We start from the raw sequence: 112,824 nt of genomic DNA, 5'->3' as shown, positions 1-112,824 counted from the left end.
TGTTTTCAATTGCAAGTTGACGGATTTTGATCGCAGCAGAAAGACCCGCAGGGCCTGCGCCTACGATGACGACGTCAAACTCCATCGATTCACGTTCGATGTGTTCCATGTAGGACTCCTCATATTACTATTCGGTGGCAACCATAATCATATGATTGGGTGCTGCCATAAGTGTTCTTGGTTCCTAGACACAAAAATGCTGGTGTCTTTGATAATCTGGGCTAGTATAGTTTTAAAGCCGGTTTTAGCCAATTGGCTGAAACATATTATTTTTCCGTCATTAAGGTCTTCTTTTATGGATAAGCCAGTACCCAGCACAAATCCGACGAAAAAAGTAACTTATCCCGATGATAAAAATTTAATGGATATCGCACAATACTTAAAAGATGCACAGGGCAGTCACAAAAGGTCAATACCCCCTTTGGAGCAATGGCAGCCAAAGCATTGTGGCACAATGGATCTCAAGGTTTTAGCCAACGGCGAATGGTGGCACGAAGGTCAATTGATCAAGCGTCAGCCGATGATTGGCCTGTTTGCAACGGTGCTCTGGAAAGAAAACGATAAATTCTATCTAAAAACACCAGTAGAAATGATTGAAATCGAAGTTGAAGATGAACCTTTATTTGTCAATCAGGTCGATCAGGTTGAGATCAATGGAGTGACTTATCTGCAACTGGGCACAACCACGCAAGACCTGATTATTGTCGATGCTGAACATCCAATCTTTATGCGTGAATACAAAGGTGAGTTGAGGCCTTATGTGCATGTGCGTTTTGGGATTAATGCACTGATTCAGCGTGCGGCATTTTTACATCTGGTCGAGATGGGAGAGCTTGATGAAAATCCGGCAGGCGAAACCGTTTTAAGTTTGAAAAGTGGTGATTTAGACTTGCATTTGAGCACCTGAGGTTTAAGCTTGAACGCTAGAAATTTCAAACAAGCCACCTGCAACGTTATGAGCGCTATTCAACCAATTTCCCAGCTATTAGACTCGATGCCCAATGCCACGGCAGATGCGCCTATTGGCATTTTTGACTCAGGCGTAGGCGGCTTGTCAGTCGCCCTGGAAATTGCCCGTCATTTGCCTAATGAGCGCTTTGTCTATTATGCGGATACTGCGCATGTGCCTTATGGTCCGAGAGATGATCAGGAAATTCGTGCCTTGACGGCTCAGGCGATTGAATGGCTTTATCGTCAAGGTTGTAAAGTTGCGGTGGTGGCTTGTAATACCGCTTCCGCTTTTAGTCTGGATTATTTGCGTGACTATTATGGTGAAAACTTTCCGATTATCGGTTTAGTACCCGCGCTTAAACCGGCGGTCCTGAATACCCAGTCGAAAACGGTGGCGGTATTGGCCACGCCCGCGACCTTCCGCGGCCAACTGATTAAAGATGTCATTTCCCGTTTTGCCGAACCGGCTCAAGTCAAAGTCCTGCCTGTGACCAGTCTGGATCTGGTGCCTTTTGTTGAGGCTGGGGAGCAGATGAGTGCAGCCTGTTTGCAGACATTAAAAGAGATTTTACAACCAGTTGTAGATCAGGGCGCTGATTATTTAGTGTTAGGATGTACACATTACCCCTTCCTAAAATCGTCAATTCAGTATATTTTTGGTCAAAAGCTGACATTAATTGACTCAGGATTCGCGGTTGCAAGACAAACGGCCCGAATTTTAATTAAAAATGGGTTATTATTTGAGCATAAGTCTAAAGAAAGCGTGAAAATTGAATTGGTGGTGAGTGGGCAGAATGCTGAACAGCTCCGACCGATTTTGCAGCACCTGATTCCGGCCGATTTAAAATGGCAGGTCAGTAATATGAGTGCAGTTTAAAACTCATTTTTATAATTTAAGAAGAAAGATATTTTGATTTTGGGGTGGCCATATTGGGTAAAGAAGCATGTGATGATGCATTTTTTACCCAAATGTACAGGAGAAGAGGATAGCCCATGCTGGATAAACGGTACCAAGTGTTCATCTCAACCTCTGGGGCAGAAATGCAACCGGAGCGTATCATTCTGTCTCAAACACTGGTAGGAATGGGGTTTTTCTCGTGGGGACTGGAACAGCGTACACCGCTGAATACTGCATTTGCACGCCGCCAGATTGATGACTGTGATTATGTCGTGATTCTGCTGGGAAGCCAGTATGGAGAGCAGTCGGTATCGGGTGTTGGCTATATGCATCTCGAATATATTTATGCAGTGACCAAGCAAAAACCGATTATTGTGTTTATGCATGATGATCCGGCATCACGTGAAAGTGCATTGCATGATGCCAAACCGGAATTACAGGAAAAATTTAAGGAATTCCGTCAGTTATTACAGCAGGAAGTCGATCAGGTCTTTACTTACCGCAGCCTGCGAGATCTGGAAATGGCAGTGCGTTTTAACATGCCGCAAATGTTGGAGCGCTATCCGGTGACTGGCTGGGTGCGTCCGCAAAATACTCAGGCGCTACATGACGAGATTGATCAGCTGAAAGCCAAAGTGGCTCAACTGGAACGTGATGGTGGAACTGCAGAAGTTGATCCATTCCTAAGCTTGCCCAAAGTAGCGATGCATGAAATTTTTTCTTTTGAATACCGGATGCATGCTTATCAGGATGGTAACTTCAAGGAAATCAAAGTCCAGAAGAAACTGACTTGGGCGCAATTGTTGGCGTTGCTGGGCTCCACCTTTGTCAATCCGACCCCTGAGGAATTTTTCTCGAAGCGCATGAATGAATATCTGAATGAAACCGGTTTGCAGGATGCACGGGTACAGATGCCGCGTGCACATGCAGTGGCGCGTGCCCAGATGAATATCCGTGCCTTGCATAGTTTAAAAATTCAAATGCGCCAGAATGACTGGATTGTGCCATCCGGTCGTGATGACCGACAGCGCATGCTGTGGCAGATCACGCCAAAAGCGCAAAAATTGCTGGATAGCAGCTTGCTGGATTTAGATCGCACTTTTCAATATAAGTCAGCGTATTAATCCATAGAGAGAATAAATAAAAAGCTGTTAAAGTACAGGGGTTGATATCCTGACGGACGAACTGAATGTATTCTACTGCTAAAGCGAAAGTGACGATTATATTGGCAAACTTGGGCACACCAGATGAGCCTACGATTCCTGCGGTACGCCGTTTTCTCAAGCAGTTTTTATCCGACCAGCGTGTGATTGAGATTCCCAAACCGATTTGGCAAATCATTCTGCGCTTATTCATTTTACCCTTCCGTCCAAAGCGGGTATCACAGGCTTATGCACAAGTATGGGGACAGGATTCACCGATGCGTGAAATTCTGTTTGAGCAGGTCAGCGCAGTCAAGACACATCTCACCCAGCTGTATCCACAGTTTGAACTGAATGTGGTGCCCGCCATGACCTATGGCAATCCCAACATTCAGGATGTCTTGGCACAAGTCTCCGCGCAGCCACAGGAACACGTGATTCTATTTCCCCTGTTTCCCCAATATTCAGCCACGTCGACCGCACCTTTATACGATGCAGTGGCGAAATGGGTGGTTCAACAGCGCAATTTACCCGGTTTGACAGTGATCCGGGATTATTATCAACATCCTTTATTTATCCAGTCGCTGGCTCAAAGTGTACGTGACTATCAGGCAATTCATGGTAAGCCAGAAAAATTGTTAATGTCTTTCCACGGCATTCCACAGCCCTATGCCGATAAAGGCGATCCTTATGCCGACCGTTGCCGCATAACTGGTAAGCTGTTAGCTAAAGCCCTGGGTTTAAGCGAAGATCAATATGCGATCAGCTTCCAGTCACGGTTTGGCAAGCAGGAATGGATCAAGCCCTATACCGATGTTTTGCTTGAAGATTGGGCGAAACAGGGGGTGAAATCAATTCAGGTGATGAGTCCGGCATTTTCCGCGGACTGTCTGGAAACGCTTGAAGAGCTGGCAATTGAAAATGCCGAGGCTTTTAAAGCACTCGGCGGTGAAAGCTATAGTTATATTCCTGCTTTAAATAGCCGTGAAGATCATTTGCGATTGCTCAATAGTCTGCTACAGGCTAATCTGGATGCATTGACACAGACACTTGCTCATTAACTTGCCCGAGGTTTTTCACCCCATGTTACAAGTCAAAATTGTTCCGGTTACTGCATTTCAGCAAAACTGTTCCATCATTTGGGATACGGACACCAAAGAAGCCATTTTGATTGATGCAGGGGGCGAACCTGAGAAACTGAAGGCTGAAGTTGAAGTACTGGGTTTAACAGTTAAAGCCTTGTGGTTGACCCATGGTCATCTGGACCATGCGGGTGCTGTGGGCGCGTTAAAAAAGGCTTGGGATGTGCCGGTAATCGGACCGCATAAGGAAGATGCATTCTGGCTTGACATGATTCAGGAAGTTTCTGCACGTTATGGTTTTCCGATTCAGGAAAAAGTCGAAGTGACCCAGTGGCTGGAAGGTGGTGAAGTTCTCACACTCGGCAATGAAGAATTTGAAGTGCGTTTTGCCCCAGGACATACGCCGGGTCACGTGATGTTCTATAACAAAAATTATGACTTGTTATGGACAGGTGATGTCTTGTTCAAAGGCTCAATTGGCCGCACCGATTTCCCGCGTGGCAATCATCAGCAGCTCATAGATTCAATTCAGCGTGAATGTTTCAGCCTGCCAGATGAAACTCGATTTATTTCAGGACATGGTCCGATCAGCACCATTGGTTTTGAAAAGCAGCATAATCCTTTTGTTGCAGGTAAAGCGGGTTAAAAGCGTAAATAAAAGACCAATATAGTTTGGTCTTTTATTTTTATTCTGAAAAGGGATTATTGCGAAGTTGTCGCGTTTGCATGTGTATGAGCCAAGCGGCAAAAGCAAAAAGCACACCCAATACAATAAATAAACTATCTTGTTGGAAAATGCCGACTCCCAACGAAAGAAGTGCGAGTAGACCAACCCCAATTAATATGACTCTTAAATTAATATGACTCTTAAAATAATATAACCCATATTATTGCTCTAAAAATAATGTGAAAATTTAGAGTAGAACAATAATACTAAGGCTTTATGAAAGATGTTAATTCGTGTTGCTTTATCTAAGTAATTTTATAAAATTCATATGATTTATTTACTTAATTTCGACAAGATTCTGCTTTCAGACAGAATTTTCGACAGGGAAGACATTTTATTCTTCGCTGTTGTCGGCTTGTGGTGCATCCTGAGTAGGCAAACTATATTCCTCATTGGCCCAAGCGCCTAGATCAATCATCTTGCAACGTTCTGAGCAAAAAGGACGGAATTCATTATCTTCCCATGTGGTCAGCTTGCCACAGCGCGGACAGTTTAAAGTGGTAGGCATGGGACGACTCCAAAGAAAAATAAAGGTTCGATTAGGCAAATATAGCCGCACTTGTTAGACTTATGCGGTTTTTATTAGTTTGATCTGATTATGCCGATTCGTCAATTTCAAGCACAGCGTATGCATGCGCCCCGTGATTTTCAAAGCATCAGTCCTGAACCGGTCTGCGTCGAAGTGGGAGCGGGTAAAGGTAAACATGCCTTGTTATTCAGCAAGAACAATCCCGATACTCAACTGATTGCAATTGAACGTACCCGTGAAAAATTTCTGGCGATGCAAAAACAGCATGCTGTTGAGGGTCAAACTAATTTACAAACCGTTCATGCCGATGCTTTACCGTGGATCGTACATGCACTGTATCCGCAGCAGGTAGAACAATTCTTTATTTTATATCCAAATCCTGAACCGCATAATCCGGCACAGCGCTGGGTCAATATGCCATTTTTTGAGTTTCTACTTTCACGCCTGAAAACCGGGGGAACGATTACTTTGGCCAGTAATATTCCTGCCTATATCGAAGAAGCAGAAATACAGGTGCGAGAGCTCTGGAAGCTGCCTTTTGTCAAAGAAGTGATTGCTGCAGATTCGGCGCGCACCCATTTTGAAATTAAATATCTGGAACGCGGCGAATTATGCCAGCAACTAATCATCAGCAAGCCTGAAAGTTATGTGACACGTTTTGATGATTTCCAGCCTTTGCAAGGGCAGAATGCCACCGTCTCGGAATAAGCAGATGAGCAAACGCATTGCTATTGTGGGCGCAGGCCCCGCAGGCTTAATGGCAGCAGAAGTGCTCAGTCAGTTTGATTATGAGTTGCATATCTATGAGCAAAAACCGTCTGCCGCGCGTAAATTCCTGATGGCAGGTAAAACCGGCCTGAATATTTCTCATGCCGAGCCTGTGCTACAGTTTGTACAACGTTATGATCAGGGGGAGTGGTTGTCACCTTGGATCAAACAGTGGGATGCGCTCTGGATTCAAGACTGGATGAAACAGCTCGGTATAGAACCTTATATCGGTTCGTCTGGCCGGGTATTCCCGACTGAAATGAAAGCCGCGCCCTTGTTGCGTGCCTGGCTCAAGCGTTTGGCCAATGATGGCGTTCAGTTTCATTACCGGCATAAAGTCAGCCAGTTGCAGCAGCAACAGCTTGAGCTGCGTGATCTGAAAAATAATGAACATCGTACTGAATATTTTGATGCCATTATTCTGGCTTGTGGTGCAGTGTCTTGGTCAGCGTTGGGTAGTGATGGTGCATGGCAAGCCTGGTTAAAGCCGGATGAAATTGAGCCTTTCCAGGCCAGTAATGCCGGAGTGGAATATCCCTGGTCTCGATTTATGCAGCCAGTCTTTGGTCAGCCGCTGAAACGTGTTGCAGCATGGTTAGGGCAAGGTGAAAAGACCGTTGGCGATATCGTAATTAGCCATTACGGTCTGGAAAGTGGCCTGATCTATAAGCAGGGTCGGGGTTTACGCGAGCAACTAAAACAGGGGCAGCCGATGCAGCTGCATCTGGACCTCTTCCCAAATCAAAGCATGGAACAGCTTGCGCAAAAATTACAGCCAAGTAAGAAGCAGTCTTTAACTAATGTCTGGCGTAAAGCTGGATTGGACGGTGCCAAGGCGGCCTTAGTACGGGAATTGGTAGCCAAAGCGGTATGGCAAGATGCTGCTGAATTAGCCAAAAAAATTAAACATTTGACCCTTCCACTCACAGGTTTCCGCCCGATTGAAGAGGCGATTAGCTGTGCAGGTGGTGTCAAGCGTGAAGTGTTGTCAGAACAGCTACAATTGAAATCTAACCCACATGTATTTCTTTGCGGAGAAATGCTGGACTGGGATGCACCGACCGGCGGTTATCTACTGACAGCCTGTTTTGCCACAGGGCGTGCAGCGGGTGAAGGTGTGCATCAGTTTCTGACAGCAGATTAAGTCATTTTATAGCTAGGATGATCTAGTATTTATACTGAATGCAGACTCAACAGATCCGGCCTTGTTCATTCACGCTGTTTTAAAGCTGCCAGTTCAGCTTAGATTATTTTTGTATTTTATCTAAGCTGTGTGCCAATTTAGCATCCTAGACTATTCCTTCACTTGCCGGGAAGCGGGTTCTTTCTTGGCGAGATCCGGATATTGCGAACGCCAGCGTTCCAGTTGTTCTTGGGCGTGTAGATATTTCCCTAGACCTTTGACATTCTCACTGGCTTCATTCACGGGTGTAGCTTGAGTCTTGGGAGTATTGAGTAATTTGTCCTGATGTTCCCAGTATTGATACATTAAGCCCTGAATATAACGGCCCTGTTCGGTTTTCAGTTCTAAAGCCTTCAACATATTCAATGCTGACTGGACATGATCACGCTGACGTTGCTGGACAAATTCTTCTGTCATATTTTCATCATCGCGCATGCTGTTTAATTCTTTTTCCAAGTCGCTGCTCATTTCCTGAAAGCGCTGTTCATAATCCGTCAATGCAGCAATATCATGCGGATCATCAGCAGTTTTAGGGAAGTCTTTCAGTGGCTCGGTTTTCAGTTCCTGCATGACTTGATCTGAAGCCGTATTATCTGTTGTCGCTTCAGTCGGAGTTTCGGTCGTTTTCTGGTCACATGCCATCAGCAGCATGGCCGCAGCGAACAACAGCGTTCGTGTCATTCCTGGTATTTTATGCATGATCGCCTCCTGTTTTTAATTACTTTTCTTGAACACATAGATATGGGTGACATAAGGAAAATCGATCATTTCCTCTGCGCTTTTGGCTGTATATTGCTGGATGATCTGTTCAAATTGTTGTTTTAACTGTGCCTGCTGCTGTTCAGGCATGGCTGCAATAAAACTAGTCGAGAGCAGCCGCTTGGATACCACCTGCTCGACACTGCCATGCTGTTGCTGGGTCATTGTGGTTTCTGCATAGGGCTGAAATAGCGTTTGCTGTGCAAAGACCTCGCGCCAGATGCCGCTATGATAGCGCGGCGTATCGCCTTCCAATGGGACAATACAATCGGCCAAGGCTTGAACCCAGTCCACCCGCGTATCGCGCTGATTCCAGATTAATACCAGATAGCCAAGCGGTTTGAGTACCCGATCTAATTCTTGTAAGGTAGCAGAATCGGCAAACCAGTGAAATGACTGTGCACAAAATACCGCATTCAGGCTATGATCGGGCAAGGGAAGTTGATGGCTCATGCCTTCAAGAACATGAATGTCTGGATGCGCCTGTTTTAATTGAGCCAGCATTTCCGGGACAGGATCAATCGCGATAATGTGCTTACTGAGCGGGCGTAAATAGGGGATAAACTTGCCGGTGCCACTGCCCAAATCCAGAAGATGCGCACCTGCAGGCAAAGCCAGCGTTTCACTCAGCCATTGGCTGATTTCTGCCGGATAATCGGGACGCACTTGCTGATAGAGCTCAGCAGACGCACTAAAACCCCGTTTTGCTGCAGGATGTAATGATTGTGTCATATTTTGCGCTTTTTAATCTTTTTGATCGATATAAAATAGCATATTCACTTTTTTGACAGCGTTCATTGACTGAATTGTTGTGGAAGGGTTCGATTTACCAGCACGGGAAAGTTATGGACAAGCAGATTGTTTTTGAAGATGAACATATACGCGCGATTTTTATGCCGGGATCTTCTTCAGAACTGATTTTTTCATTTGGCGATTTGATTACCCGTGCCAAGGGCCTCAACATCAATGCAGAAAAGTCACTGGCGAAATTCGAGTTTAATGTACTTGGCATTATGCCCAAGCATAAATCATGGTTTCCGCAAGGTTCCATGTGGAACATGTTGCAAGCCATCGCAGATCTGATTGCGCCATTTCAGCAGCGTATTGCGTATGGTGGCTCGATGGGCGGCTATGCCGCGATTAAATATTCCCGTGCCTTGGGCGTACAACGGGTGGTGGCGATGGTGCCACAATACTCGATTGACCCGGAAGATGTGCAAGATGCGCGCTACAACATGTTCTATCAGCCAGAGCTGAATGCCGGGATGCGGGTTGAAGCTCAGGATATCGAGCCTGCATGTGAATATATTATTGTCTATGATCCTTACTGTGCCGAAGATCGTGCCCATTATCTGAAATTAGAGGCGCTGATTCCGCATCATCATGTGCTGCATTTGCCTTTTACCGGACATGATGCGATCGCAGTTTTGGCTAGTTCCGAATTGCTCTATGACTTTTTGGTGCATGAATATGAGCCAAGTTATTTCTACCAGAAAATGCGTCGGGTCAAGAAAAACAGCAAGTTCTACTACCGCAAGGTGATCGAAAATGTCTTGCCACGGCACCGCATGGCCTTGGGACACATTCTGAAAAATAATGATCTGCAACTGGATAACCAGTTTTTTGATGCCAGCCAGAAACAGGTTATTTTGCGGGAACTTTTGCGCAATAAACAGGTCGATCAGCATGACCTGCTCAAGCTCGGCATTCATGTGAATTTGCCGCAGGAAAATCGTCAGTTGCTGTTAGACCAGTATGGGCATGGTCTGGTATTTAATGTCATCAGCCATAAAATCGAAAGTTATGCAGAAGGTGCAATTGCCCTGAACCATAAATTCCTGATTCCAATTTATGCCAAAGGTAATGGTTTATTGAGTATTAACCTGAATGATGAACGTTATCTGGTGGTGATGAATGACCGGCATATCATGAAGCTGATCAAGGAACAGGATGAACTCAGTCTGGGCATGCACCCGATTTTAATGAAGCGTTATAGCGATTTTTATATGTTTAGCTATAAGCAGCTGAATCTGAGTACCAATGAGTATGGTGCTGCTGCTTTTATCGACGATAGTGACAAAAATACGCAGTTTGTGACGCACAGTGAGATAAGTTAACTAAAAATTTTTATAAAAAACAATTACTTGACTTGTGATGAGCTTGGCATAATATAGAGATAAGCGGTATAAATAATAAACCAATTATATCGTTCCCGATGGTTGAAACGAAGAAGGGGATCTCTATGATGCAAGCGACTCGGATGATGCAAGTATGTTTTATCTTCGGTTTGGTTCTACCTAATCTGGCGCATGCAGAAACTGTGCATTCTGCAGTGATCATGGTCAGTGCGTCCATCATCTTTATGATTATTCTGTCTGTGTATGTGGTGTATCGAATTCGCAAGTCACTACGTAATCATATGGATAAACCGCTGGATTAATTGCATCAGGCTGGAAACAGGTTGAAAAGCCTCAATGACTTGTTTTAAATGACAGACATAAATTGTCAAACAGGATTGAGGGAACAGCCATGAAAGCCGTTTATTTAGACTATGCTTCTTTAGACCAGCAGGATTTGGACTTTCAGGCACTGCATGCAGTATTTGATTCACTAGTTTTGTATCCGGCGACCTCGGCTGCCGAGATTGTATCCCGTGTAGCTGGTTTCGATGTCATCATTACGAATAAGGTGATGATCGATGCAGCTACGATTCAGCAATGCCCTCAACTCAAACTCATTTTAATCTCTGCAACCGGCACCAATAATGTCGACCTTGAGGCGGCCAAAGCGCAAGGGATCGTCGTGTGTAACTGTCAGGCTTATGGCACTTCGGCAGTCGCGCAGCATACCATCATGTTGATGCTCAATCTGGCGACTTCATTCCTGTCTTATCAACGTGCATTAGAACAAGGCGAATGGCAAAAAGCCAGTCAGTTCTGTTTGCTGGATGCGCCAATTGTCGAGCTGGCCGGAAAAACATTGGGCATTGTGGGTTATGGCGAACTGGGTCATGCGGTGGCGAAACTGGCCGAGGCCTTTGGCATGAAAGTGCTTATTGCCGCGCTGCCAAATCGTCCGGCGGATGCATCCCGTATCCCATTTACCGAGCTGCTTCCTCAAGTCGATTTTTTAACTTTGCATTGTCCACTCACTGAAGATACCCACCATTTAATCAGTCATGCTGAACTGGATGCAATGAAAAGCAGTGCATTTTTAATTAACTGTGCGCGTGGTGGAATTGTTGATGAAGCGGCATTGGTTGAGGCTCTGCGTGCAGGCAAGATTGCCGGTGCAGCGACGGATGTACTCACGGTAGAGCCACCGAAACAGGGCAATGTACTACTTGATTCAACGATTCCCAACCTGATTGTGACACCGCATAATGCGTGGGGCAGTGTTGATGCACGACAACGGATTGTGGATCAGATGGTGGAAAATGTAGCAGCATTTAAACAAGGTCAGCCGATCCGACAGGTCAATTGATAGATCGCGTCGATACAAGATAATAGTTTTATTTTCTAAAAATTAAAAAAGCCCATCACGGGCTTTTTTTATAAATCGGTTACCGCATAACTGGTAGCTGATCCTGACTGGGGTTGAGTCTGTGGTGTATTTGGGTTTTGCGTCGCACTCGACTGGCTTAAAGGCTGCTGCACGATAGGTGCCTGTTGTGAATTTCCACGCCAGACTTCTTTGGTCTGCTGGATTTTCTGACCGGTTTGCTGGGCTGCCTGAGTTGCACCCTGATCTACTTTTTGCAGTGTATCAGAGGTTGCAGATTTGGTATTGCTCCAGGCCCGGTCTACCCCCGGCTTGATTTTGGCAATGCCTTTTTCCGTTGCTTCACCGACTTTCTCAGCAGTATTAATCACGCCTTCCTGTGCTTTATAAGCAAAGACATGCAGCAGGTTCGGATTTTCACCATAAGGCTTAACCGGTTTAGCAGACTGAGTCGTGGTTTGTGCGAATGCTGGAACAGAAAGCATTAAAGCTGTCGTTAAAATAATTGGGGTTTTGATATTCATTATGGATCGACCTCGAATTCGTCTAAGTGCGGTCTGAGTTTGTTTTTCAGTGTAACGGATAATGGGTCAAAAACAATGAATATCCTGTGAAGAGTGCAGAGCTTTCAGGTTGATCTGTGCCGAAATATTGTAATTTTTAAAGAAAGGGCAGTAGAAATTAGCCCAAGTGTCGAATTGATTTTTAGCAAAATAAAAGCCCTGTTCTTATACTTAAACAGGGCGATTTTTTTAGTCACATTGTGTCAGGGCATCTTTGGCGAAATGTTCGCGTAAGCTGACAAAGTTCTTTTGTACGCCTGCATCGTGCAGGTCAAATTTTTGTGCAGTGCTAGTACCGTCGCGCTGGAAAGTCGCTGAGCCGGCATCGATTAGAGTCATACCTTTAAATGACCATTGTTCAATGACACGGTTATTGCCGATATCGCCGGTAAATTCAATCACGCATTTGTCGAGAAATTTGGTCAGTTTTGCCTTGTTGTTGGTGGTAGCTGGAACAACTTCGAGGTTTTGGACTTCCTGTAAGACGCCAACCTGAAGCTGTGGGATTTTTGGTGCAGATGTACAAGCTGTAACTGCGATACTCGCAAGACCAGTCAGAATGAGTGTTTTAAATTTCATATGATTCTTTCTTGTTGAGTGTTGTTAGGTTGAGTATATGAAATATATAGGGATATGCCTATAGTATTTGTCTGGCTTAGCTTAAAAGCGAGCTTTTGAAATTTTATTATTTTCATCTTTGGAATTTTTCTGAAATATGAAAATGAGGCACTTAAAGTATATTTTTTAATTATAGAAATTGGATAAAGAGCATAGCGAATGAATAATATCGATGAATTAAAATTTCATAAACAATTTAATACGTATGTAAAGTATACAAGTTTAGCAATCAAAATTTCAAAAAGTGTAGCTGGAAGATTAGTAGATTATAGAAAAGGATGGGCCTCTATCCTTTTTACAAAAATTTGTGTTACTTCGATCTCTTTAAAAAAATTAGCAGATTTGGATACTGGCAAGAAATATAATTCACATTGGGATTTTAATTCAGCATTTACTTTAGCTAGAAATTTAATGGAGTGCTATCAAACATTTTTTTATCTTTGTATTGATAAAATCTCAGAAGATGAAGCATTAGCTAGAAAAAAGCTTTTTAATTATCATGATTTTATAGCTAGAGAAAAATTATTTAAAGAAATTGGTAAAGAAGAACCGGATATAGACTTAAAAGACCAATTGATTAAAGAATTAACTAGTACTAAATATTTTCAAAACTTAGAAGAGAAACAACAACGGCATTTTTTTAAAGGGGGCTACTGCTTTTTTTCTCAGTCGAGAAGAAATTGAACACAAAATCGGAAATTCAAAATCAGCATTTAAAGTAAATTACCAACTATTATCTACTTATACCCATAGTTTTCCAATGGGGTTCTATAAAATGTTTGAACCAGACCGAGGAACTGGAGTAAAGACACCAATAGAGGAGATATATTCTGCATATGCTTTAGGTTTAGCTGAAGGATATTTGAAATTAGCTATTAATAATATGTTAGAAATTTTCCCTGATTTATATGACAAATTAAACAAGCAAGATAAAGATCTTCTCGAATTAAAAAACCCGCTCTAAAGCGGGTTTTTTAATAAATCAGAACTTAGTGTTGAAGCACTGAAATATCAGCAACCTTCGTAAACAAGTCACGAAGCTGAGCAAGCATACGTAAACGGTTTGCTTTCAAGTCAGCATCATCAGCCATCACCATTACACCGTCAAAGAACGCATCAACTGGGGCACGAAGTGCGGCAAGTGCAGACAATGCAGCAGTGTAGTCTTTGGCAGCAAATAACGGCTCAACCACAGGCGTGATTTTCGCAAGTTCAGCGAATAACGCTTTTTCAGCATCTTCAACCAGGTTTGCTTCAACCACAGCACCTTCAGGTGCAGCTTCTTTAGCCAAAATGTTCGCAACACGCTTATTGGCAGCCGCAAGAGCAGCAGCTTCAGGCAATGCACGGAAGTGATTTACCGCATTTACACGCTTGTCAAAATCAAGTGGAGATTTTGGCGACAACGCTTGAACTGCTTGAATCACGTCTACTGCAACGCCTTGGTCTTCGTATTTCGCACGGTAACGACCTTCAAGGAATGCAACAGCATCCGCCAAAGTCTTGTCGTGATCTTTCAATACATCGCCATAAGCAGCAAGTGCAAGTTTGATCAGGTCTTCAATCGACACATCAAGCTCGTTTTCAGTCACAAGACGTAAAATACCAATTGCAGAACGACGTAGTGCAAACGGGTCTTTAGAACCAGTAGGTGCTTGACCGATCCCGAAAATACCTGTGAGCGTGTCTAAACGATCCGCAAGGGCAATGGTCGTACCTGTTTTAGTCTTCGGTAAAACGTCACCCGCAAATTTAGGAAGATATTGCTCACCTAAAGACTCAGCCACTTCAGCATTTTCACCTTCAAGACGTGCGTAGTAAGTACCCGCGATCCCTTGAAGTTCTGGGAATTCACCCACAAGCTCAGAGGTTAAGTCACATTTTGCAAGAAGCGCCGCTTTTTCAGCATCTTCCGCTTTTGCACCAGTAATTGGAGCTAAAGCCACAGCCAATTTCGCAATACGTGTCGATTTGTCCCAAAGCGTACCCAATTCTGCTTGGAACACCATGTTTGCCAATTTTTCTTTACGAGACGCAAGCGGTTGCTTTTGATCTTGCAAGAAGAAGAATTCAGCATCAGACAAACGTGGACGAACCACTTTCTCGTTACCTTCAATAATTTGTGTCGGGTCTTTCGACTCAATGTTTGACACAGTAATGAAGTACGGTTGCAGTTTGTTGTCTGCATTTACCAAACAGAAGTACTTTTGGTTGTCCTGCATCGTGGTGATCAATGCTTCTTGAGGAACTGCAAGGAAGCGTTCTTCGAAGCTTGCACGAAGCGCAACAGGCCATTCAACCAATGCAGTCACTTCGTCACGAAGATCGCTTGGTACAATCGCAATTGCATTGACTTCATCAGCAAGTGTTTTAACTTGCTGGTCGATGATGGCTTGACGTTCTTCAAATGACGCCACAACGTGAGCTGCTTTTAACTTCGCTAAGTATTCGTCAGCGTGCGTTAAAGTAATTGCTTCTGGCGCGTGGAAACGATGACCGTAAGTGACGTTACCGGCTTTGTGATCTTGAATTGTTGCATCAACCACATCGTTGTCTTTTAACAACACAACCCATTTTACAGGACGCACGAATTCAGTACGGCTAGCAGCAGAACGCATACGTTTTGCGATTGGAAGATTGTCTAACGCATTTTGTAAAATTTGTGGCAGTAAAACGTCAAGGCTTTGACCTTTTACGTCTTTTAGGTAGCAGACTTTCTCAACTTTACCCGCTTGGAAAGTTGATACTTGATCAACCGTGATGCCTTGACCACGCATAAAGCCCTCAAGCGCTTTCGTCGGGTTGCCTTCATTATCAAATGCAGCTTGTTTCGCAGGGCCGTCAAAACGTTTTTGCGTGTCCGCTTGCGCAGCATCAACGTTGACGATTTTAAGTGCAAGACGACGTGGTGCTGCATAGGCTTCGATTGAATCAAAAGCAAGACCAGCATCTTTTAAGCCTTTTACGGTTTCTGCATGTAGAGCATCACGTAATTTTTTTAAGCTTTTAGGTGGAAGTTCTTCACAACCCAATTCGAACAAAACGGTATGTTTAGACATTATTTGCTCTCCTTGTTTGCTTCTTTCGCTTCTGCTTCAACTTGTGCTTTTAACTGTGCTAACACTTCATCACGTAATGCGGGTTCAGCCATTGGGAAACCAAGTTCCGCACGTGCTGCTACATAACTTGTCGCAATAGAACGTGCCAAAGTACGTACACGTAAAATGTAACGTTGACGTTCAGTCACAGAAATCGCGCCACGCGCATCCAATAAGTTGAAGCTATGCGATGCTTTCACGACTTGCTCATATGCAGGAAGTGGAAGTTTCGCTTCAATTAAACGTGTTGCTTCAGCTTCATAGAAATCGAACAATTCAAACATTTTTTCAACGTTGGCATATTCGAAGTTATAGGTCGATTGTTCCACTTCATTTTGATGGAACACATCGCCATAAGTTACCGTACCGAACTGGCCTTTGGTCCAAACCAGATCGTAAACTGAATCTACACCTTGCAAGTACATTGCAAGACGTTCAAGACCGTAAGTGATTTCACCAGTCACTGGGTAGCATTCAACACCGCCGACTTGTTGGAAGTAAGTGAACTGAGTCACTTCCATACCGTTGAGCCATACTTCCCAACCTAAGCCCCAAGCACCCAGTGTTGGAGATTCCCAGTTGTCTTCTACGAAACGAATGTCGTGAACTAAAGGATCAATACCGATCGCTTTTAATGAGTCTAGGTAAAGCTGCTGGATGTTGTCCGGGTTTGGCTTAAGCACAACCTGGAATTGGTAATAATGTTGCAAACGGTTCGGGTTTTCACCATAACGGCCATCTTTCGGACGACGTGATGGTTGGACATAAGCGGCATTCCAGGTTTCAGGACCCAGCGCACGAAGGAAAGTCGCAGTGTGGAATGTCCCCGCACCCATTTCCATATCATAAGGTTGCAAAATGACGCAGCCTTGCTCCGCCCAGTAAGTTTGTAAGGCAAGAATTAAGCCTTGGAAGGTATCAATATGCGATATGGCGCGACTCATGGTCATCCACTTAAAATTAGAGAAAAATTGTGCTCAATTATAAGGACTTTGCAGGGGAGTGGCAAAGGGTTAATGTAGGGATACTTTTCTGAAAAAAATAAAACAGGCTTAAAGGATACGCGGCATTTAGAAGCTTACTGCGATTTTAGCTGTACTGGCCGATACAGGCTGATCTGAAAATCAGGAATAAATCAGATGTATGGCATGCTGTTAAGCGGAGAGTCATAAAGTTCAACGGATCTCATACGATTGCGACTCTAAAATTAGTTTAATATTCACGCAATATAATAATGCTTAAAAATAAGGAACTTCATGACCACTTACCAAATTCAATGCCATTTAAAATACAAGGTCGTGCAACCGACAGAATTTATTTTTATGCTTCAGGCGGCACATCATCCTGATCAGAATATTCTCGAAGAACAACTCAGCTTTAATCTGCCCGTAGCATGGCATGAATTCCAGGATACTCAGCATCAAAACCGTCATGTTCGGCTACAGGTCGAACCCTGTGAGGCTTTTGAGCTGAATTATACGGCGACAGTGGTTCGTCAACCGAGCCTCTCTCTGGAGCTACAGCAAGGTCTGAAAGAAGTGGCCATTCCTGAGCTGCCCGATGAAGTATTGCCTTATTTATTGGCCAGCCATTATTGTAATTCGGATTTATTACTGGAAATGGCGAAACGCTCATTTGGCTGGATGACACCGGGCTATACGCGGGTCAAAGCCATTGAACAGTGGATTTATAACAATATTTTTTATGTGTCTGGCAGTTCTGATCAGTTTACCACTGCTACAGATGTACTGGTGCATCGCGCAGGCGTATGTCGTGACTTTGCCCATTTAGGCATTGCGCTGTGCCGTGCCTTGGGAATTCCGGCACGCATGGTGGTCGGTTATGTGGAAATTGAAAAGTTTTTACCTGACTTTCATGCCATTTTTGAAGCCTATTTAGATGGTGGATGGGTGCAGTTTGATCCGACCCGTCTGGCGCCGGTCGAAAATCTTATTCGGATTGGCACTGGAGTCGATGCCGGAGATGTGGCATTTTCAACCTATTATGGTCAGGTTGAGCTGTTAAAAATCCAGCCCCTGATCAAACCTGAATGAATAGGCAGGCCACAATAAAAATGTTCTGGAAATATACTAAGCAAAATGGTTACAAAGGGTTTTTCCATTTCAATGGCGATTGATAGGGGAGCGGTTGTTCTGCAAAAAAAACAGGATCAGTATTTTCAAGCTGAGCGAGATTATTATGGTTTTAAAAAGCTTCGATCGACTCATGATGAAAAGATGTAAAACACAGATGCCTTTCATCTGGCTTGGCTCTATAATGCCCAAAATCTATGAACAATAAGATCAGGCGCACTGTGTTTCACTCCCATCTCGACTGGCTCAATACCTTAAAACCGAATTTCAAAGTCCTTCCACTCAAAGACCGGTTGCTCTGTGGAGCTGGCGCACTATTGGGTTTGGTGGTTTCGTCCTTGTTGAGTTTATGGATTCTGGGGGATTTTGAAGCCTGGTATATTGCCCCGATGGGTGCATCTTCGGTATTGCTGTTTGCTGTGCCGGCCAGTCCTCTAGCACAGCCCTGGAATATTCTGGTCGGAAATACCATTGCTGCCGTGATTGGCGTGAGTTGCGCTTTATTCATAGCTAGTCCGACTGAGGCTTTTAGTGTAGCCGTGGCCTTGGCGATTATCCTGATGATGACCACGGATTCCCTGCATCCACCGAGTGGCGCCGTAGCGATTACTGCAGTGCTGGGTGGCCAGCCGGTGCATGAACTGGGTTATGCCTTTGTATTTTATCCGGTACTGCTCAATTCAATTTTGCTGATGGTGATTGCCATTGTCTTTAACCGAATGATTGGCAAGGATTATCCGCAGCAAGCTCAATTAAATACTCGTTCCAAGGATCCGACGCCGACCCAGAAAGTCACCATTCAACCGCAGGATATTCAGGAAGTGCTGGATCAGCGCACCGAGCTGCTGGATATCAGTGAATATGACCTGCAAAAAATCATTCTGGAGGCACAAAACCGCGCCAATGCGCGTGCGGTACATGAATTTAGCTGCCAGGATATTATGACGAAGGATGTGGCAACGCTGCATGAAAATGATGATATCCAGCATGCCCTGGACAAGTTCAAGCAGATGAACCTGATGAGCCTGCCCGTCGTCAATGCCGATGAACAACTGGTTGGCACGCTGGCGATGTATCAGGTGGTGGAATGGTTCAAGCGCGCTGCCGATGTGCGCAGCAGCTGGGAGTATCAGGTCAAACATATCATGACCCGTAAGGTAATTACGGTGCAGCCTTTACAACCCATTCAGGATCTGGTGCCGTATTTTGTTGAGCGTTCGTTTAACTATATTCCGGTGGTGAGCGAGCAGCAATTGGTGGGAATTATCAGTCGGGCAGACATGATTGCCGCACTGAATCAGGAGCTGAATCATTTTAAAATGAAAGCTTAAAACCGGATTAAAACGGAATTTAACAGAGCATGCCTGATCAACTCTGGTCAGCTTGCCGGCTGAGAAAACTGTAAAATAGTGCCATCGGCAGGGAAAAACACAGCAGAAACAAAAAATGGGAACTAAAATTTTCACTTGAAGGATGCGAGATATAGGCCAGAATCAGGGTTTCCAGTACGCAGCTCATTAAAATCGTGATGATATTAAACAGTTGATAATGGCGTAGCAGCAGGTGAGTCACCAATAGGAAAGGGAAGATCATCATCCAGTAAGTCAGGCAGACAAAAAAGCTAATAAAAAGCGCTGAAAACAGGCTCTTGAAAATGGAGAAAATCCCAGAGCTGGCTTCATGAAATAGCGCATAAGGGAATAAAATTACAGCTATGATCAGAGGTGCAAGCGCGAGGTTAAATGTCATTTTCCAAGGGGAATTCTGGATCGGTTGAGAGATTAAGTGAAATATCCTGTCCAATATCTATTTGCCACTTTTTGATGTTTTTAATATAGGGACTTTATCATTGTTAAATGCATATCATTTTTCGATGAGAGAAAGATTCAACATATAGGCGATTAATACGACAAAGCACACCGGAGTGTGCTTTGTGGATGGTGTGATGCTTAAAACTTTAATGATTAAATAAAGAACCAGTAAATAAACAGTGAAATAATAAAGATACACATGATATTCAGTACAAAACCGACTTTCATCATTTCGCTTTGCTGGATATGACCGGTTCCAAAAACAATCGCATTTGGCGGGGTAGCAACCGGCAGCATAAAGGCACATGAGGCACCAATACCAATGACAATCACCAGAATTTCTTTGGGCATGCCCATCTGATCCGCAATCGCGGCAAATACTGGTACCAGCAAGGCAGCTGAAGCGGTATTACTGGTAAATTCAGTCAGGAAGATAATAAAAGTAGCGACTACGAAAATAATCATCAGCGGGGAGGCATCACCAAAGGCATTGGCCAGAGTTTGACCCAGTACCAGCGAACTGCCTGAATCCTTCAGAATGGCACTCAAGGTCAGACCACCACCAAATAGGTACAAGACCCCCCAGTCGGTATTTTCTGCAATCTGTTTCCAGCTTGCGGTACCCAGAATCACCACCATACAGGCAGCCAAAATTGCAATCCAGGTATCCGGCTGGGAAATACCAAAAATTTCGGTGAATTTTTTACTGAAAATCCAGGCAATTGCAGTACAGAGAAAGAGGATCATGGTGGCTATACGGGTTCTGGTCCAAGGAATATCTTCGGTCGCAAATTGTATTTTATGATTCAGTTTTGGACGTAGTACCAGATATAAACTGACCAGCATGGCAGGAAGAATAATGAACATCATCGGCAAGCCGATTTTCATCCAGTCGGCAAAATCATAGCCGAGGGCCTTGGCGGCAATGGCATTCGGAGGGGAACCGACCATGGTGCCCAGTCCGCCAATACTGGCCGAATAGGCAATGCCGAGCAGGATAAAGACAAAAGTTTTACGATCCTTGCTGACATCCATATGTGAAAGCAAGCCTAAGGCCAAAGGCAGCATCATGGCAGCAGTCGCCGTATTGGAAATCCACATGGACAGCAGCGCCGTCACCACAAAAATCGCCAGTACAGAAATGCCCAGATGCCCTCTGGACATGGAGATGATCCACATGGCAATTTTCCGGTCCAGTTTCTGGATATGCAACGCCGTTGCCAGCGCAAAACCACCAAAAAACAGGAAAATGACAGGATCGGCAAAAGTGACCAAAGCGGCTTGTGTGGTAATCGGAACCAGTTCCTCACCAGAGGCCATTGGCATGGCCAGCAATACCGCCATCACGGGGATGAGTAAAGCTGTAATCGTGATATGAATGGCTTCAGTCAGCCATAAGATACCGATAAAGGCTAAAAGTGCCAGTCCTTTATTGGCATTCTGGTCATAGGGCAGGTAAAGATATAAGCCATAGGCTACAATGGCTGCGACAAAAATAAGAATCCAGCCTTTAAGCAGCCCTTTGGACATGGCATTGGTCGGGGTAGCTAGGTTGGTCTGAGTCATATGCTCTCCTTGCAAGATTTTTATTTACATCATTTTTTATATTAGCTTTAAATTTGTAATTTTGTTTTGCTTAAAAAATATCCTATTTAAAGATACTATAACCAGATTGTTGCAATAATCCAGTACTTTGCCAGAAGGCATACAGGCCCAAGCCGAAAAGTAAAGCCAAGACAATCCATTTGAAGTGTTGCTGAGATAAACGATGGCGTATTTTGCCTCCAATCCAGACACCAGCAAGGGCGAATAAGCTGATCCCGATCAGAATATGCTGTTGATGGGTTTCCAGTGTGATCAGAATTGGAAAAAGTAAAACCAGCTGGATCAGTTTACCGGCAATGAAATTGAGATTACTGATAATGACAATAGCTGTTTTAGACAGCTGGCAACTCATCAGATACATCATTAAAAAAGGTGCCATAGCATTGGTCGCCCCTCCAATAATGCCGGCCAGTAAACCAAAACAGAGCATACTGGAAATATGCGGACTAACTTGCAAAGGCCGTGCCCGTAATTGGTCCAAGACATAAAATATGATTACTAGACCTAATAACAGTTTTAAATAAGCCTCATTTAGCCAAAGTAACAGTTTGACCCCGAGTACACTGCCGATCAGGCTACTAAGCATTAGTGGCCAATAGCGTTTTATATAATAGCCAATGCTATTCAACAGACTATGCGTAGGATCGGCATTCAGCATGATCAGATTCAGCAGCAGGCAGGGCAGAATGACAAGCGTAACCGCGATACTAAGCGGATATGCACTGGACAGAACAGCCGTACTCATCATGGGAAAGCCAAAGCCGCTTAAACCATGCAGCAGGGCTGCTAAGGCACAGAGCCACAGCATCATCCATTCTGCCTGAGTCATGTGAAATCCATTTCAAAAATTGGAATCTTGAACTTATCGTGAATTCAACTAAGAAAGAAAGTGAAAAGCTGTAATACAGCAAAGAAATAACAAAAAAGATAGGCAAAAAAAGCCACGATAACTTGGGGAAATTACCGTGGCATCAAAATTTCATCCCATTTAACCGGGGTGAAAGAGGAAGCTCTGCGATGAAACTGGTTAAGAAGGCTTGTTAAAAATGACTGTATGGCTTAATAGCGTTTATCCTGATTTACTGTACGCACGGGATTTTGATAGCCCTGAGGTTGATGAACGCTGTCATGATCAATTCTGTACTGTTTTTTCGGCATGATTAACCACAACACCAGATAAACCAAAATACCCGGGAATGCGGCACTCATGATTGAAATCACCACAAAAATCAGACGTAATAAATTTGCGTTCCAACCAAAACGTTCAGCAATACCACCCATCACACCTGCAATCATGTTTGAGCGGTTAGAGCGATATAAACCAACATTGGCCATTAAAATCTCCTGATTAAAAATAGGTTTGAATCCTAAAATGGATCCATACTTATAATAAATGGAGTTTACTTAAACTTTTTAAAGTGCTGATTACAAATAAAATCGTTAAGTAATGTTAATAAAGATTAAAACCAGATCTAAGAGCTACTAACATAGTGAAAATTCTATTGAACTCTTGTGTAAAGTTCATCAGCTTTGCTGTGTGCTTTTTGCTCGCCATGTTTCCTATTTAGGTTTATTAAAAATGAAATTGGATGTATCACGTTGTACATTAAGCAGTTTTTTTAAATGTAGCCTGGTGTTGGGGAGTGTAGTGATTTTGCAGGCTTGTGATCAGCAGCAGGTCAAACCTGAACAGGAAAGTCAGGCAACATCAGAAGAAGGCGTTAAAATTTCCGCTGCCAATACGAAGGCCGATGTAGTGACCGTCAGCGCCAAATCTTTAACTCAGGTCGCAGGGCAGGCGACTGTTCCGGTAGAAGCAGATGGCAACTGTACCAGAGGATGCCAAGGTGTTTATAGGTCGCTATCATACTGAAATCGACTGTGATGGCCGCTTTGCGCCCTGTACTGAAGGTAAGGCAGAATTTATTTTGACTCTAATGCCGGACGGTACGGTGCATCGCAGCATTTTGCAGTATGGGAAGGTATTTATTGATAATACCAAAAACAGCACGGCTCACAATATCACCTACCGTAAAGACCGCTGGTTTATCAATCCGGAACGTACCGATGTGGTGGTGAATCGCAAAGAAGGGGCGAGCTTTTACTATAAGATTAAAGATTCAAATCACTTAGTCATGAATCTGGAAAAAATCTATAGTGAAAAGGAAAGAACCAACCGGGAATTATTTGATCGCGGTTATCCGGCACCTTCAAAAGCCTATGAACTGGTCAAAGACACATCCTTTCATATTCAAAAATAATGCCCGATAAAAATCGGCTGATCTGGTCGAAAGCTTAATTCAAATATGATTTAGATTAGACAATAAAGGCGAGTGGTGGGAACGCGTGAGCATAAAATCTAGGCGCAGAAATACACGACCAAAACATCGCAATTTAATTAAAATATCATGAGGGGAATTAGAGAAACATTCTAAGGAAAGAATGGTGGGTCGTCCGCGATTCGAACGCGGGACCAACGGATTAAAAGTCCGCTGCTCTACCAGCTGAGCTAACGACCCTGAGGAATAAAAATGATGACCATTTTTATGACGCAAGAGTGTGGTGTACTTTTACGTGATCCTTTCGGAAGATGGTGGGTCGTCCGCGATTCGAACGCGGGACCAACGGATTAAAAGTCCGCTGCTCTACCAGCTGAGCTAACGACCCATCAAGGAATATCAAATAAGTGGTGGGTCGTCCGCGATTCGAACGCGGGACCAACGGATTAAAAGTCCGCTGCTCTACCAGCTGAGCTAACGACCCTGAACCATCATTCAAACCAGGTTTGAATGTGCAGTGCAAGTCAAGCTAAATAGCTTAAAGCACCACTTTGTTTGATGGAGCGTATTGTAGCAAGATCTCATTTCAGCGCAAGCAAAAAATAACAAAGTTGCCCATGTTTGATTATAAATACAACAATTATGCTTTATCTAAACAAAAAATAGGCAACTTCAGTACTTAGAAGCGATATTGATAAGCCTGAATATTGGCAAAAATCTCTGCGGTGAGCTCGGAATATGCCGTTGCACCTGGCAATAACACCAGCAGGCGTTCATCGGTTTTACTCGGATCAAATGCTTGCTCTTTCAATTTATTTTTCTGATATTTAAAGGTGCCTGTGGTTTCAACTTGCTGTTGTACGCGTAAAAATACCGGTACTGCATAAGCTGGCAGGCATTTTTTAAAGTAAGCGACCATGGTGGCTAAATCGGTGTCCTTCAATTTTACATCGGGTTGCAGGGTAATCGCGGCCATGCCGGCACGGCCATTGGTATTGGGGATTTCTACGCCATACACCACCGCTTCAACGATTTTGTCGTACTCAGTCAGCATGTTTTCCACTTCAGTGGTGGAAACATTTTCACCTTTCCAGCGGAAAGTATCGCCTAAACGATCAACAAACTGGGCATGGCGGAAGCCGATATTACGCACCAGATCTCCGGTATTGAAGTAAGCATCACCTTGGGTAAATACATCCTGCATGATGACTGACTTGTTTTTTTCCGGATCGGTATAGCCATCAAAGGGTGAACGGCGGGTAATTTTACCAATTAATAAACCAGTTTCGCCTTTTTTCACCCGTTTGCAATGGCCTTTGGCATCCCGTACCGGCTCATTTTTATCTTTATCAAAGGCAATAATCGCATACGGTGTGGGTGAGAAACCGACGGTATTGTCAAAATTGAAAATATTGCTAAAACCGACATTGCCTTCACTAGAGGCATACAGTTCCAGCACTTCCTGAATGCCAAAACGGGATTTAAATTTATCCCAGATATTTGGGCGCATGCCATTCCCAATCATCTTAGTCACGCGGTGACCTTTTTCCAGTTCAGATGGGGGAGCATCCATCAGATAGCGGCACAACTCACCGACATAACCAATCGCAGAGGCATCAAATTTTTGCACATCCTTCCAGAAAGAAGAGGTCGAAAATTTACGGCGAATAGCCAGGGTGCTGCTCCCTGCAATGACACCGCACCAGCACACCACCATGCCTGTGGCATGACAAAGCGGCAGGGTACAGTACATCACATCATCTTTATTGAGATTCAGCACATGCCCATAGGTGCCATAAGCCAGCGTCCAGCGACCATTGGTAAAGATCACCGCTTTAGGTAGACCCGTGGTGCCCGAGGTGTAAATATAGAACAGCCCGTCTTTGCCCTGTACCGAATGAGTAGTTGATGGATTGAATTTGGGAGCAAGATCGGTTTTTTCAGCCAGGTTGATAAAGCCTTCAGGCGCCTGACCCGGATCGGCTTGAGTGTTTTGATCTGCAAACCAGTGCAGGCGGTCACTGCTAATATTCAGGTCATTACGAATCTCGTTGACTGCATGACGACACTCTTCACCCACAATCAGGGCAATCGGTTTGACCAGATTGATACTGTGCGTCAGCACCTTGCCGACTTGAGAGGTATTGACCAGAGCGGTGGTCACACCCAGTTTAGCCAGACCAATCACGCTGGCAATCAGCTCAGGGCGGTTCTCGACCATGACAGCAACAACATCACCTTTCTTGGCGCCCAAGGATAGATAGAAATGGGCAATCTGGTTGGCCCAGGCATTGAGAGCAGCATAGCTATAGCTTTGCTCTTCAAAACGCAAGGCAATGCCTTCCGGGTTACGCTTGGTGGCTTTTTCAAAAGCCAGACCCAGGCCGGCCGGTGTGTTCGGAGTACGTAAATATGCCTGTCTTAGACCAGTGAGCAAATTGGGCACTTTGGTCAAGAAAGCCGGGATTTTGGCAGCGACATCTGCAATCCCAATCAGAGCGTGTGGTTTCATTTGGGTCATGAGAATCCTATTTATTTTTCGTATCCGATACGTTCAATTTATATACAGTAGACGAGCTATCCATCTTTTAGCGTTAAAACACTAGTGCAATCAACCTATTCTGACTAAATCTAGCAAAAAAAACCTAGTCACCGAAATGACTAGGTTTTTTTAGATGACTGCAATTAAGCAAATTATGATTCAGTTGCAGTATTGGCTTTTTTCGGTGGACGACCACGTGGACGACGTGGACGAGCAGCCTGTTTCTCCGCTTTTTCAGCTTCGCTGGCTTCAGTGTCTTCTGTTGTTACTTCGGCCTGATCCTGGGCTTCTGTAATAGGAGCTTCTGATTCAGCATTTGCTTCAACTGGCGCAGCATCTCTAGGTTGAGCTTCAGTCACTGGAGCCGCTTCTGTAGGAGCTGTATCTACTGGTGCCGTAGTTTCAGTTGCTTGTTCAGCTGGCTGAGCATTTACGGTTTCTTCAATAGCTACTTCAGTGGTTACTGGAGTTTCAGTTGCCGCTGCTTGAGCAGACTCTGCTTGCGCTTCTGCTGCTACAGGTGCTTCTGGCGCAGTTTCAACTGCCGGAGCTGTTTCTACTTTGGCCTGTTGCTTGGCTTGTTGCAGGGCCTGTTCTGCAGCCTGTTTAGCCAGACGGCGACGCTCACGTGGATCATTTGCGACACGTTTGTCCGACACCGGTTTTGGTGGAGTCAGGTCCAGAACTGGAGCAGGCTCTGCTTCAACCTTGGCTACGGTCACTTGAACATCACGGGTGACCGGTTTTTTCTCTGTGGCAGGCGTTGCTGCAGCCACCAGACTCGCGTTGTACTCTTTTGTGAACTTCTCTAGAGCACGGTTGAAGGTTGGCAATAAACCAAACTGTTCAATCAGTACGGAGCAGTCTTCACCATAAACATGGCGAATCAGGCTACCAATGGTGAACTGACCCAACGTTGGTACTTGTGAAGGAGTCAACTTCTGAACTGTAGCCTGTTGAGGCTGTCCTTCACGCTGCTGACGACGACGCTGACGCGGATCGTTGCTGGCACGTGGTTTTTCAGCGCTTGATTCTTCAGCTGGCACAACCTCTTCAGCAGGGGCTTTCAGTGCAGCTTCCACTACATTTTCAGCCGCGGCTTCTTCAACTGGCGCATCTGCCGGTGCAGTCACTTCAACCGCTGGCGTTGCAATTGCAGCATTGTCATTCAATGCCACGATTTCGCTTTTCGCCTGGTCAATATTCACGACCATGGCTGTTGGCATCACGTCTTGACGTGGTGCATCGACCAACTCAACACGAAGCTGCTTGTCATTGACTGCTGGCGCTTCAACGACTGCAGGTGCTGCTTGTTGAGCCTGTTCATTCAGCACGCTTGGATCGCGGTGGCGATTTGGACGTTCCTGACGTGGCTGGTTGCGGCGGTCACGACGTGGCATTACCTGTTGAGGCTGTTGTTCATTGTTTTGAACATCATTTTGCTGAGATGGCTCATTGTGATGCTGACGGCGAGAATTACGCTTGTTTTCACGTGCTTCATGACGTTGCTCTTGACGAGATACCTGAACCACTTCTTCATGCACCTGATGTTGCTGAGGAGCGGAAGCTTCAGACTGAACCTGCTCACGCGGTTCTTTGTGCTTCGGATTACGTGGTTTTTTGTTGTTATGACGCGGCGCTCTTTCATCACGCTCTGCCGGTTTCTCAGCATCACGTTCCTGTTTTTGCGCTACAGTCGATGGTGCAAGGTAGGCATTGCTGCTTGCCGGAGCAGCAGGTTGAGACACTTGCTGTGGCGCAGGTTGTGCCACTGGTGCAGACAATTGACCGAACTGACCACGGCTCACCGCACCGCCATTGATCATTTGTTCAATTGCTGCAGCTGCATTGTTGGCAGTACGCGATTGATCAACAGTCGCAGCCTGTTTTTGAACAAACAGGTTTTCTAACCATGCGCATGGGCTAGATGCAGGAGCAGCAACTTGTGCTTGGGCTGGAGCTTGTTGCGCAACAGGTACTTGCTGTGCATTTTGGTTTTGCTGGTTACGGCGTTTATTGTTTCTGCCGTTGTTTTGCTGTTGAGCAGGCGCTGGTGCAGCAGCATGCGTATGTTGTTCTTCTTCTAAATGCCATTCAGATGACTCATAGCCCAACTCTTTTTCACTTGAACGTGTTGCTTCAGTACGTTCATAGCTGGTTGGTGCAAAGCCTTCGGCATTATAAGTAATTTCATAATGCGGTGTTTCCAGATGCGGATGCGGCAACACAGTCACACGTACATTTGACGTCTGTTCTAAATACACCAAGGTGTGACGTTTTTCATTCAATAAGAAGGCAGCAATTTCCACTGGAACTTCGACTTGAACTTCACCATGACGTTCACGCAGGGCAATCTCTTCCACTTTACGCATAATTGAAAGCGATAAAGAGCGAAGATCACGGACCATGCCGGTACCATGACAGCGAGGGCAAACGTAGCCAGTCGCTTCTTCAAGAGAAGGACGTAGGCGTTGACGGCTCATTTCCATCAAACCAAAACGTGACAATTGACCGAACTGAATACGGGCACGGTCACTTTGCGTTGCTTCACGTAGCTTCGCTTCCACCATACGCTGGTTGCGGTCTTTGGTCATGTCGATGAAGTCGATCACCACCAGGCCACCGATATCGCGTAAACGTAATTGACGCGCGATTTCTTCTGCCGCTTCAATGTTGGTGTTTAACGCGGTGTCTTCAACGTCGCTACCGCGAGTCGATTTTGCTGAGTTAATGTCGATGGACACCAGAGCTTCAGTTTGGTCGATCACGATCGAACCGCCCGAAGGAAGTTTTACTTCACGTTCATAAGCAGTTTGAATTTGACTTTCAATCGCGAAATGCGCGAATAAAGGTTCATTTAAGGTATAAGTTTTCAGTTTTTCTAACTGACGTGGCATTACTGCTTTTACGAAGTTATAGGCTTCGTTATAGGCTTGTTCTGAGTCAATCAGGATTTCAGCAACATCATCACGCAGGTAGTCACGAATGGCACGTGTCACCACGCCCGCTTCTTGATGTACCAGCATTGGCGATGGACCTGAACTTGCAGTGCTCTGGATTTGTGCCCAAAGGTCTAACAAGTGCTGTAAGTCGAGTTGCAATTCTTCTTGTGAACGACCGATCCCGGCAGTACGCACAATCACACTCATACCACGTGGCACGTTCAGTGTTGCCAGCATTTCTTTCAGTTCTTCACGCACTGAACCAGAAATCTGACGGCTGATACCACCACCTTTAGGGTTGTTTGGCATCAAGACCAAATAACGGCCAGCAAGTGAGATAAAAGTAGACAGGGCAGCGCCTTTATTGCCACGCTCTTCTTTTTCCACCTGAACCAGAAGCTCGGTGCCTTCAGTGATCAGTTCACGGATATTCGAAGTTTGGCGAGGGTCGGCTTTGTAATATGAATTCGCGATTTCACGCATTGACAGGAAGCCTTGGCGACCTGCACCGTATTCAACGAATACAGCTTCTAAAGAAGGTTCAACGCGAGTCACGTGACCTTTGTAGATATTGGATTTTTTTTGTTCACGGGTACGATTTTCTAAATCAAAATCGTAAAGACGCTGACCAGTGACAAGTGCAACGCGAATTTCTTCGGCATGTGTTGCATTAATCAACATACGTTTCATGGGTGTAACACCTTATAGTGATACACAGCAAAAAATCGCTATACACGTAGCGAACATCACACATCACGGATCAATGGCTCAAATCTGCAATGAATTTCATTGTGGTTTGAGTCTTTTATGACCGAGCTCTATTTAATATAGATGGGCTTCGGTTTTTGATTCACGTATTGATGATGGCAATACGGCTTCAATCTTTAAACGGATTAAAGTCACCTGAACGCTTCACTGGCGGACGAGCGGTGCATTGGATGTGTGTAACTTTCACTGTCACATTGCTCGAAGATCATCCCTTCTTTATAGAAAGTGTCTTGATACGGAATTGTCGTCGTATCTTTACAAACTGTGCAGATCCAATGCATCAACGCTGTAGCCTGAAGTCGTCTTCAGGTTGCGACTAATCTGATGTGTATCAGTTTACGTTTAAAAACCAACAAAGTTGGCGACATATTTTTTAAGACAAACTGATTTATGTACCTGAGGTACAATTAAACGCAACAGTTTGCTTTGTTTGCCGATATAATAAGCCTTCGGCGTGGCATAATTCTTTGGGGACCTTCCCGTATCATGTGAGTCTTTAATTGAACAATCAAGTTCAGAAAAATCTGAAATGATTCAACTTTTACTCACAAACGATGGTTTCCGTGCGCTGACTATATCAAACCTTGCATCATCTGCCTATGGGCTAAGCTTATGTTTCTTGTGTAAAGCATAACCTAAGTGATCAGTTTTTAATCAATTTTAGTATTTTTTGGGTCATAGTAACTGTATGAATTCTACGCAACAATGGCAAAACGTCACTTGGTTTGAAGTGGATGAACATCAAGATGGACAACGCATCGATAATTTCCTGTTTAGTCGTCTGAAAGGTGTGCCAAAAAGCCGTATCTATCGTCTGATTCGTGAAGGCCAGGTTCGCGTCAATAAAAAACGCATTAAAGCAGAAACCAAACTCGCAATCGGTGACCAGATTCGCGTTGCGCCGATTCGTTATGAACAAAAAGATGAGACCGCGGCCCCTGTTTCGGACAAGGTCGCACAAGGCTTATTGGCCCGTGTGATTTATGAAGATGAAGGTCTGATGGTCGTGAATAAGCCATCCGGGATTGCCGTGCATGGCGGTAGCGGTGTGGCCTATGGTCTGATTGAAGGCTTACGTGCAGCAACCGGTAAAAAGTATCTGGAATTGATTCACCGGATTGACCGTGATACTTCCGGTCTGGTGATGATTTCCAAAAAGCGTAGCGTGTTGAAAACATTACAAGATATGTTGCGTGAACATAAAATCAAAAAAACCTATGCCGCTGTGGTAAAAGGGCAGGTCAGTCTGGATAAACAGCTGATTGATGCACCTTTACATCGTTATGAGCTGGCCAATGGTGAGCGTCGCGTCTGCGTGTCACCGAAAGAAGGCAAAGAGTCTAAAACCCAGTGGAACGTGCAAGAGCGTTTTATGCATGCCACATTGGTGTATGCATCTCCGCTTTCGGGTCGTACCCACCAGATTCGTGTTCATGGTTTGAGCATTGGTCATCCACTCGTAGGCGATGAAAAGTATGGTCATGAAACAGAATATCGTGGGCCAAAACCACGCCGTTTGTGTCTGCATGCCATGCGTCTGGACATTCCGGGCTATCCAGCGATTGAAGCGCCATTGCCGGAAGATATGCAGAGTCTGGTGGCGCAGTTAAGAGCGCAGAAAGCGGATAAACCGGCTGCTCAGTAAGGACTTATTTTTTTCTTTTAATAAATTCAATCCACCCTCATCCTCCTTTGAAAAGGAGTGAATTCCCTTCTTTCTTAAAGATGAGGAACACTGTTCCGCAAGAGGGGAGATTAAATTTCGAAAGAATCCTCTCCCTGAGCAGCACTGCTGAGCAAGTCTCCTTTCTTGCACGTCGTTTAAAGCAGTGTTTTAAACTCGTTCAGGAGAGGGAACACTACTTATTAAAGAGCAATGTTGAATTAAAACTTCATTGATAATTCGACTTTATTGGTTCTTTTAGTAAAGTCATTTGCTTAAGAATGAAAAAAGCTCTCTCCTAAAAGGAGAGGGTTTCAAGACTGAATCAAATCCAGGAAACCTTATATGAACTCAGCTGTAAAATTGGTCATTTTCGATTGGGATGGCACTTTATTTGATTCAGTCGGTCAAATCGTAGCGAGTTTGCAGTTTGCCGCACAGCAATTTCAGCAGCCTTTAACGGATGCAGATGCCAAAAGTATTATTGGCCTGGGTTTGCCAGAAGTCGCACAGCGACTTTTCCCAACCGTGCCAGATTTACATGCAGATATTTTGCAGGCTTATTCCGATCATTATGTTGCCAACTCATCAGGAGATTCCTGGTTTGAAGGCGTAGCGCACATGCTCGCAGATTTACAGCAGCAAGGCGTGAAGCTGGCTGTTGCTACAGGGAAAAGCCGTAAAGGTCTGGATCGTGTATTGAAACAGACGAATAGTGAAGAGCTGTTTGTGACCACGCGTGCTGCCAGCGAAACCCGTTCTAAACCTCATCCATTAATGTTAGAAGAAATTCTGGCGGAAACCGGTGTGCAGGCTGAACATGCCATCATGGTCGGTGATACGTCTTATGATCTGGAAATGGCGCAAAATATTGCCATGCCAAGTGTTGGTGTAGGTTATGGTGTGCATGAGCCTGAACTTTTAGCTCAATTTAATCCCGTCTGTATCGTGGATGATGTGGCTGCTTTGCATAGCGCATTGTTGGCTAAAGTCCAATGGAAACAAGCAGTTTAATCCAGTATCTTGGTTGTAATGAAAAACAAGCAGTTCCCCGGTTTAAATTGGCTGGGGAATGCTGCAGATTTAAGCACTGGTTCTTATCTTTTAGTCTAAAGTCGTAATTGTACTGATTTTATTCGGTCATATTATGGCAGTTATTTTGCTAAATAACGATGTGTTTTGAATAATAAGATTTTGTTTTATTTGATTTTTTATAAATTATTCTTATAGATAATAGCTATAGCAAAAAATAAAATAACTATTGGCACAAACGCCGGATTTTTCCCATCCTAAAACTGTTTATTCCTATGCTCGCTCTGAGAAAGGCAGTCCATGCAGATGATCAGCCTGATCATGTCCATATTTTCTGTCCTTCTTAGATCCCGGCATAAGCCTAATTTTTGCAGTTTAAGGAAACATTGATGTCGAATTCTGCTGTTGTTGAATCAGTTGCACAAGCACTTCGTAGCGCTGAATTATCACAAACTGCGATTGCACCGATTCGCCCGGAACTTGGCGGTGAAAGTGCTGACGTAGATATCGCCTATGCCGTTCAGGAAGTGAATACCGAGCGTGCTTTGTCTGAAGGTCGCCGTCTGGTGGGTCGTAAAATCGGTTTGACGTCTAAAGTCGTTCAAGCGCAACTGGGGGTAGATCAGCCGGATTTCGGTATGTTATTTGCCGACATGGCCTATGGCGATGGTGAAGCAATTCCAGCTGGCCTTCTGATTCAGCCGAAAGTTGAAGCAGAAATCGCATTGGTGATTAACCAGGATTTAACCAAAGAAAAACACACGTATGCAGACATTATCAGCGCAACTGATTATGCATTGCCTGCAATTGAAGTGGTCGATAGCCGTATCGAAAACTGGAAAATTAGCCTGATTGATACTGTGGCGGATAACGCATCTTCTGCTGCATTTGTCTTAGGTTCTCAGCCGGTTAAATTAGAAAATCTTGATCTTGTGAACTGCAAGATGGTGATGACACGCGGTGAGGAAGTCGTTTCTCAAGGCGTGGGTAAAGCATGTCTGGCAAACCCATTGAATGCTGCTGTTTGGCTGGCAGATGAAATGGTACGCCGTGGTCGTCCGCTGTTAAAAGGCGACATCATCTTGACGGGTGCTTTAGGTCGAATGGTTGTGGCGCAACCAGGTGATGAATTCAAGGTTGAAATTGAAGGCTTTGGTTCAGTAACCGCTGCATTCGCTGCTGAATAATCAAGATTCCAAGAGAGTACATTCATGAAAAAGATTAAATGTGCAATGATCGGTCCAGGGAATATTGGTACTGATTTGCTTTATAAATTACAACGTAGCGAATGGTTAGAGCCTGTTTGGATGGTGGGGATTGACCCGACTTCTGAAGGTTTGGCGCGTGCTGCGAAAATGGGTTTAAAAACCACAGCTGAAGGCGTTGATGGTCTTCTTCCTCATGTGATTGCTGATGACATCAAAATTGCATTCGACGCAACTTCTGCCTATGTCCATGCTGAAAACAGCCGCAAGCTGAATGAACTTGGCGTGTTGATGATCGACTTAACGCCTGCTGCGATTGGTCCATTTTGTGTACCACCAGTCAACCTTGAAGCATTACTACAAGCGGGCGAAGTACCAAACGTGAACATGGTGACATGTGGCGGTCAGGCAACGATTCCGATGGTGGCTGCGGTTTCTCGCGTTCAACCTGTTGAATACGGCGAAATCATTGCAACTGTATCGACTAAGTCGGTTGGTCCGGGAACGCGTAAAAACATTGATGAATTCACACGTACTACTGCAGGTGCCATTGAGAAAGTGGGTGGTGCGAAACAGGGTAAAGCGATCATCATCATTAACCCTGCTGAGCCACCTCTAATGATGCGTGATACTGTTCACTGTCTAGTAGAAGGTGAGCCGGATCAGGCAGCGATCACTGAATCTGTACATGCCATGATCAAGGAAGTCCAAAAATACGTACCAGGTTACAAACTGGTAAATGGTCCAGTATTTGATGGCAACCGTGTATCAATTTACTTGGAAGTTGAAGGTCTGGGTGACTTCCTGCCGAAATACGCAGGCAACCTGGATATTATGACTGCAGCAGCTGCACGTACTGCAGAAATGTTCGCAGAACACGTGTTCAACACCGCTGAAGCTTAAAGGAATACCAAAATGTCTAAGATTATTGTTCATGATATGACTTTGCGTGATGGTATGCACCCGCAGCGCCATCAAACGACTGTTGAGCAAATGATTGCAATTTCAACAGCACTTGATGATGCCGGCGTACCTTTAATTGAAGTAACGCACGGTGACGGCCTTGGCGGTTCATCAGTGAACTACGGTTTTGCTGCTGCAACGGATGAAGAATATTTATCCGCTGTTGTGCCACGTATGAAAAATGCAAAAATTTCTGCATTGCTTTTACCTGGTATCGGTACGGTTGACCATTTGAAAATGGCACATGAAATTGGTGTCTCTACCATTCGTGTGGCGACGCATTGTACTGAAGCGGATTGTTCTGAGCAGCACATCACCGCTGCACGTAAACTAGAAATGGACACCGTCGGTTTCTTAATGTTGGCGCATATGGCATCTCCTGAAAAATTGCTTGAAGAAGCAAACAAGATGGTGTCTTACGGTGCAAACTGTATTTACGTGACAGATTCAGCGGGTTATATGCTTCCGCAGGACGTGATCGACCGTGTGGGTCACTTACGTCAACACTTGGATTCAAGCATTGAGCTTGGTTTCCACGGTCACCACAACTTAGGCATGGGTGTATCGAATACTGTTGCTGCGGTTCAAGCAGGTGCGGTACGTGTTGATTTGGCGTCTGCAGGTTTAGGTGCTGGTGCGGGTAATACACCACTCGAATTGTTTATCGCTGTGGCAAACCGTATGGGTATGGACACTGGTGTTGACTTGTTTAAAGTACAAGACGTTGCTGAAGATCTGGTGATTCCAATGATGCACAACCCGATCCGTGCCGACCGTGATGCGGCAACTTTAGGTTATGCCGGTGTTTACTCTTCATTCCTGTTGTTTGCTAAACGCGCTGAAGCGAAATATGGCGTATCTGCGCGTGAAATCCTGATGGAACTTGGTCGCCGTGGTACGGTTGGTGGTCAGGAAGACATGATCGAAGACTTGGCATTAACCATGTCTAAAGCGCGTGAGTTACAAGCTTAATTTTTAATGCAATCGTATTAAAATAAGGCTAATAAAAAAGCATCCAAAGTGGATGCTTTTTTATTATGAAGTAGTTTTAATAATATATTAAAACTCTGATCTCAGATATTTTAGTTATAGTGTTATGTGAAGATTATTTTAGTTTAATTTTTTCCTTAAACATAAAAACGATAAATAAAAAATAGTGGCTCAATATTTTAAAAAAAATTGCGCTTATTAATAGAGAAAACAAAAAATAAATTAAATATCCGGTCAAATTTTTATTTTCTTTAATCGGTTTAAAATCTAAGAGATTGAGCGCTTAAATCTGGGCTTGGAATATGGAGAGCTAAAAGAGCAAAAGTTTAATACTGTGGTCGGATTTTTTATTTAAACCGACTTGCGCATGATGGCGGCATGGATTTTATCAGCTGAATGGGGAACTCATCATGCGTCGTCACAATTTACGGATTGCAATGCTTGCTGCGACAGCAACTTTAGGGACAACTGCAACGAATGCAGACTTTATTGACGACAGCAATGTTCAACTCAAATTTAAGAACTTTTATCTAGACCGTCAGTATCAAGATGACTATTCATCACGTAATTGGGGTTCTTGGTCACAAGGCGTGACTCTGGATGCCAAGTCGGGTTATCACGATATCGGTGGTGGTGTGCAGGTCGGTGCAGATCTTCTTATTCAGCATGCGTTCCGTTTGAATGGTCGTGATAATAATCCTGACTGGGTTTTACCGCATGAAGGACCAGGCAAAGGGCAAAAAGATAATTTTGGTAAAGTTGGTGCGACCTTAAAAGCCAAAGTGTCACAAACTGAACTGAAAGTCGGCGAGTTATTGCCGGTATCTCCAGTCTTGGTATTCGATCCATCGCGTCAGTTATTGACGACGTATAGTGGTGCCTGGTTAGAGTCTAAAGACCTTAAAGATACCAAGTTAACTCTTGCGTATATTGATGGCATTAATAACCGTTATGACAACCAGTTCCGCGACTTAACTAAATTTGCTCCACCAAGTTTCTATGATACGGGTGCTGAAGCTGATGGCATGTGGATTGCAGGTGTAGATCACCAACTCACTAAAGAAGTAGGTGCGAGCTACTGGTATGCCGATGTTCAAGACATTTATCAACAGCATTATCTAGGTGTCAATTACAAAACTGCGCTTGGTGAAAAAACCAAATTAGATAGCCATATTCGTTACTTCGATAACTCGGAGTCAGGTGACAAGCTGTATGGTGAGATCGATAACCAGGCATTATCTGTCGCTGCAAAAGTGAATCATGGTGCACATAGCGTAGGTGTGGGTTACCAGCAAATGTTTGGTGATAGCGCATTCCCGACATTGGGTGGCTGGGTGCCACAGCCTTATCTGGCGAACTGGGGGGTAGCAACCTTTACCGCGCCAGAAGAAAAGTCATGGAGTGTTTCTTATGGCTATGACTTCTCTGAAATGGGTGCAAAAGGCTTAAATGCAACAGCCGTATATTTCAAAGGTTATGAGCAGAAAGGGACTGGGGCGTATCAAGGTCAGAACTTCAATACGGATGAAGTGAATGCCGTCGTGAACTACACTGTGGCAGAAGGTAAATTAAAAGGTTTGGGTGTACAGGCGATGTATATTGATGTGAATTTTGCCAATCCAGCAAAACCAGACCTGCAAGAATACCGTGTCGCAACTACTTATACCCATAAATTCTAATACCCGTATATTTTAAAAGCAGTCAGTCTTCTGGCTGCTTTTTGGTTTAAGAATGCAGTTAAAGCCTTAGTTTATGTAGGGTTTAATTTATAAATTAATAAAGAAAACAAACACTTAAATTATATCTATTTTGTAGGATGCAATCGTAATTTTGTATCAGTTTGCTGCAGCTGAGCAGTTAATATAAGGGTGTACACAAGTCATTTTAATGAGTCAACTTGACGTCGAATTCTTGAAAATAGAGGGACACGCAAGCGAAAGACTGTAAGAGGAAGCAATATGAGCACTGTTCAAATCCCTGACTATCAAACAGATCCATTCTTTGGCTTAGAAGATAAATGGATTGAAACTGCTGAAGGCGAGTTGACCCATTACCACGAAATTGGTGAAGGTACGCCTATTCTATTTTTACACGGTTCAGGTACAGGTGTATCGGCTGCAGCAAACTGGTGGTTAAACCTGCCACAAATTGGCGAGCAGGCGCGTTGTATCGCGATTGATACCGTTGGTTATGGCCAAACTGTGGTTGCGCCGGGTACTGAATATGGTATCCGTGCCTGGGTAGATCATGCGATTCGTACGCTAAACGCTTTGGGTATCGAAAAAACCTGGTTGGTGGGTAACTCTCTGGGTGGCTGGTTAGCATTCCAGATGGCGTTGGATTATCCAGATCGCATTTTGGGTATCGTGTCTATGGGTACGGGCGGTGCGAAACAGACAGCTGCACTTAAAGCTCACGCAAACCCAGTTCTTACAGAAGAAGGAATCAAGAAAACCCTTTCTATGTTTGTCGTAAACAAAGACCTGATTACTGATGAACTGGTAAAAGTACGTTTTGCGTCTGCTGCAAATGACTATGCATCAAATCGTTTAATGGATGTGGTTGGCGCACGTGACCGTGACCGTTTCGAATTCCCATTAGATTTCGAAAAAATGAAAGACATTACTGTGCCTGTATTGCTGATTCATGGTACGCAAGACGTGGTGATTCCGGTTTCTCGTACCTGGGACATCCTCAACATCGTGCCAAATGCTGATGCACATATCTTCAGCCAATGCGGTCACTGGTCTCAAGTTGAAAAAGCAGATGAGTTCAACACTGTGATCAAAAACTACCTGGCTGTACACGGCGTAAAATAAGCTCGATGTAGTTTTAAAAAAGGATGGCTTCGGTCATCCTTTTTTATATCGGAAATATTTAAGGTAGCGTACCTAAGTAAGTTTGATTCTCATTTACTCGGATAAATCTAAAAATCTAATAATTTTTATAGGTTTGAGCTATTTAAACGGAGAAAAATCCGCATGAAACTTTATTAGACTTAAGTGGTAAATGCAGCACATTTAGAGCTAAAAATACACAATATTGGTCAAGGGCAAGTGACAAATTTAAGCGCTAGAAATAGATTCTTTATTATAAAATAGAATTAAAAATGGATTCTTAAGCATAAAATAATAAAACAAAAAAAGCACATGCCTATCATAAGTTGAATGGCATATGCCTAATGCAGGGAAGAAATAGGATTAATTTTGTTCGCTACGGTTAATATCCAGATAGAACACACGGGTCAAAAGCTCAAGAAATTTGCTCACGACATAGGATTTGTTGTTTTTATGGTAGCTGACATACAGGTCTAAATAGGGCAACTCCACGTCCAGCGGACGAATCACGGTATTATCCATGGTTAGTGGTGCAATATAGCCAGGCAAAATGGTACAGCCTAGGCCCATTCCGATCGAGTTGATATTAAATAAAATATTATCGGCCTTTTGCACGATATTGAGTTCAATGCCGTTGGCTTTGGCAAAGTCCAGAATAGCCTGGTTCAGGGTCAAGGACTGCTCTGCTGATGGAATAATAAAATCAATACCATTCAATGCTTTAACAGGAATTCTTTCGTATTTTGCTAAGGGGTGATCTTTAGGCAGGAGAAAAATCAGCGGTTCACGAATCACGAACTGGCTTTCAATTTCATCACTATTGAAATTATGACGGGTAAATGTCAGATCTAGATCACCTTTTTTTAACAAACGCATCTGCTCATTGTTGTTCAGGCTGAGCAGTTCAATTTTTAAATCTGGGTTCTGTACACGTAGATTTGGCAAGATATAGGGGAAGATTTTCATCTCGGCTACCGGTACAAAACCGATACGGAGCATTTGTTGTTTGGCCTGTGACACCTGACGTGCCATGGCAACGGCTTTGTCCGCCTGTGCAAGGGTGAGACGGGCCTGTTCCAGGAATACGGCGCCTTCTTCGGTCAGCTCTACTTTACGTTTGGTCCGGTTGAGTAGCTTTACGCCGACATCTTCTTCCAGGTCTTTGATTTGCTGGCTAAGTGAGGGTTGAGCCGTATAAAGTTTAAGTGCTGCCTTACTAAAATTGAGCTCTTCAGCAACGGTGATAAAGTAGCGAAGGTGTCGTAATTCCATGTCATCAACCCAAAGAGTAATCCAAAAAATGTCTTACTATAATTTCCTCAAAGTATAATCTATAAACAACTATGTCGTGAAGATTATTTTCCCATTCATAAACTAAATGCTCTGGCGGGATTAATAGATGTTTTAATATAAAAATTCACGTGCTTAATAATTGCTTTAAGCTCTTAATTGAAACAAAAAAAATATTTCCCGAAAAACGCTGTCAAATCCATCATCGTTGAAAAGTTGAGTCTATTACTTTGTGCCAAAGATAGGTCACAGGAGAGCTTTTCATGAGTGGAAAAATTGATGTGCGCGAAATCGATGCTTTAGTCGATGCACAAAATGGACGTATTACGCCATCTATTTATACAGATCCTGACATTTACGAATTAGAACTCGAACGTGTTTTCGGTCGTACTTGGTTATTCCTTTGCCATGAAAGCCAAATTCCTAAGGCTGGTGATTTCTTCAATACCTACATGGGTGAAGATCCAATCATTGTGGCACGTCAAAAAGACGGCTCAATCAAAGCATTTTTAAACCAGTGCCGTCACCGTTCTATGCGTGTGAGCTTCGCTGACTGTGGTAATACCCGTGCATTTACTTGCCCATACCACGGCTGGTCATATGGCATTGACGGTTCTTTAAAAGATATCCCGCTTGAAGATCGTGCTTACTCGCATGGTGCATGTAAAGAGCAATGGGGTCTGGTTGAAGTGAATCGTGTGAAGTCTTACAAAGGCTTGGTATTCGCTTGTTGGGATGAAACCACACCTGATCTAGAAGAATACATGGGCGATATCGCTTGGTATTTAGATGGCGTTGTTGACCGTCGTCCAGGTGGTACTGAAATCATTGGTGGTGTACACAAGTGGGAAATCGAGTGTAACTGGAAGTTTGCAGCGGAACAGTTCGCATCTGACCAATACCACGCGTTGTTCTCTCACGCTTCTGCGATCCAAGTATTGGGCGCAAAACCAGATGACGAATCATCTAAAAAATTAGGTGCTGCGCAAACTGCTCGTCCAGTTTGGGAAACTGCCAAAGACGCGATCCAGTACGGTTCACGTGGTCACGGTTCAGGCTTCTTCTTCACAGAGAAACCAGATGCAAACGTATGGGTTGACGGTGAAGTTGCCAACTACTTCCGTGAAACTTACGACGAAGTTAAAGAGCGCCTAGGCGAGACTCGTGCATTGCGTCTTGCAGGTCACAACACCATGTTCCCAACTTTGTCTTGGTTGAACGGTACTGCAACACTTCGTGTATGGCACCCACGTGGTCCAAACAAAACTGAAGTATGGGCATTCTGTATTGCTGATGCTGAAGCATCTCAAGAAGTGAAAGAAGCATTTGAACGTTCTGCAACGCGTGCCTTTGGTCCAGCCGGTTTCCTGGAGCAAGATGACTCTGAAAACTGGATCGAGATCCAAAAAGTTTTACGTGGTTATAAAGCGCGTCAAAACAAACTCATTATGGAAATGGGTAAAGGTAACGAGAAAGTACGTGAAGATGGTATCCCGGGTATCACCAACTACATTTTCTCTGAAACTGCAGCACGTGGTATGTACCGCCGCTGGGCAGATTTATTGATCCATGAAAAATGGGAAGACGTGGAAAAAGCAGCTGACGAATATGAGAAGGAGCTTATGAAATGAGTCAAATCAGCTTAGAACTTCATCACCAAATTAGTCAGTTCCTGTATCGCGAAGCAAAATTGCTAGACGATTGGAAATTCCGCGAATGGTTAGATACCTTAGCTGAAGATATTTCTTACACGCTACGTACCACACCAAACACACAAACCCGTGACCGTCGTCGTTCAGTTGAACCACCTACCACTTGGGTGTTCAACGATTCGAAAGACCTTTTAGAGCGTCGTGTAGCGCGTCTGGAAACCGGTATGGCTTGGGCTGAAGAGCCTCCATCACGTACCACCCACATGGTGAGCAACGTGATCGTAGAGCCAACTGAAGTTGAAGGCGAATACGACGTGTACGTAACCTATTTGCTATATCGTACGCAAAAAGAGAAAGACATTGTCATTTACTGCGGTAAACGTCATGACAAGATCCGTAAAGTTGAAGGTGGCCTCGGCTTCCAGATCTTCAACCGTAAGATCACGCTTGACCAAGTTACTTACAGTTCACATAACCTGAGTGTGTTCTTCTAATGAATAAGATTTTTGTTTGCCAAGTTGACGAATTAGACGAAGGCGAAGCGTTAAAAGTAGATTGTGGCGTAAACGGTATCGAAGCGCTTGCTGTATTTAACAATGGCGGTGAATTCTTCGCTATGAACGATAAATGCAGTCATGGTAATGCTTCTATGTCTGAAGGTTACCTTGAAGATGACGGTACTGTGGAATGTCCATTGCATTCAGCACGTTTCTGTTTAAAAACAGGTGAAGCATTGTGTCTACCTGCAACTGATCCAATCAAAACATTCCCAGTGATTGTTGAAGATGGCCAATTGTTTGTAGAGATGGCAGGAGAGTAAGCATGGGTTGGCTACAGGGCGAAGTTGCACTTATTACCGGGGGCGGTTCAGGCTTAGGCTGGGCTTTGGTCGAGCGTTTTATTGAGGAAGGTGCACAAGTTGCGGTTCTTCAACGTTCAAAAGCTAAAGTAGATGCATTAAATGAACACTTCGGTGGAAAAGTTCTTGCGATCGAAGGTGATGTAGCCAGCTATGCAGATAACGTTCGTGCAGTTCAAGCCACTGTGGAACGTTTCGGTAAACTCGATTGTTTCGTTGGTAATGCCGGTATTTGGGATCACTATGCCGATATCGTCAATACCTCTGGTGAGCAACTAGAAAAAGCCTTTGACGAGATTATGGGCATCAATACCAAATCTCTGATCTTCGGTGCGAAGGCTGCACTGGATGCATTGATCGCTTCTGAAGGTTCTATCATATTTACTTTGTCTAATTCGGCACTGTACTCCGCTGGCGGAGGCCCTGTATATACTGCATCTAAGCATGCGGGTGTCGGGATTATGAAAGAACTGGCTTACGAGCTTGCGCCTAAAGTACGAGTGAACGCTGTTGCACCGTCAGGTATGAATGTGAATATCAAAGGTGCGGCATCGCTGGGTCAGGAAAATGTGGGCCTGCTCGATGCACGTGATCCTGAGAAAATTGCACGTGGCATGCCACTGAATTTCTTGCCTGAACCGGAAGATATGACCGGTTCATACGTGCTGTTGGCATCTCGTCAAAACAACCGTCCTTTGACTGGTGTTCTGATCAATGCAGAATGCGGTCTGGGTATTCGTGGCCTACGTCAGCCACGTGCAGGTTTCTTTGACGAATAAACATCTAGTCTCATTCAAATGGACTTACCGGCAGCCTCTTCTCTCAGGGCTGCTTTCCTTCTAGGAGTCTCTCATGGCCGTTAAACTTATTTGTGCATCGCACAGTCCTTTAATGGAATTTGCTTCACCTCAAGATCAATCAAAAAAGCAAAAAGTTCGTGCTGCTTTTGAAAAACTCTCTGCTGAAGTAAAAGCTTACGACCCAACCCTGATCATCACTTTTGGTCCAGATCATTTTAATGGTTTCTTCTATGACCTGATGCCAAGTTTCTGCGTCGGTATTCGTGCCAAAGCTGCAGGTGACTGGGATTATGGTAAAGACAATGACTATATTGATGTACCTGAAGACAAGGCATTAGATCTGGTTCGACGTGTACTGGATGAAGGCGTGGATGTTGCCTACTCATACCGTATGCAGGCCGACCATGGCGTGACTCAGCCCTTACATTTCCTGTGTGAAGGCAAACTTGATCGTTATCCAACGATTCCAATTTTTATTAATGGCGCTGCAGCACCGATGCCAACCACCAAACGTACTATTGCTTTGGGCCGTGCTGTGGGTCAATACATCAAGTCTTTAAACCTTGAAAACGAGCGTGTGCTTGTTTTAGGTACCGGTGGTCTGTCACATGATCCACCTACACCACAAATGGGTGCAGTACCACCAGAAGTGGAAGAGTTCCTGATTGCAGGTCGTTATCCAACGCCTGAAGCACGTCATGCACGTCAATCCAAGATTATTGCAGTGGGTCAAAAGCTGGCAGCAGGAGATACGTCAGTTGCCGTGCCTTTGAATGCTGAATGGGATATTGCCCTGCTAGAAACCTTCAAGCATGCTGATTTTGCAACATTAGAAGCGATGACTGAAGCTGAAATCCGCCATGATGGTGGTCGTGGTGGTCAGGAAGTCCGTTCTTGGATGGCTGCCTTCGCTGCCTTAAGCGAAATGGGTGAGTATGAAATGACCACACATTGCTATGAAGACATCAGCGAATGGATTGCCGGCTTCGGTATCGTATCTGCAGAGTTAAAAGGTTAAGAAAATGAGCAACGTAAACAACATCGTGATCGTGGGTGCTGGCCAGGCAGGTGCGAGCGCAATTTTAGAACTTCGTGGCAACAAGTATGAAGGCAAAATTACCTTAATTGGTGATGAAAGCCATCTTCCTTATGAGCGTCCACCGTTGTCTAAAGAGGTGATTCTAAAACCTGAAGAAACCAAGATCGAAATCCTGTCGGAACAGAAACTGGCAGATTTAGGCGTAGAAACGATTCGCGGCAATGGCGTGGCGAAAATCAATGCCGAAGCGAAAACGGTTGAACTCCTCAACGGTGATGTTGTTGCTTACGACAAACTCTTGCTTGCAACAGGTGGTGCAGCGCGCCGTTTGCCTAATTTCGATGCTTTGGGCAAACACGTCTATACCCTGCGTAACCTGGAAGATTCACAGGCACTGGTGCCTGTACTTCAAGCCGGTCGCCGTATCATCCTGATCGGTGGTGGCGTGATTGGTCTTGAGTTGGCATCATCTGCACGTTACAAAGACTGTCAGGTGACTGTGATTGAAATGGGTCCGATGGTCATGGGTCGTTGTTCACCACAAATCCTGAGCGAATTCCTGCTGGAACAGCATCGTCAAAACCAGGTCGATGTGCGTCTTGAAACTAAGATTGCAGATTGCCGTTTAGATGGTGAAGAAGTCGTGGTAATGCTGGAAGGCGGTGAAGAGCTGCGTGCGGATGCTGTAGTTTACGGAATTGGGATCGTGCCAAATGCACAGCTTGCCGTAGATGCAGGTCTGGATGTTGATGTTGCGATCAAAGTGAATGAACACTGCCAAACCTCGAATGCTGATATTTATGCAGCGGGCGATGTTGCGACTCAGTTACGTGACTGTGGCAATCACCGCCGCGTTGAAACTTGGGAAAATGCCAACCTTCAGGCAGGCATCTTTGCGCGTCACGTGATGGGTGTGGAACATCCGAAAGCCAATCTGGCCTGGTTCTGGACGGATCAGCTGAATATCAACTTCCAGTTTGTTGGCGAAATGGCAGCAGATGAATGGCATATCCGTGGGGAAATGGATGCAGCCAAAGGTGCAGACAATTCATTCGTGATGTATGGTGTGACCGATGGTCAGATCGTTGGCGGGATTACCGTGAATGCAGCCAAAGAAATGCGTCATTTGAAAAAAATGATCAGCAAAAATACGGCGTTTGATGTTGAAAAACACTTGGATATCGCGCAAGACTTACGCAAAATTGCTTAAGTTGTATTGAGATATTTTTCGACAGACCTATGTTTTGCATAGGTCTGTTTTTTATGCACAAAACTTGATGAATTTATCAAAAATTAAAACTTCATCTCAGCATGAATTCGCTATACGCTATTTTTGAAGTTGCTGATCCAGAACTTCTTGGCCTCGTTTAGGAGACTTATGAGTTCTTCATCTTCATTGCCGGTCACGGCAAGTATTTACGCTTTATTGGTGCTGATCTGGGCAGCAACGCCACTGGCGATTGTCTGGAGCGTGGCCGAGATTCACCCGATGTGGGTGCTGATCATTCGCTATTTCGGTGCCTCGATTATTGCGCTTTTCCTGCTAAAAATCATGCGCGACCCGCTGCCTTTTGACCGCACTTCAATGAAAAGCTATCTGGCAGGCAGTTTTAATTTAATCGGCGCACAGCTGTTTATTTATCTGGCGGCCAATTATCTGACCTCAGGGTTGATGGCACTAATTTTTGGTTTTTCACCGCTGATCGCCGGTTTAATCGGTCATGTGATTTTAAAAATCCATAAACTGATCTGGTTGCAATGGCTCGGCATGGCAGTGGCCGTTGCTGGTTTGTGTTTTGTTTTTGCCGACTCTGCAGACAGCAAAATCAATCCTTGGGGTGTGGTGCTGATGCTGATCAGTATGGTGTCTTATATCAGCTCAATCTTCTGGGTTAAACAGATTAGTGCACCCTTGAGTCCGATGTCACAAGCCACTGGTTCATTACTGGTATCTGCGGCTGGTTCAGTCATTTTAGTGCCGCTTATCTGGCAACATATGCCGACTCAGTTGCCTAGCACACAGGCAATGATCGGTTTTGTATTTACCATGATCATGTCTTCGATTGTGGCAATGCTGTGTTATTTCTGGCTGATTCGCCGTCTAAATGCTTCGACCGTTTCATTGAGTAATGTGATGACGCCGGTGATCGCTCTGGTATTGGGAGCAACCTTAAATCATGAAATTATCAGCAGTCATGCTTTTGCGGGAATTGCTGTGGTGATGTTCGGGATCATCATGTATTTCTGGAAAGAGTGGCGCGAGCAGTATTTTTCCAAGCATTAAAACTGTAAAAACCAAAAGGGCGAAAGCCCTTTTATTATTTTAGTGGAGAGTAAAGTGATTCAACAACGTGAGAGATCACGACTAAGCAACAATTTGTAAAACAACTTTCAAAAATAAATGATTAAGATTTTGATACATAAATCATTCAAGCTTGCACAAGCTTATTTAGGACAGTGTCAGGATGTCTGAATCCAATAAAATCGTAGTTTATGCAGCCCTGTTTGGTAATCTGGCGATTGCGCTGGTTAAATTTGTTGCGTCCTATATAACCAATAGTTCTGCCATGTTCAGTGAGGCAATTCATTCCGTAGTGGATACCTTGAATGAAATTTTACTGCTGTATGGCATAAAAAAATCAGAAAAACCTGCAAATGCCAAACATCCTTTTGGTTATGGACGTGAACTGTATTTTTGGGCTTTTATTGTGGCACTGATGGTTTTTGCGTTGGGTGCGATTGTATCCATCTATCAGGGGATACAGCATATTCTTCAGCCTGAAGTCATGCAGGATCCATTGATCAATTATATTGTGCTGGGTCTAGCGATTCTTTTTGAAGGATTTTCATGGTCAGTGGCTTTAAAAACTTTTCGTAAACAAAAGGGAAATCTGGGATATTTTGAAGCATTTCGACACAGTAAAGATCCAACGACCTTTACCGTGTTATTTGAAGATACTGCCGCCCTGGTCGGCTTGGTAATTGCTCTGGTCGGTATTTTTCTGGCGCATCAACTGAATATTCCTGAATTGGACGGTGCTGCATCGATTTTAATTGGTATCGTGCTGGCAGTATCTGCCTGGTTTCTGGCACGGGAAACCAAAGGTTTGTTACTGGGTGAAACGGCAGATCCAAAACTGCGTGAAAATGTATTAAACATTGCTCAACAGGATGCGGCAGTTTTCAGTGCCAATGGGGTATTGACTGAGCAGATGGGCGCTCAGCAAGTCATTGCATCATTGAGTCTGGAATTTAAAGATGATTTAACTTCTGATGAAATTGAAGCCTGTGTCAACCGGATCGAAGCACAGATTAAACAGCTGCACCCGGAAATTATTGCTTTATTTGTGAAACCCCAAACCAAGGCCGTATGGCTGGAACGAACCCAAGGTCGTGTATAAAGATCTAAAAATCGCTTGAGGTTGGTATTTTGACTTCCGCTTGCCTTTCTTGCACAACTGATGTGATGATACAGATGTATGGGGAACTCCATCATAAAATCATCAATGGGCAGGCATGCTTTTGTTAGCATGGGCTTATAAATGTTTAGTATCATTTTGTATTTTTAGACAGAAGGGCGCGAGCGATATTTTTCTAGATAATCCAAGGCTTCAGCCAGCCATAAGGTCGATGAAATGCCATTTTTTTGTTAAAAATAACAAAAACATACATGATTTTCTGTGACGGATTTCATACTATGTTGCAGTGTGCCTGTTTTTAGTTTGTATGCTCATTAAAAGATGCACCGCTTGACCATTTCAAGAGGTTGCTGTCTTGCATATAGCGAATAATAAATAGTGGATGTTTATGCAAGATCTTCTCAAAACTAAAAAATTCCAGTTAATCACGGAATCCAGTTGGAAACATCTCTGGTCTAAGCCAGTGTTTGAGTATCTGCATTCAGATCATTTCGACGGAAAACAGTTTCGTAATCTTGAGCATGCTTCTCTATCGCGCGGTCGCTTTGATTTATACAAATGGCTCATTACCCGAAAATCCAAGACCTGGAATGTCAATCTTGACGAGGAACGTGCCGAGTTTTTTTCTCGTCCGCGCGCATTGCCACAGCAGCGTCCAGATGCAGCTCTGGATGACTGGCAAGTCTGGTTTATTGGTCACGCAACCACATTAATTCAGATCGGCCCCTATAACTTCCTGACCGATCCGGTTTGGGCTGAATATGCCAGTCCATCGGCTTCTACAGGGCCGCAGCGGGTCATTCCGGCTGGCATTGCCTTGGATGAATTACCTCAGATTGATGCCGTACTGCTCAGCCATAACCATTATGATCATATGGATCTGGCTAGTCTGGAATGGCTGTACAACACTTTTGAGATGCCTATTTATACTGGTCTGGGTAATGCCTGGTATTTGCCAGAACATTATACCGTGCATGAAATGGACTGGTGGGAAAGTGCCTTTTTTGAAGAGATCCGGATTGTCTATACGCCGGCTCAACATGCCTCAGGGCGCGGCATGCGCGATCAGAACTGTGCACTTTGGGGAGGATTTTCTTTATTACATGGCAAGGAACATTGTTTTTTTGCCGGAGATAGTGGCTACGCCTCACATTTTAAAGAAATTCGTAAACGTCTGGGTGCACCGCGAATTGCCTTACTCCCGATAGGAGCGTATGAACCGCGTGAACTGATGCGCGCGATCCATATGAATCCGGAAGATGCCTTTCATGCCCATCATGACTTGCAGGCCAAATGTTCACTGGCGATTCATTACCGTACTTTTCAGCTCACGGATGAAGACCGGGATGCGCCGGAACATGAGTTGCATGAGATCATCAAGCATTCTTCCAAGTTGATTAATCCGTTTTATTGCATACGTGAAGGCAAACGAATTATTGTCTAAATATTTTACTCTGTTCCTGTTGGATGAGTTGAATGGCCACTACAGAAAGCATCAGCATGGCGGTATTCATCACCACAGGATTGAATGCTGCAGTAAGTTGCAACGGGGCTGTGAATGCAATCAGCAGTAGTAATCCAGCAAGTCCGATAATATTCAACCTATGCAAGAGTATGGACCGGTTCCATTTCAGAAAGCATAAGCCAAATAGCATTTCACATCCTCCGGAAAGTCTAACCAAGACTTTGGCCAGTGCCAGCTCAAAACCCATATTTTGCCAAATGCTAATTTCAGCGGGTGATTGGAACAGAATTTTTGGAATGAGTCCCTGATAGAGCCATAGTATGACCAAAGTCAGCTGGATAGTACGCAGTGATTGTAGGAATACAGGTTTAGGATTCACGGACAGCTTCTTCCAGAAAATGGCGTTTATTTTCGCTGGATGGAATCAGGCAATACTCGGTTTTGCCAAATAGCTTGTAACGATTTAAAGCAACCACACGATACAGAAAATCCCGGATAAAACGCGGAACCAAATAACCTGCGCTCATTAAATTAAAGGGAAAACCGAGATGCTGCAGCACCTTCAGCAAGGCAGTCGATTCGGTATAGAGTATGCCATCTTGAATGACGAGCATCGTGGTGTAATGTTCAGTGGACATCTGATAATGCTCGAGCAGTGCCGTACCTAAAGGCGATTGGGCGGAAACCAGTTTAAACTGAATCTTTTTATCGTATTTAATCAGAAACCGTGTCCAGCCATTGCAGATTACGCAAACAGCATCAAATAAAACAATGTCGTGTTGTTGAATGATGTCTTCAATATTTGGATGCATTGTTGTATTTCTTTTTGTGCCAGCTTGTTTCTATAGTGCTTGATGCTGCAATAAAAAACCACCCGAAGGTGGTTTCTATACATGTCTAAACTGGCTTAGAGAAAGCTAGGCAAACCTTTGGCTGGATCGCTTTCACGTGCTGCTTGGGCATCTGCTACGGTCATGCCGAGTGCTTGTGCTACGCCTTCGCCGTAGGCTGGATCACAGCTATAACAGTTGCGGATGTGACGGTATTTGATGAAATCTAGCGCATCACCCATTGCTCCGGCCGTGTTATTAAACAGTGCCTGTTTCTGCTGATCATTCATCAGGTTGAACAGGGCACGGGGCTGACTGAAGTAGTCATTGTCATCTTCGCGGAAGTCCCAGAAATCGGCATCACCGGTGATTTTCAGTGGCGGTTCTCTGAATTCCGGTTGTTCCTGCCACTGGCTAAAACTGTTCGGCTCGTAATGTGGCAATGAACCATAGTTGCCATCCATACGGCCCTGACCATCACGGCGGTTCGAATGTACAGGACAGCGTGCAGCATTGACCGGAACCTGTGAATGATTCACGCCAACACGGTAACGCGCTGCATCGGCATAGTTCACTAAACGTGCCTGTAACATACGGTCCGGTGAGTAGCTGATACCCGGTACAAGATTGCTTGGTGCAAAGGCTGCTTGTTCTACATCCTGGAAATAGTTTTCCGGATTGCGGTTCAGTTCAAATTCACCGACTTCAATCAGTGGATAATCACCTTTCGGCCAGACTTTGGTCAGGTCAAATGGATGATAAGGCACTGTTTCAGCTTCCAGTTCCGGCATGATCTGAACGTACATTTTCCATTTTGGATACTCACCACGCTCAATGGCATCAAATAGGTCAGTCTGACTACTTTCACGATCTTTAGCAATCAAATCTGCAGCTTCAGCATCGGTCAGGTTTTGAATACCTTGCTGGGTACGCATATGAAATTTCACCCAGAAGCGTTCATTCTGGGAATTGATAAAACTAAAGGTATGGCTGCCAAAACCATGCATATGACGGTAACCGGTTGGGATCCCACGATCCGACATAACAATAGTCACTTGATGCAGAGCTTCAGGCAAGAGTGTCCAGAAATCCCAGTTATTGGTGGCACTGCGCTTGTTGGTTTTCGGGTCACGTTTGACTGCTTTATTCAGGTCAGGGAACTTGCGGGCATCCCGCAGGAAAAATACCGGAGTATTGTTGCCGACCAGATCCCAGTTGCCTTCTTCAGTATAGAATTTTAAGGCAAAACCGCGAATATCACGTTCTGCATCGGCTGCGCCACGTTCACCTGCCACCGTTGAGAAACGCGCAAACATTTCGGTTTTTTTGCCGACTTCAGAGAAAATTTTAGCGCGGCTATATTGGGTAATATCATTGGTCACGGTAAAGGTGCCGAAAGCACCTGAACCTTTGGCATGCATACGACGCTCTGGAATCACTTCACGGACAAAGTTGGCCAGTTTTTCATTCAGCCATAAATCCTGAGCAAGCAAAGGTCCACGCGCACCTGCCGTCATACTGTTCTGGTTGTCGACCACAGGCGCACCAGCTTCAGTGGTCAGGTGGGTGACAGGGCATTTTTTAAAATCTTGGCTCATCTTTCCTCTCCAAGTTTTGAATATCTTGTGTCGTTTATCTAGTATTCATAAAATATTGAGATATACGCTAATCAAATCAGGTTTCACTATATTTACAATATCTTTAAATAAAGGGTGTTACAGCACAAAACGGAATTCAGGATATAATTGAGTGAGCTCACTCAAAACGTATTTTTAAAGTTAATAAAGTTTAAAATATTGAAAATTAAATGGTTACTTTTAAAAAGTAACGGGTTTTCCACTCTCTGACAATATCAAATTCTATATATTTTGAATAACTCAAATAATGAATGGGATTAAACGAAAATAACAATATCTAAGTCCATAATATGTTTTTATCAAAGGATAAAAATAATAAGTGAAAAGTGTTATTTAAAATACATTTTATAACTGATTTATTTTAAATAGTTTTTTAATCAAGTTTTGTTGGTCTGAAGAAACCCATAAAAATAATGAATGGAATAAGGGTGTTTTCTGGCTATAGCTCGCATTTTTGCATACAGAAAATCCTATCCAGATGGTCTTTATTTTTAAAAAAGCATTGGCAAATATGCTTGAAAATTAGTCAGTCGGCCCTATAATTATCTCACTCCTTCCTCAAAATCACATAGAGAGTAAAATGGCCAAGAAAAAAACAGCCGAGCAGGTGGTGATCCACAATTTTGTGGCAAAACACATGCATGAAGTCAACAAAAGCCAGGTCTTTGTAGACCGAAAGAAAAATGCAAAACGTGGCTACAACAAGCACAGACAAGGGCGATATTCCATGGAAGATCGCCCTTTTTTAATGGCTGCTTAAGGTCTGTAAGGTGGCTGGGGACGACGCGGTGGCTGTTTAGGATTGGTTTTAACTGGAGAGAGCGGGGCGACAGGCCGGTTGTTACGAGTTTGCGAATATTGATTTGGATGCCGGGATGACGTTGTCGATTCATCCGCAATTAAGTCATTAAAGAATTTATTGAGTCTACTGTGCACTGGCGCTTTGTGGTGAGGGGAGTGAGGCTGTGGTCTGGCCTGCTGAAAACTGGAAAATTGATCTTTTTGTTGATGATAGAGTCTGGCAGCAATGACGGAGGGGTCATCTCTGCCTAAACGCCGCCGTTGCGATGCCGAAATTTCAATGCCCAATAATGGAGTCATTTTAGGCCGATCGGCATAGCTCGTTGCTCGATTGCTGGCAGGGCGTATATAAGATGAACCGGAATTATGAGTTTCTTTGCGGGCAGCCAAAGCCGGTGCAAGAATGACTACATAGAACACCGCAACAATCATGAACAGGATGACCAGAAATTCCATAACCACCTCTACCACTGTCGAGGGACTGGAAAAAGTCCCGTATTAGGCACTCACTATACGTGATGCTGATTTCACCATATCCCCTAAACCATGGGTTCTGAAATAATATTCTAACCAGCTTTTTACCATAAGTGGATTGTCCATTTTTAACACATGTGCCAGTAATTCCTGGGCATCACTCATCGGAACATGACAAATGGTTTTACGTACCCGCAAAATATTACTGGAACTCATCGACAGGGTATTAAAGCCCATGGCCATGAGCAAAACTGCAGACAGCGGATCGCCCGCCATTTCACCGCAGATACTGACCGGTTTTTCATTACGATGACAGTCCTGCACCAGACGGGTCAGGGCACGCAGTACTGCAGGGTGTAAATGTGAATAGACATTGGCTACCCGTGGATTATTGCGATCCACAGCCAACAGATATTGGGTCAGATCGTTGGAGCCGACCGAGAAGAAATCCACCAGTTCGGAAAATTCATCAATCTGATGAAGCACACTCGGCACTTCCACCATGATGCCGAGTTTTGGTTTATTTACCTTGACCTGTTCTTCTTCTTGAATCGCCGCATGGTCACGTTCCAGTAGGTAAAGCGCTTCTTCAACCTCGCTGACACTGGTCACCATCGGCAGCAGAATATGCAGGTTATTCAGTCCGATACTGGCTTTGAGCATGGCGCGAATCTGTGAAGAAAAAATTTCCGGATGATCGAGGGTAAAACGAATGCCACGCCAGCCGAGAGCCGAATTTTCTTCTTCAATCGAGAAATACGGCAGGTCTTTGTCTGCACCAATGTCCAGCGTTCGCATCACTACCGGTTTGTTGGCAAAATGACTGAGTTGCTGACGATAAATCGCACGTTGTTCTTCCTCGCCCGGGAAGCGGTCACGCAACATAAACGGAATTTCAGAACGGTATAAGCCAACACCTTTGGCACCGCGCTGCACGCCACGCACCACATCAATCATCAGGCCGGTATTGACGTAGAGTTTGACCGCCACGCCGTCCGGAGTAATTGCATCTTTGGTTTCGTACTGGCGCAAATCTTTGGCAATCTGTTCTTCTTCTTTTTGAATTTCTTTATAGCGACTGCGCAGGCGCCGTGGCGGATTAATAAAGACCCGGCCCTGATGTGCATCGACAATCATCTCTACATCATCGAGGGTGTTGATCGGCAGCTCAGTCACACCGACCACAGTCGGAATACCGAGAGCACGTGCCACAATCACCATATGCGAGTTCATGGCACCTTCAGTGGTGACAATCGCGGCAATTTTATCTACAGGTAGTTCAACCAGTGCCGCCGTCGATATTTCCTCACCAATCAGAATACTTTCATCAGTCAATTCACGGTGACTGGCATCGGCTTCCTGTAAACGTGCCAGAATGCGGCGGCCCAGATCTTTTAAGTCCGCCACCCGCTCACGTAAATAGTCATCTTCCATCTGGGAAAATTGTGCCACATGATTGTCAATGACAATTCGCACGGCGCCTTGTGCCCAGTGACCTTCACGAATAAAGGCCTTGATTTCTGCTGGCAGGGCATTTTCATCCAGCATACGCAAGAACACGCTAAACAGTGCGCGTTCCTCGGCCATCAACGCATCCTGCATTTTGTCATCTAGCGACTGGATTTCTTCGCGGACTGAATTTAGCGCGTTATCTAAGAGCTGCAGTTCTTCGCTGATGTCATCTGCTTCACGGTCAGGGACTGCGGCAAGATCTGCTGGTGGATACAGAATCACTGCACGACCTAAGGCAATGCCACCGGAGCCAGAAACTCCCTGAAAGGTTTTATAGGCGGGCAGGTTGCTCGGCTTACGGAATACATCGATATTGCCAACGGCATGGGCATGGGCGATGACGCCAGAAAGCTGCGCGCAGAGTGTGACCAGAAAGGATTCAGCAGCTTCAGAAAAGTCCTGTGATTCTTTATTCTGAACCACCAGTACACCCATGACCTTACGGCGGTACATCACCGGCACACCGAGGAAGGAGTTATAAATTTCCTCACCGGTTTCAGGTAAAAACAGGAAGCGCTCATGTTTAGGGGCATTGTCCAGATTGACAATTTCCTCACGCTGCCCAACCAGGCCCACCAGACCCTCACCGGTCTGCAAAGACACATGGCCGACAGATTCTGCATTCAGGCCTTTAGACGCCATGAGCAGATAACGCTGATTGCGTTCATCGAGGAGATAGATCGAGCAGACATCAACCTGCATGGCCTCGGCCACATGCTTGACCATAATGTCGAGTGATTCATGCAAACTGGTGGACGCATTGATCTCCTGAACAATACGTCTCAAGGTGTCCAGTTGCATATTCGACATAAGGTCTGCTCCGTCTATTCAGAATTTCAGTGATTAAGTTTATTTATAACAATAGCCGCGTAAAAAATCTGCATTATTTATGCGATTTTTTAAGGTTTTTGCTGGGGTAGTTGCTGACACAACTCCACCAGGGCTTTGCGGTAAACATCACGTTTGAAATTCACGACTTGACCGAGTGGGTACCAGTAACTGACCCATTGCCATTGATCAAATTCGGGCGGATCAGACAGATTCAACTGAATATGCTGAACGGGGGCCGTGAGTTTGAGTAAAAACCACTTTTGTTTTTGACCGATACAGACCGGATCAGAGTCCGTACGAATGTATCGATGCGGCAAACGATAGCGCAACCAGCCTTTGGTTTGCGCGACTATCTGGACGTGTTCGGGCAATAAGCCAACTTCTTCTCTCAGCTCACGATAGAGTGCCTGCTCAGGGGTTTCTCCATATTGGATCCCGCCTTGTGGAAATTGCCATGCATTATGACCAATGCGTTTTGCCCATAAAACCTGTCCAGCATCGTTTGCCAAAATGATCCCGACATTCGGTCGGAAACCTTCAGAGTCGATCATTTGGCTACCTAAAAATTGTTTAATTTATGCCTTTGCCATCGGGGAGCATTATTTCGTTATCCAACTCGAAAAAAGCAAAGTTTAAAAATGTTAAAATTGCTATGATCTTAACGAATTTCTATCGACTAGCGGAGATAGATTTACAATTTTTTTCTTAAATTTCAGTTTTAACGAGTATTTTCATGAAATTGGCGCTATTTGATCTCGATCACACCTTGTTAAACACGGATTCGGATCATTCTTGGGGAGAGTTTTTGGTCAGTGAGGGCCTGGTCGATCCAGTTCAGCATCGCGCCATGAATGACAAGTTCTATGACGATTATAAAAAAGGTCAGCTGGATCCTTATGCCTATAATGAATTTGTGTTCCAGTTTCTGACCAAACATGACAATGATTATTTGACTGAATTACATCAACTGTTCATGCAAAAAGTCATTCGTCCACAAATGCGTCCTGAAGGTTTTAAAGCCATTGAGCGCCACCGTGAAGCAGGGCATGCCTTAGTGGGGATTACCGCAACTTCAGACTTTATTACCGCACCCATTTTTCGTGAATTCGGAATTACTGAAATTATTGCCACCAATGCTGAAGTCATTGATGGGAAATATACTGGTAAAGTCATCAATACCGCATGCTATCAGCAAGGCAAGCTGGTGCGTCTGGAACAATGGCTGGAAGGCCGTGACGTAACCGAGTCTTGGGCTTATTCAGATTCTATTAATGACCGTTTCTTGCTGGAATATGCGGATCATGCGATTGCAGTCAATCCGGATGATCGCTTGGAAACTTTAGCCCAAGAACAGGGTTGGAAAATACAGGACTGGTCGATCTAATCACTCCGAACTCATTGATGTGATTATTAAGTACAACTTCGGTTGTGCTTTTTATTTGCCTCATTTGAATATTAATGTTTTTTCACAGTCCGGCTGAATCAGACATGCTATGCTCGAAAAACAGGACATGATAACAATAGTAGATTCTGAGGTATGAGATATGACTCACGTTCGACCACGTATGACACATCTGTTCCAACAGCTTGGCTTGGATGCCAGTGCAGAAGGTATTGAAACATTTATTCACGAGCATCAATTGCATAAAGATCTGACTTTACTGGATGCGCCGTATTGGTCAGAGGCACAACGTCAATTTTTAAGCGAGAAAATAGCCTCTGATGGCGAATGGGCGATTGTGGTAGATCAACTCAATGAATCCTTACATGAAAATTCAACCAGTGAAGGATGATTAAAAAGCCAATCGTATGATTGGCTTTTTTTAGGCCATCACCTTACCTTTAGCGAATCCGTTTCCAGATCGTGACTTGTGACAGGGTATGTTGATACTTTCTGGCCGTTTCTCGAATCACAAAAGGCACATCTTGGGGTTCGGCCACCAATTCAAAGTGCTGGGTTAAGATATTGCTTATACCAGCCAAGGTCGTGATCTTTTCCCCATCCTGCTGAAAACCGCCCAGCCATTCGCTACGCGCCGTATGTTCTTCCAGCCAGGTATAGGGCGAACTCAGCATTAAAATTCCACCTATATTGATACGTTTATGAATCTGCAATAAAAAGTCTTTCGGATGATGCAGCCGGTCAATCAGGTTGGCTGCCAGAATAAAATCATAGCCGCTAAAATGTGCTTTCAGATTGCAGGCATCGGCCTGAAAAAATTCCGTTTTAGATGTAAACTGATCCAAAGTAACATCTTCAAGTGAACAGCTTTTTTCTTCGCTTAATTCACCTTCTAGCGGCAGCTGATAATGTACCTTGTCGCCTTGAGCCAAATAGACCGCTTGCTGAATAAAGCGTGCAGAAAAGTCCAGACCGGTCACTTGATCAAAATAGTGTGCCAGTTCAAAGCTGGCGCGGCCGGTAGCACAGCCAATATCTAAGGCACGATGACATGGCACTTGCTGAAAATAGGGTTGTGCCAGATCGACCAGTGTTTTGGCAAAATTAGCGATACCAAAATATTCGGGGCCGTACTGGAATTCCAGATATTGGGAGACCAGCTGGTCGCTTTCATAGTTCGAAGGGAAATGTTGCAGTGCCTGATCAGAGGCGACGTAGCGAAAACCGGCATGCTGGAAGAAATGCCGTCTGAAGGCATAGCGGGAACTATATAAAGTTTCATTGCCCGCCGAAATCCAGGAGCCACCTTTCATCAGGTTATGGCGACCGTCAAAGGTTGGTGTACTGAAATCATCATAAAGCGGATGCACCTGAAAACCCTGAAATGGATAGATCGGAGTTTCAGTCCACTGCCAGACATTGCCCTGAATATCATAAAAATCGCCCTGCTTGAAATGATCGACCGGACAGGAGCTGGTGCCGTATTTCAACTCGATATTGGCCTGTTCAGGGCTCGGTAAATCTGAATCCAGATCGGAAACTGCATACAGGCGATACCATTCATCTTCAGTCGGCAAGCGAATGGTTTTTCCCAGCTGTTGCGATTTCCACTGACAAAAAGCCTTGGCTTCATGATAATTCACTTCTACCGGCCAGTCCCAAGGCATCGGCACTTCTTCCAGCATCAATCGCAGTGACCAGCCTAATTCAGTTTTGCGCCAGAAACAGGGATGAGCAGCTTGTGAAAATTGCAGCCAGCCTAGACCTTCTTCACTCCAGTAGTGTTCGGTCTGATAGCCATCAGCTTCGACAAAGGCCAGAAATTCCTGATTCGATACCAGATATTTGGAGGCTGCAAAAGCTGCAACCTCGGCTTCATGCCGGCCGTATTCATTGTCCCAGCCATAAAATGGATGGTTAAAATCTTTCTGTAAATGCACCTTACCTTCAGGCACATCCAGCAAAATATTATCCGGGGCCATGCCGGTAATAATATTGGCACGCCACTGCGGATGCTGGCGTACATGTTCCAAAGCATGCTGGCGGATCAGCACAGAAGAAGTTTCCAGATGGATCCGTTCATGTTCGATGCCCATGATGATGGTCCACCAAGGGTTTTGCCAGTTTAAGGGTAGAGTTAGCGGAGCATGTTCAAGGATGTTCAGGATCAGGGCGCGTACCTGATGCCGATAATCACGGACTTCCTGCACACTGGGCCAGTCATAGTGCACTTCATCCAGGTCATCCCAGCTCATCTCGTCTACACCGATCGCGAAGATACTTTCAAAATGCGGATTTACGCGTTCGCTAATTAGCTTGCTGAGCAGCAGTTTATTGACAAAAAAAGTGGCGGTATGGGCAAAATAAAAAATTAGCGGATGACGTAAAGTAATCGGCTTGATGAAAAATGCATCTTCATGTTTGAGGCATTCAAACAGTTGTTCATAGGTGTCAAAGGTGTTCAGGAAATATTCGCGCAGGCAGTGCCGGGCAGTCTGTTCATCGGCAAAATCAAGTGCCGGCGTGGGCAGCAGCATCGGTTTGGCCGAAAGCCATAGGCTGCTTGTATTTGTTTTATCTTGAGAGTGGGATTTTAAGGGAGAATCGAGCTGCATCCGTCAGGCTCCATCGAATAGTTTTAAGCATTCCTCTGCACTGCAAAAGAATGGAATTGTCTTAAAAATACTCGAAAGATATCGCCAGATGGGGTGTATTTAGGTAACAAAATGCTGCACCGTTTTGGATGCAGCATGTTCAGGAACGGCTTAAATAGACAGCGAGGCACCCTGCATGAGCTGAACCAGAGCCTGAGCTGCTTTGGACTGCGTACGGCCAGGATGCCAAACCATGCCCAAACGACGGTTCATTTCCAAGTTGATGTCCAGCTGGTGCAGGTCGTGATTGACCAGGGTTTTTGGCAGTACTGACCAACCTAAGCCAATCGATACCAGCATCCGGATCGATTCCAGCGGATTATTGCTCATGCTGACTTTCGGTTTAATACCCTGTTTTTCAAATTCGGCCAAGGTGATCTGCGAAGTATAGGTCTGTGATGATGGCAACAGGCTCGGGTAGTCGAGCAAATCTTCCAGACACAGATTTTTTTGCTGCGCCAGCGGATGAAACGGTGCCACCACAAAGACCAGAGGATCATTCCAGATAGTTACATAATTCAGACGCGCATCACCCCGTGGCGGCAAGGTTAAAAATGCCAGTTCCAGATCGCCGGCAATCACCTGTTCATGCGCCTGTTCGGAATCTACAAAATGCACATCCAGAGTCACGTCAGGATATTCCTGAACATAACGGCGCAAATGACTCGGCAGATGATGCAGGCCGATATGATGACTGGTACCAATTTTTAGTTTGCCCTGTACCTGACCCTGTTCATGGCTCAAGGTATAATGAATATCACCGAGTTCATTCAGCCAGTTTTTCACTTTAGGCAACAGGGAATGTGCCGCGTGGGTGGCCTGTACGCCACGCCCGGCAGATTCAAACAGCTTGACCCCAAAGTATTCTTCGAGACTGTGAATACGTTTGGTGACAGCAGGCTGGGTAATGAATAGCTGATCTGCGGCCAGAGAAATCGAACCGGTTTCCATGACTTTCACGAAGGCTTCAAAGGCTGCGAGATTCATCTTAATCACCTATAAAGAATTTTTATGTGTAAATCTATTATTGTTATATTTTAAGAATAAATCAAAGTAAAATTAGCTCATCTATGTTGCAGTGCTGAATTACTATACATTTTCAAAGCCTTGGCATTTTAAAAACTAAAAAAGACCACCTATAAAGGCAGTCTTTCATCAGGAACCTCGACCGAAGAGTTTAGACGGTAATGTCCTCATTCTGCTGTTGGTTATTACGCTCCCAGATTTTTTCATGGAAGAAGAAAGCAACTGCCTGTACCGTTGGCTCTAATAAACTTAAGGCAATGGCCATCGTCAAACTGCCGGTCACCAAGTAACCCACAATCATCGCCACAGTAATGTGCATAATGTAGTAGCTGAAGGTTTTTTTGAACATGCGCTGGTTGTTGTCTACGAAGCGTTGAATATGTGCCATGTCGAAGTTCCTCAAAATCATCATTTCTGTCGATGAAGAAATAATAATAATTCTCATTTAATTTGTAAAAGCGAATATTTTTTATAAATCAATCGGAAAATTAGATTTATAAAAATAGAGCTCAAGCATGATTTGATTCAGCTTTTAAAAGATTCCAAAAAGTTTTTTAACTGATAAAAATGATAAATTAGATTTATGTGATTGCAGCGATATAATCAAAATCAGAGAAAGAATTTACCCAGTCCAGTGGAGTACATCGACATGGCAGGCGCAACCCAAACAGCAAAAACATTATATGATAAATTGTGGGACGACCATTTAGTAACGCAACGTGATGATGGTTCTGCCTTACTGTACATCGACCGTCACTTATTACATGAAGTGACTTCTCCACAGGCCTTTGAAGGTTTGCAATTGGCCGGGCGTAAGCCATGGCGTTTAAGTGCCAACATTGCCACACCGGATCATAACGTACCGACCTCAAAAAAAGAGCGTGAGCAGGGCGTTGCCGGAATTGAAGATGAAACTTCGCGCATCCAGGTGCAAACCTTGGATGATAACTGCAAGACTTTTAATATTGTTGAATTTGATATTAATGATATTCGTCAGGGCATCGCGCATGTGGTCGGACCGGAGCAGGGCTTGACCTTACCGGGCATGACCGTGGTATGTGGTGACTCGCATACAGCAACCCATGGTGCTTTTGGCTGTTTGGCGCATGGTATCGGGACATCCGAAGTTGAACATGTATTGGCGACCCAATGCCTGGTTCAAAAGAAGATGAAAAACATGTTGGTACGCGTCGATGGCAAATTAGGTCAGGGCGTAACACCGAAAGATGTGGTCTTGGCCATTATTGGCAAGATCGGTACCGCAGGCGGTACTGGTCACGCGATTGAGTTCGGTGGTCAGGTCTTCCGTGACATGTCTATCGAAGGTCGTATGACTGTGTGTAACATGGCGATCGAAGCCGGTGCACGCGTGGGTATGGTCGCTGTGGATGACAAAACCATCGAGTATGTTAAAGGTCGTCCTTATGCGCCAACTGCGGAACAGTGGGATCAGGCGGTAGCGTACTGGAATACATTGCATTCGGATGAAGGTGCATACTTTGACACGGTGGTTGTATTGCAAGGTGAAGAAATTGAGCCGCAAGTGTCTTGGGGAACTTCTCCTGAGATGGTCATTCCAGTGTCTCAAGCAGTACCAACTTTAGAACAAGCCAAAGACGATGTACAACGCAATGACTGGAACCGTGCTTATCAATATATGGGCTTAAATGCCGGTCAGGCCTTGGCTGAGATTCAACTGGATCGTGTCTTTATCGGTTCGTGCACCAATTCGCGTATTGAAGATATCCGTGCTGCAGCCGAAATGATCAAAGGTCGTAAGGTCGCATCTTCAATCAAACAGGCGATGGTGGTTCCGGGTTCTGGTCTGGTCAAAGCTCAGGCAGAAGCGGAAGGCTTGGACAAGGTATTTGTCGAAGCGGGCTTTGAATGGCGTGAACCAGGTTGTTCAATGTGTCTGGCGATGAATGCCGACAAGTTGCAGCCGGGCGAGCATTGTGCCTCGACTTCGAACCGTAACTTTGAAGGTCGTCAGGGCAATGGCGGTCGTACTCATCTGGTAAGTCCAGCCATGGCAGCCGCTGCTGCGATTGCAGGTCACTTTGTTGATGTTCGTTCATTTTAATTGGTACGTAGGAGCACAGACATGAAAGCTTATACCGTTGAACAAGGTATCGTTGCACCTTTAGACCGTGCCAATGTCGATACAGATTTAATTATTCCAAAACAGTTTTTGAAATCGATCAAACGTACCGGTTTTGGTGACAATTTGTTTGATGAATTGCGTTACTTGGATGAAGGTTATCCAGGTCAGGACAATTCAGTTCGTGTGATCAATCCGGACTTTGTCTTGAACCAGCCACGTTATCAGGGTGCGTCTATTTTAATTTCACGTGCCAACTTTGGATGTGGTTCTAGCCGTGAACATGCGCCGTGGGCTTTGAGTGAATACGGTTTCCGTACTGTTATTGCGCCAAGCTTTGCCGATATTTTCTTTAATAACTGTTTTAAAAACGGTATGTTGCCCGTGATTTTGGCTGAAGATATTGTTGAGCAGTTATTTAAGGAATGTGCGGCAGATGAAGGCTATCAACTGACCATTGACTTGCAGGCACAAGAAGTTCGCACCCCTACAGGTGAAAGCTTTAAGTTCGAAGTCGATCCATTTCGCAAGCATTGCCTGTTAAATGGTCTGGATGATATTGGCTTAACTTTGCAGGTGGCGGATGATATTCGTGCCTATGAAGAAAAAACCAAACAATCGCGTCCTTGGGTATTTGCCGAAATTCATGGATAAATCAGTAAAAATTGTCATGGCATGACTGCGATGCCCTTGCTAATATCGGAAGATTATTGAGTTTTTGATTGGGTAAGACAGACATTATGGCGAATTATTGGAAACAGTGGCTTGCTTTAAGTTCAGTATCGGTGCTGTTGACTGCATGTCAAAGCATCGACACGATGAAACTCAAACATGCCAAAGAAAATACTGAGAGCAAAAGCAATGCCCTGATCTACTGTACAGGGACGCCAGATTGTCAGTTCGAACGCTTCAATCAGACCATTATTGTCAACGCCGACAATGGCCGCATCAGTGATGAGGCGCTGAAGCAGAAACTGGTGCGCTTGCAGGCCAAAAATTTAAATCAGGCCAATTCGATTTATTTATCTGTGCCGGCAGGACAGCATGAACTGGTCGTGCGTTTTTATCCGATCAGTAAGGATAAAGCGGAAACTTTACATGTATTCCATCGTTTTCAGGCCAATAACCGCTATAGCTTAAAAATGTTTCGTGACCGTAGTGCGCGTAGCAGCAGTTTATTAAATTCTTCGGCGCCGGATCCGCTTTGCGTAGATCTGGTACAAGAGCAAAAAACCATTCGTCGTTTTTGCAAACCCTATAATGCAGTCACCGGGATTGCAGAGTTTGTAGAAAAGAAAATTTAACCTCTGTCAGGTCTGAATCTGACGTTTTAAACGGAAAATCTCATGTCTAAACAAATTTTGATTTTAGCTGGTGACGGCATCGGCCCTGAAATTGTAAAAGCCGCAGAGCAAGTACTCACACGCGTAAATGAAAAATTTAATCTTGATTTGACATGGGAACAGGGCTTACTCGGTGGTGCAGCCATTGATGCACATGGTTCACCGTATCCTGAAGTGACCTCTGAACAGGCTAAAAAAGCTGATGCGATTTTACTCGGTGCCGTGGGCGGTCCAAAATGGGATACGATTGAGCGCTCAATTCGTCCGGAACGTGGTTTATTGAAATTGCGTAGTGAACTGAACCTGTTTGCTAACTTGCGTCCAGCCATTCTTTATTCGCAATTGGCTGATGCTTCAAGTTTAAAGCCTGAAATCGTAGCAGGTCTGGATATTCTGATTGTGCGTGAATTGACCGGTGGTATTTACTTCGGTCAGCCACGCGGTATCCGTGAACTGGAAAATGGCGAGAAGCAAGGCTATAACACTGACGTTTATTCAGAATCTGAAATCAAGCGTATCGCCAAAGTCGCTTTTGAAATGGCCAACTTGCGCGGTGGTAAAGTATGTTCAGTGGATAAAGCCAACGTGCTTGAAGTAACTGAACTGTGGAAACAGACAGTGACTGCGCTGAAAGATGCCGAATACCCTGAAATTAATTTATCGCATATGTATGTCGACAATGCCGCAATGCAACTGGTGCGTGCGCCAAAGCAGTTTGACGTGATTGTCACCTCGAATCTGTTCGGTGATATCCTGTCTGATGAAGCTGCGATGTTGACCGGTTCAATCGGCATGTTGCCATCGGCATCTCTGGATGAAAATGGCAAGGGCATGTATGAGCCTTGTCATGGTTCTGCACCAGATATCGCCGGTCAAAACCTGGCAAATCCATTAGCGACGATTCTTTCGGTGGCGATGATGTTGCGTTATACCTTCCGTGAAGAAGCGGCTGCTAAAGCGATTGAAGATGCAGTAGGCCAAGTCTTGGATCAAGGCTTGCGTACGGCAGATATCATGTCTGAAGGCATGCAAAAAGTCGGTACGGTTGAAATGGGTCAAGCAGTCGTTGCTGCATTGAAATAAGCCTGTTTCGATTCAAAAAAACGCAGCCTTGAGCTGCGTTTTTTTATGATGGGCATATCAAATCCAAACCGCTTAACAGGTTCGGCCTGTAGTGCGTACCGCGGTCGCAATATTATCTTTGAGTAAGAAGGTGATTTTACATTGCAATTTGACGTCATAGCCGCCGGCAGGGCTTACTGACACTGGAATAGGTATAGTGCCTGTCCCTGTAGCAGGAAACTGCGCTACAGGCAAAGGAATGCTAATGGGGCGTTGTACCACATAGCTTAATTGCTTGGCGCTGCGTTCAGGCCCACTGATCTGCTGGTAACCTAAACGTTTTAGATCCAGAGTTTGATCGATCAGTTGGCTGCTTTGCCCAATGAACTGTTGTAAATAGGCATCACGCTGCGCAGCAGTCGTTGATGAGGTGGTGCTGCATGCACTAAGCAAACTCAATGCTGTACAGCATACTAAAATCAGTGTGAACTTCATGAGCTGTCCTCACACCAAATAAAATGAGTGTAAGCGCATTCCATGCAAAAATACTGTTGTGATTTGATACACGGTAGAAGTTTAGCGTGGTGAGGTTGATCCCTGATTTAATCCGATACAGGCTTTGAACTCGATGAGTACAGCTCAGCAAGCTCTACCGGTAAAGCAAATCGCCTGAACAATTTCATCTTTCAAGTCAAACCAGATTTGGCATTTCATCTCAATGTTATAACCACCATTTGAGGGCATCGGCATTGGTGCGCCGATCGGAATGCTCTGACTAATATTCGGCGTGCCCATCGGAATATTCATATCCCGAAAAATAGTGTAGCTGAGAGATTCTGCGGTTTGAATCGGTTGCTGGGAGGTCTTGAATCCCATTGCGCGAAGATCAAGCTGGCTACGAACCTGTGCTGCAGTTTGACCCACATAAGGTTGTAGAGACTGATGCAGATGCTGATTGCCGCCGGTAGCGCACGCAACGAGAAACAAGCTGGAAAGTAGGGACAAGCATTTCATATTCATTGTTTTTATACCTATTGTTTTAATTCAATGAATAGTTGTGAATTTATAAGACTGTGTCAAATTATTTTATTGATTGATAAATAATTCAAGTAATAAAAAAGCCACTAAAAGTGGCTTTTGCTTACGCTAAAACTTAGCGTGCACGATATGTGATACGACCTTTAGTCAAATCATAAGGTGTCATTTCAACCTTCACACTGTCGCCCGTTAAAATACGGATATAGTGTTTACGCATTTTACCAGAGATGTGGGCAATCACTTCGTGACCGTTCTCTAAACGTACACGGAACATAGTATTAGGAAGCGTCTCGGTGACAACGCCTTCGAACTCGATGAGTTCCTCTTTATTGGCCATAGCCTACCTGAATGAATAAATTGGAAAGGCGCAAATTATAGTCAATTTTTTTGCAAAATACAAGACGAAACGGGCGTTAGACTGATCATCTGCCAGTAAAATAGGCGAACTGTCACGATAATTTTTTTAACTAAAAAGACACCTGTTTCTGTTGTCAGTTTGGTCAATCACAGTTAATCTAAAATTAATCTTTTTAAGTATAAATGAAGTACATACAAGGAAGGCTTTTGAGTGAGTCAGCTAACGGATGCATCAGTCGTATTGCGTTTAGGCTATCAGGCGATTCGTCGTGCGGGGTTGCCAACAGAAGAACTTTTGACCAAAGCAGGAGTGGCTTTAAATCAGGTGGAAGCCAATGACCGTACCCCGCTGAGTGCCCAATATGCCTTTTGGGTGGCGGCAGAGGAAGTCAGCAAGGACCCGGACATTGGATTGCATCTGGGTGAGCACCTGCCACTTTATCGTGGTCAGGTCATTGAACACCTGTTTGTTTCATCTGAAAATTTTGGTGAGGGACTGAAACGTGCTTTGGCTTATCAGCGACTGATCAGCGATGCCTTTGCTGCCAAATTAGTGATTGAAGATGATCGCTGCTATTTAACCAATGGTGAACAGCCTTTTGCTGAGAGTCTGGTCAATCGTCATTTTACTGAATGTGCTATGTCAGGTGTACTGCGTTTCTTTAAATTTATTACCGAAGGGCGTTTTGAGCCGATTTATATCGATTTTAATTTTTATAAAGGGGCACCTGATGATGAATACTTCCGGGTTTATGAGTGTCCGGTCAGTCTAGGTCAGAAAGAAACTCGTTTGTATTTCGATCCGACTATCCTGGAATATCCGCTGTGGCAGGCTGAACCTGAGCTGTTGCAGCTGCATGAGCAACTGGCCATTGAAAAGCTACAGGAACTGGCAAGATATGATCTGGTCGGTGAAGTACGTCGTGCAATCGGCTCTACTTTGGAGAGTGGCGAAACCACGCTAGAAACTGTAGCAGCCCAGCTGAACATCACGCCACGCCGTTTGAGAACGCAACTGAGTGAGGCACATACCAGCTTTCAGCAGATTCTCTCGGATTATCGCTGTCGTCTGGCCAAGCGTTTGCTGGCGAGTACCAATGAGAGCGTCGAGCGGATTGTCTATCTGACCGGTTTTTCCGAGCCAAGTACCTTCTATCGTGCCTTTAAACGCTGGACCAATGAAACGCCAGTGGAATATCGGAAGCGGAAGCAGCGTTAAAAATCCCTCCTAACCTCTCTTTAAAAAAGGGAGGAATTCCCCTCCTTTTAGGAGGGGTTAGGGGAGGTAAATATTCTAAAAAATTTAAAAACTATTCCGGCATATTCAGCCAATGTGGCCCTAAAGGTAATTCAGGTAAGTCAAACTGTGCCGGATAGTCGGCATGAATAAAATATAAACCATCTGCAGGTGCGGTCACGCCAGCAGCTTTACGGTCTTCGGCAGCGAAGATAGTATCAATATGATCGGCAGCATACATGCCTTGACCAATTTCTAGTAAACAGCCCATGATGTTGCGCACCATATGGTGCAGGAAGCCATCGGCTTGAATATCCAATACCAGATATTGACCATGCTGAATCAGGTGGCAATGGCTGACATGGCGAACGGGCTGGTTGGACTGACAGGCTGCGGCGCGGAAGCTTTCAAAGTTATGCGTGCCTTCAAACTTTTTCGCGGCGTATATCATCTGTTCAACATCAAGCGGTGCATAGACATGGGTGACCTGTTTATGCAGCAATGCCGGGCGTACAGGGTGGTTGTAGACCACATAGCGATAGCGGCGCGCCTGTGCCTTAAAACGGGCATGGAAGCTGTGATCCATTTCTTTGATCCACTGGATCGAGATGTCTTTAGGGAGTTGGCTATTGCAGCCCATCAGCCAGCCACGTTCAGAACGCACGGCATCAGTATCAAAATGTGCCACCATGTTGGTCGCATGTACCCCGGCATCCGTGCGGCCGGCACCATGCAAGAGGATCGGTTGATCGGCAACTTTGCTCAGAACCTTCTCAATGGTTTCCTGTACGCTTGCAACTCCCGGCTGTTGAGTCTGCCATCCCCGATAATGCATCCCACAAAACTCAATTCCCACCGCAAAACGTTGCATAATGACCTCAAAACCTTATTGATCGTACCAATGACGATGCCATTGCTCTACAGTGTCGTATTGTAAATACATTTTTAGGGCTTTTGCATACAGATCCGCATGTCCATAACTTTCATTCAGCAAAATTTTGCAATGATTGACCCATTCGGCAATAGCATAGCGCTGATCCGTCGCACCAAAAGGCACTTGGGTGGTCAAGACGGAAATACAGCTCTGCTCATAGAGTTGATCAATGAGTGCAATCATGGCGTCATTGACCGCCAGGTTGCCAGTGCCAAAACCTTGCAGAAATAAAAAATGTGGTGGTCGAGCCAATAGGTTGTTCAGGTTATTCAGCTGCTGGGTCAGATCAACTGGCTGCATCATGATGCTCATGCAGTTGAATTCAGTCGCTTTCGTAATATCTTCAGCTTTGATCTGATAACACGCTTGACTGGTTTGGATTGCGATATTGGCTTCAAGACCTGAAAAGGCATTTAACTCGGTAGTATGCTGTTTTAGAGCAGTTTGCGCATGTAGCAGCTGATGATGGAATGCCAGATAGACCCCAGCGTTAGATTTGCTGACTGAATCTAGTGCAAATTTCAGGTTATCCAGGGCATCGCTAAATTCACGCTGTTCATTGCCTTGAGCATTCAGCAACGGATATTGGCTACCGGTCAGCACCACATGCGCCGAGTTCCCGATAAAATGTGCTAGTACCGCACTGGCATAACTCAGCGTATCTGTACCGTGAATGATCACAAAATGCTGGATCTGCCGCGATTGCAATTGCTGAATAAACTGTACCAGTTGCAACCAGTCGGTTGCTGTGCAGGCACTACTGTCCTTAATCGCGGGTGCATGGTGACATTCGACGAAATATTGCTCTGCAAGTATCTGTTCGAGCTTTGGAATAAATAAATCAGCAGGCATCGGTGCAAGAGGATCTCCCACACAGCCGAATGTGCCGCCCATATAAATTAATGCAATATTTTTTATCATAAAAAAAGCAGCCAATTATTGACTGCTTTAGTGTAAATCGAAATGCATCAAGATGCGATTTGATTCAGTAATTGCTCTGCGCGTTGCTGTTGCTCAGGAGTATATTCGGCTTCTCGTTCTGCAATAATTTCACGCGCAGCAGCAGAGGCACCGAGCTGAATATATTGCTGGGCAAGATCAAGGTTGAGACTTGCTTCATTAACATCCAGTAATTCCGGGAAAGATTGCACCAGAGGATCATGTTGATTGATCGCTGTCTGAGCTGGCGTAGTAGGTGCTTCTGGCGTGGTTTCCAAATGATCTAATTTGAAATCCATTCCGGATAGATTGGTTTGTACAACCGGCTCTGCCACAGGTGCTGCAGCTGTTAAACTGGACAGATCAAACTCAGTCGCTGGCACAGCCGTTTTTTCAGCTGCTGGTACAGGTGTGTCAAGTGAGAATGAAAAATCTAGAGGCTTGATTTCCTCACTCACAGTTGGCGCTGTTTCTACTGGAGCAGGCTGTTCCAAATCCAGTTTAAAGTCTAAGACAGGTGCCGTTTCTGTTACTGCTGTAGTTTGAATATCTGTAGATGTATCCTTAAATTCAAAATCTACAGAAGGAGCAGCAGGTACAGGAGCCTCTTCAGCTTTTGGTGTTTCTACTTGGGTAGTCTTTGGTTCAAAATTAAATTCAAGTGGCTGAATATCTGCTACAGGTTCTGCAACAGGGGCCAGCTTGCTTGATTGAAAGTCCTGCTGCAATTGTTCAAATGCCAGTTCATTTGAAGGAGTCGGTGCAACCAGATCGGCAAAAGCATCCGAAGTTGAAGCAGCTTCTTGCGCAGAAGAAGTTTTAGGCTGGGCACTTGGAAAATCAATGGTATCTTGTACAGCAGATGAAGATTTTTCAAATTCACGCTGTTTCGCTTCAGCTTGTGCCAGAATCTCATCTAAATGCAAAGAACGGATATGGTTAAGCAGCTGTGAAATCGCAAACTCATCTTTTTGTAAGATATGAATATCCAATAACAACAGATAGAGTTCATGCTGGGAATTATCCCGATTCAGTGCCTGGTTAATCTGTGCTTCGGCCGCAAAAAAATTACGTTCCTGAATCAGGCCTTCAATTTTCTTGCGTGTTTCTGCTGATAATGGCGTTGCTGATTTTTTTGTGACCCCGACTGGCTCCACTACTTTGGTTCTTTGTGGAGCAGCTTTTGAAGCAGAGCCAGGTTTTTTCGCTTTTACCGTTTTAGTTTTTGCTTTATCTGATTCTTGAGCATCTTGTCGTTTTTTAAAGACAATTAATACGATGATCAATATCACTAATGGAATCACATAAATCAGCATGTTTTACCCCTTGGGGATAGAGTAGTTTAAGTTCGCCTATCCCAATAAATCGTCATGTGTAACTTTTTAATTAATTGGCTTCTTATCTGCTTGTTGGGCTTTGAGCTGTTGTTGTAGCTGGGCCAGACGCGCATTTAATAACTGAATTCTGTGATCTTTCTGATTGAGTGCCAATTCTAATTCAGTTACGTTTCTCTGTAATTTAACGGTTTTTTCTCGGGCTGTCATAACTTTTAATGACAATTCCTTTGATGTTTGATTGCGTTCTGTGTTCTGGTTTGCAGAAACTTGCCCGGAATCGCGCTGGTTCTCAGCCACTAGGCTCATTTCTGCCTGATTCAGGCGGTATTTAGTCTTGCCAGTAGGCTTAGACGGTAGCTCGGTTTGCTTTGCCGCAGTGACTTTAATAGGCGCAGGTGTAGGATGAGTCGTATTTAAGTTCAATGCAGCACCTTTACGTAGACGATTGGCATTTCCTCCAATAAAAGCATGCTCATTGTCTTTTTTAATTTGTTGCATGACTTCATTGACCGGGCGCTGCTGCTGTTGAGCAATTCGTGAGGCAATTCCCCACAGTGACTCATTGGATTGAACTACATAAGTAGGTTGAGTCTGATTCGGAGTTGCTTTGACTGGTGAAGCTTTTGTAGTAACTGGAGCTGGAGTTTTCACCGGATTAGCTGATCCAGTTGATTTTCTGGCTTGTTCCTCAGCAAATTTTTTCACCAATGGATCACTGGAAGCAGTTTGATGATCAGAATGGGACTCTACAGCTTTCTGCATATTTGCTTTATTTGGTGCTGATGCACTTTGATTTGCTGGTATCGTACTGGTTGGTTTGTTTGTAGTCGAGGCTGCTGCAGGAGCCGGCGATGCAAGAGTTGCTTGTGAGGTCTTTACTGAATCTGAAAGCGCCGCTGCAGTTTTAACTGGGGCTTGAATATCGGGTGCAGTTACAGCCTCGCTTTTAAGCACAGGCGCAATCGCTTGCGCCTGAATCGCTGGACTTGATGTCATTACAGCTGGTGCAAATGCAGTTTTAGGAATGGAAATATTCGATAATACAGGTGGTGCTGTGCGTTGCAATGCCAATGGCTTTTCTAAAACCGGTGGCTTATTTGAGGCAGCGGAAGCTGCTGTACTGTAATGGCTACTTACGGGTAAGTTGAGTGCAATATCTTTTTCACTGACGACGACAACTGGTGCAAGCGGGCGTTCATTCTGTTTGAGACTAGCTTTTAATAAATCAGTTTTAGCTTGTAAGGGCGTACGGATATGTTGCAGCCGTGCAGCATTGCCTTCCTTGATTTTGACAATAATATTCAGCTCGCGCTCTGTCATGGGGCGAGAAGAAGTAATAGTAATAACCCCGGTGCCATTATTGCTGCGCCGAGTAAAAAAGTTCAGATGACCAGGTGGCTGATGCGATGCACCTATCGAGAGTAAATCTTCAGGTGAAGCCAGACTGACTTCAATCGGCAAATTGATATCAGACTGCCGAAAAGTCATTTCTGCGTAGAGTAATTCCCCAGGGGCAGACTGAATCTGAACCGGATCTACATTAATCGCGTAAATATTTTGTGAAGCGACAATGGCTAAAATGGCAAGCTTTAATTTGTTATATACAGTCATCTTAATCGTGAGCTCAGTCATTATCGCATAGCGAAAATTATAGATTAACGGGATGTTTGTTTTTTGTAAAATACTTACGCAATAGTTACATAAAAAAGCCGATCAATAAAGATCGGCTTTGGGCTTTATATCCAAAGGATATTAGGCATTTTTATAATCAATCAGAATACGCAGCATACGGCGTAACGGCTCGGCAGCGCCCCAAAGCAACTGGTCACCTACAGTGAATGCACCCAGATATTCTTTACCCATGTTCAGCTTGCGCAGGCGGCCGACTGGAACGCTTAAAGTACCTGTTACAGCAACAGGCGTCAGATCAGTCATCGATGCTTCACGAGTATTTGGAACCACTTTAGACCAGTCATTGGCACGTGCAATGATGTCTTCGATTTCATCCAAAGGTACATCTTTTTTCAATTTCAGGGTTAATGCCTGAGAGTGACAACGCATGGCACCAATACGCACGCAGTGACCATCAATTGGCACGATCTGCTGGTTGCCCAGAATCTTGTTGGTTTCAACCTGACCTTTCCATTCTTCTTTCGACTGGCCGCTTTCCAGTTGCTTGTCGATATAAGGAATGAGTGAACCAGCCAAAGGAACGCCAAAGTTTGCAGACGGGAAGCCTTCACCACGTTGTAATTCAGCAATTCTAGAGTCGATATCTAGAATTGGAGAACGTGGATCATCTAGCAACTCTTTGGTATTGTTATATAAATAACCCATACCATTGATCAGTTCACGCATGTTTTGCGCGCCCGCACCAGAAGCGGCTTGATACGTCATTGACGTTGCCCATTCCACCAGATTGTTCTGGAACAGACCGCCCAAGCCCATCAGCATCAAGGAAACCGTACAGTTACCACCGACAAAAGTCTTGGTGCCTTTGACTAGACCATCTTTGATCACGTGCATGTTCACCGGATCAAGTACGATGATGGCTTCATCATCCATACGTAAAGTCGATGCTGCATCAATCCAGTAACCGTTCCAGCCTTCAGCTTTCAATTTCGGGAAAACTTCAGAGGTATAGTCGCCACCTTGACAGGTAATAATGACATCCATTTGCTTCAGACTGTTAATGTCTGATGCATCCATAAGTGCTGGGGCGGTCTTACCGCCAAATGCCGGCGCTTCACCGCCTGCATTACTGGTAGAGAAATAGAATGGCTCAAAATGAGCAAAATCATTCTCTTCAACCATACGTTGCATAAGGACGGAACCAACCATCCCGCGCCAACCGACCAGACCTACTTTCATGTCACTTTGCCTCGGTGCGTTAAAAAATCAAAAGGGATTCGAGTGTACCAAAAAGGGACTCAACTGCAAGAGCTACACAATCAAAACATCAATATTCTTGAGAGAAATATCTGCTTTATGATACATACAAAATTGATAACGTCATTTTTCTTTTAGAAAAAATAATAACTTAATTAAGAGCGCAGTTTATGATATGGGTTATCCAAATTCTGGCAATCATTGTCATTTGGTTAAGTTTTTGGTCACTGATACCACGCGATGAATGGTGGATTCGGGGTGCGGATTTTCCACGCTTACAAATTCTGGTATTAGGCTTTATCGCCTTTGTGCTGTTCTTGGTTCTGGAGCATCCCTGGACCTGGTTGAATCAGCTGCTTTTTGTCGGGCTGATGGCAGCTTTGGCCTATCAGTTGAAAATGGTATTGCCCTATACCTTTATCTGGAAAAAACAGGTCAAGCAGGTCAAGCAGGATCAGCTGGATCCGCAACGTCAAATTTCCCTGGTCGTTTCCAATGTACTTACTACCAATACCAAATATCATTTACTGATCGAGCAGATCCAGATTCATCAGCCAGATCTGGTTTTGACTCTGGAAACCGATCAAAACTGGCAAAATGCACTCTCGGTGATTGAAGCCGATTATCCTTATCGCGTGCCTGTGCCTTTGGATAACCTGTATGGCATGCATCTATATAGCAAGCTCGAACTGAGAGAAACCGAGGTTAAATTTATTCTGAGTGATGAAATTCCCTCCATTCATACCACGGTGATCTTACGCTCAGGACAACCGGTACAGCTTTACTGTCTGCATCCTAAACCACCTAGCCCGACCGAGGCCAAGGATTCTACCTTGCGTGATGCTGAACTGCTAATTGTCGGTGATCAGATTAAAGATCTGGATGAAAGCTGTATCGTGATGGGCGATCTGAATGACGTGGCCTGGTCACGTACCACACGCCTGTTTCAACGCATTAGTGGACTGCTGGATCCGCGGGTAGGGCGTCATTATGTGAATACTTTTCACGCAGATTATCCTTTTTTTCGCTGGTCGCTGGATCACGTCTTTCACAGTACCGATTTTGCCTTGGTACACATGGAGCGTTTACCGCATGTAGGTTCTGACCATTTTCCGGTCTTTCTGGTTTTGCAAACCGGTCGGGTATTCGAGCATATTCAGGAAGAATTAGAACAAACTGATGAAGATGAGCAGGAAGCACAAAAAGCCATTGAAGAGGGCATTCAGAAAGCAGAGAAAGAGAAAAAAATAGTCACTGATGAAGTTGCTCTGGCTTATAAAGAAGGGGGCAAAATCTCTTAGCTTTTTAGAAGAAAAGTGTACGATATTGCTTACAACAGTTTACGCTTCTTGCGAATGGGCAGGGGTTGGGAATCTGGGTATTCTAGGTTTATCAGCACAGGGAGTCGAGAAAGGATATTCTCATAAGGAAGACGAAGCTGAATGAAAACATCATGGATATGATGCTGAAAGGGAAATCACAAAAAAGCAGAACGAATTATAATATGTGAAAGCACAACCTCATTAACCCGAGTTTTACAGGATGTAGAGCTCGGGTTAAATTATTTCAATTACTTAAACATGATTTTAAGCTATAGCCCTTCAAATTCCGTGATCAAATCGATTTAGTAAATTGATTTATAACCTTCAGGGCGAGTCTTAAAACGGCGGTGGAACCACATATATTGGGTCGGTGCGATGCGCAACTGCTGCTCAATCACCCGGTTCACGCGAGTGGCATCTTCAACTTCATTCTCACTAGGGAAGTTTTCCAGTGCCGGTTCAATGAGCACATGGTAGCGCGGATTGTTAATATCGCCATGACGGTAGAAATATAAAGGAATTGCAGCCGCTTTGGTCATTTTCAGTAAACGGCGATGTGCGGTTACAGTCGCCGCAGGCACGCCAAAAAAAGGTGCCATCACGCCTTGTTTTAAACCATAATCCTGATCCGGACTGTACCAGATCGCATGGCCATTTTTCAGGTTACGTACCAGACCGCGCATATCATCATGGTCAATCTGATTGGCATAAATTGTGGCGCGACAACGGTAAATCAGCATGTCCAAAAGTGGATTATTCTGCGGACGATAGACCACATCCGGTTCAAAATATTGTGCGCAAAGATAACCACCCGCATCGAGCAAAGTTGAATGCGTGCCTAATAACAGCATGCCTTGGCCTGCGGCTTGTGCCTTCTGAATATGTTCCAAGCCTTCAATACTGACGCGGCCCTGAAACCATTTCGGACTGTACCAGGCATTCAGCGTCTCAAACACCCCCAGCATTTGATCGATAAATACCTGACGGGCATTGTCCTGTACCTGCTTTTCAGACCATTCGGGAAAGCAGACTTCCAGATTACGCAGCGTGGTTTCACGGCGTGATTTCAAGTATTTAAAAGAAAGGTGGCCCAGCAGGGACGCCAGACGATGCTGAATGGCCCAAGGTAAGATCGCCAGAATCATCAGGAAAATAATGCCTAGCCATTTGCCCCAATATTGAGGTAACAGGAATGACCATTGAAATTCACCGGGTTGATATGCAGGCTGAGTACTCATAAAACAATTTAGGGCCAAAAGATTAAATGCAGTCTAACAGAGAAGATTATTGAAATAAAAAAGCATCTGTACGAATACAGATGCTTTAGTAAAAGCTCGGGGAATATTTAGCCGTTACTTAGGTTGTCCAGTTCTTCCCAACGCTCTAATTTTTCCAGTAACAGCTCATCAATTTCGGATAAGCGTTTAGACAGTTTCAGTGCTTTATCGGAATCAGTCACAAATAAAGAGCCATCAGCCAGTTGTGCATTGATCTCGACCTGCTCTTTTTCTAGCGCTTCCATCTCAGCTGGAAGTTGCTCGAGTGCACGTTGGTCTTTATAACTGAGTTTAACTTTTTTGGCAGCGGCCGGCGCAGTCTCGGCTTCTGCTTTGGCCATGGCTTTTTTCACGGCACTTTTTTGGTCAACCACGGTTTGATCCGGACGTTGTTCAAGATAATCCTGATAACCGCCAACATATTCGTCAATATTGCCCTTACCATCAAAGACCCAAGTGGATGTTACCACGTTGTCCATAAAGGCACGGTCATGCGAGATCAACAGTAGGGTGCCTTTGTAGCCACCCAGCATTTCTTCCAGTAACTCTAAAGTCACCATATCCAGGTCGTTGGTTGGCTCATCCATCACAATCAGGTTCGATGGTTTCAGCAACAGTTTCGCTAGCAGAATACGATTGCGTTCACCACCAGACAAAGCTTTGACTGGGGTACGTGCACGCTCCGGTGAGAACAGGAAGTCTTGCAGATAGCTATAGATATGACGACGGTTGCCATTCACATCGACATGGTCAGAACCTTCTGATACGTTATCTTTGACTGATTTTTCCAGATCCAGTGCATTACGGAGCTGGTCAAAATAGGCCACTTCTAACTGCGTGCCGGTCTTTACCGTACCGCCATGTTCTAGCTCACCCAGAATGGCTTTAATCAGCGTAGTTTTACCGACACCGTTATCACCGACCAGACCGATACGGTCGCCGCGTAATACCAGTGCAGAGAAATTATTGATGATCGGTGCATTGTCACCGAATTTCACACTCAGGTTCTCGATTTCAAACACCAGTTTGCCGGAACGGTTGGCATCCTGAGTCGCCATCGTCACTTTACCTTGTTGCGAACGACGTGCTCTAGATTCTTCACGCAATGCTTTCAGGGCACGGACACGGCCTTCGTTGCGGGTACGACGGGCTTTAATCCCTTGACGGATCCAGACTTCTTCTTCAGCCAGCTTTTTATCGAAGAGCGCATTTTGCTTTTCTTCAGCTTCCATTTGCTGGGCTTTCAGGTCTAGATAACGTGAATAGTTACCTTCATAACTACGCAGTTGACCACGATCCAGCTCAACAATACGGGTGGCAATGCTGTCGACAAAGGCACGGTCATGCGAAATGAACAGCAGGGTCAAATTGTTTTGATCGAGCAGGAATTTTTCCAGCCATTCGATACTTTCAACATCTAAATGGTTCGTCGGTTCGTCGAGTAACAGCACATCAGGTTGGGTAAGTAAAGCACGTGCCAGCAAGACACGACGTTTACGACCACCAGACAAATCGGCAAGATCTGCATCCGGGTCCAGACCCATTTTGCTTAAAATCGAATTGACCTTGGTTTCCAGCGCCCAGCCATCCAGCTGATCCATTTTGTGTTGCAGGTTGCCCATACGATCACAGGCGTCCATGTCACCTAGTACACAAGCTTCACTGGCAGCATGATAAGCACGCAGAACTTCTGACGCTTCACCAGCGCCATCTGCCACGATATCAGCCACTTTACCTGAATCCATCGGTACATCTTGCGCCAGCATGGAAATAGTAATGCCGTTTTGTAATGAAACTTCGCCGTTGTCAGGCAGTAAACTTCCTTCAATCAGCTTAAGTAAGGTAGACTTACCCTCACCATTACGGCCAATCAAACACACTCGTTCGCCGCGTTCCAAGTTAAAATTCGCGCCGTCGAGCAGGGCGGGTCCACCAAACGCAAGTTGGACATCCCTAAGGGTAATATAGGCCATAATGTTTCCTGAAATCCCCAATGAGGACTTTAAATGACTAAACAACAAAATCTAAATGATCAGGCGTCATTTTCCGCACCCATTGAAGATTTGCAAGTGCGAATTGCATTTTTAGACGATTTAGTTGAACAGTTGAATGATCAGGTGGCCAAACAGACCCTGGAAATTGCTGATCTGAAAAAGCAAATGACGCTGTTATATCAACGTGTTGAGTCTTCAGATCTGTCTGAAGGCATTGCAGAATTTGATCCGGTTGCAGATCGCCCACCGCATTATTAATTTGCAACCAATGATTTAATCAACAACAACCCTTAGCTGATCTAAGGGTTTTTTATTGAAAAATAAAAATGAGCCAATCGATAAGATGTTAAAAAGAGAAATATTATTTTTTTGAATTGGCTTTTAAATTGCATTAAATCCGCATATAAAAGTAATAAAGCGCAGCGCGATCATCAAGTTTAAAAGAGTTTTTCTGCTGAAAACAAACATTCGCGCTCGTAAACAGATTTCTTTCAGGCATTTCATAAAATGCAGTTTGGCCCTCTGCCGAAACAGGCCTGCACCCATTCAGTCGTAAAATTATTTGACCTTTCACTCACTTCCTACTCTAATACCGGCTCTCAGGTACATTCCGGAATTGCGTCCCATGCACCCAAAAGTTGTTCTACTCGACCTCGAAAATAATTTCCCCACAGCCAAGTTAATGCGTGAGATTGTGGCGCATTATTCGACTTTATATCTGTTTAGCTGTGCCGGAAAATTTGAATTCTCCTTAGAGGACTTAACCGAGCTTGCCGGCTGGATTAGCAGTGGTCAGGTGGTGGTGCTGGACACGCCTGAATCGCCACAAAAAGAATATGAGTATGCAGTCATTGTCGGTCAGCTTATGGCGCTACTGGAGCCAGAAACCGAGGTTGAATTGATCTCGGCGATGGACAGCTGCGAAATGTTGCAACAGATGCTGCAAACTTCTGATATTACGTGTCACCTGATTCAGATTCAGCCTGATGAGACAAACACTCCAACAGATCAACCTAAAAATCATCTTCCGAGTCTGGACGCCATCAAGAACAAACCTGCCTTGCAACTGGTGAAAAAATACTGTGATGCGTTAGGCAAAATGAGTGGCAAACCGAATACGGTGGAAACCCTAAAAAACTCAGTGGCGAATATTCTGCAAGTGATGCCGGTAAAAGCTCAGCATGTGGTCGGCATGTTGATTAACCTGAAAATCGTCAAGCGCTATGATGAGCAAATCAGCTTCCGCAAAAAAGTCCTGAAACAATGGCTGCAACTCAATCTGGATGAGCAAAACCCGGTTGAAAATCCGAAACTGGATCAGGTCATTTCCCAACTGAAGGCAGATGAAGCTCCAGTTGAATCTGAAATACTCAAGTCACCAATCCAGTCGGCACAGCAAGACCTGTTCAAGAACTTTGGCCGGATCGATCCGGTACAACTGGAAGTGGCGCGTAAACTGCGTGAATTGCAGGGCGATAAACCCAAAGACATTTATGAGCTGCGTGATTTACTGGAACAGTTATTTCCAAAATCGGACATTCGCTTGCTGCTGAAAGAGCTGATCGAGAAAGGTTATATTTACTGGAATGGTCACGAAATTTTATATAGTCATGAAATGTTCCTGAATTAATTTTATCGTGCAAACTTGCGTTTTATATTGTGCTTATGCAACTCTAATAATAGAACATAAAGGTTGAACTATGGAAAACACTGGAATCTGGGTGACGGTGGTCATCATCATTTTCGTCATAGGGTCGATTTTCGGGTTACGTGTAAGTCCCCGAGAAAAAGCCTTGGGGCTGATGCGTGATAAAGCCCGTAAAATGGGTTTGCATCCACGTCTGGTGGTGGCACCGGACTGGACCAAAATCCCGAAGGCGACTGAAAGTCGTGCCAGTATGGTCGCATACTACAGTGTGCTGATGCCAGATGCACGTTTGCCCTTGATGCGCGCCCGTGTTGTCGATAATAAACTCGAAATCGTGCAGGGTGATGAGAAATTTAAAGATTTTCCCATTGCATTAAAAGGCATTTATGCTATTGATATGCAGGCCAACTGTGTCGGCGTGTATTGGGATGAAGAAGCTGATTTAAGAGCGACCCAACTCGACGACATCAAAGCGCTGTTACACGCTTTGGCTGAACTTTAATTTAGAAATAAACAGGATTAACGGTTAATTATGGCGAACGCTCCTCGGTCCACATCAAAAAGCAGCACAGCGAAGTCTCCCGACGCTGGAAGCAAGCGTGCCCTAGTGATTGTGGAGTCGCCTGCAAAAGCGAAAACAATCAATAAGTACCTTGGTCCGAACTACATCGTAAAATCATCAGTGGGTCATGTGCGTGACTTGCCGACAGGCGGTTCTGCAAAATCGACAGAGAAAAAACCGGCGACACGTACCAAACTGACGGATGCAGAAAAAGCTGAAAAATCACAGAATGCGTTGATTAACCGCATGGGTGTCGATCCGGAACATGACTGGAAAGCCAAATACGAAGTCCTTCCTGGCAAAGAACATGTGGTTGCCGAACTGAAAAAACTGGCATCGCAAGTCGATGAAGTCTATCTGGCAACGGATATGGACAGGGAAGGGGAAGCGATTGCCTGGCATTTAAAAGAAGTCATCGGTGGTGATGATTCGCGTTATCAGCGTGTGGTCTTCAACGAAATTACCAAAAACGCGATTCAGGATGCCTTTAAGCATCCGTCACGTCTGGATACCAATAAAGTCAATGCACAGCAGGCACGCCGTTTCCTGGATCGTGTCGTGGGCTTTATGATTTCGCCATTGCTTTGGGAAAAGATTGCCCGTGGTCTGTCGGCCGGTCGTGTACAGTCGGTTGCAGTGAAGCTGGTGGTCGAGCGTGAACGTGAAATTCGTGCCTTCATTCCTGAAGAATACTGGCAGGTGTTTGCCGATACCAAATCGAAAAAAGATGATATTCGTCTCGAAGCGGTCAAGCAAAATGGCAAGACGCTCAAGCTGCGCAACAAAGCCGAAACTGATGCCTTATTAAACCTGATCAAAGATGCGGATTATACGGTTTCTGCACGTGAAGATAAGCCAACCAAGGTTAATCCAAGTGCGCCGTATATCACGTCAACGCTACAACAGGCAGCCAGTACCCGTCTCGGTTTTTCTGTGAAGAAAACCATGATGCTGGCGCAGCGTCTGTATGAAGCCGGCTTCATTACCTATATGCGTACCGACTCGACCTTCTTGAGTGATGATGCGGTGAATATGGTGCGTGGTCATATCGAATCCGAGTTTGGCGAGAAGTATTTGCCTGCCAAGCCGAACCGTTATGGCAATAAAGCCGGTGCGCAAGAAGCGCATGAGGCGATTCGTCCATCTATGGTTGGCTTAAAAGGCGACAGTCTGGTGGGTGTTGAGCGTGATGCACAGCGTCTGTATGACCTGATCTGGCGCCAGTTTGTTGCTTGTCAGATGACTCCGGCAGAATATCTGTCTTCTACCATTTTGGTGGATGCCAATGGCGTAGAACTGAAAGCCAAAGGCCGTACCTTGGTCTTTGATGGCTTTACCCGCGTGCGTGGTGCCAATAAAGCCGATGACGATATTTTATTGCCTGCGGTCAAAGTCGGTGAAGTGCTTAAACTTGAGAAACTTGATCCATCTCAACATTTCACCAAGCCACCGGCACGTTTTACTGAAGCCTCACTGGTGAAAGAACTCGAGAAAAAAGGCATTGGCCGTCCATCGACCTATGCTGCGATTATCTCGACCATTCAGGATCGTGGTTATGTGAAACTGGATAACCGTCGTCTCTATGCCGAGAAGATGGGCGAAATCGTCACCGATCGTCTGGATGAAAATTTTAGTAATCTGATGAACTATGCCTTTACCGCAGATCTTGAAGGTCAGCTGGATAAAGTAGCAGATGGTGAGCGTAACTGGAAAGAGTTATTAGACAGCTTCTATGGCGATTTTAAGCAACGTTTGACTACGGCGCAGGGTGAGAACGGTATGCGCCGCAATCAGCCTGTAGAAGTGGATGCAGTACACTGTAAAGAATGTGACCGTCCAATGCAGATTCGTACCGGAACCACAGGCGTATTCTTGGGTTGTTCAGGCTATAACCTACCGCCGAAAGAGCGTTGTAAGGGAACCTTGAACCTGACACCAGTGGAGTCTCTGGCTGCATTATCTGATGATGAGGCTGCGGAAACTGCTGACCTGATGTCGAAGAAGCGTTGTCCGATCTGTGAAACTGCCATGGACAGCTATGTCATTGATGGCGGTCGTAAACTGCATATCTGTGGGAATAACCCGGACTGTAGTGGTTTTGAACTTGAAGAAGGCGAGTTCAAAATTAAAGGCTATGATGGCCCAAGCATTCCATGCGACAAGTGTGATGGCGAAATGCAGCTGAAGACAGGCCGTTTTGGTCCTTACTTTGCCTGTACCAGCTGTGACAATACCCGTAAAGTCTTAAAGAGCGGTCAGCCTGCGCCTCCACGTGTAGATCCGATCAAGATGGAGCATTTACGTTCTTCTAAACATGACGATTTCTTCGTACTGCGTGATGGTGCTGCCGGTTTATTTCTGGCGGCGAGCAAGTTCCCGAAAGTGCGTGAAACCCGTGCACCGAAAGTGGCCGAGATTCGTTCTGTTGCTGATCAGCTTGATCCAAAGTATCAGTTTATCTTGCAGGCACCCGATGTAGACCCGGAAGGGAATCCGACTCTGGTAAAATTTAGCCGTAAGAACCAGTCACAATATATTGGTTCGGAAACTGCAGAAGGCAAGCAAACCAAATGGTCTCTGGTTTACCAGGACGGAAAATGGGTTGAAGCCTAAATTCTAAGATTCAAAAATGCTGACGAAAGTCGGCATTTTTTATGTCAGAATCATTTATACAAAAAATTAAAAATAATATTTTGGGGTGGATGTGGATATTCAGACAAAAAAGTTCGCTGTATTAATCGATGCGGATAATTCTTCTATCAACGCGATTTCATCAGTGTTGGAAGAAGTTGCGAAATATGGCATTGCCAGTGTCAAACGTGTGTATGGGGACTGGAGCAGCGAAACTTTAAAGAAATGGCGAGATGTACTCCTTCCTCATGCCATCACTCCGGTACAACAATTCGCTTATACCAAGGGTAAAGATGCGACGGATATGATCCTGATCATTGATGCTATGGATTTACTTTATGCAGGTGCATTAGATGGATTTTGTATTGTATCCAGTGATAGTGATTTCACGCCCTTAGCTTCACGTATTCGTGAAAATGGTCTAACTGTGTATGGCTTTGGCAAAAAAGCTACACCTGAAGCATTTAAGAAAGCCTGTGACAAGTTCATTTATATCGAAAATTTACTTGTAGATAGTGAAATCAAGCAACAGGAAGATGATGAACTTTCTAATGTTTCCCAAAAGAAAGTATTAAGCTCTGACAAATCTCTTGATCATAAAATTTTGCCTCAGCCTAAGGAAAATTCGAATCTTCCTGAAACGATGGATCGAGCTACGCTGAATCTGATTTATAAAGCCGTAAAAGATAACGCAGATGAAAATGGATGGGCATATCTTGGCTTAGTCGGAACATATATAAATACAGTAAAGCCAGATTTTGATACTCGAAATTACGGATTTGACAAGCTATCTGGCTTAGTAAAAGCCTTGGGAGTATTTGAAACAAAAATGCAAGGTAGCCAAATGTATTTAAGAAAAATGAAAAAGCAGAGTGTGTAATCGATATGTGGAAAAAGATTCGGATTCTGATTTTATTAATCATCTTATTGATTGTCGCGGTCAATGCCTATCGTGATCAAAACCCGAACTGGTCAAAGCCGATTATTGTGTTGCTGCATCCGATTAATGCTGATGGATTACCGACCACACAGCAATACATCCAGCAACTGTCGAGTCAGGACCTGAATAGAGCACGGAAATATCTGGAACAAGCAGCTCAGCAGTATCGCGGACAGCCTACTTATTTTTATTTTAATTTAGGCCGTGAGCTTAAAGTTCTACCGCCCAAAGGCCCTGAGCAGGCTTCACTCATCAATACAGTTTTATGGAGTTTAAAATTCCGGTTTTATGCCTGGAAACAGCAACAGAGTTCAGATCCTTCAGCCAATGTGACTTTATTTTTAAATTACTATGATCCTGTACAAACCAAGCAATTAAAGCATTCAACTGCCTTGCAAAAAGGCCGGATTGGTTCGGTGAATCTATTTGCATCCAAGCAACAGACTGAACAGAATAAAATTGTCTTGGTGCATGAATTACTGCATGCCTTTGGCGCCTCGGATAAATATGATTTAGCGACAGGCCAACCGATTTATCCGCTGGGTTATGCATTTCCAGATCAGCAACCCTTATTTCCGCAAGCCAAGGTGGAGCTGATGGCAGGACATATTCCACTGTCTCAAACTACCAGTAAAATGCCAGAATCTTTAAATCAAACCTTGATTAATGAGATAACTGCAATTGAACTGGGCTGGAAATAAAGACTTGTGGATAGTGCTGGATTTATCCACAATTTAGACTTCATTTGTGGATAAAAGATCACACCATGTCGCTCACCTTTGTGCTTGCTCCTGACTCGTTTAAAGAAAGCATGTCTGCTGCGCAGGTTTGTCAGGCCATGCAACGCGGTATCCAGAACGTCATTCCGGATGCCCACATCATTCATGTGCCAATGGCCGATGGTGGTGAAGGCACGGTCGATGCATTGATTTCAAGTTTAAAGGGGCAAAGTATTGCATGTGAAGTGACCGGACCACTGCCTGAGCAACGTATTCAGACCTATTGGGGTTTGATTGATGCAGGTCAAACTGCTGTGATTGAAATGGCCAAGGCCAATGGCATTCATTTATTGAAGCCTTCACAGCGTAATCCGATGCTCACTTCAACTTATGGCACAGGAGAAATGATCAAACAGGCATTGGACTTGAGTGTGAAAAAAATCATCATGGGGTCGGGCGGCAGTATTACCAATGATGGTGGTGCAGGGATGGCGCAAGCACTGGGTGTGCAGTTTCTAAATCATGCGGGAGAGTTAATTCAGGTCTGTGGTGGAAACTTGGATCAGGTCAAATCAATGGATTTATCTGGACTGGATCCATGTTTAGTAGATACTGAAATAATCATTGCATCGGATGTCAACAATCCACTGTGTGGACCAAATGGTGCATCGATAATCTTTGGACCACAGAAAGGTGCAACCCCGGAAATGATCAAGCAACTGGATCAAAACCTCGGTCATTTTGCCGATGTAGTCGCTGGGCAGATTGGCTGTGATTATCGTCATGTGGCAGGTGCGGGTGCAGCCGGTGGGCTGGGTTTTGGTTTAATGGCATTCACCGCTGCCTCTATTCGGTCCGGGGTGGAACTGATGATTGAACAGGTTCAACTGAGTGAGAAAATAGCGCAAGCAGATTATGTCCTGACCGGTGAAGGTAAAATTGATAGTCAAACATCTTTGGGCAAGACCCCTTTTGGGGTAGCACAGCTCGCCAGGAAATTTAATAAACCGGTAATCGCTTTTGCGGGTCTAGTCGGCGAAGGAATTGAGGATCTGTTTGAATCAGGATTTAGCCAGATTATTGGTATTAATCCACCAGATTGTCCTTTAGAGGAAGCCTTAAAAAATGCGGAAATGAACTTGGAGAAAGCTGTCGCTGAGATAGTCAAAAATCTTTTGACAGAGTGAAAGTATTTCTCTCTGCTGCAATCCAGCACGCCCTGTCGTCAGCTAATATCAAATCAAGAAAATAAAATTGGAGACAGTTTCAGGGCAACTGAAAAGCCATAATTCTGAAAGCGATCTGTTAAACTACATACATCCACAAAATGATGAGTGAAAATGAGTTTAGCCACCCTGATTGATGAATTAAACCCTCAGCAAAGACAAGCAGCCACCACAGAAGCAAAACACAGTTTGGTGCTGGCGGGGGCAGGTTGTGGCAAAACCAAGACCATCGTGGCACGCGCAGCTTACTTAATTGAACAAGGCATGCCTGCCAACCAGATTCAAATTCTAACCTTTACCCGCCGGGCTGCCAGTGAAATTGTGGCGCGTGTCGAACTGGCACTTGGTGAACAAGCCAAGGGACTGCGAGCCTCGACTTTTCATACTTTCTGTATGTATCTGCTGCGCCGTATTCCCAAAGCCTTTGGTCTGGAACAGTTTTCGATTATTGATCGTGATGATCAGCTGATGATGTTCCGCCTGATTCGCGGTCGTGATGACAAGAAAAATCCCAACCATCTGCCTAAGCCTCAGGAACTATGTGATCTATATTCTTTTGCAAGGAATACCCGGCAAAAACTCAGTCTGGCATTAGAAAAACAGATGCCGGAATATCTGGCCTTAAAGGACCAGATTGCCGAGATTATGAAAGAGTACGAAGCACGTAAGCAGGCACGCAGCTTTCTGGATTATGATGACATTCTGGCGGTAGTGGCTACGGCGCTGGCACAGTCCGAAGGTCTGGTCGACTATGTCGCTTCAATCTGTCGACATATGCTGGTCGATGAAATGCAGGATACCAATCCATTACAATGGGCTTTGCTCGAACCACTTAAAGACCGGATCAGCCTGTTTTGTGTCGGTGATGATGCCCAGTCGATTTATGGCTTTCGTGGTGCAGACTTTGAAAATATTCACCATTTCAAAGAACGTGTGCCAGATGCGCAGATTTTCAAATTAGAAAAGAACTACCGCTCGACCCAGGAAATTCTCGATCTGTCTAACTGGCTGCTGGATCAGTCTGAAATCAAATATGACAAACGTCTAGAAGCTTATCGCGGAGAAGGTGTAAAGCCGCGTATGCATATCTTCCCGAATGAGTTTGATGAAGCCAAATGGATTGCGATTGATATTAAAGAACGCCATTATCTGCAAGGCAGCAAATGGGGCGAGCATATGGTGCTGGTTCGTTCCAGCTTTGCCGCGCGGCACATTGAAGCGGCCTGTATTGCAGCCAATGTACCGTATCGCTTTATTGGTGGCATGAAGCTGCTGGAAACGGCGCATGTGAAAGATTTGCTCAGCATGCTGCGCGTGGTGGCTAATCCATTGGATGATATTGCCTGGATGCGTTTCTTGACCCTGTGGAATGGTGTGGGTGATGTCGGTGCCAGCAAGCTGTCACAGCAGCTATTGGCTGAAACTGAAATGGATCAGATTGCAAAGAAATTAGAACAGTTTGGCAAGATACCGCTAGAAACCATTCTGATCATGCAGCAGATGAATGTGCTCAAAGGCGAAGTGCAAGCCTGTGTCAGTCTTGCGATTCAGGCGATTGAATCTCAACTGGCAGAAAACTATAAAAAGGATTGGCCACGTCGCCAGAGTGATTTTGAACTGGTCAAACAGCTGGCCTCCAAGCATTCGCAGCTGAGTGAGTTTTTAGAGGAATATGTACTAGATCCGGTGTCAATCTCGGAAATTGAACGCCAGTCGGACCATGATGTGGTGACCTTAATCACCATTCACTCGGCCAAAGGCACCGAGCAAAATGTCTGTTATGTGGCCAATGTCACCCCAGGCAATTATCCACATGCACGTGCCCAAGGTGATTTTGATGATGTCGAAGAAGAGCGTCGTGTGCTGTATGTAGCATTGACCCGGGCAAAAAATGAATTGATTCTGACCAAACAGAACCTGAATCATTGGGCGCGGGAAACGGTCGATGAGCAGGGGCGTAAAGTCGAAAGCTATTTCCTGAATGATCTTACCCGGCATTTATGCACCACGGAAACCCATTACAAAACTCGGCAGCAAACCGTAAAAAGTGCCTTGATTGAACGCAAGTCGATTAATTTAGATTTTGGGATTGATCTCGATTAAACTATAGCAAAGTTGTTTCATGCAAAAAGTAGAGTAGGCGCGTGCTTTTTGATATTTTTTGCCTATCTTCTTAAGGTTGTAAGATGAAAATTTTAGTTCGTAATTTAGAACGTACGGTCACAGAAGCCGAATTGCTGAAACTGTTCCAGGAATATGGCACAGTGGAGACCTGTACTTTGGTGCTTGATGCATCAACAGGCAAATCAAAAGGTTTTGCTTTTGTAGAAATGCCACATGGCCGTGAAGCAGTCAAAGCCATTAAAGGCCTGAACACTTTACGCCTGCACGGACATGGGATCCGCGTGAAAGCCGCAGAAGATAAGCCTCAGGCTTAAACTCAAAAAAGGAGCACTTGATAGGCTCCTTTTTTATGGTCGAAATTTAGCATTGCCGTAGCTGTTCAATCAGCTCAATGCTCTGAATTTCAGTGCTGGATGGATTCAGTCTAAACATCTTTTGATTGCGAAATGCAGACGAACCTTTTACTTTATAAAAGCCAAAATTTGTTTTAACCCTTAGGAAATCTCGATGACCCGTGTTGCTCGCTATCATGCGGACCGTACCAATCAAAAACTGTATTTTGCCCGTCTATCCTGCCAGCAAGCAGAGCAAACTGAACATGTACAACAGGCTCAGGCACAACGTGAAGCAACTGTGTTTCATTTGCATGGTGCTTTGTTAGCATTTTTACAGGAACTGGTGCGTTACTATCGCCTGAATGATCCTCATCCGACGCTAAAATCGATCGAAGAACTGATGGCGGCCAAAGGCCAGATTTCGCCGGAAGTGGCGGTGCTGCAACATTTATCCAAGAGCGGTTTCATTGCTGAACTGAAACGTGCTTACCGTCTGTGCCAGTATGCGCCCGAACCAAGTACCCCAGAACCTGAAGACGAAACTTCCTCAAATCTCATCATTAAAGTCACACAGTCTCCACAAGCATGGTTACCTGATACTGCTATATTGAGAGAGTGGCATCGTGACCTGACCCAATTAATTGATGGTTTTCGTAATGAGATGATTGAATTTTAATCGGATCGGCTGTACTTGAAAATGCAATTTTTAACCCTATATCAATTACTCTAATGATGCAAAGTGCACCCGGCGCTTTGCCACCATGTTGAACATGGAGGATATATGTCTATAGAACAGTTGAAAGATTTATTTGGTAATCAAGACGCGATTTTAGAACTCGTTCAACTTGAAGGTGGCGCGTTGGCTCTACGCAATGCAGGCTCACATAAACAGCCTTTGGTCATGATTCAATTTAATGATGAGGTGAAAGCTTTACTTGGAGAGCAGACGCCCGTGATTGCGCAACAGATGATTCAGGCAGCACTCTATGGTTTGCTGGAACAGCAGGTCAATGAGTGGCAGGCTGAAGTTGTGGATGAAGAACCAAAGTATATGAGTTAATCGTTGAAATTTATTTAGAAAGCACACTATCGGTGTGCTTTTTGAGTTTTATAGGTTATTAAATTAGGCAGATTTTAAGTACCATAAAAACGTTCATTTGAAATGAAGATGAAAAATCAGTATTTTAAAATTTAAGTCGTGAGCAGTCTGAAGCCAGTGTGTTAATAAAATCTTTGGCTCAGAGATATATTGATGTCCATAAAAAAAGTTGCCAGATCCGGCAACTTTTTTTTATTCAGTGTTTATTCAAAGAAAAACTTTAATGAGAAGGCGTATGCTGATGCGCGATCTCAATCTGGTTCAAAATATGATTGCTCATATTTTTCGCCATTTCTTCTTTGGCATAATAAACAGCACCGACATTATCCCGACGAATGGCTTCAGCTTCTTCCTTGCTTTCTGCACAGACCAGTACCTGAATTTGTGGATTCAAGGTCTTGGCAATATCGACAATTTTATGAATATCGATGATATCCATAGGGGAAATGACCAGTAAGCGCGCATGCTGGATATGTGCCTGAATCAGTACGCCAGCCTCAGTGGCAACACCAGACACCGCAGCAATGCCTTTCTCACGTAGGTTTTCGACGATGTCACGGTTTTCTTCGGCAATCACCACCTTGATATTTTCTTGCATCAATGAGCGGGTAATGCGACGCCCGACCTCACCATGGCCAATAATGACCACCTGATCGCGCAGGTAATCCTGTGAGACTTCATCGGGTAACATCGCCAGAGGGTCACCACTGCGTTCCAGTAATCGGGCCAGAGTCGAGCGTTCCCGAATCCATTTCTGTACCGGCTCAATCGCGGAAAAGATAAAGGAGTTAAGCGTAATCGAAATTAAGGCACCTGCTAGAATCAGGTTTTGACCTTCCAGCGAAAGCAGGTTGAGCGAAACACCGAGTGCAGCCAAAATAAAGGAGAACTCACCAATCTGTGCCAGAGAAGCACCGACGGTCAAGGCGGTATTGATCGGATAACGGAAGAACAGCACCAGTGCCATCGCAGCAATAGTTTTACCAATCATGATAATCGCGACCACGGCCAGTACATGTAAAGGCTGTTCCAGCAAAATGCGCGGATCAAACAGCATGCCGACGGAAACAAAGAATAAAATCGAGAAAATTTCACGCAGTGGTAAGGTTTCTTCTTCAGCACGATGACTGAAATCAGATTCCTTAACGACCATTCCGGCAAAGAAAGCACCCAGTGCCATCGACACGCCAAAGACTTTATAGGCACCAAAGGCAATCGAAACAGCAGCTGCCACCACAGTTAAGGTAAACAGCTCACGTGAACCGAGACGTGCCACCACCTGTATGATCATCGGAATCAAGCGTTTACCAATAATCAGCATGAAGGCAATAAAACCTGCGACTTTGAGCAGGGTAATGCCTAAGGTGAGCCAGATATTCTCATCGCTTGCACCTTCCAGCGCTTGCCCACCTAAAAGCACCGCAGTGGCAGGTAACAGTACCAGCGCCAAGACCATGACCAGATCTTCGACCAGCAACCAGCCAACAGCAATTCGGCCATTGATTGAATCCAGTAAGCCACGATCACCAAGGGCTTTGAGTAGAACCACGGTACTGGCACAAGACAGGCTTAGGCCGAAGACCAGTGCTGAGCCAAAGCTCCAGCCCCACAGCATCGAAACTCCAACCCCGAGCAAGGTGGCAACTGCAATCTGTAAAATCGCACCAGGCAGGGCAATCCGGCGTACCTGCATCAGATCGTTCAGGGAAAAATGCATTCCGACGCCAAACATCAGGAACATGACGCCAAGTTCTGCCAGTTGGTTGGCCAGATGAATATCACCGACCACACCGGGTGTATGGGGACTAATCAGAATGCCGGCAATTAAGTAACCGATCAAAGGGGGAAGACGTAACCGTGCAGCGAGATAGCCAAAGACCAAAGCTAAGCCAAAACCAACAGCCAGTAATATAATGAGCTCTACGTCATGTGGCACTAAATACTCCTTTAGCTAGGTTTGCTGGGAAATAAGCACAAAAAGTGCCAAAACATGCAGAAAGTTTATCAAGTCGGATAAAAAAAGTGCAAAAAAAACGACCCGCAAAGGTCGTTTTTTTAAAGAAACTAAAATTATTTGATTTTAGCTTCTTTGAAGATTACGTGTTGACGGATTTTTGGATCAAATTTTTTGATTTCCATTTTTTCCGGCATAGTACGTTTGTTCTTAGTCGTGGTATAGAAATAACCTGTACCAGCTGAAGAAACTAAGCGAATTTTATCACGCATGGTTCAGACTCCTTAGATCTTTTGACCTTGAGCACGTAGGTCAGCAACAACCTTTTCAATGCCCAATTTGTCGATAATACGCATACCTTTAGTGGTTAAACGAAGACGTACAAAACGTTTTTCGCTTTCTAACCAGAAACGGTGGTGATGCAGGTTCGGCTCGAACCGGCGCTTAGTTTTGTTGTTGGCGTGTGAGACGTTGTTACCAACGACTGGACGCTTGCCGGTAACTTGGCAAACCTTAGACATGGTGTAACTCCATTGATTTAGCCAACAGCAAATCTGTATGGCCAGTCAAAAATAAACGGATTGAAATCATTCAAGGGGCGTTTTATATCAAAAATGCGCTTAAAAGACAAGCGATTTTCGTCAAAATGCGGCACCAACTATATCGATAGCTCATGCCTTGATCATTTAGCGGAGAAGTGTCTTCGAAATCAGCTTGTGAATCGGTTTATTGAACGGTGGCAGAATGTATTTCAAGCTGTACAGCTTTGGATTCGACATTACTGAGCGTTCATGCGACAAACTGAAGAAGCCTTCTGGGCCATGGTATTTACCCATACCTGATGCACCGACACCCCCAAATGGTAGATCGTCCTGCGCAACATGGGTCAGTACCGTATTTTGCCCGAAATGCCCTGAATGGGTACGCTGTGCGACATAATCGGCACGCGCCTGATCAAAGTCGAAGTAGTATAAAGCAAGTGGACGTGGACGGCTATTAATAAAGTCGATGACATCGTCAATTTGATCATATTCCATGATCGGTAACAGTGGGCCAAAGATTTCATGCTGCATGATCTGCATCATCGGGGTGACATTGGTCACGATGGTCGGTGCAATCTTGCGCAGATCAGCCGAGTTTTCACTACGCGGATTAATTTCAATGACTTGCGCACCCTGTTCACGCGCATCATCCAGATAGCCTTGCAGACGGTTATATTGTTTGACATTAATAATCGAGGTGTAATCCTGATTATGGGTGATATCCGGATACATGCTTTCGACACAGGCTTTAAAGTGATCAATGAACTCGGCAGTTTTTCCGAGAGGCAGGAACATATAGTCTGGCGCTACACAGGTCTGACCGGCATTCCAGAGTTTGCCCACCGCAATCCGCTGCGCGACATCGCGCAGATCAATCGATGGATGCACCAGTACCGGCGATTTACCGCCCAGTTCCAGAATCACCGGCACCAGATTTTCGGCAGCGGCTGCCATGACGGTTTTACCGACTGCAGTTGAGCCGGTGAAAATCAGTTTATCGAAAGGCAAACGACAGAAAGCATCTGAAATCACACCGCCACCATTCACCACAGCGACCAATTCTTTAGGGAAGGCTTCAGCCAGGGCTTTTTCCAGAACTTCACCAAAGGCAGCCGATGCACTGGAAATTTTGATCATGGCATGGTTGCCGGCCGCCAGGGCACAAATTAGTGGGCCAATCGAGAGCAACAGCGGATAGTTCCACGGTGCGATAATTCCGACTACACCCAAAGGCTGATATTGCACCCAGGCTTTGGCCGGCTGATGAATAATGCCGACATGACGCTTGGAAGGTTTCATCCACCGGGTCAGGTTTTTGCTGTAATATTTAATATGTTCCAGACAGGTGAGCAGTTCACCAATCTTGGTTTCCCCAATGGAACGGTTACCATAGTCCTGATTAATTGCGTCAGCAAATTGATCTTGATACTTAACTAAGATACGCTTAAGTCGAGCTAAACGATCGATACGTTCCTTTGCAGTCGGCAGAGGGTAGTGTAAATAAGCGTGTTTTTGTTGCGCCAAGACTTCATTCAGATATTGGCTATCAAAAAAATGTGGTGTCATTGATGTTGTTTTTGTGTGACTGTTCATGCCGCACTACCATTATTCAAAAATCGATTAATTAATTTTTAGAGCAAATACTCTAATTAGTCAAGTGACTTTGTGTGTTAGCCTGCTAATGCATGAACTGAATGGTTATTTTAGGATGTCCCAAACCAAAACCTTAAAAACTAAAGAGCGTATCTTGCAGCTCAGTTTGCAGCTGTTTAACGAGCGTGGTGAACGATCGGTAACCACCAATCACATTGCGGCTGAACTCGGCATGAGCCCGGGTAACCTGTATTATCATTTCCGCAATAAAAATGAAATTATTAAAGAATTGATGGAACAGTACCAGCACCAGACCCTGGAAATGCTGGCGCTGCCGGATGACCGTGCGCTGGATGCCAATGACAAGGTGCATTATTTTCAGGTACTGAGCAGCCAGTTATGGGCTTACCGTTTCCTGCATCGTGATGTCTATCATCTGGTAGAAAATAACGAAGATTTTCGCAAGATGTATCCACGCTTTGCCGGTCAGGTGATGCAGCAGGGCCAGAAAATCTATAAAGGCTTTGTTAATGCAGGCCTGATGGACATGACCGATTCAGAGATTGAAGCACTGATTATTAACCTGTGGATTGTGCTGACCAACTGGACCAACTTCCTGTATATGTCAGGTCATTTAACCGATTCCAATACGCTGGAAGAAAAATGGGTCTGGCAGGCACTCCGTCAAATGGTATTCCTGGAAGGGGCGTATTTACGTGGTGAAAGTCGTCAAACCTATGAAGGTTTATTGAGTAGTTTGGGCTCTTCGGAACTTTTTGCCAGCCTGTCGTCATCTAAAGATTCTGAATCTGAACAAACTATTCAGAATATCCAAGAAACGCGCTAGAATACTCGGCTTATTTTTAATTTAACTGATTAGTGACTTAAATCAACATGAATATGACGACTGCTAACACCGCACGTTTATTGATTACTTGTGAAGACAAGCCGGGCATCGTGCAGGCTGTTTCGAGCTTCTTGTATCATCAAGGTGCCAACATTACTGCGCTTGACCAATATGCGACAGCAGCGCAGGGCGGACGTTACTTCATGCGCGTTGAATTTGAACTCGATAATCTGCAAAGTCGCAAAGAAAGTATTACCCAGACTTTTGCAGCGAATGTGGCAGAACGCTATGGCATGCAATGGCGTCTGGCTCTGGTGAGTGACGTGAAAAAAGTCGGTATTTTGGTGTCTAAAGTCGATCATGCCTTGCTTGAGCTGTTATGGCGTCATGCGCGTGGTGGTTTGCCTTGTGAAATTACCAAAGTGGTGTCGAATCACGAGACTTTACGTGAAGCAGTTGAAAATTTTGGCATTCCATTCGAAGTTGTGCCGGTGACCAAAGACAACAAACCTGAAGCTTATGCAGAAATCGACCAGTTGATGCAGGGCAATGACTTACTGGTGCTGGCGCGTTATATGCAGATTCTGGATGAAGAATTTGTCAGCAAGTGGGAAATGAAAGTGATCAACATTCACCATTCTTTCCTGCCGGCTTTTGTAGGTGCCAATCCGTACAAACAGGCCTATGAAAAAGGCGTGAAGCTGATCGGTGCAACTGCGCACTATGTGACTGCTGATCTGGATCAAGGTCCGATTATTGAGCAGGATGTGGAGCGCGTGAACCATGACTTTACTGTTGAGCAGTTACGTGAACTCGGTCAGGACGTAGAACGTAATGTATTGGCCCGTGCGGTAAAATGGCATTTGGAAGACCGTATTATTGTCGATGGCAACAAGACTGTCGTGTTCCAATAAGACTTGCATTGAGTTTTAAAAAGGCATACTTTTAGTGTGCCTTTTTTGTTTTGATGCAAAAAAAGTCAGTCAAAGGTAGGATTAGCGGTTGCAAATGAAAACACTTCTCATTTATTATTGGCATACTTTAATTGTGCTAACCGATGAGCTTGATAGTTTGTTCCACATCATCTCCTCAAGGTAATAGATTTAATGAGTCAAGTTGCTGCGCCCCAAATGCCTACACCACCGAATCAGATGAAAAAGAAAGTCATCTCTATCGTAGCGGCTGTACTGGTTGGGCATGTGGGTGTGTTATATGCGATCAGCCAGATGAAAGCACCTGAGCTGGCACCCATTGATAAGCAACCCTTAAAAGTGCGCTTTGTAAAACTCCAGGAAGCGCCAAAACCTTTACCGCCAAAGCCGAAGGCCGAGCCACAAAAAGAGCCGCCTAAGCCAAAAGAAGTCAAAATTGTCGATAAACCGCTGCCACCACCACCGAAAAAAGTAGAAAAAATCGAGCAGGTGAAAAAGGCTGAAGAGCCAAAAGTGGTTAAAGCACCGCCAGTTGAAGCAAAACCAACCCCAAGTCCGGTTGTACCGACAGTGGTCACTGAAACTAAAGTTAAACCGGCACCTGCTCCAGTCGCGCCACCTGCGCCTGTGGCACCGCCAGCACCTGCTGCGCTGCCATCCCCGAAAAGTGTATCGATTGGTGGGGGCGTGTCTTGGCAGCGTTCACCAAAAGTCTCACTCTCTGCAGGTGAATTAAAATCAGCCTGTTCACTGGTAGTAGATGTTTCAGCGAATGAGCAGGGTAAAGTAGTTTCTGCGACTGCACGAAATTCAAGTTGTAGCCCGGCGGTAACGCGCAAAGTAGAAGCCGCGGTACGTCGTGCACAACTCACCAAATATGTTGAAAATGGTGTGGCTTATCCAACCCGTGTGGAACAGCCTTTCGATTTTCAGGTTAAATAACGGCTCACCCATTAGGAGTTCGAATATGAACTTTTCAGTTTATTGGCAACACGCTGATGCAGTCAGTAAAACACTGTATTTCGTGTTATTGGCAATGTCGATTGCGACATGGACCATTTTTGTGCTGCGTTTGATGGGCACTCGCCAACTGAAACAGATTGCCTATGCGCAGTTATCTAAAGCATTGGAACAACTGAAAACCAAACTGGCTCCTTTGGGCTTTGAACAGCGTAAGGCAGTGGCAGAACAGGCGCTGTTACGCCAGATTTCAGCAGAAAAAGCCAATGCCGAAAAAGGTGTATCAGTTCTGGGTACTATCGCATCGATCTCTCCATTTGTCGGTTTGTTCGGTACGGTATGGGGTATCTTTCATGCGCTGGTTGCGGTTGGTAAAAGTGGTCAGGCTGGTCTGGCACAAGTGGCAACCCCAGTCGGTGAAGCATTGATTATGACTGGCTTAGGTCTAGCAGTCGCGATTCCTGCGGTACTGGCTTATAACATCTGTGTACGTGCTAATCGTGGCTTGGCTCATGAGTTACAGGATCAGGCACACGGTCTGTTAATTGATACCATGCTGCAACAGGAATCTGCTGCAAAAAAGCCTGATGAAAAAGTAACACAACAGAGTTTCGTGGGAGGTCAAGCTTAATGGCTTTTCAACTGGGTGAAGACAACGATGTAGGCATGAATGAGATGAACCTCATTCCCCTCATCGACATTATGTTGGTATTGATGATCATCTTTCTGGTGACAGCGACCGTTGCGAACCCATCAATTCCATTAACCTTGCCACAAACCACTGCGGAGATTATCGATCTGCCGCCTGAAAATGTCACGATCAGCATCAATGCCGAAGGTGACATTGCCTGGAATGGCGATGTACTGACGCTGGAACAGCTTGAAACCCGTTTTAATGAAGCGGGCCAAGCTGAACGTCAGCCGACCATTGTGTTGAAAGCGGATAAAGAATCACGTTATGACTCGGTGGCGCAAGTCATGTCGCGTGCGAGTGGAGCCGGACTCAGCGATATTGCTTTTGCAACCGATAACTAAGATTCTGAGAGTAAAAAAGCGACTGATTGCAGTCGCTTTTTTTATGCCCATTTTTCGTGAATCTTAATGGGTTTTTAATAGGGTCGTAAATTTGCTGCGTAATTTATTCAATTTTGGCGGAATGGCAAAATTGCAATAGCCCTGGGTCGGGTTCTTGGCAAAGAAGTTTTGATGATAGTCTTCCGCCGGATAGAAAGTTGGAGCAGGGCTTAGTTCAGTCACCACATTGATGCCATCGGCTTTCAGAGCATCGATTGCCTGCTGCGCCTGTTGCTGCTGTTCATCATTCAGATAATAAATCACAGAACGGTACTGGGTGCCGACATCATTGCCCTGACGGTTTAATGTGGTTGGATCATGGGTCGCAAAAAATACATCAAGCAACTGGGTATAGTTAACCTGGTTTTCATCGAAATCGATCAGAATGACTTCGGCATGGCCGGTATTGCCTCCGCAGACATCATCATAGTTTGGCTCAGTCGTATGACCACCTGCATAACCGCTGACGACCTGCTGAACCCCCTGGATCTGTAAAAATACGGCTTCAGTACACCAAAAGCATCCCCCACCGAAAAGTGCCTGTTGCATGGTTGATTCCTCATTCAATTAAATAACTCAATTGGGCTGATGGTTAAATTCCAGCTCATCAGTATGAAAGATAAAAAAGCCTGTCCATACAGGCTTTTTGTAGGGATGTATTAACGCGGCTGAGCAGCACTTTCTAGCTGGATCAAGAGATTCCCATGGCGATCCAGTAATTTTAAGGTTTTAGCAAATACCTGATAATGCGTCACTTTGGCTAAAGCTTCATTAAATTTCTGATCAAGCTGATCGTTGTTCATACAGGCCATACGGGTAGTGGCCATCTGGCTCAGGGTCAGCGTATCTTTCGCTGCTGTGTAGCTGCCCATAATCCGGTTACAGCTATCTGAACCTGAAACGCGCTGGGTACTGGCATCAAATTGCAGACTCGGAACATTGCGTGCGGTTGGCGCAGTCTTGATTTCAGTATTGCCAATCTGGGTCGCAATCCAGGTACGATTTTGCAAAAGTTGTAAATGATTCGCGGTTTGTGTCGTGGCTGTATTAGGCACAGTTTCGCAGCCCATGACCGTTAAAACCGAGCCTAAAATCGCGATTGCAGTTAATTTTTTTAGCATGAGAGATACTCTGATCATTGACTAGCTATTTGTATATAAACAAAAAAATGATCAAGGTTCCAGTTGATTTTGTATCTTTATTGAAGTGGATTTGCTACACAGTTATCGCATGTCTGGTTTCGGTAGACCTTGTCGCATGAGTCTTGAATAGTCCTGACTGGAGAGATTAGCGGTCTGTTCTACCCGTGGATTGACATGCGCGCGTTGATACCAGGTGCGCATATCCCAAGACTGTTCCAGTACTTTCAGGTCATAGAGATAATTTGGTAAATAGCCGGAGGCCAGCAGTCGGTAATCTGAGGGTAGCTGTTGTTGCGATACCGCCTGAACCATATCAAAGACCAGTGTGGTGCAATTACTGGTCAGGGTATTGTACCATTTTGGCTTTTGTGCCAGTTCATCGGCCTGACGCAGATATTCCTTGAATAGCGCTTTAGCCTGAGCTTGCGGCATCTTTACCGGGAAAAAATAGACCTGTTCACCACGGACATTGCTGCGGGTATAAACAATATCCTTTTCGTCTGATGCAACCAGACTCAGTTCATATTTTCGGAAAAAGCCACCAATTGCTGAAAATTCTTCATTCTTTTCCTTGCGGATTTCAATCGAGAAGGTGAGTGGCTTTTGATTGGCAAAATCGAAGCTGACCAAGGTATGGGCAATTTTAGGCCCCATCCAGTAGGAAGTAATGATGTTCACGCCAGTAATCTGATTCAGGTCAAAACTACGGCTTTCCCAGCGTTCGATATAGCGACCATCGGCCTGCCAGTCAAAGTTGCGGATATTGTACAAAGTGACCTGATCGCCTTGCTGCTCATAATGCAAGAGCTGGGCAACTTCAGGATTCCATTCCCGATCCTGACGCGCTTCCAGACTAAAATATCCCAGCAGACAAAACAAAAAGGCCAGAAGATAAAGAACGCTATCGACTTGGCGGGAGATCAGATGCCGGGTGAAATAAATCCCGAGAACGACCAGTGCAAAGGTCAGCCAGAGTCCAATCAGCATCAAGCTGCCGATTTTTCCAATAGGTTGATGCACCCAAAGCATCAGGCTGAGCCACAAACTCGACAGAATGACGAATAAAGTAAACAGACTGCCCAGCAGCCACAGACTCCAGTGCCTGGAAATATATTCGCGTCCCTGCATCATCACTTTTTCATGAGAAATAGGTTTTATTTTCTGTAGGTTGCGAACTCAAAAGCAATGCCGGTTTTGTCGTCGATATGTTGCTCGGCGGCGACCTTTTTAAATTCCGCTGGAATCTCTGGATAATAGGCATCGCCCTGTACATCCAGTTCGACATGGGTCAGTTCCAGACGGTCTGTAATATTCATGGTCTGTTTAAAGATTTCACCGCCACCAATGATGAAAATGGTTTCGGGTTTTTCTGAAGCCTTTACATCTGCAACGGCCTGACTCAGCGCATCTTCAATGCTATAAGCGACTTTGGTGCCTGCAAATGCCCAGTCTGGATCACGGGTAATGACCCAATTCACCCGTTTAGGCAAGGTACGTCCCATCGATTCTAGTGTCTTGCGACCCATCACCACCACACCGCCTTGGGTGATTTCCTTGAAGTGTTTCAGGTCGGCAGAGATATGCCAAGGTAGGTCATTGCCCTTGCCGATACAACGCTGCTGATCCATGGCAACGACGTGTACAACTTCTAAATCTTGAAATGACATGTATTGAATCCTTCTTATCAAGCCCAAAGTCCTTCGTGTAATTTTTTACTGGTACGAAAGAAAGGTTAAAAATCTATATTGATTGCCTTCATGCTTTAGGGCTAGGAATATATTTTGAAAGGAGGTGGCGATTCACGCGTGGTAAAAAACCTCTTCCTAGCCCTCTCCTAGGAGGAGGGGGAACTTTATAATAAAGAAAATTAAACAGCGACAGGGGCTTTAATTCCTGGATGAGATTCATAACCGACAATTTCGATATCTTCAAATTTGAAATCGAACAGGTCTTTAATCTCGGGATTTAGTTTTAATTGACAAAGGCCGAGTGGCTCACGGCTGAGCTGTAATTGTGCCTGTTCAAAATGGTTGCTGTACAAGTGGGTATCGCCACCAGTCCAGACAAAGTCACCAACCTCCAGATCACAGACTTGCGCGATCATATGCGTCAACAAGGCATAGCTGGCAATATTAAATGGCACACCCAAAAATACATCAGCACTGCGCTGATACAACTGACAAGACAATTTTCCATTGTGTACAAAGAACTGGAACAGGGTATGGCAAGGGGGTAATGCGACCTGACCTGCTTCATTCGGGTTCCAGCCAGAGATAATCAGACGACGCGAATTTGGATTGGTTTTAATTTCATTGATCAACCATTTGATCTGGTCAAAACCGTCCTGATTATAGCTATTGTCTGCATTTTTGCTGGCACCAAAATTACGCCATTGGTGACCGTAAACTGGACCAAGTTCGCCTTCAGGACGTCCAAAACGTGCAGTCTGTTCTGCGGTCGCCCATTCATCCCAAATCGAGACTTTATTGTCTTTTAAATACTGAACATTGGTATCACCTTTCAGGAACCACAACAGTTCAATCACGATAGAACGGAAATGAACTTTTTTGGTGGTGAGTAAAGGAAAACCTTGGGAAAGATCAAAGCGCATCTGATGACCAAATACCGAACGTGTACCTGTACCGGTACGGTCGCCTTTATCGCCGCCGTTGTCGAGGATATGTTGTAAAAGGTCAAGATATTGGCGCATAGTTCTCTCTATTTGAATCTGTTGAAAATTGCCGTTTTAACAGCAGAACGGATTATTTTATAATCAATTTTCTGTCGAAAGGGACAATTTAAATTGCGCACATCATAGCATTTTTTGATGAGCTTTCATCGCCCAAATTGAGAATAAAAAAGACCTCCTGATAGAGGTCTTTTGATTGCAGTTTAAGCGGTTTTATGGCCCGTATGGACGGTATGAATCAGATCAGACAGATCATAACCTAAGGGTGCTGCATAACTTAAATATTCGCGTTGAGTCGCTTCGTCCAGACTGGTGTCGCGATGTAATCACCATAAATATTCTTTATTCGGCTCGCCCACGAGTGCCGTCTGATAATCCGGATCGATTTTTAAGACCCAATAATCGCCCTTGGTAAACGGGATCCCATGCAAGCCTTCAGGTAAAAATCTGATTTCAAGCTTGGCATGTTCTGCATCGACAATGATCGCTTCAGCAATGGCTTCATCCACCTTGCCATTTTCATTCAAGCTCTATACCGCAGAAATATCGGTGCTGTCTTCAGGTTGGCGCTTCATCGGCAAGTGTGCAATGTCATACCAGGTACTTAAATATTGTTCTAAATTAAAATTTGAAACGGTACTTAAAGTCTGACTCATTTTTCTTCTCTGTTTAGTTCAATATTTAAAGTTTAGTTCAAGGTTTAAAAATGCCGCATCAGTGTAATACAGGCGGTAAAGCTTAAAATGATGTAATCATGTGGTGAAATGTTATCTGAAAATGGCCGAGCTACAGATTAAATCCACACGTTTGAGTAGAAAAAGATAAGGACTCATTTTGTATAGTTCAGGCTAAAAAAGCTTTGCAAGGCATCGAAGTTGGCTTTGCTTTACATTTTTTTTGCAAAGATGATGGGTTTTGTAACTGTATTAGAAAGAACGGCTTAATTTGAATGCCGCAAAAATAGACAAATTTGTTTACATTTTTAATGTGAAAGATAACATTTAAACGACTAGTATTCTCGGCTTGTTAACAATATGAAAGCCTAAATTACAGGCGAGGAGCGGTTGGTAAGGCATGATCTATGATCATCAAGTAAACATGAGCGAAGTATATGCTCCTGTCCAAGCGAATATCATGGTGCGTTCCCAATCGGAGCAAAGACCTAAAAAGTCATCCCAAAAAGCCACTGTCCGTAACGCTTCAGGCGTAAGCAATGGCCATCGTATCAATATCGAGAAATTTACCAGTTATCTGCAAGGCATTACCCGAAATACCAGTACACAGAAATGTGCGCGCAGTATTCGTGTCGGTCTGCAATCTTCTGGTGCGAAAATTGTGAATCATCCGGTCGCAGCGGCAGATTGGGGAAGTACCCTGATGCAGCTGGGTTATAAGAAAATTAATGCTTCTTTTGATCGACCGAAAAAAGGCGATATCTATATTATTGACCGTACTCAGGGACATAAATATGGACATATCGCGGCTTATTCAGGTAGTGCCTGGGTATCAGATTTTAAACAGCGAGATCATGCGGTTTATCGCAATAAAAACGTGACTTATAGTTACTATCGTCTGGAAACTTACTTCTAAGAAAACACTGCGAAGTGATCAGTCCTCAAAACGCTTCGCACGGCTTTCATAGATTGAAACAATAAATAATCCAATCGCGGCAAAGCCAAGACATTGCAGACCCAAGGCAAATTTGCCCCATTGCTGGTGCTGTTCTGGCAAATAGCCAAACAGGGTAATTAAGGCAATGATGGGAATGACCCGGCTCAAGGCGCTAAAGCCATTTGCATAGGGATTGGATTTTGAGATTTTCAGGCGGAAATGGTGCAGTAAATGTACGACAATTCCAATCGCTAAACTCACCCCAACAAATACTGGATCTAACTGGGCCACAGTCGATGCCGCATAAATAAAAATACAGGTCGCGATGACAACGATGAGTTTGATTTGACGGCTACAGCGTTCCGAATACCAAAATTCAAGCATGGGGTGAACCCGAATCTGATTTGTTCTGATTGAGCAGGGATAGTGGAGAAAACAGGCAAATCGCCAGTGCCATAAATGCAATGCCTTGTGCACCCGGAATCAGGATTTCACCCTGTTGCATATTCATAAAAACTAAAGCAATCAATAAGGCAATTGGAATCCAGGTCAGTAATCTATACAGCAAACCGGTCGGGTTTTTGCTGGAAAAGTGGATTTTGCAGTAACGGCAGATCAGAAAAATGATGCCGGTACCGACAAACATCAGAATCGAATCTAAGGGCAGTGGTTCCATCCAGTACAAGCCTGCAGCTGTCGCTGCAATCACAATAAAGATCAACAGTTTTTTGAGAACAGATACCTGCGGATTAAACCAGAACTCAAGCATAATGATGAAAGAATAGAAGAGATAATCAGCACTTTAGCATATTTTGACTATAAAAAAGCGAGGCTGTTGCCCCGCTAAATTACGCAATTTTTTCAGCTATTTTTGTTTGGACCCCAGTCATATATTTTCTTCTGATAGGCATACCACATCATCCACAAGCCAATCAGGATCATTGGTAGGCTCAGGAATTGTCCTTTGCTCATCCAGCCAATAAATAGCTGGCCATTGTCCGGCTCACGGAAGAATTCAACCACAAAACGTGCCAGGCCATAACCGATCAGGAACAGCGCAGAAACTGCCATACGTGGACGTGGCTTGGAGCTGAACCACCACAGTATAATAAACAGGATCAGGCCTTCACATAGTGCCTGATAGAGTTGAGATGGATGACGAACCAGTTGCAGCGGATCGGTCGGAAAGATCATGCCCCAGGCAAAGTTTGGGTCGGTGACCTGACGGCCATACAGTTCGCCACCAATAAAGTTACCAATTCGGCCAAACATCAAGCCTGTCGGTACGCAAGGTGCGATAAAATCCAGAGTCTGGAACCAGGTCATCTTATATTTCTTGCACCACCACAACATGGCCAGAATGACCCCGAGGAAACCGCCATGGAAACTCATACCGCCGGTCCAGATCTGGAACAGCCATAAAGGATCGGCCAGGAACTGGGAAAAACCGTAGAAGAAGACATAACCGACACGGCCACCGATGATCACACCGAGTGCACCGAAGAAAATCAGGTCAGACACCATATCCGGTGTCCAGCCACGTTGTTTGGCGCGAAACGTCGCCAATCCCCAGGCAAATAAAAATGCCAGTAAGTACATCAGTCCATACCAGTGGACTTGTAAGGGCCCGAGCGAAATCGCGACGGGATCAATATTGGGATAGGTGAGCATTCCTGTTCCTTGTGATTCTGTTTTGCACAGATTTTAGCTTAAAGCAAAGAAAAATGTTGTACATTCAATGTGTAAAGATCGAGAGCGTAAATTATGTGTATCGTGGCATTGGCTTGGCGGGTTCTGGATCAGAGCTCATTATGTCTGATTTCAAATCGGGATGAGTTCTATCAGCGTCCTACGCAGGAGCTGCATGAATGGGAGAATAGTCCGATTATTGCCGGGCAGGATTTACAGTCGGGCGGTACCTGGATGGGGATTACGGCTTCTGGTCGCTGGGCGGTGATTACCAATTTTCGTGATGGGCAGGACAAAGGGCATTATCCGACTTCACGTGGACATATCATCCAGAACTTTTTAGATTCTGACTTAACGCCGATTCGTTTTGCTCAAGATCTGGAACAACGCCAGTGTGACTATGCCGGCTTTAATCTTTTTATTGGAAATCAAGATCAGGCCGTATATATGAGCAATCGCGGTGAAGCACCACAAGTACTGGCGCATGGCGTCTATGTGGTTTCGAATGGCCTGATGAGCGAAGACTGGTACAAGACCCGACATTTACGTAAACGCTTTACCCAGGAATTTTTACCGATGCTGCAACAACAGGAGATCGCAGAAGCAGATTTGTGTCATGCAGTCTGGGATATTCTGGAAGACGAACGCAAGGTGATTCCTGAACTTCTGCCAGACACCGGCATCTCGGTTGAAATGGAACAGCTGCTGTCATCGACTTTTATTCAGAGTCCGGCCTATGGCACCCGATGCTCCAATTTTTTGAGAATGCAGCAGGGACGATGGCACTGGATCGAGAAGTCACAACAAGGTGCGACCGCAGGTCAAACTATTGAGAAAATAATTAGCCTGAAATAATCACCGGATATAAAAAATGCCGACTAGAAGTCGGCATTTTTGAATAACAGCTTTTTATACGGTCGCTTGTTCCAAAGCTTCACCCGCAATGGCACCGCCATCTTTACGGGTAATGACCACAGTCGCAGAGCGAGGTACTTTGCCTAAACGGCTATAACGCTCGCTTTGGTTGGCTGGCCATGCACCCCCTGGATGCTGAACGTTGACAAAGATCGCTTTGTAGTCCGGGGTAATAGTCACGCCGGTAATTTCACAACCCGATGGACCAGTCAAAAAGCGACGAACACGATCATTACTGAGTTTGGCACCAACAAAGGTTTCCTGTCCTTCTGCCTTGGTACTGGCGGCAATCACTTTAGCACCATCACCCACAGTACCCGGAAGTGCTGCCAGCATCATACAGTTGGTTTCATCGGTGTACTGACCATCATCGGTCTGAATCCACAGAATACCGCGCGGATCGAACCACATGCCATCCGGGCTGGAGAAGTCATTTAAATCATCCAGACCTGACAGGTTGATGTTAGAGGCAGCACGTGCTTCTGCACCGAACAGGAAAATATCCCAAGCAAAACTTGTCGCTGTAACTGTGTTTTTAGCTTCACTGAAACGAATGATATGACCATTCATGTTTCCTGAGTTGCTAGCTGACGAGCCTTTAAAGTCGATGTAGCTACGTGGGTTGGCTGCATCGGTTGGGTAAGCACGTCCACGGTTACCGTTGTTGGTAAGCGTCACATAGACTTCACCATTTTCAGGATTCACTGCAACCCATTCTGGACGGTCCATTTTGGTCGCACCTACATGGTCAGCAGCAAGACGGGCATTGATGACGATGTCATCTTGGCCTGCAAACGGATAGATTTCATTGGCAGCAGTTAAACCATTTTTGCCATGAGTCAGTTCTAGCCATTCACCTGTACCGTCATCATTGAATTTAGCGACATATAATGTCCCTTTATCCATGTATTTATCACCAGCGGTATAACCACCATTAATGTCTTTTGGATCCCAGACTGCTTCAGAAACAAATTTATAGATATATTCGCCGGTCGCGTCATCACCCATATAGAAAGCTAATGGCTGACCCGGAATAGGGTTACTACATCGGCAGTCCTCGTGTGCAAAACGACCCAGTGCAGTACGTTTAACTGGACGTGTAGTCGCGCTAAATGGATCAATCTCTACAATGAAGCCACACGTATTCATGACATTACGATAATCTGCTAAAGCATTTGTGCCTTTAACTGAAATATCCCAACGATCATAAAGTCCTTTATCACCGGTTAATTCAGCAACAGGAGTATTCCAGCGGTATTGAGATGAACGGGCATCAGTACCACCACGACCATAACGTGATAATGAAATTTCTTCTTTTGCAATAGCGCGGGTGTCATTGGCTTGACGAGCGAAATAACCACTCCAGTTTTCTTCAGCCGTTAAGTAAGTTCCCCATGGCGTATAACCATTACCACAATTGGCAAAGGTACCGCGAGTTAACGTCCCATCTGGTGAGAAAATAGTTTTGACTAAGTCAGAACCACGCGCTGGCCCATTAATTTCCATCTCGGTTGCTGCAGTGATACGACGGTTAAAATTAGAATTTAAGTTGATTTTAACGTCTTGTGTATTTGCATCTTTGCTGATCTCAATAACAGAAACACCATGCGCATTCACTTCACGGAGTACCTGATCTTCTGGACGTACACCATCGATGGTAATTGTACCTTCTGGTGTATGGAGCTGAGATTGTTGTAGATATTCGTGGTTTAAAACAAGTAAACCTTGTGTTGATTCTTTGGCAGCATAATTTTTGTTGGTTGGATGCATACCGAAGAAGCTCATACCATCATGGTTATCGCCTGAACGGAACTGGTAAGAAGCACCAGAAGCTAAGGTTGCATCGGTCTTTTCTGGATACGCAGGGTTGATTGGATCACCGACCGCATATAGCACTTTAAGCTCATAACCTTCAGGAACACTAAAGAAGTTTTGGGTATTCTTGCGAACCGGCTCAAAGGCTAATTTATTCGGACGTGCTTTTAGATCACTCCATGCATGTTGATCTGGGCTGGTGGTGTCTGGCGGTGTCGTTGGATTACTGTCAGGAGTACCAGAATCATTATCATCATCTGAACAACCACTTACTGTTGCCGCAAATGCTAATGCCATTGCCCCACTTGTAGTTTTCGCAATAAAGCTACGACGACTAGTATATTGATCCAGAATCGTTTGGAAGTGCGTGTTATTTGAGTTGTTACTATCTTCAACCAGATCCTGGCAAGGTATCATGTCTTCGTTTTTCATTTTAAAGTCCCAATTAAAAAATAAGTACTTGGTGGTGTAGAAGTTTTCAATACCTTAAGCTTGGGATGTGACAGTAATCTTAAGAAAATGTTTCATTAAAGTTAAATAAATTCAGTACGTTATTTAAAATTAAAAAAACAAAAAGACAGCCAGAGCTGCCTGAGTAAGTCGATATTTTTGTTGTTTTGGCTGGTTATTGTTATTCAGTCTTTAACCGACGTTTTTCAATCAGTTTCCCTGCCAGCAAACCCAGTTCAAACAGTAGCCACATCGGGACAGCCAGCATGATCATCGACAGGGCATCCGGAGGGGTGACAAACATCGCTACAAAGAAGCAGCCCACAATAATAAAGCGCCGTTTCTCTACCAGAGTCTGTGTCGAAACTGCGCCAATCAAGATCAGAACCAGGGTAATAATAGGAATTTCAAAGGTAAAACCAAAGACCAGAAACAGCTTTAAACAGAAGCTGAGATAACTGTTAATGTCGGTCATCGGTGCCACAGTTTCCGGCGAAACACTGATAAAAAAATGCAGAATTGAGGGCAATGCCACAAAGTAGGCAAAGCTGATGCCGGTATAAAACAGCACGATACTGCCGATCAAAAGTGGCAAGGCCAGGCTCTTTTCTTTGGCATATAGCGCAGGCTTAATAAAGGTCCAAAGCTGATACAGGATAAACGGCATCGCGATCATCAGCGCGACAAAGAAGTTCAGCTTAAAAGGTGCCATGAAGGTTGCAGTGACATCCGTGGCAATCATGGTTGAACTGGCTGGTAGCTGTGCACGCAACGGTTCGGACAACCATTGATAAGTCTGATTAGCAAAGGGTAATAAGCAGAAAAACAGGCCAATCAGGACCGCAACCACTTTAAACAGATGCTTTCTTAAGATGATCAAATGCTGGGTAATCGGCATCTGTTCGAGGTTCAGTGCTGCAGCATCATTGGAGGCTGGTGTGGTCGGCAAGGATGTCATACGGCCACCTTCATTTCTGTATAGCGTTGTTCGGAAATCACGGTTTGAATTGCTGTAGGCTTGGGTAAATACACGGGTGATACAGGCTGTATCACCGGCTGATAGCTGAGCAAGGGCTGGACAGCTTGCGATTTTATTTTTACTTCATCGCTTACAATCGGCTGCTGCAAATTAGCCACTTGTGCCTGCATCTTGGCCTCCAGTTCCTGAATCCGCTGCATTTCAGCCTGCATCTGTTCACGTAGCTCAGACAGGCGCAATTCACGATCAAGATCATTCTGAACATTGCTCACCATACGCTTGATCTTGCCGTACCATGTTCCGACAAAACGTACTGCTTCCGGAAGCTTATCTGGCCCAAGAACCAAAAGCGAAATAATCCCGAAAATCAGCAGCTCGGTCATTCCAATATTGAGCATAGCGAACTCTTAACTTTTAACCGAATGTTCAGGAGTTTTGACCTGAGCATCAATGGTGCGTGGCTCTGCAAGCTGAGCTTGTTCTGCCTCTTCATCTTTGACTGATTTTTTAAAGTCTTTAATCGCGCCGCCGACGTCTTTACCCAGATTTTTAAGTTTTGATGTACCGAACAATAAAATCACCACAATTGCAAAAATCAGCACATGCCAAATTGATAATCCTGCCATTATTTTATCCTCTATATTTCATGCACCTATCTCAGCAGGCTTGTATGACAGCGCGGTGACGCTTTGATGACAGTTTGCCGACACGGCAGCAGGAGAAGGGCTTACTCATATAAAAAATTTCATAATTCAATGAAAAGTAGGCTGTGCTAGCATACAGTCTGATATGGAAATCTCAGCAGCATTGTCATGGCCTTGATTCTTCCCCTCCTGTCTTTTCTGATCGGTTATTGGGGTGTGCAATATTTAAAATCGGTTCGCCCTCTCTTGGCAGCTTTATTGGCACGGGTCCTGATTCCGGTACTGATTATTTACAATATGGTGTTTTACCAAGAGGGCAGTTTGTGGCTGATTGCCTTCAGCTTTTTCTGTTCCTGCGTATTCTTTGCCTTGTTTTATTTCACCCTGAAAAATAAACTGCGTGCCTTATGCCTGAGCTATTTAAATGGGGCATGGCTGGGAATTCCTTTTGCACTGGCAGTTTTTGGCCCGCAAGCGACCAGTACCGTAGTTGCCCTGTACATCGGTGGTTCCTTGTTTGGCAATGTCTGTGCGGTGATGGCAGTCAGTGAAGCCAGACAAGATAGCGGCTATATTTTAAAGAATGTGCTGCTCTCACCACCTGTGGTGGCACTGTCTGTAGCAGCTTTATTATCATTTTGGGATTTGAGTCATTGGCAGCAAGTGCCTTGGATAGAGATACTGTATCAGGCCAATAAAGTACTGGTCACTTTTAGCGGCATGTGTGTGCTGGGAATGTGGCTGAGCAATGTGCGGATCAGCCGCTTCGATTTAATGCGTAGTCTGCAACTGATTTTTTATAGAGGACTGTTTGCGGTTTTGCTGTGTGTTGTCGCCTATTATTATTTACCTATTCCGCAGCAGACGCTGACTTATGCTGTAATGCTGATGTTCTTTTTATTGCCTCCTGCAGCCAATATTGTAGCGCTGGAAACCCATTATCAGGGAACGGGCCATTCCGCCAAATATATTGCTTCGGGAACTTTGGCCAGTGCGATCTTGATTGCTTTATATGGGGCAGTGGTGCATGCGTTGATGCCAGGATTATAAAAAACATAAAAAGGTCCTCTTACCCCTAGGGAGAGAGTTAGAGAGGATGTAAAAGCTTTAGAAGGATGATTTTCCCTCTTCTTTTAGGAGATGAGAAACGCTGTTTCGCAAGGGGAGAGGTGTATTTTAAAAATCTCTCACCCCAGCCCTCTCCCAAAGGGAGAGGGCTGGGGTGAGAGGAGGAACTTACTTCTCCAAACTCTTCTTAAACAACTGCATCGCCTGTCCACGATGACTGATTTTATTTTTCTCTTCCTTACTCATTTCTGCACTGGAAATTCCGAGTTCCGGTAACCAGAACAACGGGTCATAGCCAAAACCATTTTCACCACGCGCAGCTTCCAGAATTTCCCCGTGCCAGATACCCTGAAAGACTTGCGGTAAGGGATCTTCGGCATGTTGAACCAGTGCCAGTACGCAAACAAACATGCCCTCAATCACTTCACCATCTTGGCGTAAGGGTTTGAGATCGGCCAGCAGTTTTTCATTATTGGCGGCATCGTTGCCATGCTCACCGGAATAACGAGCCGAGTAAATGCCGGGAGCGCCGCCAAGAACTGGCACACAAATGCCTGAATCATCTGCAATAGCAGGTTTTCCGGAAATTTTAGAAGCATGGCGAGCCTTAATAATCGCATTTTCTACAAAGCTTAGACCATCTTCGATCGCATCTTCGATATTCAACTTGCCCTGGGCCACGACTTCAACAGGCAGTTGTAGCTCGGCAAACAGTTTTTCAAACTCGGCAATTTTACCTTTGTTATTACTTGCCAATACCAGTGTGCCTTGGGATAACCAGTCAGTTGCAGCCATGTCAAAAACTCATTATTAGATAAAGAATGGGTGCTATTTTAGCAACGGATGAAGAATATGCGGCAATAAAAAAGCACCCGAAGGTGCTATTTATACAATTCGGCTTATTGTGCCTGAATCCATCTGTCGGCACGGTCACGCGCCTGACGGATCTGTTCTTGGGTCAGGTTGGCCGCTAAGGCAGTTTTCTTGCCTTCAGATAAAGTAATCACTTTATTGTCGAGCATGCCATCACGGGTAGACAGTTCATACCACTGGTAAGCGCCTATATAGTTTTTCTTTTTCTCTTCCATCATTGCCAGATTAAAGCTGGCACGGTTATCGCCACGGCTAGCCGCTTTTTCAAAATACTGACGCGCCAGCGCTTCATCTTTTCTGGTGCCAATACCATCTGCCAGCATACGGCCGACATTCAGCTGGGCAACTGCCAGACCTTGATCCGCAGCAGCTTTATACCAGGCAAAGGCCTGTCGTTCATCTTTTTGAATGTCTTTACCATACTGGTATTTGGTGGCCAGATAAAACTGTGCGCCGGCCTGACCAGCTTTCGCTGCTTTGGTCAGACTGTTGATATCCATGATGGAATACTGAGCCGCTTGACTGGCAACAGATGGACTAGGTGCAACATAATCTGCATGGGCTTGCATGCCAAAAAGTCCCGCCAGTAGCGTCGTACTTAATAATAATTTTTTCATAGCGCGCTCACTCGATAAATTGCGACTTCACCAAATAGATTAGGGAGATGCTTGCTCAGCAAACTATCTTCTTGATTCCCGTTCACAGCGAGTCGATTAATAATTTTGATGTTATTTTCCGCACAAAGTGCTTCAAAATCACGAAATGTACATAAGTGGATATTCGGGGTGTTATACCACATATACGGCAAGGCTTCAGAAACCGGCATTCTCCCTTTGATTGCCAGGAAAGAACGGGTCTTCCAGTGGGCAAAGTTCGGAAAGGTAATAATGGCCTGTTTCCCCACACGCACCATATCACGCAATAATACGTCAGGTGCATCTACAGCCTGCAAAGCTTGTGCCATGACCACATTGTCAAAAGACTGGTCGGCAAAACGGCTTAAACCGAGGTTTAAGTCCTGCTGGATGATATTTAACCCGCGACTGACCGCAATTGCAATCTTTTCCTGATCAATTTCTAATCCGTATGCACGAATATCGTGCTTTTTACTCATTTGTGCCAGCAGTTCACCATCGCCACAACCGAGGTCAAGTACGCTAGAACCGGGCTTAATCCACTTTTCAGCGAGTTGTTGATCGATACGCATTATATGGTCTCCTTCGGTGTTGCTTTCAGGTGTTCTTCACCCCCGAGAAATGCACGCAAAGATTTTACATAGAGCGGAATCGGGAACAGGAAGGAGTCATGGCCTTGTTCCGCATCAATATCCAGATAGCTGACAGGTTTATGGTTGCTAATTAAGGCATCCACGATTTCTTGCGAGCGGGCAGGGGTAAAACGCCAGTCAGTGGTGAATGACACCACCAGGAATTTGCACTGGGTATTGGCCATGGCTTTTTTGAGCGACTGTTCATATTCACGCGACGGATCAAAGTAATCCAGTGCCTTGGTCATGATCAGATAGGTATTGGCATCGAAGTTACGGCTGAACTGTTCACCCTGATAACGCAAATAGCTTTCGACCTGGAATTCGACATCGAAACCATACATAAATTTGCCTGATTTCAAATCGCGGCCAAACTTCTGCTTCATGGCTTCTTCGGACAGGTAAGTAATATGGCCCACCATACGT

General features: G+C 44.8%; 114 protein-coding genes, 3 tRNA genes and 1 pseudogene (1 of these 118 cut by a window edge). 59 read left to right on the top strand and 59 right to left on the bottom strand.

What is annotated here, in order from left to right; genetic code table 11:
* Nucleotides 1-109, bottom strand: a 109-nt coding sequence (locus NI455_RS07110) for an FAD-binding protein (RefSeq protein ID WP_253113285.1), incomplete at its 3' end; no start/stop codon positions are given.
* A 186-nt stretch (nt 110-295) separates the two neighbouring features.
* Here NI455_RS07110 and NI455_RS07105 point away from each other — a divergent pair.
* From NI455_RS07105 to NI455_RS07085, 5 genes are all read left to right on the top strand, one after another.
* Nucleotides 296-907, top strand: a complete 612-nt coding sequence (locus NI455_RS07105; RefSeq protein WP_253113280.1) for a DUF1285 domain-containing protein — start codon at nt 296-298, stop codon at nt 905-907.
* A gap of 48 nt (nt 908-955) precedes the next feature.
* On the top strand, nt 956-1,828 hold the full coding sequence (gene murI / locus NI455_RS07100; protein WP_005108030.1) for a glutamate racemase: 873 nt from the start codon (nt 956-958) through the stop codon (nt 1,826-1,828).
* Nucleotides 1,829-1,944: 116 nt separating this feature from the next.
* Nucleotides 1,945-2,973, top strand: coding sequence for a DUF4062 domain-containing protein (locus NI455_RS07095; RefSeq protein WP_005102932.1), 1,029 nt, complete (start codon nt 1,945-1,947; stop codon nt 2,971-2,973).
* A 65-nt stretch (nt 2,974-3,038) separates the two neighbouring features.
* Nucleotides 3,039-4,052: a ferrochelatase gene (gene hemH / locus NI455_RS07090; RefSeq protein ID WP_005250516.1), complete on the top strand. Its 1,014-nt coding sequence runs from the start codon at nt 3,039-3,041 to the stop codon at nt 4,050-4,052.
* Between the two features lie 22 nt (nt 4,053-4,074).
* Nucleotides 4,075-4,719, top strand: coding sequence for an MBL fold metallo-hydrolase (locus tag NI455_RS07085; RefSeq protein WP_253113278.1), 645 nt, complete (start codon nt 4,075-4,077; stop codon nt 4,717-4,719).
* Nucleotides 4,720-5,134: 415 nt separating this feature from the next.
* Here the strand turns inward: NI455_RS07085 and NI455_RS07080 are convergent, their stop codons facing one another.
* Nucleotides 5,135-5,308, bottom strand: a complete 174-nt coding sequence (locus NI455_RS07080; protein ID WP_004278554.1) for a DNA gyrase inhibitor YacG — start codon at nt 5,306-5,308, stop codon at nt 5,135-5,137.
* 84 nt (nt 5,309-5,392) lie between these two features.
* Here NI455_RS07080 and NI455_RS07075 point away from each other — a divergent pair, with 84 nt between their 5' ends.
* Together NI455_RS07075 and NI455_RS07070 are read left to right on the top strand one after the other, a co-directional pair.
* Nucleotides 5,393-6,037, top strand: a complete 645-nt coding sequence (locus NI455_RS07075; protein ID WP_171248517.1) for a class I SAM-dependent methyltransferase — start codon at nt 5,393-5,395, stop codon at nt 6,035-6,037.
* Between the two features lie 4 nt (nt 6,038-6,041).
* The gene (locus NI455_RS07070) at nt 6,042-7,241 is read left to right on the top strand and encodes a TIGR03862 family flavoprotein (RefSeq protein WP_253113276.1); all 1,200 of its coding nucleotides are present in this window, start codon (nt 6,042-6,044) and stop codon (nt 7,239-7,241) included.
* Between the two features lie 150 nt (nt 7,242-7,391).
* Here NI455_RS07070 and NI455_RS07065 read toward each other — a convergent pair whose 3' ends face one another.
* A complete protein-coding gene (locus tag NI455_RS07065; RefSeq protein ID WP_004647351.1) occupies nt 7,392-7,979 on the bottom strand; it encodes a hypothetical protein in 588 nt (195 codons plus the stop codon).
* A 15-nt stretch (nt 7,980-7,994) separates the two neighbouring features.
* Complete coding sequence (locus tag NI455_RS07060; protein ID WP_253113273.1) at nt 7,995-8,771, bottom strand: class I SAM-dependent methyltransferase; 777 nt, start codon at nt 8,769-8,771, stop codon at nt 7,995-7,997.
* 113 nt (nt 8,772-8,884) lie between these two features.
* On the opposite strand from NI455_RS07060, the gene NI455_RS07055 reads away from it, so the two are divergent.
* The 3 genes from NI455_RS07055 (at nt 8,885) to NI455_RS07045 (ending at nt 11,522) form a co-directional block, all read left to right on the top strand.
* The gene (locus tag NI455_RS07055) at nt 8,885-10,156 is read left to right on the top strand and encodes a hypothetical protein (RefSeq protein WP_253113271.1); all 1,272 of its coding nucleotides are present in this window, start codon (nt 8,885-8,887) and stop codon (nt 10,154-10,156) included.
* A gap of 125 nt (nt 10,157-10,281) precedes the next feature.
* Nucleotides 10,282-10,479, top strand: a complete 198-nt coding sequence (locus NI455_RS07050; protein WP_253113269.1) for a hypothetical protein — start codon at nt 10,282-10,284, stop codon at nt 10,477-10,479.
* 89 nt (nt 10,480-10,568) lie between these two features.
* On the top strand, nt 10,569-11,522 hold the full coding sequence (locus tag NI455_RS07045) for a 2-hydroxyacid dehydrogenase (RefSeq protein WP_253113266.1): 954 nt from the start codon (nt 10,569-10,571) through the stop codon (nt 11,520-11,522).
* Between the two features lie 68 nt (nt 11,523-11,590).
* On the opposite strand, the gene NI455_RS07040 is transcribed toward NI455_RS07045, so the two are convergent.
* Both NI455_RS07040 and NI455_RS07035 read right to left on the bottom strand, forming a co-directional pair.
* Nucleotides 11,591-12,064 carry a hypothetical protein gene (locus NI455_RS07040; RefSeq protein ID WP_004729377.1) on the bottom strand — a complete coding sequence of 158 codons (474 nt, stop codon included), beginning with the start codon at nt 12,062-12,064 and terminating at the stop codon, nt 11,591-11,593.
* Nucleotides 12,065-12,292: 228 nt separating this feature from the next.
* Complete coding sequence (locus tag NI455_RS07035; RefSeq protein ID WP_004278545.1) at nt 12,293-12,682, bottom strand: hypothetical protein; 390 nt, start codon at nt 12,680-12,682, stop codon at nt 12,293-12,295.
* Nucleotides 12,683-12,880: 198 nt separating this feature from the next.
* On the opposite strand from NI455_RS07035, the gene NI455_RS07030 reads away from it, so the two are divergent.
* Entirely contained in the window at nt 12,881-13,405 is a 525-nt protein-coding gene (locus tag NI455_RS07030) for a DUF5677 domain-containing protein (RefSeq protein ID WP_253113264.1), read from the top strand.
* Nucleotides 13,406-13,496: 91 nt separating this feature from the next.
* Nucleotides 13,497-13,685 carry a hypothetical protein gene (locus tag NI455_RS07025; protein ID WP_253113262.1) on the top strand — a complete coding sequence of 63 codons (189 nt, stop codon included), beginning with the start codon at nt 13,497-13,499 and terminating at the stop codon, nt 13,683-13,685.
* Between the two features lie 25 nt (nt 13,686-13,710).
* Here NI455_RS07025 and glyS read toward each other — a convergent pair whose 3' ends face one another.
* Together glyS and glyQ are read right to left on the bottom strand one after the other, a co-directional pair.
* Entirely contained in the window at nt 13,711-15,780 is a 2,070-nt protein-coding gene (gene glyS / locus NI455_RS07020; protein ID WP_253113258.1) for a glycine--tRNA ligase subunit beta, read from the bottom strand.
* Nucleotides 15,780-16,763, bottom strand: a complete 984-nt coding sequence (gene glyQ, locus NI455_RS07015) for a glycine--tRNA ligase subunit alpha (protein ID WP_004278542.1) — start codon at nt 16,761-16,763, stop codon at nt 15,780-15,782. The genes glyS and glyQ overlap by 1 nt, the downstream gene beginning before the upstream one ends.
* Nucleotides 16,764-17,075: 312 nt before the next feature.
* Between glyQ and NI455_RS07010 the strand changes: the two genes are divergently transcribed.
* Both NI455_RS07010 and NI455_RS07005 read left to right on the top strand, forming a co-directional pair.
* Nucleotides 17,076-17,873, top strand: a complete 798-nt coding sequence (locus tag NI455_RS07010; protein ID WP_253113255.1) for a transglutaminase-like domain-containing protein — start codon at nt 17,076-17,078, stop codon at nt 17,871-17,873.
* Between the two features lie 260 nt (nt 17,874-18,133).
* On the top strand, nt 18,134-19,243 hold the full coding sequence (locus NI455_RS07005) for an HPP family protein (protein WP_253113252.1): 1,110 nt from the start codon (nt 18,134-18,136) through the stop codon (nt 19,241-19,243).
* Nucleotides 19,244-19,280: 37 nt separating this feature from the next.
* Here NI455_RS07005 and NI455_RS07000 read toward each other — a convergent pair whose 3' ends face one another.
* The 4 genes from NI455_RS07000 to NI455_RS06985 form a co-directional block, all read right to left on the bottom strand.
* Nucleotides 19,281-19,661, bottom strand: a complete 381-nt coding sequence (locus NI455_RS07000) for a hypothetical protein (protein WP_253113248.1) — start codon at nt 19,659-19,661, stop codon at nt 19,281-19,283.
* A 215-nt stretch (nt 19,662-19,876) separates the two neighbouring features.
* Nucleotides 19,877-21,289 carry an SLC13 family permease gene (locus tag NI455_RS06995; protein ID WP_253113245.1) on the bottom strand — a complete coding sequence of 471 codons (1,413 nt, stop codon included), beginning with the start codon at nt 21,287-21,289 and terminating at the stop codon, nt 19,877-19,879.
* Nucleotides 21,290-21,371: 82 nt separating this feature from the next.
* Nucleotides 21,372-22,157, bottom strand: coding sequence for a sulfite exporter TauE/SafE family protein (locus NI455_RS06990; protein WP_219308259.1), 786 nt, complete (start codon nt 22,155-22,157; stop codon nt 21,372-21,374).
* 230 nt (nt 22,158-22,387) lie between these two features.
* Nucleotides 22,388-22,663, bottom strand: coding sequence for a PspC domain-containing protein (locus NI455_RS06985; protein WP_004278536.1), 276 nt, complete (start codon nt 22,661-22,663; stop codon nt 22,388-22,390).
* Between the two features lie 244 nt (nt 22,664-22,907).
* On the opposite strand from NI455_RS06985, the pseudogene NI455_RS15550 reads away from it, so the two are divergent.
* Nucleotides 22,908-23,589: pseudogene (locus NI455_RS15550) on the top strand (hypothetical protein).
* A gap of 182 nt (nt 23,590-23,771) precedes the next feature.
* On the opposite strand, the gene NI455_RS06970 reads toward NI455_RS15550, so the two are convergent.
* From NI455_RS06970 to NI455_RS06950, 5 genes are all read right to left on the bottom strand, one after another.
* A tRNA-Lys gene (locus NI455_RS06970) sits at nt 23,772-23,847 on the bottom strand.
* A gap of 72 nt (nt 23,848-23,919) precedes the next feature.
* Nucleotides 23,920-23,995, bottom strand: a tRNA-Lys gene (locus tag NI455_RS06965).
* A gap of 20 nt (nt 23,996-24,015) precedes the next feature.
* Nucleotides 24,016-24,091, bottom strand: a tRNA-Lys gene (locus NI455_RS06960).
* A gap of 195 nt (nt 24,092-24,286) precedes the next feature.
* A complete protein-coding gene (locus tag NI455_RS06955) occupies nt 24,287-26,128 on the bottom strand; it encodes a long-chain-acyl-CoA synthetase (RefSeq protein ID WP_253113237.1) in 1,842 nt (613 codons plus the stop codon).
* Between the two features lie 173 nt (nt 26,129-26,301).
* Nucleotides 26,302-29,781 (bottom strand): Rne/Rng family ribonuclease, encoded by a 3,480-nt coding sequence (locus tag NI455_RS06950; protein ID WP_253113235.1) that lies wholly within the window; start codon nt 29,779-29,781, stop codon nt 26,302-26,304.
* Nucleotides 29,782-30,547: 766 nt separating this feature from the next.
* On the opposite strand from NI455_RS06950, the gene NI455_RS06945 reads away from it, so the two are divergent.
* The 7 genes from NI455_RS06945 to NI455_RS06915 all read left to right on the top strand — a co-directional run bounded on the left by NI455_RS06945 (nt 30,548) and on the right by NI455_RS06915 (nt 38,531).
* Complete coding sequence (locus tag NI455_RS06945) at nt 30,548-31,504, top strand: RluA family pseudouridine synthase (RefSeq protein ID WP_005108000.1); 957 nt, start codon at nt 30,548-30,550, stop codon at nt 31,502-31,504.
* Between the two features lie 363 nt (nt 31,505-31,867).
* Entirely contained in the window at nt 31,868-32,536 is a 669-nt protein-coding gene (locus NI455_RS06940; RefSeq protein ID WP_216986518.1) for an HAD-IA family hydrolase, read from the top strand.
* A 407-nt stretch (nt 32,537-32,943) separates the two neighbouring features.
* Nucleotides 32,944-33,741, top strand: coding sequence for a 2-keto-4-pentenoate hydratase (locus NI455_RS06935; RefSeq protein WP_253113233.1), 798 nt, complete (start codon nt 32,944-32,946; stop codon nt 33,739-33,741).
* Nucleotides 33,742-33,765: 24 nt separating this feature from the next.
* Nucleotides 33,766-34,662: an acetaldehyde dehydrogenase (acetylating) gene (locus tag NI455_RS06930; RefSeq protein WP_004647362.1), complete on the top strand. Its 897-nt coding sequence runs from the start codon at nt 33,766-33,768 to the stop codon at nt 34,660-34,662.
* A gap of 12 nt (nt 34,663-34,674) precedes the next feature.
* Entirely contained in the window at nt 34,675-35,694 is a 1,020-nt protein-coding gene (dmpG, locus tag NI455_RS06925; RefSeq protein ID WP_005245890.1) for a 4-hydroxy-2-oxovalerate aldolase, read from the top strand.
* 428 nt (nt 35,695-36,122) lie between these two features.
* Nucleotides 36,123-37,391 (top strand): OprD family outer membrane porin, encoded by a 1,269-nt coding sequence (locus tag NI455_RS06920; protein ID WP_253113231.1) that lies wholly within the window; start codon nt 36,123-36,125, stop codon nt 37,389-37,391.
* Between the two features lie 279 nt (nt 37,392-37,670).
* Complete coding sequence (locus NI455_RS06915; RefSeq protein WP_253113229.1) at nt 37,671-38,531, top strand: alpha/beta fold hydrolase; 861 nt, start codon at nt 37,671-37,673, stop codon at nt 38,529-38,531.
* Between the two features lie 381 nt (nt 38,532-38,912).
* Here NI455_RS06915 and hcaR read toward each other — a convergent pair whose 3' ends face one another.
* Nucleotides 38,913-39,821, bottom strand: a complete 909-nt coding sequence (gene hcaR / locus NI455_RS06910; RefSeq protein ID WP_044111817.1) for a DNA-binding transcriptional regulator HcaR — start codon at nt 39,819-39,821, stop codon at nt 38,913-38,915.
* A gap of 281 nt (nt 39,822-40,102) precedes the next feature.
* On the opposite strand from hcaR, the gene hcaE reads away from it, so the two are divergent.
* The 9 genes from hcaE (at nt 40,103) to NI455_RS06865 (ending at nt 49,052) form a co-directional block, all read left to right on the top strand.
* Nucleotides 40,103-41,470, top strand: coding sequence for a 3-phenylpropionate/cinnamic acid dioxygenase subunit alpha (gene hcaE / locus NI455_RS06905; protein WP_253113226.1), 1,368 nt, complete (start codon nt 40,103-40,105; stop codon nt 41,468-41,470).
* A complete protein-coding gene (hcaF, locus tag NI455_RS06900; RefSeq protein WP_253113224.1) occupies nt 41,467-41,985 on the top strand; it encodes a 3-phenylpropionate/cinnamic acid dioxygenase subunit beta in 519 nt (172 codons plus the stop codon). Before hcaE ends, hcaF begins: the two co-directional genes overlap by 4 nt.
* Nucleotides 41,985-42,311 (top strand): 3-phenylpropionate/cinnamic acid dioxygenase ferredoxin subunit, encoded by a 327-nt coding sequence (gene hcaC / locus NI455_RS06895; RefSeq protein WP_004278517.1) that lies wholly within the window; start codon nt 41,985-41,987, stop codon nt 42,309-42,311. Before hcaF ends, hcaC begins: the two co-directional genes overlap by 1 nt.
* Nucleotides 42,312-42,313: 2 nt before the next feature.
* Nucleotides 42,314-43,129, top strand: a complete 816-nt coding sequence (hcaB, locus tag NI455_RS06890; RefSeq protein WP_253113223.1) for a 3-phenylpropionate-dihydrodiol/cinnamic acid-dihydrodiol dehydrogenase — start codon at nt 42,314-42,316, stop codon at nt 43,127-43,129.
* Between the two features lie 73 nt (nt 43,130-43,202).
* The gene (locus NI455_RS06885) at nt 43,203-44,168 is read left to right on the top strand and encodes a 3-carboxyethylcatechol 2,3-dioxygenase (protein ID WP_253113222.1); all 966 of its coding nucleotides are present in this window, start codon (nt 43,203-43,205) and stop codon (nt 44,166-44,168) included.
* 4 nt (nt 44,169-44,172) lie between these two features.
* Nucleotides 44,173-45,399 carry a 3-phenylpropionate/cinnamic acid dioxygenase ferredoxin--NAD(+) reductase subunit gene (gene hcaD / locus NI455_RS06880; protein ID WP_253113221.1) on the top strand — a complete coding sequence of 409 codons (1,227 nt, stop codon included), beginning with the start codon at nt 44,173-44,175 and terminating at the stop codon, nt 45,397-45,399.
* Between the two features lie 168 nt (nt 45,400-45,567).
* Nucleotides 45,568-46,473, top strand: coding sequence for a DMT family transporter (locus NI455_RS06875; protein ID WP_253113219.1), 906 nt, complete (start codon nt 45,568-45,570; stop codon nt 46,471-46,473).
* 181 nt (nt 46,474-46,654) lie between these two features.
* Complete coding sequence (locus NI455_RS06870) at nt 46,655-47,590, top strand: cation diffusion facilitator family transporter (RefSeq protein ID WP_253113217.1); 936 nt, start codon at nt 46,655-46,657, stop codon at nt 47,588-47,590.
* A gap of 406 nt (nt 47,591-47,996) precedes the next feature.
* The gene (locus NI455_RS06865; protein WP_005107984.1) at nt 47,997-49,052 is read left to right on the top strand and encodes an MBL fold metallo-hydrolase; all 1,056 of its coding nucleotides are present in this window, start codon (nt 47,997-47,999) and stop codon (nt 49,050-49,052) included.
* On the opposite strand, the gene NI455_RS06860 is transcribed toward NI455_RS06865, so the two are convergent.
* From NI455_RS06860 to NI455_RS06850, 3 genes are all read right to left on the bottom strand, one after another.
* Nucleotides 49,042-49,452, bottom strand: coding sequence for a DoxX-like family protein (locus NI455_RS06860; RefSeq protein ID WP_253113215.1), 411 nt, complete (start codon nt 49,450-49,452; stop codon nt 49,042-49,044). The genes NI455_RS06865 and NI455_RS06860 overlap by 11 nt on opposite strands.
* Nucleotides 49,442-49,885, bottom strand: a complete 444-nt coding sequence (locus tag NI455_RS06855) for a thiol-disulfide oxidoreductase DCC family protein (RefSeq protein WP_164543034.1) — start codon at nt 49,883-49,885, stop codon at nt 49,442-49,444. Before NI455_RS06855 ends, NI455_RS06860 begins: the two co-directional genes overlap by 11 nt.
* Nucleotides 49,886-49,980: 95 nt before the next feature.
* Nucleotides 49,981-51,501: a catalase gene (locus NI455_RS06850; RefSeq protein ID WP_253113213.1), complete on the bottom strand. Its 1,521-nt coding sequence runs from the start codon at nt 51,499-51,501 to the stop codon at nt 49,981-49,983.
* A 619-nt stretch (nt 51,502-52,120) separates the two neighbouring features.
* On the opposite strand from NI455_RS06850, the gene NI455_RS06845 reads away from it, so the two are divergent.
* Nucleotides 52,121-52,300, top strand: a complete 180-nt coding sequence (locus tag NI455_RS06845) for a DUF7230 family protein (protein ID WP_004729442.1) — start codon at nt 52,121-52,123, stop codon at nt 52,298-52,300.
* On the opposite strand, the gene NI455_RS06840 is transcribed toward NI455_RS06845, so the two are convergent.
* The 3 genes from NI455_RS06840 to NI455_RS06830 all read right to left on the bottom strand — a co-directional run bounded on the left by NI455_RS06840 (nt 52,297) and on the right by NI455_RS06830 (nt 55,709).
* Complete coding sequence (locus NI455_RS06840) at nt 52,297-52,797, bottom strand: hypothetical protein (RefSeq protein WP_121980130.1); 501 nt, start codon at nt 52,795-52,797, stop codon at nt 52,297-52,299. The genes NI455_RS06845 and NI455_RS06840 overlap by 4 nt on opposite strands.
* Before the next feature lie 42 nt (nt 52,798-52,839).
* Entirely contained in the window at nt 52,840-55,137 is a 2,298-nt protein-coding gene (gene ptsP / locus NI455_RS06835; RefSeq protein ID WP_253113211.1) for a phosphoenolpyruvate--protein phosphotransferase, read from the bottom strand.
* Nucleotides 55,138-55,226: 89 nt separating this feature from the next.
* Nucleotides 55,227-55,709: an RNA pyrophosphohydrolase gene (locus tag NI455_RS06830; RefSeq protein WP_004278502.1), complete on the bottom strand. Its 483-nt coding sequence runs from the start codon at nt 55,707-55,709 to the stop codon at nt 55,227-55,229.
* Between the two features lie 182 nt (nt 55,710-55,891).
* Between NI455_RS06830 and NI455_RS06825 the strand changes: the two genes are divergently transcribed.
* Both NI455_RS06825 and NI455_RS06820 read left to right on the top strand, forming a co-directional pair.
* On the top strand, nt 55,892-56,542 hold the full coding sequence (locus tag NI455_RS06825) for an HAD family hydrolase (protein WP_085064242.1): 651 nt from the start codon (nt 55,892-55,894) through the stop codon (nt 56,540-56,542).
* A gap of 160 nt (nt 56,543-56,702) precedes the next feature.
* Nucleotides 56,703-56,951 carry a DUF2789 family protein gene (locus NI455_RS06820; RefSeq protein ID WP_004278500.1) on the top strand — a complete coding sequence of 83 codons (249 nt, stop codon included), beginning with the start codon at nt 56,703-56,705 and terminating at the stop codon, nt 56,949-56,951.
* Between the two features lie 49 nt (nt 56,952-57,000).
* On the opposite strand, the gene ovoA is transcribed toward NI455_RS06820, so the two are convergent.
* The 3 genes from ovoA to NI455_RS06805 all read right to left on the bottom strand — a co-directional run bounded on the left by ovoA (nt 57,001) and on the right by NI455_RS06805 (nt 60,628).
* Nucleotides 57,001-59,175, bottom strand: a complete 2,175-nt coding sequence (gene ovoA, locus NI455_RS06815) for a 5-histidylcysteine sulfoxide synthase (protein ID WP_253113208.1) — start codon at nt 59,173-59,175, stop codon at nt 57,001-57,003.
* A gap of 150 nt (nt 59,176-59,325) precedes the next feature.
* On the bottom strand, nt 59,326-60,201 hold the full coding sequence (locus tag NI455_RS06810; protein ID WP_004278498.1) for a LysR family transcriptional regulator: 876 nt from the start codon (nt 60,199-60,201) through the stop codon (nt 59,326-59,328).
* 190 nt (nt 60,202-60,391) lie between these two features.
* On the bottom strand, nt 60,392-60,628 hold the full coding sequence (locus NI455_RS06805) for a DUF2061 domain-containing protein (protein ID WP_005107971.1): 237 nt from the start codon (nt 60,626-60,628) through the stop codon (nt 60,392-60,394).
* Nucleotides 60,629-60,889: 261 nt separating this feature from the next.
* Here NI455_RS06805 and leuC point away from each other — a divergent pair, with 261 nt between their 5' ends.
* From leuC to leuB, 4 genes are all read left to right on the top strand, one after another.
* On the top strand, nt 60,890-62,323 hold the full coding sequence (gene leuC, locus NI455_RS06800) for a 3-isopropylmalate dehydratase large subunit (protein ID WP_253113206.1): 1,434 nt from the start codon (nt 60,890-60,892) through the stop codon (nt 62,321-62,323).
* Between the two features lie 21 nt (nt 62,324-62,344).
* Nucleotides 62,345-62,995 carry a 3-isopropylmalate dehydratase small subunit gene (leuD, locus tag NI455_RS06795; RefSeq protein ID WP_253113203.1) on the top strand — a complete coding sequence of 217 codons (651 nt, stop codon included), beginning with the start codon at nt 62,345-62,347 and terminating at the stop codon, nt 62,993-62,995.
* Nucleotides 62,996-63,081: 86 nt separating this feature from the next.
* Nucleotides 63,082-63,645 (top strand): hypothetical protein, encoded by a 564-nt coding sequence (locus tag NI455_RS06790; protein ID WP_004647383.1) that lies wholly within the window; start codon nt 63,082-63,084, stop codon nt 63,643-63,645.
* 42 nt (nt 63,646-63,687) lie between these two features.
* The gene (leuB, locus tag NI455_RS06785) at nt 63,688-64,767 is read left to right on the top strand and encodes a 3-isopropylmalate dehydrogenase (protein ID WP_253113202.1); all 1,080 of its coding nucleotides are present in this window, start codon (nt 63,688-63,690) and stop codon (nt 64,765-64,767) included.
* A gap of 72 nt (nt 64,768-64,839) precedes the next feature.
* Here the strand turns inward: leuB and NI455_RS06780 are convergent, their stop codons facing one another.
* The 3 genes from NI455_RS06780 to infA all read right to left on the bottom strand — a co-directional run bounded on the left by NI455_RS06780 (nt 64,840) and on the right by infA (nt 66,121).
* Nucleotides 64,840-65,241, bottom strand: a complete 402-nt coding sequence (locus tag NI455_RS06780; protein WP_086044144.1) for a hypothetical protein — start codon at nt 65,239-65,241, stop codon at nt 64,840-64,842.
* A 144-nt stretch (nt 65,242-65,385) separates the two neighbouring features.
* Complete coding sequence (locus NI455_RS06775; protein WP_253113201.1) at nt 65,386-65,766, bottom strand: hypothetical protein; 381 nt, start codon at nt 65,764-65,766, stop codon at nt 65,386-65,388.
* A 133-nt stretch (nt 65,767-65,899) separates the two neighbouring features.
* Nucleotides 65,900-66,121 (bottom strand): translation initiation factor IF-1, encoded by a 222-nt coding sequence (gene infA, locus NI455_RS06770; protein WP_001284370.1) that lies wholly within the window; start codon nt 66,119-66,121, stop codon nt 65,900-65,902.
* Nucleotides 66,122-66,352: 231 nt separating this feature from the next.
* On the opposite strand from infA, the gene NI455_RS06765 reads away from it, so the two are divergent.
* Nucleotides 66,353-67,360 carry an AraC family transcriptional regulator gene (locus NI455_RS06765; protein WP_005107962.1) on the top strand — a complete coding sequence of 336 codons (1,008 nt, stop codon included), beginning with the start codon at nt 66,353-66,355 and terminating at the stop codon, nt 67,358-67,360.
* A 91-nt stretch (nt 67,361-67,451) separates the two neighbouring features.
* On the opposite strand, the gene truA is transcribed toward NI455_RS06765, so the two are convergent.
* The 5 genes from truA to asd all read right to left on the bottom strand — a co-directional run bounded on the left by truA (nt 67,452) and on the right by asd (nt 73,459).
* Nucleotides 67,452-68,249 carry a tRNA pseudouridine(38-40) synthase TruA gene (truA, locus tag NI455_RS06760; RefSeq protein WP_253113200.1) on the bottom strand — a complete coding sequence of 266 codons (798 nt, stop codon included), beginning with the start codon at nt 68,247-68,249 and terminating at the stop codon, nt 67,452-67,454.
* Nucleotides 68,250-68,264: 15 nt separating this feature from the next.
* Nucleotides 68,265-69,233 carry an asparaginase domain-containing protein gene (locus NI455_RS06755; protein ID WP_253113199.1) on the bottom strand — a complete coding sequence of 323 codons (969 nt, stop codon included), beginning with the start codon at nt 69,231-69,233 and terminating at the stop codon, nt 68,265-68,267.
* A gap of 47 nt (nt 69,234-69,280) precedes the next feature.
* Nucleotides 69,281-70,567, bottom strand: coding sequence for a T4P machinery localization factor FimV (fimV, locus tag NI455_RS06750; RefSeq protein WP_253113198.1), 1,287 nt, complete (start codon nt 70,565-70,567; stop codon nt 69,281-69,283).
* Between the two features lie 66 nt (nt 70,568-70,633).
* Nucleotides 70,634-72,220 carry a FimV/HubP-related protein gene (locus NI455_RS06745; protein ID WP_004729474.1) on the bottom strand — a complete coding sequence of 529 codons (1,587 nt, stop codon included), beginning with the start codon at nt 72,218-72,220 and terminating at the stop codon, nt 70,634-70,636.
* Between the two features lie 120 nt (nt 72,221-72,340).
* Nucleotides 72,341-73,459 (bottom strand): aspartate-semialdehyde dehydrogenase, encoded by a 1,119-nt coding sequence (gene asd, locus NI455_RS06740; protein WP_004647391.1) that lies wholly within the window; start codon nt 73,457-73,459, stop codon nt 72,341-72,343.
* Between the two features lie 188 nt (nt 73,460-73,647).
* Here asd and NI455_RS06735 point away from each other — a divergent pair, with 188 nt between their 5' ends.
* Nucleotides 73,648-74,778, top strand: coding sequence for an endonuclease/exonuclease/phosphatase family protein (locus tag NI455_RS06735; protein WP_253113197.1), 1,131 nt, complete (start codon nt 73,648-73,650; stop codon nt 74,776-74,778).
* 323 nt (nt 74,779-75,101) lie between these two features.
* Here NI455_RS06735 and NI455_RS06730 read toward each other — a convergent pair whose 3' ends face one another.
* Complete coding sequence (locus NI455_RS06730) at nt 75,102-76,037, bottom strand: LpxL/LpxP family acyltransferase (RefSeq protein ID WP_005261737.1); 936 nt, start codon at nt 76,035-76,037, stop codon at nt 75,102-75,104.
* Between the two features lie 107 nt (nt 76,038-76,144).
* Nucleotides 76,145-78,049, bottom strand: coding sequence for an ATP-binding cassette domain-containing protein (locus tag NI455_RS06725; RefSeq protein WP_153566610.1), 1,905 nt, complete (start codon nt 78,047-78,049; stop codon nt 76,145-76,147).
* Between the two features lie 33 nt (nt 78,050-78,082).
* On the opposite strand from NI455_RS06725, the gene NI455_RS06720 reads away from it, so the two are divergent.
* From NI455_RS06720 to NI455_RS06670, 11 genes are all read left to right on the top strand, one after another.
* Entirely contained in the window at nt 78,083-78,328 is a 246-nt protein-coding gene (locus NI455_RS06720; protein WP_004278477.1) for a SlyX family protein, read from the top strand.
* A 367-nt stretch (nt 78,329-78,695) separates the two neighbouring features.
* Complete coding sequence (locus tag NI455_RS06715; RefSeq protein ID WP_253113195.1) at nt 78,696-79,700, top strand: hypothetical protein; 1,005 nt, start codon at nt 78,696-78,698, stop codon at nt 79,698-79,700.
* Nucleotides 79,701-79,770: 70 nt separating this feature from the next.
* Entirely contained in the window at nt 79,771-80,220 is a 450-nt protein-coding gene (locus NI455_RS06710) for a hypothetical protein (RefSeq protein ID WP_004278475.1), read from the top strand.
* Nucleotides 80,221-80,250: 30 nt separating this feature from the next.
* Complete coding sequence (gene topA, locus NI455_RS06705) at nt 80,251-82,893, top strand: type I DNA topoisomerase (RefSeq protein WP_191112016.1); 2,643 nt, start codon at nt 80,251-80,253, stop codon at nt 82,891-82,893.
* 91 nt (nt 82,894-82,984) lie between these two features.
* The gene (locus NI455_RS06700; RefSeq protein WP_253113192.1) at nt 82,985-83,791 is read left to right on the top strand and encodes an NYN domain-containing protein; all 807 of its coding nucleotides are present in this window, start codon (nt 82,985-82,987) and stop codon (nt 83,789-83,791) included.
* 5 nt (nt 83,792-83,796) lie between these two features.
* Nucleotides 83,797-84,552: a hypothetical protein gene (locus NI455_RS06695; RefSeq protein WP_253113189.1), complete on the top strand. Its 756-nt coding sequence runs from the start codon at nt 83,797-83,799 to the stop codon at nt 84,550-84,552.
* A gap of 65 nt (nt 84,553-84,617) precedes the next feature.
* Entirely contained in the window at nt 84,618-85,757 is a 1,140-nt protein-coding gene (locus NI455_RS06690; protein ID WP_253113186.1) for a glycerate kinase, read from the top strand.
* A 153-nt stretch (nt 85,758-85,910) separates the two neighbouring features.
* Nucleotides 85,911-87,899 (top strand): ATP-dependent helicase, encoded by a 1,989-nt coding sequence (locus tag NI455_RS06685; protein ID WP_253113183.1) that lies wholly within the window; start codon nt 85,911-85,913, stop codon nt 87,897-87,899.
* An 83-nt stretch (nt 87,900-87,982) separates the two neighbouring features.
* Complete coding sequence (locus NI455_RS06680) at nt 87,983-88,234, top strand: RNA recognition motif domain-containing protein (RefSeq protein ID WP_004647405.1); 252 nt, start codon at nt 87,983-87,985, stop codon at nt 88,232-88,234.
* A gap of 193 nt (nt 88,235-88,427) precedes the next feature.
* A complete protein-coding gene (locus NI455_RS06675) occupies nt 88,428-88,931 on the top strand; it encodes a DUF6586 family protein (RefSeq protein ID WP_004278463.1) in 504 nt (167 codons plus the stop codon).
* 105 nt (nt 88,932-89,036) lie between these two features.
* Nucleotides 89,037-89,315: a hypothetical protein gene (locus NI455_RS06670; protein WP_004278462.1), complete on the top strand. Its 279-nt coding sequence runs from the start codon at nt 89,037-89,039 to the stop codon at nt 89,313-89,315.
* Between the two features lie 259 nt (nt 89,316-89,574).
* Here the strand turns inward: NI455_RS06670 and NI455_RS06665 are convergent, their stop codons facing one another.
* The 4 genes from NI455_RS06665 to NI455_RS06650 form a co-directional block, all read right to left on the bottom strand.
* Nucleotides 89,575-91,290 carry a cation:proton antiporter gene (locus NI455_RS06665; RefSeq protein WP_005103028.1) on the bottom strand — a complete coding sequence of 572 codons (1,716 nt, stop codon included), beginning with the start codon at nt 91,288-91,290 and terminating at the stop codon, nt 89,575-89,577.
* A 134-nt stretch (nt 91,291-91,424) separates the two neighbouring features.
* Nucleotides 91,425-91,580, bottom strand: a complete 156-nt coding sequence (gene rpmG, locus NI455_RS06660; RefSeq protein WP_001205031.1) for a 50S ribosomal protein L33 — start codon at nt 91,578-91,580, stop codon at nt 91,425-91,427.
* 12 nt (nt 91,581-91,592) lie between these two features.
* Complete coding sequence (rpmB, locus tag NI455_RS06655; protein WP_000048256.1) at nt 91,593-91,829, bottom strand: 50S ribosomal protein L28; 237 nt, start codon at nt 91,827-91,829, stop codon at nt 91,593-91,595.
* A gap of 165 nt (nt 91,830-91,994) precedes the next feature.
* A complete protein-coding gene (locus NI455_RS06650) occupies nt 91,995-93,443 on the bottom strand; it encodes a coniferyl aldehyde dehydrogenase (RefSeq protein ID WP_004278439.1) in 1,449 nt (482 codons plus the stop codon).
* Nucleotides 93,444-93,558: 115 nt separating this feature from the next.
* Between NI455_RS06650 and NI455_RS06645 the strand changes: the two genes are divergently transcribed.
* The 5 genes from NI455_RS06645 to NI455_RS06625 all read left to right on the top strand — a co-directional run bounded on the left by NI455_RS06645 (nt 93,559) and on the right by NI455_RS06625 (nt 97,217).
* Complete coding sequence (locus NI455_RS06645; protein ID WP_034437998.1) at nt 93,559-94,290, top strand: TetR/AcrR family transcriptional regulator; 732 nt, start codon at nt 93,559-93,561, stop codon at nt 94,288-94,290.
* A gap of 47 nt (nt 94,291-94,337) precedes the next feature.
* The gene (gene purU, locus NI455_RS06640) at nt 94,338-95,204 is read left to right on the top strand and encodes a formyltetrahydrofolate deformylase (protein ID WP_004278437.1); all 867 of its coding nucleotides are present in this window, start codon (nt 94,338-94,340) and stop codon (nt 95,202-95,204) included.
* A 192-nt stretch (nt 95,205-95,396) separates the two neighbouring features.
* A complete protein-coding gene (locus tag NI455_RS06635; RefSeq protein ID WP_253113180.1) occupies nt 95,397-96,164 on the top strand; it encodes an energy transducer TonB in 768 nt (255 codons plus the stop codon).
* A gap of 25 nt (nt 96,165-96,189) precedes the next feature.
* A complete protein-coding gene (locus NI455_RS06630) occupies nt 96,190-96,813 on the top strand; it encodes a MotA/TolQ/ExbB proton channel family protein (protein WP_004278435.1) in 624 nt (207 codons plus the stop codon).
* Entirely contained in the window at nt 96,813-97,217 is a 405-nt protein-coding gene (locus NI455_RS06625) for an ExbD/TolR family protein (protein WP_004278434.1), read from the top strand. The genes NI455_RS06630 and NI455_RS06625 overlap by 1 nt, the downstream gene beginning before the upstream one ends.
* Before the next feature lie 63 nt (nt 97,218-97,280).
* Here NI455_RS06625 and msrA read toward each other — a convergent pair whose 3' ends face one another.
* The 7 genes from msrA to NI455_RS06590 all read right to left on the bottom strand — a co-directional run bounded on the left by msrA (nt 97,281) and on the right by NI455_RS06590 (nt 101,743).
* The gene (gene msrA / locus NI455_RS06620) at nt 97,281-97,805 is read right to left on the bottom strand and encodes a peptide-methionine (S)-S-oxide reductase MsrA (RefSeq protein WP_005267491.1); all 525 of its coding nucleotides are present in this window, start codon (nt 97,803-97,805) and stop codon (nt 97,281-97,283) included.
* 110 nt (nt 97,806-97,915) lie between these two features.
* The gene (locus NI455_RS06615) at nt 97,916-98,377 is read right to left on the bottom strand and encodes an META domain-containing protein (protein WP_005267490.1); all 462 of its coding nucleotides are present in this window, start codon (nt 98,375-98,377) and stop codon (nt 97,916-97,918) included.
* A gap of 102 nt (nt 98,378-98,479) precedes the next feature.
* Nucleotides 98,480-99,529: an Lnb N-terminal periplasmic domain-containing protein gene (locus NI455_RS06610; protein ID WP_224216927.1), complete on the bottom strand. Its 1,050-nt coding sequence runs from the start codon at nt 99,527-99,529 to the stop codon at nt 98,480-98,482.
* A gap of 23 nt (nt 99,530-99,552) precedes the next feature.
* Nucleotides 99,553-100,065 (bottom strand): dihydrofolate reductase, encoded by a 513-nt coding sequence (locus NI455_RS06605; protein WP_004647417.1) that lies wholly within the window; start codon nt 100,063-100,065, stop codon nt 99,553-99,555.
* 200 nt (nt 100,066-100,265) lie between these two features.
* Complete coding sequence (gene thyA / locus NI455_RS06600; protein WP_004729505.1) at nt 100,266-101,108, bottom strand: thymidylate synthase; 843 nt, start codon at nt 101,106-101,108, stop codon at nt 100,266-100,268.
* Between the two features lie 305 nt (nt 101,109-101,413).
* Nucleotides 101,414-101,614 carry a lipocalin family protein gene (locus tag NI455_RS06595; protein ID WP_005250658.1) on the bottom strand — a complete coding sequence of 67 codons (201 nt, stop codon included), beginning with the start codon at nt 101,612-101,614 and terminating at the stop codon, nt 101,414-101,416.
* Nucleotides 101,615-101,617: 3 nt separating this feature from the next.
* Nucleotides 101,618-101,743, bottom strand: coding sequence for a lipocalin/fatty acid-binding family protein (locus tag NI455_RS06590; protein ID WP_005245940.1), 126 nt, complete (start codon nt 101,741-101,743; stop codon nt 101,618-101,620).
* A 418-nt stretch (nt 101,744-102,161) separates the two neighbouring features.
* Between NI455_RS06590 and NI455_RS06585 the strand changes: the two genes are divergently transcribed.
* Nucleotides 102,162-102,677, top strand: a complete 516-nt coding sequence (locus NI455_RS06585) for a hypothetical protein (protein WP_005107935.1) — start codon at nt 102,162-102,164, stop codon at nt 102,675-102,677.
* A gap of 18 nt (nt 102,678-102,695) precedes the next feature.
* Here NI455_RS06585 and NI455_RS06580 read toward each other — a convergent pair whose 3' ends face one another.
* The 3 genes from NI455_RS06580 to lgt all read right to left on the bottom strand — a co-directional run bounded on the left by NI455_RS06580 (nt 102,696) and on the right by lgt (nt 104,369).
* On the bottom strand, nt 102,696-103,082 hold the full coding sequence (locus NI455_RS06580; protein ID WP_005250661.1) for a hypothetical protein: 387 nt from the start codon (nt 103,080-103,082) through the stop codon (nt 102,696-102,698).
* Complete coding sequence (locus NI455_RS06575) at nt 103,075-103,467, bottom strand: hypothetical protein (RefSeq protein WP_191112037.1); 393 nt, start codon at nt 103,465-103,467, stop codon at nt 103,075-103,077. Before NI455_RS06575 ends, NI455_RS06580 begins: the two co-directional genes overlap by 8 nt.
* A gap of 92 nt (nt 103,468-103,559) precedes the next feature.
* Nucleotides 103,560-104,369: a prolipoprotein diacylglyceryl transferase gene (gene lgt / locus NI455_RS06570; protein ID WP_071852254.1), complete on the bottom strand. Its 810-nt coding sequence runs from the start codon at nt 104,367-104,369 to the stop codon at nt 103,560-103,562.
* A 93-nt stretch (nt 104,370-104,462) separates the two neighbouring features.
* On the opposite strand from lgt, the gene NI455_RS06565 reads away from it, so the two are divergent.
* The gene (locus tag NI455_RS06565; protein ID WP_253113177.1) at nt 104,463-105,242 is read left to right on the top strand and encodes an NRDE family protein; all 780 of its coding nucleotides are present in this window, start codon (nt 104,463-104,465) and stop codon (nt 105,240-105,242) included.
* Nucleotides 105,243-105,296: 54 nt separating this feature from the next.
* On the opposite strand, the gene NI455_RS06560 is transcribed toward NI455_RS06565, so the two are convergent.
* From NI455_RS06560 to tatA, 4 genes are all read right to left on the bottom strand, one after another.
* Nucleotides 105,297-107,549, bottom strand: coding sequence for a PhoX family protein (locus NI455_RS06560; RefSeq protein WP_253113174.1), 2,253 nt, complete (start codon nt 107,547-107,549; stop codon nt 105,297-105,299).
* Between the two features lie 199 nt (nt 107,550-107,748).
* Nucleotides 107,749-108,525 (bottom strand): twin-arginine translocase subunit TatC, encoded by a 777-nt coding sequence (gene tatC / locus NI455_RS06555; RefSeq protein ID WP_005107926.1) that lies wholly within the window; start codon nt 108,523-108,525, stop codon nt 107,749-107,751.
* Nucleotides 108,522-108,944, bottom strand: a complete 423-nt coding sequence (gene tatB, locus NI455_RS06550; protein WP_005245947.1) for a Sec-independent protein translocase protein TatB — start codon at nt 108,942-108,944, stop codon at nt 108,522-108,524. The genes tatC and tatB overlap by 4 nt, the downstream gene beginning before the upstream one ends.
* A 9-nt stretch (nt 108,945-108,953) precedes the next feature.
* A complete protein-coding gene (tatA, locus tag NI455_RS06545; RefSeq protein ID WP_005245949.1) occupies nt 108,954-109,172 on the bottom strand; it encodes a Sec-independent protein translocase subunit TatA in 219 nt (72 codons plus the stop codon).
* 186 nt (nt 109,173-109,358) lie between these two features.
* Here tatA and NI455_RS06540 point away from each other — a divergent pair, with 186 nt between their 5' ends.
* Nucleotides 109,359-110,240: an AEC family transporter gene (locus tag NI455_RS06540; RefSeq protein WP_253113171.1), complete on the top strand. Its 882-nt coding sequence runs from the start codon at nt 109,359-109,361 to the stop codon at nt 110,238-110,240.
* A gap of 186 nt (nt 110,241-110,426) precedes the next feature.
* Here the strand turns inward: NI455_RS06540 and rdgB are convergent, their stop codons facing one another.
* The 4 genes from rdgB to metX all read right to left on the bottom strand — a co-directional run.
* Entirely contained in the window at nt 110,427-111,053 is a 627-nt protein-coding gene (rdgB, locus tag NI455_RS06535) for an RdgB/HAM1 family non-canonical purine NTP pyrophosphatase (protein ID WP_005245951.1), read from the bottom strand.
* A gap of 104 nt (nt 111,054-111,157) precedes the next feature.
* Nucleotides 111,158-111,748 carry a tetratricopeptide repeat protein gene (locus tag NI455_RS06530; RefSeq protein WP_253113168.1) on the bottom strand — a complete coding sequence of 197 codons (591 nt, stop codon included), beginning with the start codon at nt 111,746-111,748 and terminating at the stop codon, nt 111,158-111,160.
* Nucleotides 111,745-112,338, bottom strand: coding sequence for a methionine biosynthesis protein MetW (gene metW, locus NI455_RS06525; protein WP_004278415.1), 594 nt, complete (start codon nt 112,336-112,338; stop codon nt 111,745-111,747). The genes NI455_RS06530 and metW overlap by 4 nt, the downstream gene beginning before the upstream one ends.
* On the bottom strand, nt 112,338-112,824 hold the end of the coding sequence (gene metX, locus NI455_RS06520) for a homoserine O-succinyltransferase MetX (protein ID WP_253113165.1). It continues 674 nt past the right edge of the window; 487 of the gene's 1,161 nt are visible here — the last part of the coding sequence; the start codon falls outside the window, past its right edge — the gene reads right to left on this strand; the stop codon is at nt 112,338-112,340. The genes metW and metX overlap by 1 nt, the downstream gene beginning before the upstream one ends.

It is taken from the genome of Acinetobacter lwoffii, from assembly GCF_024129435.1.
GTDB classification, from domain to species: domain Bacteria; phylum Pseudomonadota; class Gammaproteobacteria; order Pseudomonadales; family Moraxellaceae; genus Acinetobacter; species Acinetobacter lwoffii_F.
Note: the sequence above shows the minus strand (reverse complement) of the source record. Positions and strands in the feature narration are given on the sequence as shown.

Bases quoted from the DNA above. Each gene is read 5' to 3' on its own strand.
- NI455_RS07105 (WP_253113280.1), top strand. From the start codon at position 296: ATGGATAAGCCAGTACCCAGCACAAATCCGACGAAAAAAGTAACTTAT.
- murI (WP_005108030.1), top strand. From the start codon at position 956: ATGAGCGCTATTCAACCAATTTCCCAGCTATTAGACTCGATGCCCAAT.
- NI455_RS07095 (WP_005102932.1), top strand. From the start codon at position 1,945: ATGCTGGATAAACGGTACCAAGTGTTCATCTCAACCTCTGGGGCAGAA.
- hemH (WP_005250516.1), top strand. From the start codon at position 3,039: ATGTATTCTACTGCTAAAGCGAAAGTGACGATTATATTGGCAAACTTG.
- NI455_RS07085 (WP_253113278.1), top strand. From the start codon at position 4,075: ATGTTACAAGTCAAAATTGTTCCGGTTACTGCATTTCAGCAAAACTGT.
- NI455_RS07080 (WP_004278554.1), bottom strand. From the start codon at position 5,308: ATGCCTACCACTTTAAACTGTCCGCGCTGTGGCAAGCTGACCACATGG.
- NI455_RS07070 (WP_253113276.1), top strand. From the start codon at position 6,042: ATGAGCAAACGCATTGCTATTGTGGGCGCAGGCCCCGCAGGCTTAATG.
- NI455_RS07065 (WP_004647351.1), bottom strand. From the start codon at position 7,979: ATGCATAAAATACCAGGAATGACACGAACGCTGTTGTTCGCTGCGGCC.
- NI455_RS07060 (WP_253113273.1), bottom strand. From the start codon at position 8,771: ATGACACAATCATTACATCCTGCAGCAAAACGGGGTTTTAGTGCGTCT.
- NI455_RS07055 (WP_253113271.1), top strand. From the start codon at position 8,885: ATGGACAAGCAGATTGTTTTTGAAGATGAACATATACGCGCGATTTTT.
- NI455_RS07050 (WP_253113269.1), top strand. From the start codon at position 10,282: ATGATGCAAGCGACTCGGATGATGCAAGTATGTTTTATCTTCGGTTTG.
- NI455_RS07045 (WP_253113266.1), top strand. From the start codon at position 10,569: ATGAAAGCCGTTTATTTAGACTATGCTTCTTTAGACCAGCAGGATTTG.
- NI455_RS07040 (WP_004729377.1), bottom strand. From the start codon at position 12,064: ATGAATATCAAAACCCCAATTATTTTAACGACAGCTTTAATGCTTTCT.
- NI455_RS07035 (WP_004278545.1), bottom strand. From the start codon at position 12,682: ATGAAATTTAAAACACTCATTCTGACTGGTCTTGCGAGTATCGCAGTT.
- NI455_RS07030 (WP_253113264.1), top strand. From the start codon at position 12,881: ATGAATAATATCGATGAATTAAAATTTCATAAACAATTTAATACGTAT.
- NI455_RS07025 (WP_253113262.1), top strand. From the start codon at position 13,497: ATGTTTGAACCAGACCGAGGAACTGGAGTAAAGACACCAATAGAGGAG.
- glyS (WP_253113258.1), bottom strand. From the start codon at position 15,780: ATGTCTAAACATACCGTTTTGTTCGAATTGGGTTGTGAAGAACTTCCA.
- glyQ (WP_004278542.1), bottom strand. From the start codon at position 16,763: ATGAGTCGCGCCATATCGCATATTGATACCTTCCAAGGCTTAATTCTT.
- NI455_RS07010 (WP_253113255.1), top strand. From the start codon at position 17,076: ATGACCACTTACCAAATTCAATGCCATTTAAAATACAAGGTCGTGCAA.
- NI455_RS07000 (WP_253113248.1), bottom strand. From the start codon at position 19,661: ATGACATTTAACCTCGCGCTTGCACCTCTGATCATAGCTGTAATTTTA.
- NI455_RS06995 (WP_253113245.1), bottom strand. From the start codon at position 21,289: ATGACTCAGACCAACCTAGCTACCCCGACCAATGCCATGTCCAAAGGG.
- NI455_RS06990 (WP_219308259.1), bottom strand. From the start codon at position 22,157: ATGACTCAGGCAGAATGGATGATGCTGTGGCTCTGTGCCTTAGCAGCC.
- NI455_RS06985 (WP_004278536.1), bottom strand. From the start codon at position 22,663: ATGGCCAATGTTGGTTTATATCGCTCTAACCGCTCAAACATGATTGCA.
- NI455_RS06955 (WP_253113237.1), bottom strand. From the start codon at position 26,128: ATGACCCAAATGAAACCACACGCTCTGATTGGGATTGCAGATGTCGCT.
- NI455_RS06950 (WP_253113235.1), bottom strand. From the start codon at position 29,781: ATGAAACGTATGTTGATTAATGCAACACATGCCGAAGAAATTCGCGTT.
- NI455_RS06945 (WP_005108000.1), top strand. From the start codon at position 30,548: ATGAATTCTACGCAACAATGGCAAAACGTCACTTGGTTTGAAGTGGAT.
- NI455_RS06940 (WP_216986518.1), top strand. From the start codon at position 31,868: ATGAACTCAGCTGTAAAATTGGTCATTTTCGATTGGGATGGCACTTTA.
- NI455_RS06935 (WP_253113233.1), top strand. From the start codon at position 32,944: ATGTCGAATTCTGCTGTTGTTGAATCAGTTGCACAAGCACTTCGTAGC.
- NI455_RS06930 (WP_004647362.1), top strand. From the start codon at position 33,766: ATGAAAAAGATTAAATGTGCAATGATCGGTCCAGGGAATATTGGTACT.
- dmpG (WP_005245890.1), top strand. From the start codon at position 34,675: ATGTCTAAGATTATTGTTCATGATATGACTTTGCGTGATGGTATGCAC.
- NI455_RS06920 (WP_253113231.1), top strand. From the start codon at position 36,123: ATGCGTCGTCACAATTTACGGATTGCAATGCTTGCTGCGACAGCAACT.
- NI455_RS06915 (WP_253113229.1), top strand. From the start codon at position 37,671: ATGAGCACTGTTCAAATCCCTGACTATCAAACAGATCCATTCTTTGGC.
- hcaR (WP_044111817.1), bottom strand. From the start codon at position 39,821: ATGGAATTACGACACCTTCGCTACTTTATCACCGTTGCTGAAGAGCTC.
- hcaE (WP_253113226.1), top strand. From the start codon at position 40,103: ATGAGTGGAAAAATTGATGTGCGCGAAATCGATGCTTTAGTCGATGCA.
- hcaF (WP_253113224.1), top strand. From the start codon at position 41,467: ATGAGTCAAATCAGCTTAGAACTTCATCACCAAATTAGTCAGTTCCTG.
- hcaC (WP_004278517.1), top strand. From the start codon at position 41,985: ATGAATAAGATTTTTGTTTGCCAAGTTGACGAATTAGACGAAGGCGAA.
- hcaB (WP_253113223.1), top strand. From the start codon at position 42,314: ATGGGTTGGCTACAGGGCGAAGTTGCACTTATTACCGGGGGCGGTTCA.
- NI455_RS06885 (WP_253113222.1), top strand. From the start codon at position 43,203: ATGGCCGTTAAACTTATTTGTGCATCGCACAGTCCTTTAATGGAATTT.
- hcaD (WP_253113221.1), top strand. From the start codon at position 44,173: ATGAGCAACGTAAACAACATCGTGATCGTGGGTGCTGGCCAGGCAGGT.
- NI455_RS06875 (WP_253113219.1), top strand. From the start codon at position 45,568: ATGAGTTCTTCATCTTCATTGCCGGTCACGGCAAGTATTTACGCTTTA.
- NI455_RS06870 (WP_253113217.1), top strand. From the start codon at position 46,655: ATGTCTGAATCCAATAAAATCGTAGTTTATGCAGCCCTGTTTGGTAAT.
- NI455_RS06865 (WP_005107984.1), top strand. From the start codon at position 47,997: ATGCAAGATCTTCTCAAAACTAAAAAATTCCAGTTAATCACGGAATCC.
- NI455_RS06855 (WP_164543034.1), bottom strand. From the start codon at position 49,885: ATGCATCCAAATATTGAAGACATCATTCAACAACACGACATTGTTTTA.
- NI455_RS06850 (WP_253113213.1), bottom strand. From the start codon at position 51,501: ATGAGCCAAGATTTTAAAAAATGCCCTGTCACCCACCTGACCACTGAA.
- NI455_RS06845 (WP_004729442.1), top strand. From the start codon at position 52,121: ATGGCCAAGAAAAAAACAGCCGAGCAGGTGGTGATCCACAATTTTGTG.
- NI455_RS06840 (WP_121980130.1), bottom strand. From the start codon at position 52,797: ATGGAATTTCTGGTCATCCTGTTCATGATTGTTGCGGTGTTCTATGTA.
- ptsP (WP_253113211.1), bottom strand. From the start codon at position 55,137: ATGTCGAATATGCAACTGGACACCTTGAGACGTATTGTTCAGGAGATC.
- NI455_RS06830 (WP_004278502.1), bottom strand. From the start codon at position 55,709: ATGATCGACTCTGAAGGTTTCCGACCGAATGTCGGGATCATTTTGGCA.
- NI455_RS06825 (WP_085064242.1), top strand. From the start codon at position 55,892: ATGAAATTGGCGCTATTTGATCTCGATCACACCTTGTTAAACACGGAT.
- NI455_RS06820 (WP_004278500.1), top strand. From the start codon at position 56,703: ATGACTCACGTTCGACCACGTATGACACATCTGTTCCAACAGCTTGGC.
- ovoA (WP_253113208.1), bottom strand. From the start codon at position 59,175: ATGCAGCTCGATTCTCCCTTAAAATCCCACTCTCAAGATAAAACAAAT.
- NI455_RS06810 (WP_004278498.1), bottom strand. From the start codon at position 60,201: ATGAATCTCGCAGCCTTTGAAGCCTTCGTGAAAGTCATGGAAACCGGT.
- NI455_RS06805 (WP_005107971.1), bottom strand. From the start codon at position 60,628: ATGGCACATATTCAACGCTTCGTAGACAACAACCAGCGCATGTTCAAA.
- leuC (WP_253113206.1), top strand. From the start codon at position 60,890: ATGGCAGGCGCAACCCAAACAGCAAAAACATTATATGATAAATTGTGG.
- leuD (WP_253113203.1), top strand. From the start codon at position 62,345: ATGAAAGCTTATACCGTTGAACAAGGTATCGTTGCACCTTTAGACCGT.
- NI455_RS06790 (WP_004647383.1), top strand. From the start codon at position 63,082: ATGGCGAATTATTGGAAACAGTGGCTTGCTTTAAGTTCAGTATCGGTG.
- leuB (WP_253113202.1), top strand. From the start codon at position 63,688: ATGTCTAAACAAATTTTGATTTTAGCTGGTGACGGCATCGGCCCTGAA.
- NI455_RS06780 (WP_086044144.1), bottom strand. From the start codon at position 65,241: ATGAAGTTCACACTGATTTTAGTATGCTGTACAGCATTGAGTTTGCTT.
- NI455_RS06775 (WP_253113201.1), bottom strand. From the start codon at position 65,766: ATGAATATGAAATGCTTGTCCCTACTTTCCAGCTTGTTTCTCGTTGCG.
- infA (WP_001284370.1), bottom strand. From the start codon at position 66,121: ATGGCCAATAAAGAGGAACTCATCGAGTTCGAAGGCGTTGTCACCGAG.
- truA (WP_253113200.1), bottom strand. From the start codon at position 68,249: ATGCAACGTTTTGCGGTGGGAATTGAGTTTTGTGGGATGCATTATCGG.
- NI455_RS06755 (WP_253113199.1), bottom strand. From the start codon at position 69,233: ATGATAAAAAATATTGCATTAATTTATATGGGCGGCACATTCGGCTGT.
- fimV (WP_253113198.1), bottom strand. From the start codon at position 70,567: ATGCTGATTTATGTGATTCCATTAGTGATATTGATCATCGTATTAATT.
- NI455_RS06745 (WP_004729474.1), bottom strand. From the start codon at position 72,220: ATGACTGAGCTCACGATTAAGATGACTGTATATAACAAATTAAAGCTT.
- asd (WP_004647391.1), bottom strand. From the start codon at position 73,459: ATGAAAGTAGGTCTGGTCGGTTGGCGCGGGATGGTTGGTTCCGTCCTT.
- NI455_RS06735 (WP_253113197.1), top strand. From the start codon at position 73,648: ATGATATGGGTTATCCAAATTCTGGCAATCATTGTCATTTGGTTAAGT.
- NI455_RS06730 (WP_005261737.1), bottom strand. From the start codon at position 76,037: ATGAGTACTCAGCCTGCATATCAACCCGGTGAATTTCAATGGTCATTC.
- NI455_RS06725 (WP_153566610.1), bottom strand. From the start codon at position 78,049: ATGGCCTATATTACCCTTAGGGATGTCCAACTTGCGTTTGGTGGACCC.
- NI455_RS06720 (WP_004278477.1), top strand. From the start codon at position 78,083: ATGACTAAACAACAAAATCTAAATGATCAGGCGTCATTTTCCGCACCC.
- NI455_RS06715 (WP_253113195.1), top strand. From the start codon at position 78,696: ATGCACCCAAAAGTTGTTCTACTCGACCTCGAAAATAATTTCCCCACA.
- NI455_RS06710 (WP_004278475.1), top strand. From the start codon at position 79,771: ATGGAAAACACTGGAATCTGGGTGACGGTGGTCATCATCATTTTCGTC.
- topA (WP_191112016.1), top strand. From the start codon at position 80,251: ATGGCGAACGCTCCTCGGTCCACATCAAAAAGCAGCACAGCGAAGTCT.
- NI455_RS06695 (WP_253113189.1), top strand. From the start codon at position 83,797: ATGTGGAAAAAGATTCGGATTCTGATTTTATTAATCATCTTATTGATT.
- NI455_RS06690 (WP_253113186.1), top strand. From the start codon at position 84,618: ATGTCGCTCACCTTTGTGCTTGCTCCTGACTCGTTTAAAGAAAGCATG.
- NI455_RS06685 (WP_253113183.1), top strand. From the start codon at position 85,911: ATGAGTTTAGCCACCCTGATTGATGAATTAAACCCTCAGCAAAGACAA.
- NI455_RS06680 (WP_004647405.1), top strand. From the start codon at position 87,983: ATGAAAATTTTAGTTCGTAATTTAGAACGTACGGTCACAGAAGCCGAA.
- NI455_RS06675 (WP_004278463.1), top strand. From the start codon at position 88,428: ATGACCCGTGTTGCTCGCTATCATGCGGACCGTACCAATCAAAAACTG.
- NI455_RS06670 (WP_004278462.1), top strand. From the start codon at position 89,037: ATGTCTATAGAACAGTTGAAAGATTTATTTGGTAATCAAGACGCGATT.
- rpmG (WP_001205031.1), bottom strand. From the start codon at position 91,580: ATGCGTGATAAAATTCGCTTAGTTTCTTCAGCTGGTACAGGTTATTTC.
- rpmB (WP_000048256.1), bottom strand. From the start codon at position 91,829: ATGTCTAAGGTTTGCCAAGTTACCGGCAAGCGTCCAGTCGTTGGTAAC.
- NI455_RS06650 (WP_004278439.1), bottom strand. From the start codon at position 93,443: ATGAACAGTCACACAAAAACAACATCAATGACACCACATTTTTTTGAT.
- NI455_RS06645 (WP_034437998.1), top strand. From the start codon at position 93,559: ATGTCCCAAACCAAAACCTTAAAAACTAAAGAGCGTATCTTGCAGCTC.
- purU (WP_004278437.1), top strand. From the start codon at position 94,338: ATGAATATGACGACTGCTAACACCGCACGTTTATTGATTACTTGTGAA.
- NI455_RS06635 (WP_253113180.1), top strand. From the start codon at position 95,397: ATGAGTCAAGTTGCTGCGCCCCAAATGCCTACACCACCGAATCAGATG.
- NI455_RS06630 (WP_004278435.1), top strand. From the start codon at position 96,190: ATGAACTTTTCAGTTTATTGGCAACACGCTGATGCAGTCAGTAAAACA.
- NI455_RS06625 (WP_004278434.1), top strand. From the start codon at position 96,813: ATGGCTTTTCAACTGGGTGAAGACAACGATGTAGGCATGAATGAGATG.
- msrA (WP_005267491.1), bottom strand. From the start codon at position 97,805: ATGCAACAGGCACTTTTCGGTGGGGGATGCTTTTGGTGTACTGAAGCC.
- NI455_RS06615 (WP_005267490.1), bottom strand. From the start codon at position 98,377: ATGCTAAAAAAATTAACTGCAATCGCGATTTTAGGCTCGGTTTTAACG.
- NI455_RS06610 (WP_224216927.1), bottom strand. From the start codon at position 99,529: ATGATGCAGGGACGCGAATATATTTCCAGGCACTGGAGTCTGTGGCTG.
- NI455_RS06605 (WP_004647417.1), bottom strand. From the start codon at position 100,065: ATGTCATTTCAAGATTTAGAAGTTGTACACGTCGTTGCCATGGATCAG.
- thyA (WP_004729505.1), bottom strand. From the start codon at position 101,108: ATGCGCCAATATCTTGACCTTTTACAACATATCCTCGACAACGGCGGC.
- NI455_RS06590 (WP_005245940.1), bottom strand. From the start codon at position 101,743: ATGAGTCAGACTTTAAGTACCGTTTCAAATTTTAATTTAGAACAATAT.
- NI455_RS06585 (WP_005107935.1), top strand. From the start codon at position 102,162: ATGATCTATGATCATCAAGTAAACATGAGCGAAGTATATGCTCCTGTC.
- NI455_RS06580 (WP_005250661.1), bottom strand. From the start codon at position 103,082: ATGCTTGAATTTTGGTATTCGGAACGCTGTAGCCGTCAAATCAAACTC.
- NI455_RS06575 (WP_191112037.1), bottom strand. From the start codon at position 103,467: ATGCTTGAGTTCTGGTTTAATCCGCAGGTATCTGTTCTCAAAAAACTG.
- lgt (WP_071852254.1), bottom strand. From the start codon at position 104,369: ATGCTCACCTATCCCAATATTGATCCCGTCGCGATTTCGCTCGGGCCC.
- NI455_RS06565 (WP_253113177.1), top strand. From the start codon at position 104,463: ATGTGTATCGTGGCATTGGCTTGGCGGGTTCTGGATCAGAGCTCATTA.
- NI455_RS06560 (WP_253113174.1), bottom strand. From the start codon at position 107,549: ATGAAAAACGAAGACATGATACCTTGCCAGGATCTGGTTGAAGATAGT.
- tatC (WP_005107926.1), bottom strand. From the start codon at position 108,525: ATGACATCCTTGCCGACCACACCAGCCTCCAATGATGCTGCAGCACTG.
- tatB (WP_005245947.1), bottom strand. From the start codon at position 108,944: ATGCTCAATATTGGAATGACCGAGCTGCTGATTTTCGGGATTATTTCG.
- tatA (WP_005245949.1), bottom strand. From the start codon at position 109,172: ATGGCAGGATTATCAATTTGGCATGTGCTGATTTTTGCAATTGTGGTG.
- NI455_RS06540 (WP_253113171.1), top strand. From the start codon at position 109,359: ATGGCCTTGATTCTTCCCCTCCTGTCTTTTCTGATCGGTTATTGGGGT.
- rdgB (WP_005245951.1), bottom strand. From the start codon at position 111,053: ATGGCTGCAACTGACTGGTTATCCCAAGGCACACTGGTATTGGCAAGT.
- NI455_RS06530 (WP_253113168.1), bottom strand. From the start codon at position 111,748: ATGAAAAAATTATTATTAAGTACGACGCTACTGGCGGGACTTTTTGGC.
- metW (WP_004278415.1), bottom strand. From the start codon at position 112,338: ATGCGTATCGATCAACAACTCGCTGAAAAGTGGATTAAGCCCGGTTCT.